General features: G+C 70.8%; 98 protein-coding genes and 3 pseudogenes (1 of these 101 running past the window's edge). 49 read left to right on the top strand and 52 right to left on the bottom strand.

Annotated elements, in window-relative coordinates:
• The 6 genes from CFK38_RS07915 to hisD all read right to left on the bottom strand — a co-directional run.
• On the bottom strand, positions 1-1,326 hold the 5' portion of the coding sequence (locus CFK38_RS07915; RefSeq protein ID WP_157773412.1) for a glucoamylase family protein. It extends 225 nt beyond the left edge of the window; the window shows 1,326 of its 1,551 coding nt (coding positions 1-1,326); its start codon is at positions 1,324-1,326; its stop codon lies off the left edge, out of view.
• Positions 1,327-1,351: 25 nt separating this feature from the next.
• A complete protein-coding gene (locus tag CFK38_RS07910) occupies positions 1,352-2,170 on the bottom strand; it encodes a carbohydrate ABC transporter permease (protein ID WP_096802590.1) in 819 nt (272 codons plus the stop codon).
• Positions 2,170-3,126 carry a carbohydrate ABC transporter permease gene (locus CFK38_RS07905; protein ID WP_096802589.1) on the bottom strand — a complete coding sequence of 319 codons (957 nt, stop codon included), beginning with the start codon at positions 3,124-3,126 and terminating at the stop codon, positions 2,170-2,172. Before CFK38_RS07905 ends, CFK38_RS07910 begins: the two co-directional genes overlap by 1 nt.
• A gap of 1 nt (position 3,127) precedes the next feature.
• Positions 3,128-4,420, bottom strand: a complete 1,293-nt coding sequence (locus tag CFK38_RS07900; protein ID WP_096802588.1) for a sugar ABC transporter substrate-binding protein — start codon at positions 4,418-4,420, stop codon at positions 3,128-3,130.
• Positions 4,421-4,517: 97 nt separating this feature from the next.
• On the bottom strand, positions 4,518-5,639 hold the full coding sequence (locus CFK38_RS07895; RefSeq protein ID WP_096802587.1) for a LacI family DNA-binding transcriptional regulator: 1,122 nt from the start codon (positions 5,637-5,639) through the stop codon (positions 4,518-4,520).
• Positions 5,640-5,899: 260 nt separating this feature from the next.
• Positions 5,900-7,237 carry a histidinol dehydrogenase gene (hisD, locus tag CFK38_RS07890; RefSeq protein WP_096802586.1) on the bottom strand — a complete coding sequence of 446 codons (1,338 nt, stop codon included), beginning with the start codon at positions 7,235-7,237 and terminating at the stop codon, positions 5,900-5,902.
• A gap of 203 nt (positions 7,238-7,440) precedes the next feature.
• Between hisD and CFK38_RS07885 the strand changes: the two genes are divergently transcribed.
• Positions 7,441-8,643 (top strand): hypothetical protein, encoded by a 1,203-nt coding sequence (locus CFK38_RS07885; RefSeq protein WP_096802585.1) that lies wholly within the window; start codon positions 7,441-7,443, stop codon positions 8,641-8,643.
• Between the two features lie 144 nt (positions 8,644-8,787).
• Positions 8,788-11,028 (top strand): NADP-dependent isocitrate dehydrogenase, encoded by a 2,241-nt coding sequence (locus tag CFK38_RS07880; protein ID WP_096802584.1) that lies wholly within the window; start codon positions 8,788-8,790, stop codon positions 11,026-11,028.
• A gap of 113 nt (positions 11,029-11,141) precedes the next feature.
• Here the strand turns inward: CFK38_RS07880 and CFK38_RS07875 are convergent, their stop codons facing one another.
• The gene (locus CFK38_RS07875) at positions 11,142-14,045 is read right to left on the bottom strand and encodes an AfsR/SARP family transcriptional regulator (protein WP_157773411.1); all 2,904 of its coding nucleotides are present in this window, start codon (positions 14,043-14,045) and stop codon (positions 11,142-11,144) included.
• 117 nt (positions 14,046-14,162) lie between these two features.
• Here CFK38_RS07875 and CFK38_RS07870 point away from each other — a divergent pair, with 117 nt between their 5' ends.
• Together CFK38_RS07870 and CFK38_RS07865 are read left to right on the top strand one after the other, a co-directional pair.
• Positions 14,163-14,999, top strand: a complete 837-nt coding sequence (locus CFK38_RS07870; RefSeq protein ID WP_096802582.1) for a hypothetical protein — start codon at positions 14,163-14,165, stop codon at positions 14,997-14,999.
• Between the two features lie 84 nt (positions 15,000-15,083).
• Positions 15,084-15,872, top strand: a complete 789-nt coding sequence (locus CFK38_RS07865) for an alpha/beta fold hydrolase (protein WP_096802581.1) — start codon at positions 15,084-15,086, stop codon at positions 15,870-15,872.
• A gap of 105 nt (positions 15,873-15,977) precedes the next feature.
• Here CFK38_RS07865 and CFK38_RS07860 read toward each other — a convergent pair whose 3' ends face one another.
• From CFK38_RS07860 to CFK38_RS07840, 5 genes are all read right to left on the bottom strand, one after another.
• A complete protein-coding gene (locus CFK38_RS07860; RefSeq protein WP_096802580.1) occupies positions 15,978-16,886 on the bottom strand; it encodes a sulfite exporter TauE/SafE family protein in 909 nt (302 codons plus the stop codon).
• A gap of 81 nt (positions 16,887-16,967) precedes the next feature.
• Positions 16,968-18,266 (bottom strand): globin domain-containing protein, encoded by a 1,299-nt coding sequence (locus CFK38_RS07855; RefSeq protein WP_096802579.1) that lies wholly within the window; start codon positions 18,264-18,266, stop codon positions 16,968-16,970.
• A 132-nt stretch (positions 18,267-18,398) separates the two neighbouring features.
• Positions 18,399-18,785 (bottom strand): DUF488 domain-containing protein, encoded by a 387-nt coding sequence (locus CFK38_RS07850; RefSeq protein WP_096802578.1) that lies wholly within the window; start codon positions 18,783-18,785, stop codon positions 18,399-18,401.
• A 136-nt stretch (positions 18,786-18,921) separates the two neighbouring features.
• Complete coding sequence (gene tpx, locus CFK38_RS07845) at positions 18,922-19,419, bottom strand: thiol peroxidase (protein WP_096802577.1); 498 nt, start codon at positions 19,417-19,419, stop codon at positions 18,922-18,924.
• A 73-nt stretch (positions 19,420-19,492) separates the two neighbouring features.
• Positions 19,493-20,380, bottom strand: coding sequence for a PPK2 family polyphosphate kinase (locus CFK38_RS07840; protein ID WP_096802576.1), 888 nt, complete (start codon positions 20,378-20,380; stop codon positions 19,493-19,495).
• An 86-nt stretch (positions 20,381-20,466) separates the two neighbouring features.
• On the opposite strand from CFK38_RS07840, the gene CFK38_RS07835 reads away from it, so the two are divergent.
• Positions 20,467-21,639: an amidohydrolase gene (locus CFK38_RS07835; RefSeq protein ID WP_096802575.1), complete on the top strand. Its 1,173-nt coding sequence runs from the start codon at positions 20,467-20,469 to the stop codon at positions 21,637-21,639.
• Positions 21,640-21,690: 51 nt separating this feature from the next.
• On the opposite strand, the gene CFK38_RS07830 is transcribed toward CFK38_RS07835, so the two are convergent.
• Positions 21,691-22,416 (bottom strand): PepSY domain-containing protein, encoded by a 726-nt coding sequence (locus CFK38_RS07830; RefSeq protein WP_096802574.1) that lies wholly within the window; start codon positions 22,414-22,416, stop codon positions 21,691-21,693.
• 297 nt (positions 22,417-22,713) lie between these two features.
• Here CFK38_RS07830 and CFK38_RS07825 point away from each other — a divergent pair, with 297 nt between their 5' ends.
• Positions 22,714-23,013 carry an acylphosphatase gene (locus CFK38_RS07825; protein ID WP_096802573.1) on the top strand — a complete coding sequence of 100 codons (300 nt, stop codon included), beginning with the start codon at positions 22,714-22,716 and terminating at the stop codon, positions 23,011-23,013.
• Here the strand turns inward: CFK38_RS07825 and CFK38_RS07820 are convergent.
• Positions 23,003-24,184 (bottom strand): MFS transporter, encoded by a 1,182-nt coding sequence (locus CFK38_RS07820; protein ID WP_096802572.1) that lies wholly within the window; start codon positions 24,182-24,184, stop codon positions 23,003-23,005. The genes CFK38_RS07825 and CFK38_RS07820 overlap by 11 nt on opposite strands.
• A gap of 131 nt (positions 24,185-24,315) precedes the next feature.
• Positions 24,316-24,963: an SDR family oxidoreductase gene (locus tag CFK38_RS07815; RefSeq protein WP_096802571.1), complete on the bottom strand. Its 648-nt coding sequence runs from the start codon at positions 24,961-24,963 to the stop codon at positions 24,316-24,318.
• A gap of 199 nt (positions 24,964-25,162) precedes the next feature.
• Here CFK38_RS07815 and CFK38_RS07810 point away from each other — a divergent pair, with 199 nt between their 5' ends.
• Positions 25,163-26,221 (top strand): DUF808 domain-containing protein, encoded by a 1,059-nt coding sequence (locus CFK38_RS07810; protein ID WP_096802570.1) that lies wholly within the window; start codon positions 25,163-25,165, stop codon positions 26,219-26,221.
• A 67-nt stretch (positions 26,222-26,288) separates the two neighbouring features.
• Here CFK38_RS07810 and CFK38_RS07805 read toward each other — a convergent pair whose 3' ends face one another.
• Both CFK38_RS07805 and CFK38_RS07800 read right to left on the bottom strand, forming a co-directional pair.
• Positions 26,289-26,801 carry a phosphoribosyltransferase gene (locus tag CFK38_RS07805; protein ID WP_096802569.1) on the bottom strand — a complete coding sequence of 171 codons (513 nt, stop codon included), beginning with the start codon at positions 26,799-26,801 and terminating at the stop codon, positions 26,289-26,291.
• Positions 26,802-26,902: 101 nt separating this feature from the next.
• On the bottom strand, positions 26,903-29,008 hold the full coding sequence (locus tag CFK38_RS07800; protein ID WP_157773410.1) for a BCCT family transporter: 2,106 nt from the start codon (positions 29,006-29,008) through the stop codon (positions 26,903-26,905).
• Between the two features lie 228 nt (positions 29,009-29,236).
• On the opposite strand from CFK38_RS07800, the gene CFK38_RS07795 reads away from it, so the two are divergent.
• The 4 genes from CFK38_RS07795 (at position 29,237) to CFK38_RS07780 (ending at position 34,074) form a co-directional block, all read left to right on the top strand.
• Positions 29,237-29,998: a DeoR/GlpR family DNA-binding transcription regulator gene (locus CFK38_RS07795; RefSeq protein ID WP_096802568.1), complete on the top strand. Its 762-nt coding sequence runs from the start codon at positions 29,237-29,239 to the stop codon at positions 29,996-29,998.
• Positions 29,995-30,951: a 1-phosphofructokinase family hexose kinase gene (locus CFK38_RS07790; protein ID WP_096802567.1), complete on the top strand. Its 957-nt coding sequence runs from the start codon at positions 29,995-29,997 to the stop codon at positions 30,949-30,951. The genes CFK38_RS07795 and CFK38_RS07790 overlap by 4 nt, the downstream gene beginning before the upstream one ends.
• Positions 30,952-31,014: 63 nt before the next feature.
• Positions 31,015-33,039, top strand: a complete 2,025-nt coding sequence (locus tag CFK38_RS07785) for a PTS fructose transporter subunit IIABC (protein ID WP_096802566.1) — start codon at positions 31,015-31,017, stop codon at positions 33,037-33,039.
• Between the two features lie 168 nt (positions 33,040-33,207).
• Positions 33,208-34,074, top strand: a complete 867-nt coding sequence (locus tag CFK38_RS07780) for a YwaF family protein (protein ID WP_245851261.1) — start codon at positions 33,208-33,210, stop codon at positions 34,072-34,074.
• On the opposite strand, the gene CFK38_RS07775 is transcribed toward CFK38_RS07780, so the two are convergent.
• Positions 34,008-37,235: a GH92 family glycosyl hydrolase gene (locus tag CFK38_RS07775; RefSeq protein WP_096802565.1), complete on the bottom strand. Its 3,228-nt coding sequence runs from the start codon at positions 37,233-37,235 to the stop codon at positions 34,008-34,010. The two genes, CFK38_RS07780 and CFK38_RS07775, sit on opposite strands and share 67 nt — an antisense overlap.
• A 185-nt stretch (positions 37,236-37,420) precedes the next feature.
• Between CFK38_RS07775 and CFK38_RS07770 the strand changes: the two genes are divergently transcribed.
• The gene (locus tag CFK38_RS07770) at positions 37,421-37,888 is read left to right on the top strand and encodes a hypothetical protein (protein WP_157773409.1); all 468 of its coding nucleotides are present in this window, start codon (positions 37,421-37,423) and stop codon (positions 37,886-37,888) included.
• Here the strand turns inward: CFK38_RS07770 and CFK38_RS07765 are convergent.
• Positions 37,881-38,531, bottom strand: a complete 651-nt coding sequence (locus CFK38_RS07765) for a thymidine kinase (RefSeq protein WP_096802563.1) — start codon at positions 38,529-38,531, stop codon at positions 37,881-37,883. The two genes, CFK38_RS07770 and CFK38_RS07765, sit on opposite strands and share 8 nt — an antisense overlap.
• Before the next feature lie 61 nt (positions 38,532-38,592).
• Between CFK38_RS07765 and CFK38_RS07760 the strand changes: the two genes are divergently transcribed.
• The 3 genes from CFK38_RS07760 (at position 38,593) to CFK38_RS07750 (ending at position 41,052) form a co-directional block, all read left to right on the top strand.
• The gene (locus CFK38_RS07760) at positions 38,593-39,252 is read left to right on the top strand and encodes a mismatch-specific DNA-glycosylase (RefSeq protein ID WP_096802562.1); all 660 of its coding nucleotides are present in this window, start codon (positions 38,593-38,595) and stop codon (positions 39,250-39,252) included.
• A gap of 206 nt (positions 39,253-39,458) precedes the next feature.
• The gene (locus CFK38_RS07755; RefSeq protein ID WP_096802561.1) at positions 39,459-40,565 is read left to right on the top strand and encodes a baeRF2 domain-containing protein; all 1,107 of its coding nucleotides are present in this window, start codon (positions 39,459-39,461) and stop codon (positions 40,563-40,565) included.
• 160 nt (positions 40,566-40,725) lie between these two features.
• A complete protein-coding gene (locus CFK38_RS07750; protein WP_096802560.1) occupies positions 40,726-41,052 on the top strand; it encodes a plasmid stabilization protein in 327 nt (108 codons plus the stop codon).
• Positions 41,053-41,144: 92 nt separating this feature from the next.
• On the opposite strand, the gene CFK38_RS07745 is transcribed toward CFK38_RS07750, so the two are convergent.
• Entirely contained in the window at positions 41,145-41,906 is a 762-nt protein-coding gene (locus CFK38_RS07745) for a lysoplasmalogenase (protein ID WP_096802559.1), read from the bottom strand.
• Between the two features lie 375 nt (positions 41,907-42,281).
• Between CFK38_RS07745 and CFK38_RS07740 the strand changes: the two genes are divergently transcribed.
• The 3 genes from CFK38_RS07740 (at position 42,282) to CFK38_RS07730 (ending at position 45,820) form a co-directional block, all read left to right on the top strand.
• Positions 42,282-43,244, top strand: a complete 963-nt coding sequence (locus tag CFK38_RS07740; protein ID WP_096802558.1) for a transglycosylase family protein — start codon at positions 42,282-42,284, stop codon at positions 43,242-43,244.
• Between the two features lie 468 nt (positions 43,245-43,712).
• Entirely contained in the window at positions 43,713-44,885 is a 1,173-nt protein-coding gene (locus CFK38_RS07735; protein WP_096802557.1) for a Gfo/Idh/MocA family protein, read from the top strand.
• 86 nt (positions 44,886-44,971) lie between these two features.
• Positions 44,972-45,820, top strand: coding sequence for a sugar phosphate isomerase/epimerase family protein (locus CFK38_RS07730; protein ID WP_096802556.1), 849 nt, complete (start codon positions 44,972-44,974; stop codon positions 45,818-45,820).
• Positions 45,821-45,865: 45 nt separating this feature from the next.
• Here the strand turns inward: CFK38_RS07730 and CFK38_RS17765 are convergent, their stop codons facing one another.
• A complete protein-coding gene (locus CFK38_RS17765; protein WP_096802555.1) occupies positions 45,866-48,736 on the bottom strand; it encodes an AfsR/SARP family transcriptional regulator in 2,871 nt (956 codons plus the stop codon).
• Positions 48,737-48,829: 93 nt separating this feature from the next.
• Between CFK38_RS17765 and CFK38_RS07720 the strand changes: the two genes are divergently transcribed.
• From CFK38_RS07720 to CFK38_RS07705, 4 genes are all read left to right on the top strand, one after another.
• Positions 48,830-49,903, top strand: coding sequence for a class I SAM-dependent methyltransferase (locus tag CFK38_RS07720; RefSeq protein WP_096802554.1), 1,074 nt, complete (start codon positions 48,830-48,832; stop codon positions 49,901-49,903).
• The gene (locus CFK38_RS07715; protein WP_096802553.1) at positions 49,900-51,111 is read left to right on the top strand and encodes a flavin-containing monooxygenase; all 1,212 of its coding nucleotides are present in this window, start codon (positions 49,900-49,902) and stop codon (positions 51,109-51,111) included. Before CFK38_RS07720 ends, CFK38_RS07715 begins: the two co-directional genes overlap by 4 nt.
• Before the next feature lie 106 nt (positions 51,112-51,217).
• On the top strand, positions 51,218-51,997 hold the full coding sequence (locus CFK38_RS07710; RefSeq protein WP_096802552.1) for a SurA N-terminal domain-containing protein: 780 nt from the start codon (positions 51,218-51,220) through the stop codon (positions 51,995-51,997).
• Between the two features lie 24 nt (positions 51,998-52,021).
• Positions 52,022-52,342: a putative quinol monooxygenase gene (locus CFK38_RS07705; protein WP_096802551.1), complete on the top strand. Its 321-nt coding sequence runs from the start codon at positions 52,022-52,024 to the stop codon at positions 52,340-52,342.
• A gap of 482 nt (positions 52,343-52,824) precedes the next feature.
• Here the strand turns inward: CFK38_RS07705 and CFK38_RS17575 are convergent.
• A pseudogene (locus CFK38_RS17575) lies at positions 52,825-54,171 on the bottom strand (cupredoxin domain-containing protein); the annotation flags it as partial.
• Positions 54,172-55,028: 857 nt separating this feature from the next.
• Positions 55,029-55,721 carry a helix-turn-helix transcriptional regulator gene (locus tag CFK38_RS07695; RefSeq protein ID WP_096802550.1) on the bottom strand — a complete coding sequence of 231 codons (693 nt, stop codon included), beginning with the start codon at positions 55,719-55,721 and terminating at the stop codon, positions 55,029-55,031.
• A gap of 74 nt (positions 55,722-55,795) precedes the next feature.
• Between CFK38_RS07695 and CFK38_RS07690 the strand changes: the two genes are divergently transcribed.
• Positions 55,796-56,113 (top strand): DUF2249 domain-containing protein, encoded by a 318-nt coding sequence (locus CFK38_RS07690; RefSeq protein WP_096802549.1) that lies wholly within the window; start codon positions 55,796-55,798, stop codon positions 56,111-56,113.
• 86 nt (positions 56,114-56,199) lie between these two features.
• Here the strand turns inward: CFK38_RS07690 and CFK38_RS07685 are convergent, their stop codons facing one another.
• The 3 genes from CFK38_RS07685 to CFK38_RS07675 all read right to left on the bottom strand — a co-directional run bounded on the left by CFK38_RS07685 (position 56,200) and on the right by CFK38_RS07675 (position 58,890).
• Positions 56,200-56,970 (bottom strand): DUF899 family protein, encoded by a 771-nt coding sequence (locus CFK38_RS07685; protein WP_096802548.1) that lies wholly within the window; start codon positions 56,968-56,970, stop codon positions 56,200-56,202.
• Positions 56,967-57,653, bottom strand: a complete 687-nt coding sequence (locus CFK38_RS07680) for a dihydrofolate reductase family protein (protein ID WP_096802547.1) — start codon at positions 57,651-57,653, stop codon at positions 56,967-56,969. The genes CFK38_RS07685 and CFK38_RS07680 overlap by 4 nt, the downstream gene beginning before the upstream one ends.
• 178 nt (positions 57,654-57,831) lie before the next feature.
• Positions 57,832-58,890 (bottom strand): tellurite resistance/C4-dicarboxylate transporter family protein, encoded by a 1,059-nt coding sequence (locus CFK38_RS07675; RefSeq protein WP_096802546.1) that lies wholly within the window; start codon positions 58,888-58,890, stop codon positions 57,832-57,834.
• Between the two features lie 169 nt (positions 58,891-59,059).
• Between CFK38_RS07675 and CFK38_RS07670 the strand changes: the two genes are divergently transcribed.
• From CFK38_RS07670 to CFK38_RS17755, 6 genes and pseudogenes are all read left to right on the top strand, one after another.
• Positions 59,060-60,511 carry an MDR family MFS transporter gene (locus CFK38_RS07670; RefSeq protein ID WP_096802545.1) on the top strand — a complete coding sequence of 484 codons (1,452 nt, stop codon included), beginning with the start codon at positions 59,060-59,062 and terminating at the stop codon, positions 60,509-60,511.
• A 38-nt stretch (positions 60,512-60,549) separates the two neighbouring features.
• Entirely contained in the window at positions 60,550-60,738 is a 189-nt protein-coding gene (locus CFK38_RS07665; RefSeq protein WP_096802544.1) for a hypothetical protein, read from the top strand.
• Positions 60,739-61,528: 790 nt separating this feature from the next.
• On the top strand, positions 61,529-63,427 hold the full coding sequence (locus CFK38_RS07660; RefSeq protein WP_096802543.1) for a hypothetical protein: 1,899 nt from the start codon (positions 61,529-61,531) through the stop codon (positions 63,425-63,427).
• 149 nt (positions 63,428-63,576) lie between these two features.
• Positions 63,577-63,978 (top strand): hypothetical protein, encoded by a 402-nt coding sequence (locus CFK38_RS17135; protein WP_157773408.1) that lies wholly within the window; start codon positions 63,577-63,579, stop codon positions 63,976-63,978.
• 414 nt (positions 63,979-64,392) lie between these two features.
• Positions 64,393-64,515, top strand: a pseudogene (locus CFK38_RS17760) (aldehyde dehydrogenase family protein); the annotation flags it as partial.
• Between the two features lie 151 nt (positions 64,516-64,666).
• On the top strand, positions 64,667-64,780 hold the full coding sequence (locus CFK38_RS17755) for a hypothetical protein (protein WP_275542290.1): 114 nt from the start codon (positions 64,667-64,669) through the stop codon (positions 64,778-64,780).
• A 96-nt stretch (positions 64,781-64,876) separates the two neighbouring features.
• Here the strand turns inward: CFK38_RS17755 and CFK38_RS07650 are convergent, their stop codons facing one another.
• The 7 genes from CFK38_RS07650 to CFK38_RS07615 all read right to left on the bottom strand — a co-directional run bounded on the left by CFK38_RS07650 (position 64,877) and on the right by CFK38_RS07615 (position 75,116).
• A complete protein-coding gene (locus tag CFK38_RS07650; protein ID WP_096802542.1) occupies positions 64,877-65,800 on the bottom strand; it encodes an NADP-dependent oxidoreductase in 924 nt (307 codons plus the stop codon).
• A 209-nt stretch (positions 65,801-66,009) separates the two neighbouring features.
• Positions 66,010-66,435, bottom strand: a complete 426-nt coding sequence (locus CFK38_RS17130; RefSeq protein ID WP_157773407.1) for a hypothetical protein — start codon at positions 66,433-66,435, stop codon at positions 66,010-66,012.
• Positions 66,436-66,518: 83 nt separating this feature from the next.
• Positions 66,519-66,887 carry a DUF3800 domain-containing protein gene (locus CFK38_RS07640; protein ID WP_096802540.1) on the bottom strand — a complete coding sequence of 123 codons (369 nt, stop codon included), beginning with the start codon at positions 66,885-66,887 and terminating at the stop codon, positions 66,519-66,521.
• A 298-nt stretch (positions 66,888-67,185) separates the two neighbouring features.
• The gene (locus tag CFK38_RS07630; RefSeq protein WP_096802538.1) at positions 67,186-70,398 is read right to left on the bottom strand and encodes a type I restriction endonuclease subunit R; all 3,213 of its coding nucleotides are present in this window, start codon (positions 70,396-70,398) and stop codon (positions 67,186-67,188) included.
• Between the two features lies 1 nt (position 70,399).
• Entirely contained in the window at positions 70,400-71,161 is a 762-nt protein-coding gene (locus CFK38_RS17125) for a restriction endonuclease subunit S domain-containing protein (RefSeq protein ID WP_157773406.1), read from the bottom strand.
• A gap of 398 nt (positions 71,162-71,559) precedes the next feature.
• Positions 71,560-73,161 (bottom strand): type I restriction-modification system subunit M, encoded by a 1,602-nt coding sequence (locus CFK38_RS07620; protein WP_096802536.1) that lies wholly within the window; start codon positions 73,159-73,161, stop codon positions 71,560-71,562.
• Positions 73,161-75,116 (bottom strand): DNA-binding protein, encoded by a 1,956-nt coding sequence (locus CFK38_RS07615; RefSeq protein WP_157773405.1) that lies wholly within the window; start codon positions 75,114-75,116, stop codon positions 73,161-73,163. The genes CFK38_RS07620 and CFK38_RS07615 overlap by 1 nt, the downstream gene beginning before the upstream one ends.
• Before the next feature lie 214 nt (positions 75,117-75,330).
• Between CFK38_RS07615 and CFK38_RS07610 the strand changes: the two genes are divergently transcribed.
• The 6 genes from CFK38_RS07610 to CFK38_RS07585 all read left to right on the top strand — a co-directional run bounded on the left by CFK38_RS07610 (position 75,331) and on the right by CFK38_RS07585 (position 82,848).
• A complete protein-coding gene (locus tag CFK38_RS07610) occupies positions 75,331-76,188 on the top strand; it encodes a hypothetical protein (protein ID WP_096802534.1) in 858 nt (285 codons plus the stop codon).
• A 31-nt stretch (positions 76,189-76,219) separates the two neighbouring features.
• Positions 76,220-76,570, top strand: a complete 351-nt coding sequence (locus tag CFK38_RS07605; protein ID WP_096802533.1) for a hypothetical protein — start codon at positions 76,220-76,222, stop codon at positions 76,568-76,570.
• Positions 76,571-76,635: 65 nt separating this feature from the next.
• The gene (locus CFK38_RS07600; protein ID WP_096802532.1) at positions 76,636-77,130 is read left to right on the top strand and encodes a flavin reductase family protein; all 495 of its coding nucleotides are present in this window, start codon (positions 76,636-76,638) and stop codon (positions 77,128-77,130) included.
• A gap of 309 nt (positions 77,131-77,439) precedes the next feature.
• Complete coding sequence (betT, locus tag CFK38_RS07595) at positions 77,440-79,692, top strand: choline BCCT transporter BetT (RefSeq protein WP_096802531.1); 2,253 nt, start codon at positions 77,440-77,442, stop codon at positions 79,690-79,692.
• Positions 79,685-81,169, top strand: coding sequence for an aldehyde dehydrogenase family protein (locus tag CFK38_RS07590; protein ID WP_096802530.1), 1,485 nt, complete (start codon positions 79,685-79,687; stop codon positions 81,167-81,169). The genes betT and CFK38_RS07590 overlap by 8 nt, the downstream gene beginning before the upstream one ends.
• A gap of 86 nt (positions 81,170-81,255) precedes the next feature.
• Positions 81,256-82,848, top strand: coding sequence for a GMC family oxidoreductase (locus CFK38_RS07585; protein ID WP_096802529.1), 1,593 nt, complete (start codon positions 81,256-81,258; stop codon positions 82,846-82,848).
• 30 nt (positions 82,849-82,878) lie between these two features.
• Here CFK38_RS07585 and CFK38_RS07580 read toward each other — a convergent pair whose 3' ends face one another.
• A complete protein-coding gene (locus CFK38_RS07580) occupies positions 82,879-84,540 on the bottom strand; it encodes an ABC-F family ATP-binding cassette domain-containing protein (RefSeq protein WP_096802528.1) in 1,662 nt (553 codons plus the stop codon).
• A gap of 232 nt (positions 84,541-84,772) precedes the next feature.
• Between CFK38_RS07580 and CFK38_RS07575 the strand changes: the two genes are divergently transcribed.
• Positions 84,773-85,105, top strand: coding sequence for a hypothetical protein (locus tag CFK38_RS07575; protein WP_096802527.1), 333 nt, complete (start codon positions 84,773-84,775; stop codon positions 85,103-85,105).
• Positions 85,106-85,121: 16 nt separating this feature from the next.
• On the opposite strand, the gene CFK38_RS07570 is transcribed toward CFK38_RS07575, so the two are convergent.
• The 4 genes from CFK38_RS07570 to CFK38_RS07555 all read right to left on the bottom strand — a co-directional run bounded on the left by CFK38_RS07570 (position 85,122) and on the right by CFK38_RS07555 (position 91,273).
• Positions 85,122-86,498, bottom strand: coding sequence for a Dyp-type peroxidase (locus tag CFK38_RS07570; protein WP_096802526.1), 1,377 nt, complete (start codon positions 86,496-86,498; stop codon positions 85,122-85,124).
• Entirely contained in the window at positions 86,495-87,823 is a 1,329-nt protein-coding gene (gene efeO / locus CFK38_RS07565) for an iron uptake system protein EfeO (protein WP_096802525.1), read from the bottom strand. Before efeO ends, CFK38_RS07570 begins: the two co-directional genes overlap by 4 nt.
• A gap of 61 nt (positions 87,824-87,884) precedes the next feature.
• A complete protein-coding gene (gene efeU / locus CFK38_RS07560) occupies positions 87,885-88,760 on the bottom strand; it encodes an iron uptake transporter permease EfeU (protein WP_096802524.1) in 876 nt (291 codons plus the stop codon).
• 182 nt (positions 88,761-88,942) lie between these two features.
• A complete protein-coding gene (locus CFK38_RS07555) occupies positions 88,943-91,273 on the bottom strand; it encodes a sodium-translocating pyrophosphatase (protein ID WP_096802523.1) in 2,331 nt (776 codons plus the stop codon).
• A 290-nt stretch (positions 91,274-91,563) separates the two neighbouring features.
• Here CFK38_RS07555 and CFK38_RS07550 point away from each other — a divergent pair, with 290 nt between their 5' ends.
• Complete coding sequence (locus CFK38_RS07550) at positions 91,564-91,773, top strand: dodecin (RefSeq protein ID WP_096802522.1); 210 nt, start codon at positions 91,564-91,566, stop codon at positions 91,771-91,773.
• 47 nt (positions 91,774-91,820) lie between these two features.
• Here CFK38_RS07550 and CFK38_RS07545 read toward each other — a convergent pair whose 3' ends face one another.
• The 3 genes from CFK38_RS07545 to CFK38_RS07535 all read right to left on the bottom strand — a co-directional run bounded on the left by CFK38_RS07545 (position 91,821) and on the right by CFK38_RS07535 (position 95,390).
• The gene (locus CFK38_RS07545; protein ID WP_096802521.1) at positions 91,821-93,824 is read right to left on the bottom strand and encodes a TRAP transporter permease; all 2,004 of its coding nucleotides are present in this window, start codon (positions 93,822-93,824) and stop codon (positions 91,821-91,823) included.
• A 1-nt stretch (position 93,825) separates the two neighbouring features.
• Positions 93,826-94,824, bottom strand: coding sequence for a TAXI family TRAP transporter solute-binding subunit (locus CFK38_RS07540; protein ID WP_096802520.1), 999 nt, complete (start codon positions 94,822-94,824; stop codon positions 93,826-93,828).
• A gap of 251 nt (positions 94,825-95,075) precedes the next feature.
• Positions 95,076-95,390: a 4a-hydroxytetrahydrobiopterin dehydratase gene (locus CFK38_RS07535; protein ID WP_096802519.1), complete on the bottom strand. Its 315-nt coding sequence runs from the start codon at positions 95,388-95,390 to the stop codon at positions 95,076-95,078.
• A gap of 115 nt (positions 95,391-95,505) precedes the next feature.
• Between CFK38_RS07535 and arfB the strand changes: the two genes are divergently transcribed.
• Together arfB and CFK38_RS07525 are read left to right on the top strand one after the other, a co-directional pair.
• Positions 95,506-95,946 carry an alternative ribosome rescue aminoacyl-tRNA hydrolase ArfB gene (gene arfB, locus CFK38_RS07530; RefSeq protein ID WP_096802518.1) on the top strand — a complete coding sequence of 147 codons (441 nt, stop codon included), beginning with the start codon at positions 95,506-95,508 and terminating at the stop codon, positions 95,944-95,946.
• Between the two features lie 72 nt (positions 95,947-96,018).
• Positions 96,019-96,606, top strand: coding sequence for a 1-acyl-sn-glycerol-3-phosphate acyltransferase (locus tag CFK38_RS07525; RefSeq protein WP_096802517.1), 588 nt, complete (start codon positions 96,019-96,021; stop codon positions 96,604-96,606).
• Positions 96,607-96,625: 19 nt separating this feature from the next.
• On the opposite strand, the gene CFK38_RS07520 is transcribed toward CFK38_RS07525, so the two are convergent.
• Entirely contained in the window at positions 96,626-97,375 is a 750-nt protein-coding gene (locus CFK38_RS07520) for a DUF429 domain-containing protein (RefSeq protein WP_096802516.1), read from the bottom strand.
• Between the two features lie 85 nt (positions 97,376-97,460).
• On the opposite strand from CFK38_RS07520, the gene CFK38_RS07515 reads away from it, so the two are divergent.
• Positions 97,461-98,306, top strand: coding sequence for a DUF3152 domain-containing protein (locus CFK38_RS07515; RefSeq protein ID WP_157773404.1), 846 nt, complete (start codon positions 97,461-97,463; stop codon positions 98,304-98,306).
• A gap of 51 nt (positions 98,307-98,357) precedes the next feature.
• On the opposite strand, the gene CFK38_RS07510 is transcribed toward CFK38_RS07515, so the two are convergent.
• Together CFK38_RS07510 and CFK38_RS07505 are read right to left on the bottom strand one after the other, a co-directional pair.
• Positions 98,358-99,125: a phosphatase PAP2 family protein gene (locus tag CFK38_RS07510; RefSeq protein ID WP_096802514.1), complete on the bottom strand. Its 768-nt coding sequence runs from the start codon at positions 99,123-99,125 to the stop codon at positions 98,358-98,360.
• 119 nt (positions 99,126-99,244) lie between these two features.
• Positions 99,245-99,442 carry a hypothetical protein gene (locus CFK38_RS07505; RefSeq protein ID WP_096802513.1) on the bottom strand — a complete coding sequence of 66 codons (198 nt, stop codon included), beginning with the start codon at positions 99,440-99,442 and terminating at the stop codon, positions 99,245-99,247.
• A gap of 61 nt (positions 99,443-99,503) precedes the next feature.
• Here CFK38_RS07505 and CFK38_RS07500 point away from each other — a divergent pair, with 61 nt between their 5' ends.
• Positions 99,504-99,758 (top strand): PspC domain-containing protein, encoded by a 255-nt coding sequence (locus tag CFK38_RS07500; RefSeq protein WP_096802512.1) that lies wholly within the window; start codon positions 99,504-99,506, stop codon positions 99,756-99,758.
• A 32-nt stretch (positions 99,759-99,790) separates the two neighbouring features.
• Here the strand turns inward: CFK38_RS07500 and CFK38_RS07495 are convergent, their stop codons facing one another.
• Complete coding sequence (locus tag CFK38_RS07495; protein WP_157773403.1) at positions 99,791-101,521, bottom strand: alpha-L-fucosidase; 1,731 nt, start codon at positions 101,519-101,521, stop codon at positions 99,791-99,793.
• Between the two features lie 407 nt (positions 101,522-101,928).
• On the opposite strand from CFK38_RS07495, the gene CFK38_RS07490 reads away from it, so the two are divergent.
• Positions 101,929-102,459: a zinc-binding dehydrogenase gene (locus CFK38_RS07490; protein WP_338025025.1), complete on the top strand. Its 531-nt coding sequence runs from the start codon at positions 101,929-101,931 to the stop codon at positions 102,457-102,459.
• A gap of 9 nt (positions 102,460-102,468) precedes the next feature.
• Here the strand turns inward: CFK38_RS07490 and CFK38_RS07485 are convergent, their stop codons facing one another.
• From CFK38_RS07485 to CFK38_RS07470, 4 genes are all read right to left on the bottom strand, one after another.
• Positions 102,469-103,074 (bottom strand): response regulator transcription factor, encoded by a 606-nt coding sequence (locus CFK38_RS07485; protein ID WP_245851287.1) that lies wholly within the window; start codon positions 103,072-103,074, stop codon positions 102,469-102,471.
• Between the two features lie 20 nt (positions 103,075-103,094).
• Positions 103,095-104,255, bottom strand: coding sequence for a sensor histidine kinase (locus CFK38_RS07480; protein ID WP_096802510.1), 1,161 nt, complete (start codon positions 104,253-104,255; stop codon positions 103,095-103,097).
• Entirely contained in the window at positions 104,252-104,728 is a 477-nt protein-coding gene (locus CFK38_RS07475; RefSeq protein WP_218192350.1) for a DUF6069 family protein, read from the bottom strand. Before CFK38_RS07475 ends, CFK38_RS07480 begins: the two co-directional genes overlap by 4 nt.
• 238 nt (positions 104,729-104,966) lie before the next feature.
• Entirely contained in the window at positions 104,967-105,407 is a 441-nt protein-coding gene (locus tag CFK38_RS07470) for a YtoQ family protein (protein ID WP_096802509.1), read from the bottom strand.
• A 161-nt stretch (positions 105,408-105,568) separates the two neighbouring features.
• On the opposite strand from CFK38_RS07470, the gene CFK38_RS07465 reads away from it, so the two are divergent.
• The 7 genes from CFK38_RS07465 to CFK38_RS07435 all read left to right on the top strand — a co-directional run bounded on the left by CFK38_RS07465 (position 105,569) and on the right by CFK38_RS07435 (position 111,682).
• On the top strand, positions 105,569-106,312 hold the full coding sequence (locus CFK38_RS07465; RefSeq protein ID WP_096802508.1) for a sulfurtransferase: 744 nt from the start codon (positions 105,569-105,571) through the stop codon (positions 106,310-106,312).
• Between the two features lie 196 nt (positions 106,313-106,508).
• Positions 106,509-107,624, top strand: coding sequence for a N(5)-(carboxyethyl)ornithine synthase (locus CFK38_RS07460; protein WP_245851259.1), 1,116 nt, complete (start codon positions 106,509-106,511; stop codon positions 107,622-107,624).
• A 340-nt stretch (positions 107,625-107,964) separates the two neighbouring features.
• Positions 107,965-108,774, top strand: coding sequence for a hypothetical protein (locus CFK38_RS07455; protein ID WP_096802506.1), 810 nt, complete (start codon positions 107,965-107,967; stop codon positions 108,772-108,774).
• A complete protein-coding gene (locus CFK38_RS07450; RefSeq protein WP_096802505.1) occupies positions 108,764-109,549 on the top strand; it encodes a ferritin-like domain-containing protein in 786 nt (261 codons plus the stop codon). The genes CFK38_RS07455 and CFK38_RS07450 overlap by 11 nt, the downstream gene beginning before the upstream one ends.
• A gap of 101 nt (positions 109,550-109,650) precedes the next feature.
• The gene (locus CFK38_RS07445) at positions 109,651-110,370 is read left to right on the top strand and encodes a histidine phosphatase family protein (RefSeq protein ID WP_172895774.1); all 720 of its coding nucleotides are present in this window, start codon (positions 109,651-109,653) and stop codon (positions 110,368-110,370) included.
• A complete protein-coding gene (locus CFK38_RS07440; protein WP_096802504.1) occupies positions 110,367-110,915 on the top strand; it encodes a DUF3090 domain-containing protein in 549 nt (182 codons plus the stop codon). The genes CFK38_RS07445 and CFK38_RS07440 overlap by 4 nt, the downstream gene beginning before the upstream one ends.
• Positions 110,915-111,682, top strand: a complete 768-nt coding sequence (locus tag CFK38_RS07435) for an SCO1664 family protein (RefSeq protein WP_096802503.1) — start codon at positions 110,915-110,917, stop codon at positions 111,680-111,682. The genes CFK38_RS07440 and CFK38_RS07435 overlap by 1 nt, the downstream gene beginning before the upstream one ends.
• 27 nt (positions 111,683-111,709) lie before the next feature.
• Here the strand turns inward: CFK38_RS07435 and CFK38_RS17570 are convergent.
• The 3 genes and pseudogenes from CFK38_RS17570 to CFK38_RS07420 form a co-directional block, all read right to left on the bottom strand.
• Positions 111,710-111,829, bottom strand: a pseudogene (locus tag CFK38_RS17570) (helix-turn-helix transcriptional regulator); the annotation flags it as partial.
• A gap of 237 nt (positions 111,830-112,066) precedes the next feature.
• Positions 112,067-113,476, bottom strand: coding sequence for an MFS transporter (locus CFK38_RS07425; protein ID WP_096802502.1), 1,410 nt, complete (start codon positions 113,474-113,476; stop codon positions 112,067-112,069).
• Positions 113,473-114,081, bottom strand: a complete 609-nt coding sequence (locus CFK38_RS07420; protein ID WP_096802501.1) for a TetR/AcrR family transcriptional regulator — start codon at positions 114,079-114,081, stop codon at positions 113,473-113,475. Before CFK38_RS07420 ends, CFK38_RS07425 begins: the two co-directional genes overlap by 4 nt.
• Between the last annotated feature and the right edge of the window lie 54 nt (positions 114,082-114,135).

The following is a 114,135-nucleotide window of genomic DNA, read 5'->3' as shown; positions in this document are numbered from 1 at the left end:
GATCCGGCAGAGGTTCTCGATCGAGGAGTCCAGCTCGTACTGCAGCGCGAGCGCCCCGGCATGCGGGGTGACCACTCCGTCCAGGCCCTGCGGGTAGGGCTCCCCCTGCTGCCAGTCGGTGCCCGCCGCGTCGGAGAAGTACCCGGCGGGGTTCAGGCCCAGGGCGTCGACCCCGTACTCGCGGTATCCGCCGTGCGGGTCGGAACTGGGAGAGAAGCCCCAGCAGCCGTATCCGGCCTCGTCCAGTCCGTGCTCGCGCTGGGCCCGCACGTGCAGGGGGTGGTTCCTCCCCCAGCTCTCCGGGCCCCAGGCCGCCTCGGGCACGAACAGGTCGGGCATCAGCTCCTCGAACATGGACCCGCCCCAGCCGGGCACGATCTCCATCCCGCGATAGGTGTGCGCGCCCTCGAAGACACGCACGCCTTCGTGCTCCGTCCAGTCCCCGACCGGCGTCATCTCCGGCCAGGTCCACTCCGGCGGGAAGGTGCGGTAGGTGGTGTAGTAGGCGCCCGCGGGGATCTGGCCGGTCATGATCCCCAGGTAGGTGACCATGCGGGCCTCGGAGACGGCGGTGTCGTAGTGGTGTTCGGAGTGGTACCAGACGTCGGCCCCGGAGATGTCGCCCATCAGGGGTCGCAGCTCGACCCCGTTGCGGCCCGGGTCCTCGACCCAGAAGCCGCCGATGGTCTGGCCGGGCTGGGCGTCGACCTCCCGGTCGAAGAACACGTCCCAGCGCATCGCGTCGAAGAGCCGCCGGGCGCGGCGCCGATTCGAGGGGTCCGCCTGTGCGACCACGTGCAGCGCGGCACCGAGCCAGCCCATGTCGACGCTGGAGACGAACGGGACCACCGGGGCCCCGGTGCCGGGCCAGGAGCGCAGCACCGAGCCGTCCCTCTCGTCGTACCAGTTGAAGTACATGCCCGAGGGCTCGTGGTGCTCCATCTGCTCGAGCGAATCGAGGGTGCGGGAGAGGCGATTGCGGGCATGGCCCGGGGTGATCAGGCCCAGCTCCCGAGCGATCAGGACGGACCAGAGGGAGCCGCCGATGTTCGTCGGTGAGGTGTTGCCGGAATGCCCCGAGAGGTCCGCGTCGATCGCATCGGAGATCAGGCCCGTGGCCGGGACGGTCATGGTGTCCAGGCAGTGCCAGGTGTCCGCGGCCCAGCGGCGCAGCAGGGCCTGTTCGCCTCCTCCGGTGGATCGGACGGGGCGGGTCCGGCCGGCCGGCCGCGCGGCGGATCCCGACGGTGCGGCGGCGGTGCCGGCGAGCACGCCGGCGCCCAGCAGCGGGACGGTGAGCAGGGTGCGTCGGTCGAGGGTGTTCACGAGGCCTCCTCGAGGCGGTGGGGGTTCACTTGATGCCGGTGGTGGCGATGCCCTGGATGAAGTAGCGCTGGAAGAACAGGAAGACGAGGAGGATCGGCAGGACCACGAGCGTGGCGCCGGCCAGGAGCAGCCCGTAGTCCGTCTGGTTCTGTCCGGTCGAGATCAGGGCGAGGGCGACCGGCAGGGTGTAGGTCGACTCGCTGGAGGAGACGACCAGCGGCCACAGGAAGTTGTTCCAGGAGCCGAGGAAGGTGAGGATGCCGAGGGTGGCGAAGGCGGGCCCCGCCAGCGGCAGGTAGATCCGGAAGAAGATCGCGATCTCGCCGACCCCGTCGATCCTCCCTGCCTCCAGCAGCTCCCGGGGCAGGCCCAGGAAGAACTGGCGCATGAGGAAGACGCTGAAGGGCTGGACCAGGAACGGCAGGATCAGTGCGGGGATGGTGTTGGCCAGGCCCAGGTTCACGACCAGGACGTACTGCGGGATGAACGTGACCAGGCCCGGGATCATCAGGCAGCCCAGCACCAGCAGGAACAGGGTGCGCTGGAAGGGGAAGCGCAGGTGCGCGAGCGCGTAGCCGAACATCGAGGAGAAGAACAGGTTCCCCGCGGTGACCGCGATCGCCACCACGGCCGAGTTCTGGAAGTAGCGGCCGAAGGGACGCTCGAAGAGCCGGCGGAAGTTGTCCCAGGTGGGGTCCTCGGGAAGCCAGGTCGGGGGCACCCGCAGCAGTTCACCCTGCGTCTTCAGGCTGCCCAGGAGCATCCACACGAAGGGGGTGATCACCAGCAGCAGGAAGACGGTCAGGACGATGTAGGTCAGCACGGGACGGCGACGGTCGATCATCACTTCTCCCTCATCAGGCGGAACTGCGCGAGGGTGACGATGCCGATGACGATGAACGTCAGATAGGCCATCGCGCCGGCGACCCCGTAGTTGCCGAAGCCGAACTGGTTGTACGTGTACATGGAGGCGGAGATCGTGGCGTTCAGGGGCCCGCCCTGGGTCATCACGAAGGGCTCCTCGAAGAACTGCAGGTACCCGATCGAGGTGGTGACCATGACGAACAGCATCGTCGGCCGGATCGCCGGCAGGGTGACGTGCCAGAACCGCTGCCAGGTGGAGGCGCCGTCGAGCGCGGCGGCCTCGTGCAGTCCGCGGTCCACGGCCTGCAGCCCTGCCAGGAAGATGACCATCGAGGTGCCGAAGTTGCGCCAGACGGCCATCACGATCAGCGACAGCAGCGCGGTGCGCTCATCGCCCAGCCAGTGGGGGCCGTCGATCCCCACCCAGCCCAGCACCGTGTTCACCAGCCCGTTCTCGGGGCGCAGCAGGAATCTCCAGACCACGGCGACGGCCACGATCGAGGTGACCACGGGGGTGTAGAAGCCCATGCGGAACACGCCGCGCAGACGGGTCACGCCCCGGTCCAGGGCGAGCGCGGCGGCGAGCCCGGCGACGATGGTCAGCGGCACGCCGATCAGCACGAACACGCCGGTGTTCAGCGCGGCCCGGCGGAAGACGGGGTCCTCGAAGGCGGTGACATAGTTCTGCAGGCCCACGAAGTCCACCGCGAAGGGCGAACGGATATCGCTGATGCGCATGTCCGTGAAGGACATGAACATCGACTGCAGCACGGGCCAGGCGATGAACACCGTGAACAGCACGACGAAGGGCAGCGACAGCAGGATCCCGGCGCGCGCCTCCGCGGCGGCGCGCCGGCCGCGGCGGCGCCGCCCGGGACCGGCGCCGTCGCCCGGTGCCGCCCCGGTGGCGGACACGGTCAGCGGCACGGTGCCCATCTCAGAGACCGGTCCCGATGCCCTGCGCCTCGGACTGGACGGTCTCCAGGGCGGTGGCGGGGGCGAGGTCCTGCTTGCACACCTGCTCGATCTGGGCGTCGAACTTCGCGGCGACCTGCTCCCAGGTGGCGATGGTGGGCGGGGCGAAGGCGGACTGCAGCTGGGTGTGGAAGGCCTCGAACTTCTCGTTCGAGGCGACCGATTCGTCCTCCCAGGCCGTCTGCAGGCTGGGCATCGCGGAGACGATCGAGAACCATTCGACCTGCACCTCGGGGCGCGAGAGGTACTCCACGAGCTTCCACGCGCCGTCGCGGTTCTGGCTGCCCTGGAAGACGCCGATGTTCGCCCCGCCCAGGAAGCTCACGCTGCTCTCCTTCTCGGGCATGACGAACACGCCGTACTTCTCGGCGAAACCCTCGCCGCCGACGCCCTCGACCGCGGCCATCATCCACGGACCGGAGATGAACATCGGCACCTCTCCGGAGACGAAGTCCTGCTCGGTGGTGCCCTCGGCGGGGGTGGGGTTCGCGATCCCCTCGGTGAAGTAGGACTGGTAGTAGGCCAGCGCCTCCTCGTTCTCGGGGGAGACGAAGGTGAACTCCGCGGCGTCCTCGGAGACGACGTCCCCACCGTTGGACCAGCAGAACGGGAGCACGGTCTGCCAGGATCCGGTCCCGCCGGGCTGCAGGGCGATGCCCCACTGCCCGTCCGGTCCGCCCTGCATGGTGCTCGCCATCTCGACCAGGCCCTCCCATTCGGTGGGCGGCTCGGTGATGCCGAGGGACTCGGCGATATCCTTGCGGTAGAACACCAGGCGGGTCTCGACGTACCACGGGACCCCGTGGACGGTCTCGCCCACGGTGACGGATTCCAGCGCCCCGGGGAAGTAGTCGTCGGTGGCGATGGAGTCCGGGGTGGGCTCGAGCGCGTCCAGGCTCACGAACTCGGCCATCCAGGTCGAACCCACCTGGGCGACGTCCGGCGCGGTGCCGGCGGCGATCGCCGAGGTGAACTTGTCATGGGCGCTGTCCCAGGGCAGCGGGGTGACCTCGACGGTGACGTCGGGGTTCTCCTCCTCGAAGCCCTTCAGCAGCTCAGGCAGCGCCTCGCCCTCGGCGCCCATCGCCCAGACGGTGAGGGCACCGGTGGCCGGGCCCTCGGCGATCGGCTCGGCGGGAGCGGCGCCGCCGCCCTCCTCCTCATCGGGGCGGCCGCAGGCGGCCAGGACGGCGAGGGTGCCGGCGGCGCCCAGGCCGGCGAAGGCACGGCGGGAGAAGCGGGAGGTGGTGATCATGAGGACTCCTTCGTCGATGATGCGATGGGGGTGGCGGAACAGAGGGTGAGCTCGCGGAGAGGGCACTCCAGGGAGGTGGCCCGGATGCCGCCGAGGCTCACGCGGGGAGCGCGGCGGCCGGCGGCGCACCGGAGACGCCGAGCGGGGAGCAGCCGCAGGATTCCCGCAGCACCAGGGTCGATCCGACGGTGCACGGCTCCTGCACCGCAGCGCCGTCGATCCGGGCGGCCAGCCGACGGGCCGCGAGGGCACCGAGCTGGGCCACCTCCTGGCGCACCGTGGTCAGTCCCGGGCTCAGGTACCGGGCGGTGACGGTGTCGTCCCATCCGGTGACGGCCAGCTCCCCGGGCACGTCGACGCCCGCGGTGGCGAGACGGGCGATGATCGCGAGGGCCAGCTCGTCATTGCCGCACACGAGCGCATCGAGACCGGCGATCCCCCGCGGCGCCCCGGAGGACTCCGCGGTGGGCGCGGTGGGGACGGCGCGATCGAGGTCCTGCTGCGCGACGGCGAGGAGCTGCTCGGCCACCTCGCGGCCGGCGGACTCGACCGGATCGACGGCGAAGTGCCGCGCCGGGGACAAGCCGGCGGCCGCGAGGGCGTCGAGATGGCCACGATGGCGCCGGCCGATGTCCGAGCCCTCCTCGGGGCGGCCCACGAACCCGATGCGTCGGCGACCGTGACCGATGAGGTGCTCGGTGAGGTGCTGGGCGGAGCGGCGGTTCTCCGCGTAGAAGGCGTCGACGCCGTCCACCCTCCCCCGCGCGACGCTCACCGTGGGCCGCACCTCCGAGACCTGCCGCACGATCTCGTCGTCCGCGCCGCTGCGGGCCATGAACGCCATCCCGTCGACCCGGCCGAGCAGGTCGAGCACCGCGGCGGGGCGATGCTCCTGGGGCTTGGCGAGGACGAGCACCACCGAGAGGCCGAGCTCGGAGGCGGCGATCTCGAAACCGACCAGGAGCTCCGCATAGTAGGGGCCCGCGATGTGCGGGAGCACGACGCCGAGCGCCTTGCTGCGCCGCACCGCGAGAGCTCGGGCCGCCGCCGCGGGGACGTACCGCAGCTCACGGGCCGCCTCGAAGACAGCGTCCCGGGTGCGGGGCGCGACCTTGGACGGGTCCCCGAAGGCACGGCTCACCGTCGCGATCGAGACCCCGGCGCGCTCGGCGACCTGGTAGATCGTGGGCACGGGCAGGGCGTCCCCGTTCACCATCATCACGTCCTCCGCCTCGTCGTCGAGTCCTGGTTCCGCGGCCGCTGCCGCGCCGGTCCGTCAGCACTCCGCGATGGAAGCGCTTACAGGGTGAGAGCGAGTGTATGCGCTTACATGGATAGTGGCAAGGGTCACGGCGCTCCGAGCACGGAGGAAGCGCGGAGCAGCCGCCGACGAACGGGCTCTATGCAGGTGAGGCGGCAGTGGGGCAATCCCCCGCGCCGGAGCTCACGACGCGGGCGCCCGCTCGCTCCCCTGGCGCGTCAGTCCGCGAAGCGGATGTCGATCGCACTGCCATGGGCGGGCAGACCCTCCGCGTCGGCGAGCGTGGTCGCCGCCGCGCGGGCCCCGGCGAGCGCGCCCCGGTCGTAGTGGACGACGTGGATGCCGCGCAGGAAGGTCTGCACACCGAGGCCGCCGGTGAAGCGCGAGGTGCCGCCGGTGGGCAGGACGTGGTTGGAGCCTGCGGCGTAGTCACCGAGGCTCACCGGGCTGTGGGGGCCGACGAAGACGGCGCCGGCATTGGTGACGCGGGCGGCGACCTCTGCGGCGTCGGCGGTCTGGATCTCGAGGTGCTCGGCGCCGTAGGCGTCGACGACCGCGAGCCCCTGCTCGAGGTCCGTGACCAGCACGATCCCGCTCTGCTGACCGCGCAGCGCCTGCTCGATCCGTGCGCGGTGCAGAGCCTGCGGGACCTGCACCGCGAGCTCGGCCTCGACCGCCGCGGCGAGCTGCGGCGAGTCGGTGACCAGCACGCTCGCGGCCAGCGGATCGTGCTCGGCCTGGGAGATCAGGTCCGCGGCGACGTAGGCCGGGTCGGCGGCGCCATCGGCCAGGATCGCGATCTCGGTGGGTCCGGCCTCCGCGTCGATGCCCACCGTGCCGCGCACCAGGCGCTTGGCGGCGGCGACATAGACGTTGCCCGGGCCGGTGACCAGGTCCACGCTCTCCAGTGCCGCGCCGTCGCCGAGGTCGTCGGCGCCGTGGGCCAGCAGCGCGATCGCCTGGGCACCGCCGACGGCGAGCACCTCGGTGACCCCGAGCAGCGCGCAGGCCGCCATGATCGTGGGGTGCGGCAGCCCGCCGTGCTCCTTCTGCGGCGGAGAGGCGAGCACGATCTGCTCGACACCCGCGACCTGGGCGGGGACCACGTTCATCACCACCGAGCTGGGCAGCACGGCGCGGCCGCCGGGGACATAGAGCCCCACCCGGGCCACGGGCACCCAGCGCTGGGTGACGGTGCCGCCGGGCACCACCTCGACGCTCTCGGCCGGGCGGGCCTGGGCGGCATCGACCCGGCGCACCCGCTCGGCCGACTCCTCGAGCGCGGCACGGATCGCGGGATCGAGCTCCTCGAGCGCCCGCCGCAGCGCGGCCTGCGGGACCCGCAGATGCTCGGGCCGTATCCCGTCGAAGCGCTCGGAGGCCTCGAGCACGGCCTCCGCGCCGCGGGCGGCGACGTCCTCGACCACCGGTCGCACGGCGGCGGCCGCGGCCTCGACGTCCAGCTCGGCGCGCGGCAGGGCGGCCGAGAGCTCAGCGGGGCTGAGGGTCCGTGTGCGCAGATCGGTCACGGCGAGGAACGGGGCGGAAGCAGGCATGGTGGCAGTCTAGGAGCGCCTCGTCCGGGAGGCGCACCCTGCCCACGTCGCGGAAGGCCCTCCGGCCGCGCTCGCTGCGACGATTCCGAGCAGTGTCCTCCCGTGCCCGCCGCTCCCTCCGGTACGTTCATGCCGAGGGTCGCGGGCGGCCTCGCCGTCTCCGGAGGCGGGGTGACGGGCCGCGAATAGGCGAGGGGGACGAGATGATCGACGTCGAGGACGGGGAGCACATGGTGCCCTCGCGCCCCGTCCGCCGGGCCCGCCGGGCGGGTGCCGCCCTGGCCTCCGCAGTGCTGGCATTCTCCCTCAGCGCCTGTGACGCGCTCCCCGGCCGCTCCGGGAGCGGGGCGGAGACCTCCTCCCCCGCTGCTGCGGAGCCGATGGACCCCGCTGCGGTGGCCGCCGCCGAGAGCACCCCGGTGGATCCGTCCTGGCTGTGCCGGCCCGGCGCCGGCACGCCGCCGGTGGCGTCGACCGCGGGTGGGACGCTGACGCCGCAGACGGTGCGGGCCGAGGGGAACGTCCTCGAGGTCTCCGGGCGCTTCCGTCTGGAGGCGGACCATCACTATCGGGGCTTCGCACCGGTGGGAGTGCTGGTGCCCGCCGATCCGGAGAACCGGGGCCTCCCGGCTCCGGGCTTCGAGGGAGAGCTCGGGATCGCGGGCGCGCCGGTCCCGCCGATCGTGGTCCGAGAGCGGGTCGAGGTCTCCGGGGACGGCCCCGCCCCCTCGGCCGTCACCGCCCACCTGACGCTGGGGACCTGTGACGACTCCCCGCTGCCGGACGGGCAGTTCCTGCTGCGGCTCCGCGGCGGCGGCATCGATGGTCCCGGCCGCGGCGAGGCCGACGCCGGCTGGAGCGCGGACGGGGACGTGCTGGTGGACGTGGTCGACGGCGCGGTCGAGGTGGTGCCCGGCGTGGTGACCGCCCCGTCGGGAGAGGTCCCCGTGGACCTCTCGCCGCTGCAGTGCGGGGCGAGGCTGGTGCCGCTGGGCGAGGGGGACGAGCTGACCGTGGAGGTCGCCGATCCCACCACGCGGGTCTCCACCCGGGTGCCGGAGGATGAGCTCGGCGTCTCGGTGAGCGCCCAGGTGACGGTCACCTCGCCGGATCTCGGCACCCGAGCGCTGTTCCAGGGGGTCGTGCTGACGCATCCGGGCACCGGGACCGTCGTGGCCGAGGCGCGCAACACTCCCCGGATCTCCCTGCAGTGGATCGACGAGGACGGGGTGACGCGCACCGGCCGGGCGTGGACCACCCGTGAGGCCTGCGGTCCCCCTGCTCTGCGCCCCGGCGAGTACCGGGCACATGCTTTCGCCGTGACCGTGGACGAGGACGGCGCCACCCGCCTGGTGCTCTCCGACCCCTGGAGCGTCGAGATCGTCGACGAGCAGCCGGACGGGTGAGCACCGGCCCGGGGTCCGAGGACGCGCGAGGGGCTTCTCACGTACCGTGGTGCCGTTCGGATCGAGGGCTGGGACTGCGCCCGTTCCTCGATTAGTCTTGACGTCAAGACAAATTCCGCATCGACCCGAGGGAGCACGCGACACATGGCGCGCATCATCTACACCCACACCGACGAGGCGCCGATGCTGGCGACCGCATCGTTCCTGCCGATCCTCGATGCCTTCTCCGATACCGCCGGGATCGAGGTCACCACCCGTGACATCTCCCTGGCCGGTCGCATCGTCGCGGCGTTCTCCGATCTGCTGCCCGAGGACCAGCGCGAGTCCGATGCGCTGGCCGAGCTGGGTGAGCTCGCGAAGTCCCCCGAGGCCAACATCATCAAGCTGCCCAACATCTCCGCCTCGGTGCCCCAGCTGAAGGCCGCCGTGGCCGAGCTGCAGGCCCAAGGGATCGCACTGCCGGACTACCCCGAGTCCCCCTCCACCGACCAGGAGAAGGACATCCGTGCCCGGTACGACTCGGTCAAGGGCTCCGCGGTGAACCCGGTGCTGCGCGAGGGCAACTCCGATCGCCGCGCGCCCGCGGCGGTGAAGAACTTCGCCAGGGCCCACCCCCACCGCATGGGCGCCTGGAGCACGGACTCCAGGACGTCGGTGGCCACCATGGCTGCCGACGACTTCCGGGACAACGAGCAGTCCGTGGTCCTGCAGGCCGAGGACACCCTGTCGATCGTGCACGTCGCGGCCGACGGCACCGAGACCGTGCTCAAGCCGTCGATCCCGGTGCTCGCCGGTGAGGTGGTCGACGCCACCGTGATGCGCGCCGCGGCGCTGGAGACCTTCCTGCGCGAGCAGATCACCGCCGCGAAGGAGCAGGGCGTGCTGTTCTCCCTGCACCTGAAGGCCACCATGATGAAGGTCTCCGACCCGATCCTGTTCGGTCACGCCGTGCGCGCCTTCTTCCCCACCCTGTTCTCCGAGTTCGGCGAGCAGCTGGCCGCGGCGGGCCTGTCCCCCGACAACGGCCTCGGCGGGATCCTGGCCGGGGTCGAGGACCTCGACGCCACCGTGCGCGACGGGGTCGCGGCCGCCATCGAGAAGGACCTGGAGGCTGGCCCGGACCTGGCGATGGTCAACTCCCACAAGGGCATCACCAACCTCCATGTCCCCTCCGACGTCATCATCGACGCCTCGATGCCGGCGATGATCCGCGGCGGCGGCAAGATGTGGAACCAGGACGATGCCGAGCAGGACACCCTGGCGGTCATCCCCGACTCCTCCTACGCCGGCGTCTATGCCGCGACCGTCGAGGACTGCCAGGCGAACGGCGCCTTCGACCCCACCACCATGGGCACCGTCCCGAACGTGGGCCTGATGGCGCAGAAGGCCGAGGAGTACGGCTCCCACGACAAGACCTTCGAGATCGCCTCCGAGGGCCGGGTCGAGGTGCGCGACGCCGCCGGTGCCGCTCTGCTGAGCCATGAGGTCGCCGTCGGGGACGTCTTCCGCGTCTGCCAGGCCAAGGACGCCCCGATCCGCGACTGGGTCCAGCTCGCGGTGCGCCGTTCGCGCGAGTCCGGGATGCCCGCGGTGTTCTGGCTGGACGAGTCCCGCGCCCATGACCGCAACCTCATCGCGAAGGTCCAGGAGTACCTGGCGGCCCCGGTGGACGGCGCAGGCACCGAGGACCTCGATATCCGCATCATGTCGCCGGTGGACGCCACCCGTCACACCCTGGAGCGGGTGCGGCGCGGCGAGGACACCATCTCGGTGACCGGCAACGTGCTGCGTGACTACCTCACCGACCTGTTCCCGATCCTGGAGCTGGGCACCAGCGCCAAGATGCTCTCGGTGGTGCCGCTGATGAACGGCGGCGGCCTGTTCGAGACCGGCGCCGGCGGCTCCGCCCCCAAGCACGTCCAGCAGCTCATCGAGGAGGACTACCTGCGCTGGGACTCCCTCGGCGAGTTCCTGGCGCTGGCCGAGTCGCTGCGTCACCTGGCCCGCACCGCGGACAACCAGCGCGCCCGCGTGCTCGCCGACGCGCTGGATCGCGCCACCGAGACCCTGCTGAACGAGGGCAGGTCCCCGCAGCGCAGGCTCGGCACCATCGACAACCGCGGCAGCCACTTCTACCTGGCCCTGTACTGGGCGCAGGAGCTGGCCGCACAGAGCGAGGACTCCGAGCTCGCCACCGCCTTCGGCCCGATCGCGAAGGAGCTCACCGACGGTGAGCAGACCATCGCCGAGGAGCTGCTCGCGGTGCAGGGCGAGCCCGCGGACATCGGCGGCTACTACCGCCCGGACCTGGAGAAGATCGCCGCGGTGATGCGCCCGTCGAAGACCTTCAACCGGATCCTCGAGGAGATCTCCGCGGCGCTGTGACACCCGAGCCTCAGTGATCCCGACGAAGAGGACGCCTGCTGGCCCGGGACATCCGGTACGGCAGGCGGCCCTTCAGCGGCCCACGTCTCGAGGACTCGCCTCGAGGACCGGCATCACGGCAGATCAGCATCCTGCGTGCTCGATGCGACGACCGCGCTGCGGACGCGATCGAGAATCTGCGTGCGGGGAAGCAGCCGCGCGAGAGCCGCGATGCGGTGGGCGCGATCGGTGCCGAGCTCCTGGTGCATCTTCGTGCGAAGCTGCCGGTAACGGTCGACGTCAGCGCCCGCCAGATTCGGCGCCGACTCATCCGACTCTGCGGCGGCCAGCACCAGCTCGGCTGTCTCGAGTCGTCCGACCAGGGTGAACACTTCGGCGAGAATTCGCATCGTGGTCCATGCCTGCGGCCAGTGGCCCCGTCGTTGCTGAAGATCCAGCAGGGTGCGGGAAAGGTCGAGGGCGTCGGCCGTCCGGCCGCTGCGAGCCAGCGCGGACAGCAGCGCCACCCTGGTGACCGTGGCGATCTGCTCGGCATGGGAGGTGTCAGCCACTCGAGCCGCTTCCCGCAGGACGTCGGCGGCCGCTTCCACGTCACTGGTGAGCAGCACTTCGCCGCTGGCATAGAGCGCGAATGCCAGCCGGGGGGCGGCCCCGCTGCGTTCGGCCGCCCGGGACGCGGCAGCGGCGTGGAGCTCAGCGTCGGCTGTGGCCCCGGATGCCACGAGCACCAGCGCCAGCGCGGCGTGTGCATCGACCACGTAGGCCGCGGAAAGGTCATCGAGCGAGGCGACCTCCTGCCAGAGCCTCGCCGCCTTTCCGCGCTCTCCGGCATAGACGGCCGCAACGCTCAGCGATGTCAGGGCAAGGTATCGCTCCTGCGTCGTGACAGCCGCCCGCAGGGCGCTCAGGCCGAGCCGCTCGGCTCGATCGAGCTCGCCGCGCTCGACGGCGACCATCGCCGCCGCGGCGCGTGCACGGGAGGCTTCCTCTGCTCCCGGGAGGTCGGGATGGTCGCCGACCTGGATCGTGACCTCGGCCAGGGCGGTTCCAGGGACCCAGTGAACGCACGATCCCGCGTTGCCGACGATGCGGGCCGCCAGGTCTACTCGTCCCCCGGATATGGCCCCGGCCGCGGCTGCGGCGAGGTCCGCCTGCGTGAGGTCGAGGAGGGCCAGCGCCGTCGTCGCGCCTGGACCGACCGCCTGCTCGGACAGCATGTCGCTGCGGTCTGCCGCCCATCGCCAAAAGGTCGCGGGGGTGTCCGCGTCGGCCCATTCACTCGCGTATGCGCGCACCGGTCCCAGCAGGCGGAAGCGCGGTGCGATCTCACCTTCGATCGGCGTGACCAATGAGGCGTGGACCAGCCGGGACAGGCCGGAGCGAGCCTGCCCCTCGGGCGCGACCTGCTCGGCGTCATCGAGCCCGAAACCTGCGCTGAACGATGCGAGCCGACTGAGCAGTGCACGGTCCCCTCCCTCGAGCAGGTCGTACGATCGCGCGACGACGGCGCGCAGCGAACCTGCCTCGCTGCCGCCGAGCTGCACGCCGGCCGCAAGTTCCTCCCGCACGGCTCGCACGCCGACCGTGGCGGCCTGAGTCGCGGCCAGTTCGAGCGCCAAAGGCAAGCCGTCGAGGAGACGACACATCTCGCCTGCGTCGTCCACCACGGGTCCGGTGAGATCCGTCGCGGGCCGCAGACGCCGCATCCGTTCCAGGAACAGCCGCATGGCCGGCGTCGTGACTGCACGGTCCGGAGGGTCCGCAGGGCAGGGCGACGGCAGCGTCCCCAGGGGGAGCACCTGTTCGACCTCCAGCTCCAGCCGACGGCGGCTCGTCACCACGAGGTGGACGCGCGGTGCCGTTCGCCAGACGGGCTCCACGAAGCTCCGTGTCTGCTCGCGGACACCCTCGCAGCCATCGAGGACGAGGATCAGCGACGTGGCGCCGAGGTACTCGATCACGGCGGCACGAGGATCGGAGGTGGCCCCGAGGCGGAGCGTCGCCGCGACTGTCTCGTCGACCTCTCCCGGAGCGGCATCGGCCAGTTCGACCACCGCGACCGGGCGGGCGAGCCGCCGGGAGAGCTCGGGCAGGACCTCGGCCACGAGACGACTCTTGCCGACCCCGCCCGGGCCGGTGACGCACACCAGCCTGCCATCGGTGACGGCCCGCAGGAGCGCGAGGGACTCGTCTTCCCGGCCGATGAAGAGATCTCCGGCCGGCTGCCACCCCGGTGGTAGGTGCGGGGGTCGTGGCAGGGACGGCTGGAGGGCCGGACCTGTGTGCTGCGGAACGGCGTGGCCGAGGATCTGCACCTGGAGATCCCGCAGCGTCGGAGACGGATCGAGGCCCAGTTCCTGGGCGAGGTGTTGGCGCAGCGTCTGAAAGTGGTCAAGGGCATCTGCCGTTCTGCCGGCCCTCGAAAGAGCAGTCATGAGCAGTCCGTGGGCGTGCTCACGCAGAGGCTGCTCGTCGACGACCCGCTGCAGTCGGGAGACGGCCCCGTCGGCGTCGCCGAGCTCGAGCGCGAGCATCGCACGGCGCTCCATGAAGTGCATCCACAGCTCGTCGAGGCGGACGGCTTCTGCCCGGGCGACGTCCATGTCGGCGAACTCGGAGTACGCAGGACCGCGCCATAGCTCCAGAGCAGAATCGAGCAGTACGGCCCCTTGCTGAGGCGGCGTGGTCCCGGCCCGCCGGCACAGCTCCTCGAACCGGGCGACGTCGACTGCATCAGCGGGAAGCTCGAGGTTGTAGCCGGCCGGGCCTGTCCGCACGACGGACTCGCCGATCGCTGCTCGCAACCGGAACATGATCGTCTGCACGGCGCCGTGCGGTCGGGCCGGCAGGTTCTCGCCCCACACCGCTGTGGCGATCGCGTCCGCGGAGACCGGATGGGGAGCGTGGATCACGAGCGTGGCCAGAGCCGTTCGGAGCCGCGCGCCGCGCATCTCGATCACCGCCCCAGCGCTCCGGACCTCGAGCGACCCCAGGACGCCGATCTCCACTGGTGCCATGACCATGGCCCCATTGTCCACCCGCGGCAGGCCCGTGAGAGGTCGGTGAAAGGGCTCGTGGGCACAGTGGGTTCCCCACCGAGCAGTTCATCCCTCGATCAGCAGGAGATACAGGTCATGGCCACAGTCAGCAGTATGGGATTCGAGAAGGGCACAGAACTCGACGAGACTTACGCACGGTCAGGCAACAGAGTCCCCATGCTCCATGGATTCTATCTCGGGTACGGGGTGGGCGACACGACGCCACCGGACAACCATCTCAACATGCTCATGCTGCTGCCCGGCGGGGACTCACAGGACCTGACACCGAATGCCGCCCGGCCTCATCTTTCCGTGCCGGACGGTCGCCTCGCAGTCTCGTTGCGCGACAGGGACCCGGACAGCGGCTCGGATTGGTACTTCTACCGTGCGGCCCACGCGCTCCTGCCGCGTGGTTCACGGTTCCAGATGCGTGATCTGGGCGCGGTCGGAACGGTGGAGAGGAGGATTCCGCGAGACAGGCTCTCACCGTTTCCTCGCCTGTACGCACTGACCGGTTTCACGCTCTACTTCACAGGCGGGCGGGATCACCACATCGATCAACTCGGTGTGCAGATCAGTGGCGATGTCCTCACCGTGACGTTCAACGACAGGAACGACGACGATGTCTTCGGGTACCTCGTCGACTTCGTGTCGATCCCGCAGGCGGGCATGAACATCGCCACGGGCAGCTCGTCCGGTGTGGCCAAGGGTGCAGACAGGACAGATCTGGACGCTCCCCCGCGCGCCGAGTTCGGAATCACCGGCTTCCACTTCGACTACACCACGAAGGATCATCACATCCGGGACGTGGGCGTGCTTCGCAACGGCCCGTACCTGGACGTGTACTTCGGTGACAGGAACGGAGACGATCGCTTCACCTGGAGCGTCAACTGGGTTCATGTCTCACCGCAGATTGCTCTGCCGGTCGGCTGATCACCCGTCGAGGCTCTCGTGCCTGGTCGTCGCGGAAATGCCCGTGGGGATCACCGCGTCCTCACCACATGGAAGACTCGGTCCATGCCCGTCATCCCCTCACCCGTCGACGGCATCGAGCTGCGCTACGACGTCTCCGGCTCCGGCCCGGCCCTGGTGCTGCTGCACGGCTCGGTCCTCTCCCGAGCGATCTGGCGCGGGCTGGGCTACCTCGGGCCGCTCTCGACCGAGCACACGGTGGTCCGGGTCGATCTGCGCGGGCACGGCATGTCGGGAGCGCCCCATGAGACGTCGGCCTTCACCCAGCAGACCTTCGTCGCCGATCTGCTCGCCATCCTCGATGCCGAGGACATCGCACGCGCCGCGCTGCTGGGCTACTCGCTCGGGGCGCGGGTGGCGCTGAGCACCGCGCTCTCCCATCCGGACCGGGTGACGCACCTGATCAGCCTCGGCGGTTCCGCCTCCGCACAGCACGGCGTCGTGGACTCGGTGTTCTTCCCCGGCGTGATCGAGGCCGTGCGGACCGAGGGCATGGAGGCGTTCTGCGCCGGGCAGGGCCTGGGTCCCGAAGTCGTCCCGCGCCACGCCCGGGCCACCCGCACCGCCTTCCTCGCGGCTGATCCCCGGGCGGTCGCGGCCCTGCTGGAGGCCACGGACCGGACCCCGGCGGTCCCGGATGACGTGCTCGCCGGGTCCGCAGTGCCGGCCCTGTGGATGGCGGGCACCGAGGATCATCCGCGATTCGAGGAGTCGCAGCGGGCCGCCGCACTGATGCCGGATGCGGAGTTCGTGCCGCTGCCGGGCCGCGACCACGGCGCCACCCTGTTCCCGCCGGACGAGGTGCTCGCGCACGTCCTGCCGTTCCTGCGCTGAGACGAGTTCAGTGCTGCGTACGGCACCCCTCGAACGCCGGGAGCGGTGCCGCCGGTCGCACTCGGCGCCGCTGGGCGGGGCTGCCGCGCAGCCGGGCGGGGCCGGTCAGAGGATCTGGCGCACCAGTGCGAACAGGGCGACGGCGACGATGATGCCGCGCAGCAGCCACTCCGGCATCCGCTTGGCGAGGTGGGCACCGAAGTATCCGCCGAGCAGAGCACCGACGGCGATCGCCGCGGTCGCGAGCCAGACGATCTCGACCCCCAGCACGAAGTGCGCGATCAGGTACACGGTGGCGGCGGCGAGGTTCACGATCAGGCTGAGCAGGTTCTTGATGCTGTTGACCGAACGCATCGAGCGCCCGGTGAACGCACCGAGCACGCCGAGGTAGAGGATGCCCTGAGCAGCGGTGAAATAGCCGCCGTAGACCGAGGCGGCGCCCATCGTGCCGATCAGGCCCGGCGAGCGGTACGGGCTCCGTGACGCGGCCCCGACGATCGCATCCGTCCCGGCCTCCGTCGCAGCGCCCCCCTCGAGCGCAGGGCCGGCGGCGGTGACCGGGCCACGGCCTCGCTCCGCTGCCGCGGTGGCGGTGCTCCCGGCCGCTCGGCGTGCCGCGCGCCGTTCCTGAGAGGAGCGGAGCGCGGCGGTGATGCGCTTCTGGAAGACGACCATGCCCAGTGCGAAGACGATGAGCAGCGGCACGATCACATCGAGCGCGCCGGTGGGAGAGATCAGCAGCAGCAGCGCACCGCCGGTGGCGCACACGGCGGTGACCGCCATGAGCGGGCCGAGATTCCCCTTCTCCTCAGCGATCTCGCGGCGATACCCGTACACGGAGCCGAAGGTCGAGAAGAGGATCCCGATGGTGTTGGTGCGCACCGCGACCCCCGGCGGGATCCCGAGGGCCAGCAGCACCGGGAGGGTGAGCAGCGACCCGGAGCCGACTGCGGCGTTGATGGCTCCGGCGAGGGTGCCCATGACGAGCAGGACGATCAGCGAGACGGGTTCCACGAGCGTCGACTCTACCCACGAACTCACGTGCGGCGGCTCGCGTCCTGCCCCTCGGCCGCGAGCCGCCGCAGCCTGGACGGGTCAGCCCGCGGGCAGCAGCCAGTCGTTCGGCGCGAACAGCTCGATGTGCACCCGCTCGGGATCCGCCCCGAGCTCCTCCAGCTGCCCACGCACGTTCTGCAGGAAGCCGTGGGAGCCGCACAGGTAGATCGCGGCGTCCTCGCGCAGGTGCTCGGCCCGCAGGCCCATCCGCCCCGCGTGCACCCTGACCCTGCCCGTGGCGGTCCCGGGGAGCTCCTCGGCGGGCTGCGCGGAGGTGAACCACAGCCCGAGCCGCGCATCCGCCCCCTCGGGCAGCGCGCACACGGTCGCCACCAGCTCGCGGACGTGAGCGGAGTCGCCCGCGTCCCGGTCGGCGTGCAGCACGCGCACCGGGCGGTGGGGCTGCGCGGCGGCGAGGTGGCGCAGCATCCCGAGCATCGGGGTGATGCCGATGCCGTTCGAGATCAGCACCACCGGGTCCTCGCTGCGGGTCTCCAGGGCGAGGTCGCCGTAGGGCAGGGTGACCTGCAGCCGGTCGCCCTCCCGGAGGTTCCCGTGGAGCCAGGAGGAGACCTCGCCCCGGGGGTCCGGATCCGCGGCGTCGACGCGACGCACGGTGATCCGCCAGCGGCCCTCTCCCGGGGCGTCCGAGAGCGAGTACTGGCGCAGCTGTCGGGCGCCGTCCGGCAGTCGCACCCCGACGGTGGTGTACTGGCCGGGGACGAAGTCCCGCAGCGGCTCCTCGCCCGCCACGGCGCAGAGCACATAGGAGGCCACGCTCGAGCTCTCCTGGGTGCGGCGGAGCACGACCGCCTCCCGGAACACGTCTCCGGGGGCGACCTCGGCCGCGGCGTACAGCTCCTTCTCGAAGTCGATGAGGGTGGCCGCCATGTGCCAGTAGACCGCATCCCAGGCGGCGGCGATCTCGGCGGTGACGGTCTCCGCCCCGAGCACCTCGACGATCGCCGCCATCAGGTGCTCATGGACGATGCCGTACTGATCCTCGGTGATGCCGAGGGAGGCATGCTTGTGGCCGATGCGCCCCAGCATCTCGCGCGGGCTCGGGGCCTCCGGGGTCACCAGCAGGGTGGCGTAGGTGGCGACCGAGGCGGCGAGCGCCTTCTGCTGGGCGCCCTGCGCCTGGTTGCCCCGGTTGAAGGTATCCGCCAGCAGCTCCGGGTGGGCGCTGAACATGCGCTGGTAGAAGACCGGGGCGATCTCCTCGATGTGCGCACCGACCAGCGGGAGGGTCGCCTTCACGGCCTCTTCGTGGGCTGGTGCGAGCCGGGCGTCCGGATCCAGCTGCGGGTGGAGAGCATGGGCGACATCGACGGTCACGTCGGTTCCTTCCTGGTGGGGTGGAGCATTCCGACGCTTCCGCGACGAGCTCGCCTCAACGGTAGGGATCCGACGGCTCCCGGACCCGCGACCTTCGTCCTGACCGGTCCGGGTCCAGCGCTCTGCGTGCTGTCAGTCCCCGGCCTCGGCCTCGGCCACGGCGTCCCGGAGCACCTGGGCGTGAGTGTGCTCCGTGTCCTTCGCCGCGAACAGCAGCACCAGACGCGTCGCACCGGCGTCGATCGCCCGCCGCCGCAGCGCCTGGGCGGCGCCGGAGTCGTCGAGCTCCCTGCGGTAGTGGCCGGCGAACTCCTCGAAGTCCAGCTCCCCGCTGTGGAAGGCGGTGCGGAGGTCCGAGCTGGGGGCGGCGTCCTGGTCCCAGTCGTCGTGCTGCAGGCGCTCCTTCTTCACGCCCCGCGGCCAGAGCCGGTCCACCAGCACCCGGAACTCCGTCGGGTCGGAGCCCTCGTCATCGAGCATGTCGTGGACGCGGGCCAGGTCGATGTGCAATGCGGTCATCAGAACTCCTTCGATGGGCGACCACCAGCGGTGAGTCAGCAGCGATGCGGTGGCCGGAGAAACGATGCGGTGGCCGGGGAAACGCAGGGACCCGGCCCGCGCGACGGCGAGGACCGGGTCCGGGAAGCGGGGCGCCTCAGACCAGGGCGGCCTTCGCGGCCTCGTAGTCGGGCTCGTCGGTGACCTCGGCGACATGCTCGGTGTGGACGACCGCGCCGCTCTCGTCGGTCACGACGACCGCGCGGGAGAGCAGGCCCGCCAACGGGCCGTCGTCCATCGTCACGCCGAAGTCCTGGCCGAAGGTGGAGCGGAAGGCGGAGCCGGTGACGACGTTCTCGATGCCCTCGGCGCCGCAGAAGCGGGCCTGGGCGAAGGGCAGGTCCTCGGAGACGCAGACGACCACGGTGTTCTCGAGGCCCGCGGCGAGCTCGTTGAACGTCCGCACGCTCATCGCGCAGGTGCCGGTGTCCAGCGAGGGGAAGATGTTCAGCACCACGCGCTTGCCGGCGAGGTCCGAGCTGCTGACGGCGGACAGGTCCTGGCCGACGAGTTCGAAGGCCGGCAGGGCGGCGCCCTGCGAGGGCAGCTCGCCGACGGTCGTGACGGGATTGCTGTGGAAAGTAACGGAAGTCATGCCGCCATCATCATCCTTCGAGCCCAGCGGTACAAATTGGCCCCTGGGGCGTCTCGGGGAACCGGGGCCGCGATCAGTCCATCGTCGCGCGCAGGCGTCCGATCTGCTCCGGGACGTCGAAGTCCGCTGCGGGCCACTGCGGGTCGATGCCCTCCAGTGCATCCAGCAGCAGCTGCTGCACGGCGATGCGGGCGTACCACTTGCGGTCGGCCGGGACCACGGTCCAGGGGGCGCCGACCGTCGAGGTGGCGCGCAGCGCCTGCGTGTACGCCTCCATGTAGTCGTCCCAGTGCGCGCGCTCGTCGACATCGGCCGGGCTGAACTTCCAGTGCTTGTCCGGCCGTTCCAGTCGTTCCAGCAGCCGCTTCCCCTGCTCCTGGCGGGAGATGTGGAGCATGACCTTCACGACCGTGGTGCCGGCCTCGGTGAGCTCCCGCTCGAAGGCGTTGATGGCGGTGCAGCGCTCGCGGATCTCCGCGGCATCGGCCCAGCCGTGCACCCGATGGATCAGCACGTCCTCGTACTGCGAGCGGTCGAAGACCCCGATGATCCCGGGAGCGGGGGTGTGCTTGCGGATCCGCCACAGGAAGTCATGACGCTTCTGGGCCGGGGTGGGCGCCTTGAAGGCGGTGATGTCCACGCCCTGCGGGTCCACGTTCCCCACCACGTGCCGCATGATCCCGCCCTTGCCGGCGGTGTCCATCCCCTGCACGATCAGCAGCACGGAGCGGCCGTCCCGCTCTCCGTGATGCGCCGCGTACAGGCGCTCCTGCAGGTCGTCGAGCGCACGATCGCGCAGTGCGAGCAGCTCCTTGCCGTCGGCCTTCTTCCCCTCGAAGCCGGGGGTGGCGCGCGGGTCGAACCCGGTGACCTCGCCGGTCCAGCCGGAGTCGAGGGGAAAGCCCCTGGGCGTCCGCTCCGGGGCCGCGGTCTTCTTCGACTTCTTCGACGTCTTCGCCATGCAGGCAGAGTAGACCCCTCGCCCCCGGCGCGTCGGCGATCCGCGGCTGACTTGACTCCGCCGCCCCGGCGGCGGAATGTCGTGGCATGACTCTCACCGCCATCACCCACGCCCACGTCGTCCCGATCCAGGGCGAGCCCTTCGACGGCACCGTCCTGATCCAGGACGGCCGCATCACCGACCTCGGCCCGGAGCTGGAGGTCCCGGCGGAGGCCGAGGTCCTCGATGCGGCAGGCGGTTGGCTGCTGCCGGGCTTCATCGACGCCCATGTGCACCTCGGGGTCGCCGAGGAGGGTGAGGGCTGGGCCGGGGAGGACACCAACGAGATGACCGAGCCCGTGATGGCCGCGGCCCGGGCGATCGATGCGATCAACCCCGTCGAGATCGGCTTCGACGACGCGATCGTCGGCGGGATCACGGCGGTGAACGTCAACCCCGGCTCCGGGAACCCGATCGGCGGCCTCGCGGTCGCGATCCGCACCCACGGCCGGGTGGTGGATGAGATGGTGCTGCGCAGCCCCTCCGGGCTGAAGGCCGCGCTCGGGGAGAACCCCAAGCGGGTCTACGGCGAGCGTTCGCAGACCCCCTCGACCCGGCTCGGCGTCGCCCTGACCATCCGGCAGGCCTTCGCGAAGGCCCGTGCCTGGGCCGCCAAGCCGGTGGAGGACCGCGACTCGGACCTGGTCTCCGAGGCGCTCAGCCGGGTGCTGGCGCGGGAGATCCCCTGGCGCCAGCACTCCCATCGGGCCGATGACATCGCCACCGCACTGCGGATCGCCGAGGAGTTCGGTTTCGAGCTGGTGCTCGACCACGGCACCGAGTCCTACCTGATCGCCGACCGGATCGCGGAGGCCGGGGTGCCGGTGCTCTACGGCCCGCTGATCGTCTCGCGGTCCAAGGTGGAGGTGCGTCACCGCACCCCGAAGGCGCCCGGCATCCTCACCGCGGCGGGGGTGAAGGTCTCGATCATCACGGACCATCCGGTGGTGCCGATCGAGTTCCTCGTCGACCAGGCCGCCCTCGCGGTCAAGCACGGGATGGCCCCGGCCGATGCCCTGCGGGCGATCACCCTGAACCCGGCCGAGGTGCTGGGGGTCGCGGACCGGCTCGGCTCGCTGGCTCCGGGCAAGGACGCGGACCTGGTGCTGTGGGAGGGGGATCCGCTGGACGTGCGGCACCGGACGCTGCGCGTATGGCAGGGCGGCCGTGAGGTGATGCATCGCGATGCGGCCGGCGAGCCGGTGATCGCCCCGCGCTGACGACGGGAGGGGCCGCGTCGGCGCCCGGGGGGTCTCCGGGCGCCGCCGAGGTCAGTCGTCGATCCGGACGTCGCCGGTCTCGACGTCGACCTCCACCTCGACGTCTCCTCCCTCGGCGCGGTCGATGTCGATCTGGTAGCGGATGGTGCCGCTGTCGGAGTCCAGCTCCCAGCCGCTGACCCGCCCGGGTTCCTGACCGAGCGCGATCTCGATCGCCTCGGAGGGCGTCATCGGCGCGGTCACGTCGACCACGGGATCCTGGTCGTCGTCCTCATCGCTCTCGTGCTCGGTGACCTCGCCGGTGGTGGCGTCGATGTCGAGCTCGTGCTGGGTGCCCTCCTCGAGGAGCACGATCTCCCACTCCCATGCTCCGGCGCGGTCGTCGTGATCGATCTCGATCTGGACCAGGTCGCCGCCGCCGGTGGTCTCGGTGGCGATCTCGATCGCGCGCTCGGCGGTGATCGGCAGCTCCGCGGTGGCCAGATCCGCGTCCGCAGGCAGCGCCTCCGCTGCGGGATCCTGCTCATCGGGCGCCTCCGCTCCGCCATCGCTCGCGGCCCCGTCGGCGGTGGCGTCGTCCTCGGCCGGGGCACCGGCCTCGGAGTCGCCGCCGCCGTCGGAGGCACCGCCGTCCTGGGCGGTGCCGGGCTCGTCCGCAGGGGCGGCACCGTCCTCACCCTGCTCGGTGCCGCCGCAGCCGGCGGCGAGGGCGATCACGAGCGCGCCGAGCGCGGCGGCGCGGGCGGTGCTGCGGGGACGGAGGATCGTGCGGGTCATGGCGGGACACCTTCCTGGGGAGGGACTCCCGCCGCCCTGCGGCGCGGTCCCGAGGTCATGGCCGTGGAAGCGGCCGGATATACCCAGCGTAGAGGCGAAGCAGAAGGTCAGGGCGACTCTGAGGGGACTCTCATCCCCACCTCATCTGCCCGCTCCCGTGCCTCTGCGCACGGGCAGGTCGCGAACGGGCTCGGCTAGGATCGACCGACGAGAGCCGATCGCTGAGGCGCGACGGGCGACAGCCGAGGCCGAGCCGGGCGCGGCCCGGCAGCGGGATGCGGAGACACGGGAGCGAGCATGAGCGAGGACACCGAGGACGGTGCCGACCGGGTCCGGCGGATCGTGCGTGTGCGGGGCCGGGTGCAGGGGGTCGGGTTCCGGATGGATGCCGCCGCCGAGGCAGCACGGCTGGGGGTCGGCGGCACCGTGCGGAACCTGCTGGACGGCAGCGTCGAGGCGGCGCTCGAGGGCAGCCCCGAGGCCGTGGAGGCGATGATCGCTCAGCTGCGCCGGGGTCCCTCCGGCGCCCGGGTCGACGGGGTCGACGTGCGCCGGGAGGATCCTCGCGGCGTCGCCTCGTTCCGGATCACCGGTTGAGCGACGCCGCCGGGTCCGGGACCCGGGAGGTGCGCAGATAGTGCCCGACCAGCAGCGCCCCGCCGCCCACCATCAGCACCGAGGTGAGGATCATCGGGGTCAGTCCGGCGGCGTCGAGGATCAGCCCGCCGATCAGGGCCCCGATCGCGATCGCGGTGTTGAAGCCGGCACTGTTCAGCGCCGTGGCCTCCTCCAGGACCTCTCCCGCCTCGGAGCCGATGAAGGCCTGCATCGCCACCGAGATAGCGCCGACGCACAGCCCCCATCCCGCCATCACCGCCAGCGCTCGCCGCGGGTCGTCCATCACGGTCAGCACGGCGAGCAGGCTCAGGCCGATCCCGGTGACCACCACCAGCACTGCGACCGGCGGGCTGCGGCGCACCAGCGGGCCCACCGCGAAGTTCCCCACCAGCCCGGCGACGCCGAACACCAGCAGCATCAGCCCGATGTCCCCCAGCCCCACGCCGGCGCGCTCGAGCAGGACGGGGCTGATATAGCTGTAGGTGAGGAACTGTCCCACCACCGCCAGCGCGATCAGGCCGAGCGCGTAGCGCACCCCGCGGGTGCGGGCGGCGGCGAGCATCATCCGTCCCGTCACCTTCACCGGGGAGCGGACCGGCTCGACCAGCACCAGGATCAGCAGGGCGACCCCGGCGGCGACGATCCCGACCACCGCGAAGGCCAGGCGCCACCCCAGGTGGGTGCCGATCCAGGCGGCCACCGGCACCCCGAGCACGAGCGCTCCCCCGGCGCCGGCGAAGGCGATGGTCAGCGCCCGGGCGGCATGCTTCGCGGGCACCTGTCCCAGGGCGACGATCGCCATCACCGCCCAGTACAGGCCGATCGCGACCCCGGCGAACAGCCGCGCCAGCAGCAGCACGGCGAAGGTCGGGGCGATGACGCTCAGTGCGCAGGACAGCGCCACCGAGGCCAGCGCCAGGACCAGCACCAGCCGTCGGTCCAGGCCGCGCACCAGGACGGGTGTGCACAGGGCGACCGCGCCGGCGAGGATCCCCGGGACCGTGACCGCGAGACCGGCCACGCCCTCGCTCACGCCGAGATCCGGAGCCATCACGCTGAGCACCCCGATGGGCAGCTCCTCGACGGTGATGAGCACGAAGATCCCGATGGCGAGCGCCACCACTCCTGCCCATCGGCGTGCGCTGTCCACTGTGCTCCTTCGGTCTCCGGCCTGGTCGAACGCTCACACGATAGGGCACCGCCGGTCCCCGGACGGCGGACGTCCCCGGCCGCTCCTGGCGGCCGGGGACGTCACGCGTCTGCAGTCGGTGACGGGCGCTGTCAGCCCACGGCGCCGAAGGCCTCGCCGATCTCCTGCTCGCCGTCGTTGTAGGGCAGCGTCTTCCCGGCCGTGCCGGGCCGCTCGAGGGCGGCCGCGATGGTGCGGGCCACGTTGCCGCGAGAGACGGTGCCGGCCTCGGCGGCAGCCAGCGCGATCCGCCCCGTCGGCTCCTCGAGGGTGAGACCGGAGGGCTGCAGGATCGTCCATGCCAGCTGCGTGCCGCGCAGGTGCTCATCGGCCTGCGCCTTGGCCTCCGCATAGGCGTGGAAGGGCTCCGACTCCGGGACGCCGTGGTCCAGGCTCGCCCCGAAGTAGCTGATCATCAGGTAGCGATCCGCGCCGACCCGCTGGGCGGCGTCCATCGAGGCGATCGCCGCGTCCTGATCCACGGCGCGGGTGCGCTGCGGGGCTCCGCCGCCGGCTCCGGCGGTCCACACCACCGCGTCCTTGCCGCGCAGCAGCTCGTCCCAGCCCGGTCCGTCGAGGGTCTCGATGTCGGTGAGCACCGCCTGGGCGCCGGTGGCCTCCACCTCCGCCGTGTGGTCCGGGTTGCGGATCACTGAGTGGACCGTGTGGCCGGCCTCCACCAGCAGCGGGGTCGCGAGCAGCGCGACCTTGCCATGTCCTCCGATGAGTGCGATATCCATGTCCTCACCATGTCACCGCAGCCGGACGCCGTCGACCCCCGGGCCGCCGCTTTCGCTGTGGGGTGATTCCGGCCCGGCGACCGACCGCGGTGGGCGGCTCCGGATCCCGGCTCGACGGTGCCGGCGGGGCCGACTCGCCCGGTTATCCTGGCCCCGGTCGCCGCAGGGCGGCCCGCTCCTCGAGGGAAGGGACCTCAGCATGGCCGGTGGACTCGCCGCACTGCTCGATGACGTCGCCGTGCTCGCCCGCCTGGCCGCCGCCAGCGCCGATGACGTGGCGGCCGCGTCCGCGAGAGCGGGGTCGAAGGCCATGGGCGTGGTGATCGACGACGCCGCGGTGACCCCGCAGTACGTGAAGGGGCTCAAGCCCCAGCGCGAGCTGCCGATCATCTGGCGGATCACCAAGGGCTCCTTCCGCAACAAGCTGCTCTTCATCCTGCCGGCCCTGCTGCTGCTGAGCGTGTTCGCGCCCTGGGCACTGACCCCGATCCTCATGCTCGGCGGTCTGTATCTGAGCTTCGAGGGTGCGGAGAAGATCTGGGAGCTGGTCCGTGGCAAGCCCAAGCAGGCACCGGCCGCCGCCAAGGGCCCGGACGCCGAGGACAAGATCGTCTCCAGCGCGGTGCGCACCGATCTGATCCTCTCCGCGGAGATCATGGTGATCTCCATGAACTCGATCGAGGCGGAGTCGCTGTGGGCGCGCGCGATCGTGCTCGTGGTGGTCGCGATCGGCATCACCGTGCTGGTGTACGGCGCCGTCGGCATCCTGGTGAAGATGGACGACGTGGGTCTCGCGATGGCGGCCGAAGGTGACTCCGAGTTCAAGCGGACCTTCGGCCACGGCCTGGTCCGGGCGATGCCGCGCGTCATGGACGTGATCAGCTACGTGGGCATGGTCGCGATGCTGTGGGTGGGCGGCCACATCCTGCTGGTCGGCACCCACGATCTCGGTCTCGCCCAGCCCTACGGCCTCGTCCACCACCTCGAGCAGATGGTGGCGGGCGTCGCCGCGGTCGGCGGCGTGCTCGCCTGGCTGCTGAACACCTTCTGCTCCTTCGTGTTCGGGCTGCTGATCGGCGCCGTCGTCGTCGTGATCATGCACGTCCTGCCCTTCGGCCACCACGGGGGCGAGGAGGGCGCGCAGGTCCCGACGGAGCACGGCACGGAGCGCGGTGCGGAACACGGGAGCGGCACGGGGCGGAGCGGGCCCCGCGACCCTGACGATCGGCAGTCCCCGCCCCCCTCGGACGTTCGCTGAGCGAGCGCTGGGGCCCGTCGATGCCGGACCGAGGCCCCGACGTCGACGGAACCTCAGAACCGGGCGGTCAGCCCTTCGACGGGGTGACCGGCGGCTCGGCCGACCAGGGGAAGACGATCCACTCGTCGGTGCGGCGCCAGACGAAGTCGGGATCGACCACCGAGGCGGACTTCGCGTAGAGCACCGCGCTGCGGGCGTCGGCCCCCATCTCGCGCAGCAGATCCAGCACCAGGGCGAGGGTGCGACCCGAATCGGCGACGTCGTCGACCACCAGCAGGCGCTTGCCCTGGATCGACTCGGTGTCGAGCATCGGGGCCAGCAGCACCGGGTCCGGCAGCGTCTCGTGGACATCGGTGTAGAACTCGACGTTGATCGCGTCGGAGAGCTTCAGACCCAGCGCGTAGGAGAGGGAGCCGGCCGGCAGCAGACCGCCCCGGGCGACCGCGATGATGATCTCCGGGTCGAAGTCAGAATCGGCGATGGACTGCGCGAGCTCCCGCGAGGCGGTGCCGAACAGCTCCCACGTCAGCACCTCCTTGGCGACGAGGTCGGACGAGTCGGCGTGAAAGGCCTGGGACATCGGTGCTCTTCTCCTGGGGGTGCGGTGCTCGCAGCGTGCTCCGATGGTAACGGCCCGCGGGCGCCCGGGACGTCCCCAGCGCGGTGACGATGGCGGATGCCTCACCCCTGTGCGGTGCCTCCGGAGCCCTCCCGCTCCGGCCCGGAGCCGGACTGCTCCGGCCCGGACCCACGCTGCTCCGTGCCGCCCTCGGAGAGGTACTCCCCGGTCTCATAGTCGTACTCGACGGGGTTGCCCTCCTCGTCGGTGCGCACGTACCAGTCGGTGACCTCCGCGGCGGTGGAGTCGAACTCGGCTCCGGTCGCGAACTCGCTGTCGGTGCTGGTGGGCTCGACGCTGAGCGCGAAGTGGTCGCCGTACTCGGCGACCCCGACCTTGACGGCGTTCTCGATCGCCACCTCCTGGTAGTGGTCGCGGATGATCATCGGGTCATTGCGCAGCTCCTTGACCAGCGCCACCACCATCAGGATGAGGATCACGGCGAAGGGGAGCGCGGTGACGACGATGAGGTTCTGCAGGCCCTTCAGAGCGTTCTCCCCGCCGAACTGCAGGATCACCACGGCGATCCCCGCCATGCACAGCACCCAGAACGCGGTGATCAGGCGCCGGGGCGAGGGATTGCCCTTCTGGGACAGCTGCGAGTTCACCAGCGAGGCGGAATCCGCCGAGGTGATGAAGAAGATCCCCAGCATGATGATCACGATCGCGGAGATGACCACGCTGCCGGGCAGCTGGTCGATGACGGCGAAGAAGATCTCCGCGGGCAGCGGGAGTGAATCGATCGTGCCGTCGGGGGCGATCGCCAGGTCCGGGTCCGCGATCCCCACGGTGTTGCCCGCGGCATCGAGCTCGCTCGCGCGGCGCTGCAGCCAGATCGCGGTCCCGCCGAGCACGGCGAAGGCGAGCACGATGATCGACGAGGGGATCAGCAGCACCCCGAGCACGAACTGGCGGATGGTGCGGCCGCGGGAGATCTTCGCGGTGAACACGCCGACGAACGGGGCCCAGCTCACCCACCACGCCCAGTAGAACGAGGTCCAGGAGGACAGGAACGCCTGCATGTCCTCGCCCTCGGACATATTGGCCCCGAGCATCGCCGGCAGGGTGCCGACGTACTCGGCGATCGCCCCGGGGATGATGTTCAGCAGGAACACGGCCGGGCCGACGACGAAGATGAACACGGCCAGTGCGAGGGCGAGGGCCATGTTGATGTTCGAGAGCCAGCGGATGCCGCGGTTGACCCCGGAGACCGCGGAGGCGATCGTCCCGATGGTCAGCACCATGATGATGGCCATCGCCACCCCGTTGCCGGCGGTGCCCAGCCCGGTGACGATCTCGACGCCGCGGGCGATCTGCATCGCGCCGATGCCGAGGGAGGCGGCGGTGCCGAACAGGGTCGCGATGATCGCCAGGCCGTCGATGATGCGACTGGGCAGCGAGCTGGAGTCCCCGCCCCACAGACCGGAGACGATCGCACTCATCAGCGGCACGCGTCCGCGACGGAAGGACACGTAGGCGACCGCGAGCCCCACGATCGCGTAGATCGCCCAGGCGTTGAAACCCCAGTGCAGGGCGGACTGGGCGATCGCCCCCTTCATCGCCGCGATCGATCCGCCGTCGTACGGCGCTCCGGGACGCGGCGAGAGATAGAAGGTCAGCGGCTCGTAGGGCCCGAAGAAGATGATGCCGATGCCGATGCCGGCGCCGAAGAGCATCGCCGCCCAGGAGGCCGTCCCGTACTCGGGCTTCTCTCCGTCCAGACCCAGGGGGATCTTCCCGTAGCGGGAGAAGGCGAGGACGAGGAGCACCAGGACCATGCCGATGGCGATCACGTTGAAGATCCAGCCGAGGTTCTCCATCACCCAGCTCAGGGCCGCGCCGGAGATGTCGAACACCTGTTGCGGCGAGAGCGCACCCCAGACCACGAATCCGATGATCAGCGCTCCGACCACCACGACGACCCCGCGGTCCACGCCATAGCGCACCTTCTGGTCCTCGACCGCGACGCCGGGCACGAGCGCAGGGTGGATGCGGTGGGGGTAGTTCACCTCCGACAGGAACCGGCGCGCCTGCTGGCGCGTGGTGAAGAAGCGGACCCGGCGCTGGGCCGCGTACTCGTCGGCCGCGGCAGCCGTGCCGCGCGAGGTCTCGCCGGGTGCGGACTGCCGAGTGCGGCTCTCCGGGTGCTCAGGGTCAGGACGGTTCATCGATCCTCCAGGAGTCAGCGCGGCATCCGGCGTGGGCGCAGCGCTCACTGTAACTGCCGGTCGGCCCCGGGACACCGGGAACGCCGCAACGGGCACCGGACCGACAACCCACAAAGCAACACGATCCCACACTTGTTCTTTGTGGGTTCTGTGGGTAGTGTTCCGGGCAACGCGGCACCCGGCACCCCCGTCGGCCGCCTCCGTCCCTCCGATGAAGCAGGTGGACCGATGTACGCCAGAGAGCGCCAGCGCCGGATCCTCGACGCACTCTCCCGCACCGGCCGGGTGACCGTCACGGAGCTGGCCGCGCAGTTCGAGGTGACCACCGAGACCATCCGCCGCGACCTCGACCAGCTCGCCGAGCGGGCCCTGCTGGTGCGTGTCCACGGCGGCGCCGTCCCCCGCCGCACCGCCGAGGTCGAACCCGACCTCACCTCGCGCCGGGTGACGAACGTCGAGGCCAAGCGCCGCATCGCCGTCGCCGCCGCGGCCCTGCTGCCGGCCGACCCGCAGGCCGCCGTGCTGCTGGACGCCGGCAGCACCACCGCCGAGCTGCTCCCCCACCTGTCCGGGCGGCGCGGCCCCGTGATCACCAACGCCCCGGCCATCGCGCAGGGCGCCCTGGTCCACACCGATCTCGCGGTGCACGTGCTGCCCGGTCGGGTCCGCCCCACCACCGAGGCGGCCGTCGGCTCCTCCACCGTGCAGGCGCTGCGCCCCCTGCACCCGGAGGTCGCCTTCCTGGGCTGCAACGGAGTGGATGCCGAGGGCTTCATGACCCCCGACCCCGATGAGGCCGCGGTCAAGACCGCGATGGTCCGCGCTGCGGGACGGCGGGTGGTGCTGGCCGACTCCACGAAGATCGGCGCCCGTCACCTGGTCACCTTCGCCGCCCTCACCGACGTGGACGTGCTCGTGACCGACGCCGAGCTCCCCACCGAGCTCCGCCAGCGCCTCCTCGACTCCGGGATCGAGGTCCACCTCGCATGATCATCACCCTCACCGCCAACCCCTCCCTGGACCGCACGGTGGACCTGGGCGGCCCGCTCACCCCCGGCGGCGTGCACCGCATCGGGGCCGAGAGCACCCAGCCCGGCGGCAAGGGCATCAACGTCGCCCTCGGGGTGCACCGCGCCGGCCTGCCCGTCCTGGCCGTGCTCCCCGCCGCCCCCTCCGATCCGCTGCTGGAGCTCCTGGAGGCGGCCGGGCTCCCGCACCGCAGCTGCACCGTCGCAGGCCGGGTGCGCACGAACCTCACCGTGCTCTCCACCCCGCAGACGACCACGAAGCTCAACGAGCCCGGCGCGACGCTCTCCCCCGCCGAGGTCACGGCGCTCGAGGAGCTGCTGCTGGGTGCTGTGGCCGCCGGCGACAGCGTCATGCTCTCCGGCTCCCTCGCCCCGGGCCTGCCGACGGACACGTACGTGCGCCTGGTCCAGTCGCTCCAGGGCATCGGAGCCCGGGTCGGGGTCGACACCTCCGAGTCGCCGCTGACCGCGCTGGCCGCCGCGCTGCCGGGCACCGCCCCGGACTTCCTCAAGCCCAATGCGGAGGAGCTCGGGCAGATCGTGGGGACCGACGGCGTGCTGCTGGAGCAGCAGGCCGCGGCCGGGGAGCTGACCGGGGTCCGGGATGCCGCCCTGGACCTCCACCGCCAGGGCGTGGGCGCCGTGCTGGTGACCCTGGGCGCCGCCGGTGGCCTGCTCGCCACCGACGGCACCGCCTGGTACTCCCCGTCCCCGGCCGGTCCGGTGGTCTCCACCGTCGGCGCCGGGGACTCCGCGACCGCCGGCTATCTCATCGCCCGCGAGCGGGGCGAGGATCCCCGCGAGCGCCTCGCCCGGTCCCTCGCCTACGGCACCGCCGCCGTCGGCCTCCCCGGCACCACCATCCCCCGCCCCGACCAGGTCCGGCCCGACGCAGAGCGCGTCATCCGGCTCTGACCTCCCGCATCCCGCAGTCCCTCGTCCTGCTGCCGCGGGGCGGGCCCGTTCGAAGGAGAACCCATGTCCGGTCCCCTGATGACCCCTGAGCTGGTGCGCCTCGAGGTCGACCCTCCCGGCGACAAGCTCGCCGTGATCGGGCTGATGGCCGATCTCATCGCCGCCACCGGCCGCGCCGACCGCGCCGGTCTCGAAGCCGGCCTGCTGCAGCGCGAGGAGTCCTTCGCCACCGGCATGCCCGGCGGCTTCGCGATCCCACACTGCCGCACCGATGCCGTGCAGGAGGCCGCCCTCGGCGTCCTCCGCCTGGCAGAGCCCGTGGACTTCGGCGCGGCCGACGGCCCCGCCGACCTCATCATCGGCATCGCCGCCCCGGCCGGCACCGATGATCAGCACCTGCAGCTGCTGGCCCAGCTCTCCCGGGCCCTGATCCGCCCCGAGTTCCTCGCCGAGCTGCGCGCGGCGACGGCACCGGAGCAGGTCTCCGACCTGGTGATGGGCGTGCTCGAGCCCACGGAGGCTCCGGCGGCCGCTGCGGCCGGGACGGCGACCTCGGCCGGTGACGGCGCGCCGGGCGATGCCCCCGTGCTGCTGGCGATCACCTCCTGCCCCACCGGGATCGCCCACACCTACATGGCGGCCGAGTCGCTCGAGAACGCCGCGAAGGACAAGGGCGTCACCCTGCATGTGGAGACCCAGGGATCCGGCGGGGTCACCCCCTTCACGACGGAGCAGATCGCCGCGGCGAGCGCGCTGATCGTCGCCGCGGACGTGAACATCTCCGGCCGTGAGCGCTTCGCGGGCCTGCCGCTGGTGGAGCATCCGGTCAAGCGGGCGATCTCGCACGGCCCGCAGCTGATCGACGAAGCGGTGGCCGCGGCCTCCGATCCCTCCGCCGCCCGGGTCTCCGCAGGCGGTGGGTCCGCAGCGGGCGAGGACACGGGCTCGGCGGGCAAGCAGTCCTGGCCGCGCCGCATCCAGGGCGCCGTGATGACCGGGGTGTCGTACATGATCCCGTTCGTCGCCGCCGGCGGCCTGCTGATGGCGCTGGGCTTCCTGATCGGCGGCTTCGACGTCGCCTTCGTCGCCCAGGATGTCGCGACCGGCTACTCCCTCTCCTCCCTGCCCGGCGCGCAGGAGTACGAGGGCGCGACCGGGATGCTGCAGACGGACCGGGCGGGCCTGGCCCTCTACCTCGGTGCGGTCCTGTTCACCCTGGGCAGCCTCGGGATGGGCTTCCTGGTCGCGGCGCTGTCCGGCTACATCGCCTTCGGCCTGGCCGGGCGCCCCGGCATCGCCCCCGGCTTCATCGGCGGGGCGATCTCCCTGGCCGTCGGCGCCGGGTTCCTCGGCGGCCTGGTCACCGGCCTGCTCGCGGGCCTGGTCGCGCTGTGGTTCACGACCCTGACCCCGCCGCGCTGGCTCGCGGGCCTGATGCCGGTGGTGATCATCCCGCTGGTGACCACCCTGGTGGTGGGCGGTCTGATGCTGCTCTTCCTCGGGCGTCCGCTGGCTGCGCTGATGACCACGCTCCAGGACGCCCTGACCGGCATGTCCGGCTCCTCGGCGATCCTGCTCGGCGTGATCATCGGGCTGATGATGTGCTTCGACCTCGGCGGTCCGGTGAACAAGGCCGCCTACCTCTTCGCCACGGCGGGCCTCTCGCAGGGCACCGAGGCGGCCTTCGAGATCATGGCGGCCGTGATGGCCGCGGGCATGGTCCCGCCGCTGGCGATGGCGCTGTCCACGGTGGTGCGCCGTCACCTCTACTCCCCCGTCGAGCGGGAGAACGGCGCCACCGCGTGGCTGCTGGGCGCGGCGTTCATCACCGAGGGCGCGATCCCCTTCGCCGCGGCCGACCCGCTGCGCGTGATCCCCTCGATGATGACCGGCGGCGCCGTCACCGGCGCGCTGATCATGGCCTTCTCCGTCGGCTCGCAGGCCCCGCACGGCGGCATCTTCGTCGCCTTCGCGATCTCCCCGATCTGGGGCTTCCTGCTCGCGATCCTCGTCGGCGCCCTGGTGGCCGGCGCACTGGTGACCGTGCTGAAGGAGGTCGGGCAGCGCCGCCAGGGCGCCCTCGCCTGATCAGCGCTCCCGCCGCGCGCGGCGGGCGATCCCCGGGAAGCACCCCGCCGCGGCGGGGTGCTTCCGTATGCTCGGCCGTGGCACCGAAGGCCCTGCGCAGCGCGGCGGTGCAGCGGCACGGGGCCCGGACCACGGGGCCAGGACACAGCGGAGCGCAAGGGGGCGTCGATGCGGGACAGCGGGATCTCGAGGCAGCTCCTGGCCGGACCGGGGCCCGTCCTGGCCGAGGGGACGCTGGGGCACATGCCCGCCTACGGTGCCGCGCACCTGAGCATGCTCGTCCTGCTCGTGGTGGCCGCGGCGGCACTGGTCCGCTGGGCCCGAGACAGCGACCGTGACCGGGTGGAGCGGAGGCTGCGGGTCACGGGCTGGGCGCTGCTGGCCAACTCCGTGCTCTGGACCCTCTGGGGGTTCATGCCCTGGGCCTGGAACCTCGACGAATCACTCCCGCTGCACTACTCCGATGCGCTGCGCTTCCTGCTCCCGATCGCACTGATCACCCGGGTGCCCTGGGCGATCGTGGTCAGCTGGTTCTGGGGGCTGACGCTGAACCTGCAGTCGGTGCTCACCCCGGACGTGAACTACTTCGTCTGGATCCCGCTGGAGTTCGTCGAGTACTGGATCGCGCATCTCAGCGGGGTGCTCGGTCCCGTCGTGCTGGTGTGGGGGCTGCGCTTCCATCCCACCTGGCGCGGCTTCGGCCTCGCCTTCGCGGTCACGGCGGGCTGGGCGGCGATCGCCGTCACCGCGAACGCCCTGACCGGTGCGAACTACGGCTACCTCAACCGCGCTCCCGAGGGCGCCTCGATCCTCGACCTGCTCGGCCCGTGGCCGCAGTACCTGCTTCTCGAAGCGCTGCTGATCGCGGCGGTGTGGGCGCTGATGACGCTGCCGTGGGTGCTGCTGGACCGGCGCGCCGGGACCCCGGCCCTCGGCCGGGCCTCCCTGATGCGCCGGCCCGGCGCCGCTCAGGCGAGCAGCTCCACCTCGGCGAGCCGCAGCGGGCCCTCGGAGGTCGTGATCACCAGGCGGTGATGCAGGCACGGTCGCGGCGCGGAGATCTCGAAGGGTCTGGTCTGGCGGCGCCACCGGAATCGCTGTGCGGAGCGCGCATCGAGCGTCGTCCAGCGATGGCCGTCGTCGGAGCCCTCGAGCCGCCAGGCGATCGGGTCCGCGCCGGCGCGGGCGGAGGAGGTGAGGGTGAGGAAGCGGGCCTGCTGCGGCTCTCCCAGCACCGGCAGCTCGATCACGACGCCGGCGGAGTCGAACTCCTGCTCGGTGCGGGAGTCGTCATCGCGCAGGGGGTCACCGGGATCGGTGGCGAACAGGTCCCGCAGCGGCTGCGGTCGTTCCCCGGGCGCGCTCGGCGAGGGCGGGATCCCGCCCCAGCCGGTGGGCTCCGCCGCCACCCGCAGGTGCAGCCGGCCCTGCAGGTCGGCGTGGTCGATCCAGGAGTCATGATGCTCGCGGCCCTCGACGGTCATGCCGGTGATGCAGGTGTCGCCGGGATCCTCCGCCTCTCTCGTCACCGAGAAGGGCGCCCCGCCCAGGGGGCGCACGGTCGCTCGCGGGAACAGCGGGGCCACCAGGTGGTAGCGGCCGGTCCCCAGCTGCAGCGGGTACAGGCCCAGCGCCGTGAGCAGCCACCAGGCGCTCATCTCCCCGTTGTCCTCATCCCCCGGGTAGCCCTGGCCGATCTGCTCGCCGACGAACAGCCGCCGCTGCACCTCGCGCACGATCCGGGAGGCCTCCTCGGGGGCGCCCACGTGGTGGAAGAGGAAGGGGATGTGGTGCGAGGGCTGGTTGGACATGCCGAACTGCCCCATCCGCACCGCCCGGGCCTCCACCATCTCGTGGATCACGTCCCCGTAGCTGCCCGGGAGGTCCGCCCGCTCGGGGGTCGCGAAGAACTGCTCGAGGCGCCCGCGGAGCATCTCCCGGCCGCCGTACAGCGTCGCCAGCCCCTCCCCGTCGTGCGGGACGTGGAAGGCGAAGTTCCAGCCATCGGTCTCGGTGTAGTCCCCGCCCCACACCCGCGGGTCGTACTCCGCCGGGCTCTGCGCGAAGCCGCCGTCCCGTCGGCGCCCCTGGAAGAACTCGATCGCGGGGTCGAACAGCAGGGGGTAGTTCAGGCTGCGGGCGCGCAGGTAGTTCGCCTCCTCCTGCAGCTGCGCCGCCGCCTGCTCCTGCCCGTCCTCGGCAGCGCTCGCGGCGAGCAGCTCGGCCTGGGCCGCGAGGCCGACATCGTTGAGGTGGGCCTCCAGCGTCCAGGAGACGGACTCCGCGGTGTCGGTGTCGACGTAACCGGTGAACACCGCCCGCTCGTTGCCCCTGCGCCCCACCTCCGGGACGGGCGGGGCGACGGTGGCGTTGCGCAGCCCGGCGTCGTAGGCGGAACGCGCATCGGGCAGCGGCACGCCCTTGACCTGCAGGTCGGCGAAGGCGATGTCGCTGCTGGTGCCCGTCATGCAGTCCGCATAGCCGGGCGAGGACCAGCGGGCGATCCAGCCGCCCTCGCGGTACTGCTGGACGAAGCCGTCGGCGAGCTGCGCTGCCAGCTGCGGGTACAGCAGTGCATAGGCGGGCCAGGCGGTGCGATAGGTGTCCCAGAAGCCGTGGTTGACGAAGAGCGTGCCGGGCAGCACCTGCGCATCGCTGCGGCTGTCGGTGGCCTCGCCCTTGACCGGCAGCACCGGGCTCGCGTGCACCGGCTCGGGCCGGGCCAGGGTGCCGGCGTTCTCCCAGTGGGAGCTGGGGTAGAGGTTCAGCCGGTAGAGGTTGCCGTACAGGGTGCGACGCTGCGCGGGGGTGGCCTCGGGCGCGTCGATCACCTGCAGGCGCTCGGCCCAGGCGGCGTGGGCGGCGAGACGGATCTCCTCGAAGGAGCGGCCGGCGAGCTCCTGGGCGAGGGTGCGGCGGCCCTGGGCGAGCCCGAGATAGCTGGTGGCCAGGCGCACGGTCACCCGCTCGGTGCCCGGAGCGAAGGTGAGCACGCTGCCGGTGCTCCCGCTGCGGGCCTGCTCCACGGAGACCGGAGCCGGCTCCACCTCGGCGACCACGTACATGCGCCTGGCCCCGTCGGCGCGGGCCTGGCCCTGCGCGGTCGAGGAGTCCACCCAGGCATGGACCCAGCCGTCGAACACCGCTCCGGAGGCGTCGAGGCGGGAGTGCTCGTCGACCCCTTCGAGCAGCAGGTGGCCGGCGTCGGCGTCGGTCGGCAGATCGATCTCGCAGATCGCCCCGTGGTCCGTCGGTGCCAGCCGCAGCGTGGTCCCTCCGTCGAGCCGGACCTCGTACAGGTCCGGCCGCGCCGTCTCCTGGTCGTGGTCGAAGCCTCGTGCCCGGGCCGCCGGTGCCGTGTCCGGGGCGGCGCCCAGCAGCGGCATCAGCAGGAACTGGTTCCGGTCCCCCATCCAGGGGCTGGGCTGGTGGGAGACCGCCATCCCCTGCAGGCGGGGTCGATTGTCGGCGCCGTTCGCGCGGTGGTACTCGTACAGCCAGTTGCGGGTGCGGGCGTCGGTGGCGGGGGTGAAGAGCGCGAAGCCGTTGGGCATCGCCGTCAGCGGCAGCGTGTTCCCGCGGGAGAAGTCGCCGGAGGCATGGGTCCCGCGACGGGTGTCGACCCAGGCCACGGGGTCCGTCAGCGGCGGGTCCGCCGGGCGCGGCGCGAGGTAGGGGCCGTCGATCCACCCGGTGAGCTCCGGGGCGTCCCGGTGCGGCTCCTCGAGCTCCTCGAGCAGATCGCCCTCGGGGTCCGCCGGCGCCTCCAGGACCAGCTGCACCTCGGTGACGGTGCGGCCGGCGAGGGCCGCGAGGTCGATCTGCACGTCGTTCCACTGATCCGGATAGAGGATCGCGCCCTCGCCGAGACCCTCCGCCGTGGCGAGGGTCCCGTACTGGTCGCGGGGCGCGTGCTCGGACAACCGGGTGCCGTCGTCCAGGACGAGGTCGACCGCGACCCAGGTCGCGCCCCAGGTCTGGTCGGCATCCAGCACCGGGTGCACGAACCAGCGGAGCATGTCACCGGGGGCGATCCTCCGCCCGCGCAGGTCCTCGGCGCCGGCAGGGGCCGGCAGTCGGATCTCGCACCGCTCCCCCGCGGTGCCGGTGAAGCGCACGGCCGACGGGGCGAGGAAACCCGCTGCGTCCTTGCTGGTCGGTGAGCCGACGGGGCCCGGGTCTGCGGTGGCGATCATGGGGACAAGGCTATCCACAGCCCGGGCCTCGAGCGGCGGGACAGGCCCGATGAGGGGGACCGCTCCCCATCGCGCCCCGCGATCTGGTGGGGAATACTGCAGCCGTACCTCGCACCACCAGGTGCGCCGCGCACCGCCCTCGGGAGAGTTCCATGGTTCACGCACCGGCGCCGCAGGGGCGTCCGATGCCGTCCGCGTCGGGACGGCCGAAGCGTCCGCTGTGGCACTGGCTGCTGCTCGGCGGCGTGGCCGCCGCCGGACTGCTGATGGTGGCCGCCTTCGCGATCTACATCGGGTTCCAGGTGCTGACCCGCGGCAATCCGCAGACCACCCTCGAGGACTTCTACGCCTCGCTCGAGAGCACCGACTGCGAGCTGTTCACGGAGTCCACGACCGAGACGTTCCGCGAAGCGACCGGGCTGACCAGCTGCAGGAGCTTCGAGGAGAACCTGGGCGACATCAGCGCCGTCGAGTACCAGGTCGACGACCGGATCAACCGCCAGGGCTACGCGATCTTCGCCGTCACCGAGACCTATACCGACAACGGCGAGGAGGTCGAGGTCGAGCTGCGCTACTACGTGCGCCGCATCGACGGCCAATGGGATCTCGACGCCATCGAGCTGGTGCAGGAGGGCACGGAGCCGATCACCTGAGCGCTCCCGCCGCGCCGCCGGGACGGCTGCTGTCCCCGGAGCGGTCCCGCGGCGGTGCGTCCTGCCGATGGCTGCGGCATCGCGCCTGGTAGGACTCGGCGCCACCGACCTGGGCGGCGGTCGCCTCCAGCGCCGAGGCGCCATCGGCGACCAGACGCACATGGAAGGCGGCGTCGGCCCCGCAGACCGTGCAGACCGCGGTGAGCTTCACGACCTCCTCGGCCATCGCCATCAGGGTGGGCAGGGGCTCGAAGGGGCCGCCGTCGTAGGTGAGGCACAGTCCGGCGGCCTCCACCTGGATGCCGGCCTCCAGCAGCGCCTCGATCGCGGGGACCAGGGCCGGGCCGAAGAACTGCGCCTCGTCGAGGGCGACGATGTCGGGAACTGCGGGCGCACCGGCGCGGTCCGCCCCGGCCGGGACCCGCAGCTGCTCGGCGCGCTCGAGCATCCGTGCCGGTGTGCTGCGCCCGGCATGCGTGCTCAGGCGATCCGTGCCCCTGCGCGAGTCGAGACGGTGTCCGATCACCTCGACCGCGAGACCTGCCAGGCGGGCCCGGTGGACCCTGCGCAGCAGCTCCTCGGTCTTGCCGGCGAACATCGGACCTGCGATCACGTGCAGTCGTCCTGCCTCCATGGGGCGCATGGGACGAGGCTACTCGCCGCCTGCCCACCGCGCCGGGAAGCGTGATGAGTACCGTGGACGGATGAGCACTCGGCGCCCCTCCCCGCTGGCCGGCCGCAAGCCCACCAGGAACGATCTGACCGCGTTCGCGACCCCCGATCCGGACGCGATCGACGACGTGCTGCCGGATCCCGCCGGCCGCGACGGCGATGCGCCGCTGCGGCTGCTCATCGTCGGCATCAATCCGGGGCTCTGGACCGCGGCGGTCAATGCCCCGTTCGCCCGGCCGGGCAACCGCTTCTGGCCCTCGCTGCACCGCGCCGGGCTCACCTCCCGACCGGTCGATGCATCCCGCGGCCTGGACCCCGAGGACGAGCAGGACCTCCATGCCCGCGGCATCGGGATCACGAACATGATCGGCCGCGCCACCGTGCGCGCCGACGAGCTGAGCCGCGAGGAGCTGCGCCGCGCGGGTGAAGACCTGGTGGCGCGGGTGTCCGCGCTGCGGCCGGGGACGGTCGCGATCGCCGGGATCACGGCCTTCCGCACCGCCTATGCGCTGCCGAAGGCCCACCTGGGCCTGCAGGATCCGGCAGAGGTGACGGGATGGCCGGTGGACGTCCCCCTGTGGGTGGTGCCGCAGCCGAGCGGGCTGAACGCGCACGCCAACATCGCGTCCCTCGCCGCCACCTGGCGAGACGTGGCCCGCACGGCAGGAGTAGCGCACCGGGACGAGGACTGACGGCCGACGGGGCGGTCGCGGGCACCGCTGCGGACCCGGCCGCCGGCCCGATGGCGGACCCGGCGACCGGCCCGGCGGCGGGGCCGAAGAACGCCCGGCGCTTGCGGCGACCGACCCCGCGTGGAAAGGTTGAGCGGACCCAGGCGGGGCGACGACGCTGAACTGGGCGTCGATCCCCGCGCGACGAACATGCTGGAGGTCCCCCTGTGAAACTGCCCTGGCTCACCCCCCTCCTCGACCAGGCCGGCCCCTTCCTCTCGGTCCATCTCGACACCACCCGGACCGATCCCTCCGCCGCCACCCAGCTCGAGGCGAGGTGGGCGCAGATGCGCTCCCGACTCGCAGCCGACGGCGCCCCGCAGGAGCTGCTCGCGCAGATCGAGGAGTCCGTGCTGACCCCGTCCTCCCTCGGTGGCCGGCAGGGACGGTCGATCTTCGCCACGGACACGGAGATCCTCGTGGACCGGGTGCTGCCGGCCCCGCCGCTGCAGGAGTCCGCACACCGCGGGGAGTTCCCGCAGCTGCTGCCGCTCCTGCGACTGATCCCCTTCGCCGTCAGCCAGCTGCTGATCGTGGTCGATCGGGCGGGCGCGGACCTGCACCTGCGCTCCGCGGAGAATCCCTCGATCAGCCATGGCCCGAACGGTCTGGGAGAGGACTCGACGGTCGAGGGCGGGCACGACGTCCTGCACAAGGCGAGCGTCGGCGGTGGTCCTCAGCACGGGTGGCGCGCGGACAACTTCGAGGCCCGGGTCGAGGATTCCTGGGAGCGCAACGCCGACGCCGTCGCCGGCTCCGTCGAGAAGATCCTGCGCGAGCGCCAGGTGGACATGGTGATGCTCAGCGGCGATGTGCGAGCGATCGGTCTGCTGCGCGAGGCCCTGGGTCGGGAGACCAGGGACCGTCTGATCGAGGTCCAGGGCGGCAGTCGCGGCGTCGCGCTGGATCGGGGCCCGTTCCGGGAGGAGCTGAACGCCGCCACCGACGCCTTCATCGCGGCCCGCCAGCAGGAGCTCGCCGAGCGGTTCCGCGAGAGCCAGGCCCGCGACGGCGCCTCCGTCGGCGGGGCCGCCGAGGTCGGCCAGGCCCTCGCCCGCGGGCAGGTCGAGGAGCTGGTCCTCGTCAGCGGGCACGAGCCCGCCGGGATCGAGGAGCTGCTGCGCTCGGCGCTGGCCACGGATGCGTCCATCTCGGCGCTCGAGGAGGACACGCTCGGGATCCCCGAGGGCATCGGGGCGCTGTTGCGCTGGCGCGACGGATCCACCCCCTCCAACAGCATCGGTTCGATGTCCGGGGACTCGCGCCGCGAGTGATGCCCCTCGGGGCAGCGCCGAGGATCATCGACGGGTCGGTGCCGGGGACGGCGCCGACCCGTCGACCGTTCGGTGGGGGTTCTCGACCGCACCGTCGCCGCGCAGGATGATGAGGAGGCGGGCCCACGGCACCGCGGATCCGACGAGATCAGGAGGGATCATGCCCGAGGCATGGAAGCGGAAACGAGAGCGCCAGTACCAGCACGTCAAGGACGGCCAGCTGGACAAGGGCGTCTCACAGGACGAGGCGGAGGAGATCGCCGCCCGCACCGTGAACAAGACCCGCGCGCAGGAGGGCGAGGCGGAGGAGGCGAGCCGCACCTCGGTCGAGGACGAGTCCCCCGCGCAGCGCGGCGGCCGGCGCTCCCACTCCGGGGCGGAGGGACGCACCAAGGAGCAGCTCTACGAGGATGCGAAGCGCCAGGACGTCGAGGGACGCTCGTCGATGACCAAGGAGGAGCTGCGCGAGGCCGTCGAGGACCGGTGAACCGGGAACGCTCCCCGGCCGGGCCTCCTGAGTGCCCGTCCCGGAGCTGCCGGCAGCCTCGGCGACGGCAGCAGGGTCGCTGACCCCTCCCGTCAGCCTCGTCGACGGCGCTCCGCGGAGCGTCCTCCGGGCACCGTCCCGTCGCCCTCGGGCGGGTCCGTCCGCGACACGGAGCGCACGGCGAGGATCAGCAGCACCTGCGCGGTGATGTAGGTGGCCATCACCCACGTCTCGTGGGCCGGGAGGGTGAGCACCCCGAACGCGCGCAGTGCGATCAGCGCATCGGAGAGCACGAACAGCGCTCCCCCGAGACCGCCGCGCCGGCCCATTCCGGTGGCCAGCACCGCCATCGCGCCGATCGCGGCCGCGTACACCGTGACGGTGGGCAGCAGCGAGCCGGCGCCCGGCGCGCACAGCACGATGATGCTCACTGCCACGGCGAGGTAGGGCAGCACCTTCAGCGGGCTGCGCAGCACCGAGCGGCCCCGTCGCGGCCAGAAGGCGAGCGCGAACACCAGCTGTGCGACCAGGAAGCTGCCCAGCATCCCGAGGAATCCGGGCTCACCACCGACGAAGCGCGGGATGACGTCCCCCAGCCAGGAGAACCCCAGCGCCACCAGTGCCAGGCGCACCATCAGGGGGCGCGGGGCGGTGGTGCCCGCCCACAGCGCGGCGGCCAGCAGCGGCATCAGCAGCACCTGGGTGAGGCCCGCGAGGGGCACGTTGCCGAGCAGCTGTGCCGCCAGGTGCACGAGCGCGATCCCGCACAGCAGCGCCCCGCAGAGCGCAGACGCGGACGCCGCCGCGGCGCGGACGCTCCGGTCTCCGCCGGCCCGGTCGATGCTTCGTCGCATGAGCCGAGCGTATGCCGAGCGGCGCGGGAACGGCTGTCCCGCTCCGGGGCCGCCCTGGATCCGCCCGCGGAGGCCTGAGGCGCGGGGAGCACTGGGTCACGCCCGGCGCGCACCTCGGTGACCGGGGCCACACGCGGGAGGCGGCTCACATCCCGCGTCCACGCCCACCGGAACGGCCCCATCCCCGCCGGTCACGGAATGATAACGGTCGCTGGCGGTTCCCCCGTCGCCGCAGCGGAAGGTCAAATCTCCGTCAGCACCCGCTCAAGGTGCTTGCCGACAGGGGGTGCACGGCCCCTACGGTGGCCGACGTCGAGGCGCGCTCCGCACTCTGCGAAGCCGCGAATCCAGCGAAAGATGCGAGAGGACGTGTTCATGTCCAACCACAGCACGCACGCCGCCCCCAGAACCCCCACCCTGCGCCGCGGCCTGACCCGCACGGCCGTGGCCCTCGCCGGCGGCGCGGTCGTCGCCACCGGCATGCTCGCCACCGGCGGCGCCGCGAACGCCGCGACCGGCTGGGACGAGGTCGCCGCCTGCGAGTCCGGCGGCAACTGGTCGATCAACACCGGCAACGGCTTCTACGGCGGCCTGCAGTTCACGCAGTCCTCCTGGGAGGCCGCAGGCGGTCTCCAGTACGCCGAGCGCGCTGATCTCGCCTCCAAGAGCCAGCAGATCGCCGCCGGCGAGAACCTGCTGGCCAAGCAGGGTCCCGGAGCCTGGCCCAACTGCGGCTCCGCCCTGAGCGGCGGCGCCGACACCGGCAGCGCTCCCGCCTCCTCGCAGAGCCAGGAGCAGGAGCAGCGGGAGTCCACCCCGAGCCGCGACTCGGAGCAGCGGGCGACCCGCTCCACCGAGCGTGAGAGCACCGAGCCCCAGGGGGACTGGAGCTGCGACGGTGACGGCATCGCCGACAACTGCGATGAGAACGGCTTCACCGAGAAGACCGAGAACACCGAGCGGGACGACCAGGACGAGCAGAAGTCCCAGCCCGCCCCGGAGCCGGCTGCGGAGCCCGCCGCCGAGCAGCCCGCGCAGTCGGCCGGCTCGCAGGCGACCGCTGACCTCCAGGTCGCCGGCACCCTCGAGGTGGACGGGAAGATCGGCCCGAAGACCACCACCGCCCTGCAGGACTGGCTGGGCGTGGAGCAGACCGGAGAGATGAACGAGGAGACCACCCTCGCGCTCCAGGCCTGGGCCGACACCGAGCAGGACGGCGTGGTCGGTCCCAAGACCGTCGCCGGACTCCAGCACGAGATCGGTGCCACCCAGGACGGCGACGACGAGATCGACGAGGACACCACGGAGGTCCTGCAGACCTTCCTGAACCTCTACTGATCCACTCCGGCAGCAACGGTCCGTTCGCCTCGGACCGCCATCGCCGCGCGGCCTCGCCGCAGCTCCCGGACGGCCGGGTCACCCTCGCGGGTGGCCCGGCCGTTCCTCGTCCACCCGGTGACCCGCCGAGGACGGAGCAACACCCGGCAGCAGCGCTGCAACCTCCGGCAACCCCTACCTCTTCCCGAGACCGCTGGGCAGACTCGGGTCACGGACCGCCCTGTCCCGCGCGAGCAGGAACGGCAGGGCCGAGATGCCGACGGCGGATCAGCGCCGACCCCACTCACCGATGAGCACCGAGGAGCACAATGTCGAGCACCACTGCCGCGCCGTCCGGTCGGGACCGGAGGCAGTATCGTCGGCAGTGCCTCCGCCCCTGGTAGGACGGCTTTCCGGCAGGCCCGCACACCTCTCATCGGCCGCGCCCTCCCTCCGGGTCGCGGGCATCCACCACTGAACGGAGACACCATGTCGACGAAGAACGTCCGCCTCGGGATCATCGGGCTCGGCGCCCAGGGTGGCATGTACGCCGGCGTCGTGACCGACGGCAGGATCGAGGGCATGACCCTCGGCGCCATCGCCGACACCGACCCCGCCAAGCAGCAGGTCGCCGCGGAGACCTACCCGGACGTCCCCTTCTACGACGACTACATCGCGATGCTGGATTCCGGCGACGTCGACGCGGTGGTCACCACCGTGCCGCACTTCGACCACGCGGAGATGACGATCACCGCGATCGGCAAGGGCATCCACACCCTCACCGAGAAGCCGGCGGGCGTCTACACCACGCAGGTCGAGGAGATGAACTCCTTCGCGGCGGCGCATCCCGAGACCACCTTCGCGATCATGTTCAACCAGCGCACCAACCCGGTGTACACGGAGCTGAAGGAGCTCATCGATTCCGGTGAGCTCGGCGCGCTGCGCCACACCTCATGGATCATCACCACCTGGTGGCGCCCGCAGGGCTACTACGACCAGTCGGCCTGGCGCGCGACCTGGGGCGGCGAGGGCGGTGGCGTCCTGGTCAACCAGGCCCCCCACCAGCTGGACCTCTGGCAGTGGCTGTGCGGTGCGCCGAAGAAGGTCTTCGCGAAGCTGGCCTTCGGCTTCCAGCGCGACATCGCCACCGAGGACGAGGTCAATGCGGTCGTCGACTTCGGGGACGGCGTCACCGGCAGCTTCATCACCTGCACGAACGACATCTTCGGCACGGACCGCCTGGAGATGCTCTTCGACCGGGGCAAGGTCGTCGTGGACAGCTCCAAGAAGGTGACCATCTACCGCCTGGCGGAGGATGAGCGCACCCTCAGCGAGAAGATGACCATGCAGGAGGTCGCCCAGCTGTTCCGCGGCGAGATGGACCCCTCCTCCGTCTTCACCGTCGAGGAGAAGGAGTACGAGTCGGTGTGGGGCCAGCAGCACATCGACGTCCTGACCAACTTCGCCGCGAACATCAACGACGGCACCCCGCTGATCGCCGATGGCGCCGAGGGCATCAACGGCGTGCGCCTGGCCTCCGGCATGCAGCTGTCGGCCTGGACCGGTCGCGAGATCGACCTGGTCGACTACCCGGCCGAGGAGTACCTCGCCGAGCTCAACCGGCGCATCGAGGAGGAGGGGACGTTCCCCACCCGCTCCTGAACGACCCTCCCCGCCAGGGCCGGTCCCGACCCTCGCACGCCCCCTCCCCCGCCGTCGATCCCCACCACGTCTCGAAGGAGTACACCATGCCCGTCCTCGGACTCCAGCTCATGATGCTCAAGGAGCAGATCCACGAGAAAGGGATGTACGAGGTGCTGCGCCAGGTGCGCGAGCTCGACATCGACGCCGTCGAGGTCTCCCAGGTGGAGATGACCGATGCGCTGATCGACGACCTGGTGCGCGGCAGGGCCGACTTCGGTGTCGAGACCGCCGCGATGAGCGTCTCGATCGCCCCCGGAGGCAACGGCTTCGCGCTCGAGACCGAGTTCGACCGCGCCGTCGAGGCCTGCGCGAAGACCGGCTCGCGCTTCCTGCGGATCGGCATGATGCCCCATCTGGCGATGACCTCGAAGGAGGCCTGCGAGGAGTGGGCCGCTTCGGTGGAGCCCTACGCCGCTCGTCTCGCCGCGCAGGGCATCACGCTGTGCTACCACAACCACCACGTGGACCTCATCCAGTTCGACGGTGAGCGGATCTTCGACATCGTGCGCCGGGTCGCGCCCTCGCTGCTGTTCGAGGTGGATCTGCACTGGGTCCAGCGCGGCGGGATGGCACCGCTGGACATGCTCGAGGCCTACTCCGGGGTCTGCAAGCTGATCCACGTCAAGGACTTCCGCATCGCTCCGGTGTCCCTGGAGACCTACCGCAAGGCCGAGGCGAAGGAGATCGAGTGGGCGGAGTTCCAGGCCGAGTTCCTGTCCCTCACCCAGTTCGCGGAGGTGGGCCAGGGCAACATGAACTGGCCCGCGCTGCTGCCGGCGGCGGAGCAGGCCGGCGCCGAGTACTTCCTCATCGAGCAGGACGACACCTACGGCCGCGACCCGATCGACTGCATCCGCGACTCCCGGGAGTACCTGAGGTCCATCGGGTACTGACCCCGTCGCGGCGCGTCGGCGGCCGGGACGGCACCGCCGGCCTCGTCAGGCGCGACGCTCCTCCGCCACCAGGGCCGCCGCGCGATCCAGGACCTGGGTGCGGGACAGCCCCGCGGAGACCCGGATGATGCCGTGCAGCACGTCCTCGCCGAGGGCGTCCCGGAGCTGCTCGCCGACGCCCCGCTCCACATCCGCTGCGATCAGGGGCGGCGCCCCGGTGGCGAGGTCGACGGCGCTGTGCAGCAGGGCCGCATCCGGGAAGCGGTGCCGTGCCAGCAGCAGCTCGGCCACCAGGCGCACCGTCGTCCAGGCCTGGGGCCAGGCGCCCGCGAGCCGGATGTCATGCAGCAGCGGTCCGGCGATCTCCAGCGCCTCGTCCCCTGCCCCGGTCCGCCCCAGCACGGCCAGCAGCGCCAGCCTCGCCACCTGCGAGATGTGCCGGGCATCGATCTCGTCGGCTCGTGCGGCGGCATCTCGGAGCAGCGCCGCGGCACGCTCGGGCTCCTCCACCACCGCGAGCTCTCCTGCGGCATACAGCGCGAAGGCGTGCGCCGCCTCGGCCCCGGCCGCCTGCGCACCCAGCAGGGCCAGGCGCACCGCTCGGCGGGCTGCGTCGACCTCCCCGGCATAGACCAGGGCGAGGGTGAGGGTGCCGCCGGCGTCGGCGCGATGTCCCACCGCGACGCGCGGCTGGTCCGCGACGGTGCGGGACCAGTGGGCGGCCCCGGTCAGGTCCCCCTCGTACAAGGTGGCGACGGCCATGGCGATGCCCGCCAGCGCCTGCCCCTGGGGAGGCAGCTCCTGGGCCAGGACACGGTGTGCCAGACGCTGGGCGGCGGCGGTCGAGCCGCGCTCCGCACAGGCCAGGGCGCCGGCGGCCACGGCGCTCGACGTGCCGCCGGGGGACCCGCTCGCGCACCTCTGCGCCGTCTCGACGACGAGATCCCCGAGGCCCACGTCGCCGAGCCAGTGCATGTGCAGCTTGAGCGGCACCACGATCTCCGCAGCCTGATCGAGATGTCCGGCATGCAGCGCCCACCGCAGAGCGACGGCGACGTCGGGGGCGCGGCCGGTCAGTCGCCTCGAGGCAGCCGCCGTGGCGCCGCCGATCCAGTCCCGTGCCCCGCGTCGCATCACGGCGGCGACCCAGCGCGCATGCGCCTCTCTGGTCCGCTCCGCCTCCCCGGAGTCCTCCAGCAGCTGGATCGCGCGGTCCCGCACCATCGCCAGCATCCCGAACTCCGCCTCGCCCTCCTCTCCGGGACGACGGACCACGAGATGGGCGGCGACCAGCTCCGCGAGATCGGTCGCGGTCCGCGCAGGGTCCGAGCGGGCAGCGGCGTGCGGTGCGACCGCGCACGCGGCCTCCTGGTCGAACGGCCCGGCGAACACCGTGAGCCGGCACAGCAGGTCGCGCTGTCGCGCGGTGAGGAGGCGGACGGACCAGTCCACGATGGGAGTGAGCTCGGGCAGGGCGGACCCGGGCTCTCGCGCGAGCAGCTCCGCGACCGCGTCCACCCCGATCGTCGCCGCCCGGGAGGCCGCCAGCTCGATGGCCAGGGGGAGCCCGTCCAGGCGCCGGCAGAGACGCTGGACGGACACCGGCCTCCCGAGATCGGCCGCATGACGCACCCGGGCGAGCCGTTCCGCGAACAGCTGGACGGCGGGGTCCTCGTCCCCCGGGGTGCTCGGCGCGGCGAAGGGCTCCACGGTCAGCACCTGCTCGGCGGCGACCTCCAGCCGATGCCGGCTGGTGGCCACGATCCGCACCCCGGCGCAGTGCCGCGCCACCTCCGCGGCGAGCGCCGCCACCTCCTCGCGCACGTGCTCGCAGTTGTCCAGGACGAGCAGCAGCCGCGACAGGCTCAGCAGCTCCACGATGTCCTCGGCCCGGGAACGGCGGAGGCCGAGCGCTCGCGCCACACGGCCGGTCACCTGCCCCGGGACGGCGACGGACAGCTCGACCACGACCGCCGCCCGGTTCTGCATCAGCGCGGGCAGCGTCTCGGCGACCAAGCGGGTCTTGCCCACCCCACCGACCCCGGTGACGGTGACCAGGCGGTTCCCCCCGACCAGGTGCACCAGTTCCTGCTGTTCCCGGGCCCGGCCGAGGAACGCGCCGGAGGTGTCCACCCAGACCGGCGGGACCCGGGACCATCCCGGGTCGGTGCCGCGCGCGGGCTGCGGGGGCGGGTCGCGGCCCAGGATCCTTCCCTGGAGCGCGAGCAGCGCCGGCCCGGGATCGAGACCGAGCTCCGCGGCCAGCTGATCCCGATAGGAGCGGAAGCGTTCGAGGGCCTCGGCCGGTCGACCGGCGTCGTGCAGGGCGCCCATCAGCAGCTCGACGGCATGCTCTCGGAAGGGGTCCGCGGCGAGCAGCTGGGCGAGCACGCTCGCGGCCTCACCGTGCCGCCCGCACTCCCCCAGCGCGGCGGCGTGCTCCTCGAGGGTGTCGCTGCCGAGCCGGTCCAGGCGCGCGGCCTCGGCGGTGACGGCGCCGAGCTCTGCATGCTCACCGTAGGCGGGCCCGCGCCACAGCGCCCGGGCCTGCTCGAAGAGCTCGAGGGACCGCGGCGGCCCGGCCCGGTGCGCTTCCCGGCGCAGCTGCTCGAATCGCTGGGCGTCGATCCTCCCGGAGGCCACGCACAGCCGGTACCCGCCTGGCGCCGAGTCGATCGCGGCCTCGCCGAGAGTGCTGCGCAGGCGGGAGATGACGGTGTGGAGCGCCCCGCGCGGGTTCGCAGGCAGGGCCCCGGGCCAGACCGCCTCGATGAGCAGGTCCCCGCTCACCACCTGCCCGGGGTGCACCAACAGGCACGCCAGGACCGCCTGCTGGTGACCCGACGGCAGCCGCAGGGGCTCGTCCCCGAGGAGCACCTCCACGGGGCCCAGCACCAGGAAGCGGAGCTCACTCACGGCGGCCTTCCCGCCATGGCCAGCGGGCTGAAAGGTCCATGAAAGGAGGATCCCACAGTCTGGGTTCCACGACCACTGCCAGGAGGATCAGTCATGACCACCACCGACCTCGACCCCACTGCCGTGGAAGCCTTCGCCCAGCAGGTGGCGGCCTCCCTGAGCGGCGGCGCCACCACCGCGATGATGGTGATCGGCGACCGCCTCGGCCTCTATGCCGCTCTCGGCGAGGCGGGACCCCTCACCCCCGCCCAGCTCGCCGCCCGCTGCGGGACGCTCGAACGCCCCCTGCGGGAATGGCTGTCCCAGCAGACCGCCGCCGGGATCGTCGACCACGACGCGGACACGGGCACCTTCGCCCTGCCGCCCGAGCGCGCCGCCGTGCTCGCCACGGACGACTCGCCCGCCAGCCTGATCGGGGCGGCACCGCTGGTGACCGGGTTGCACCGGGGGCTCGACCGGCTCACCGAGATGTTCCGCACCGGTGCCGGGATCCCCTGGGGCGAACAGGACCCCACCATCCTGGAGTCCACCGAGCGGTTCTTCGGCTCCGCCTACCGCGGGTTCCTGGTCCCTGAATGGCTGCCTGCCCTGGACGGGGTGGAGGAGCAGCTGGCCCGCGGCATCCGCGTCGCCGACGTCGGGTGCGGGCACGCGGCGCCGCTGCTGATGCTGGCGGAGGCGTTCCCGGCCTCGCAGTACACCGGCTTCGACCTCCACGCCGGCTCCATCGACGTCGCTCGCCGCCGGATCTCCGACGCGGGGCTGAGCGATCGGGTGAGCGCCGAGGTCGCCTCGGCCGAGGGCTACCCCATCGCGGGGTACGGCCTCATCACCTTCTTCGACGTGCTCCACGACCTCGGTGACCCCACCGCGGCGGCGGCCCATGCCCGCCGGGCGCTCGCGCCCGACGGCACCGTGATGGTGGTCGAGCCCCGCGCGGGCGATGACCTGGACAGCACGGTGGCGACCATTCCGATGGCCGCGATCAGCTTCGCGGCCTCCACCAGCCTGTGCGTGCCCAATGCGATGTCGCAGCCCGGCGGCTCCTCCCTGGGCAGCCAGGCGGGCGCCGACGCGGTGTGCCGCGTGCTCGCGGCGGCCGGTTTCTCCCGGGTGCGCCGGGCCGCTGACACCCCGTTCCACACCGTTCTGGAGGCTCGACCATGAATACCGTGCGCACCGCTCGCACCGTCGCCCCACCCACCGTCACGGTGCTGGGCAGCGGCCCGGCCGGTCTCAGCAGCGCCGCCCAGCTCCAGCACCGCGGCGCCCGCGTCACGGTGCTGGAGAAGGGGGGCGCGGTGGCCCAGGCGTGGGCGTCCCGCTACCGTGGCCTGCGCTTCAACACCAGCCGAACCACCTCGGCCCTGCTCGGGCATCCGTTCCCGCGGTCGTTCGGCCGGTTCCCCACCCGCGACCAGTACGTGAGGTACCTGCGCGACTTCTGCCGGGAGCAGGAGATCGAGGTCCGCACCGGGTGCACCGCCACCCGCATCGAACCCGCTGAGCAGGGCTGGGTCGTGGCCACCAGCGCCGGCCCCGTGCGCTCCGAGCACGTCGTCGTCGCGACCGGCCCGTTCAACGCCCCCGCATGGCCCGAATGGGCGGTGGGATCACCGTTCCGCGGGCAGCTCGTGCACGCCGCGCACTATCAGGACCCTGCCCCGTTCGTCGGCCGGCGCGTGCTGGTCGTCGGGGCGGGCAGCACCGGGATGGAGATCGCCCACGAGGCGGCCGTCGCAGGCGCCGCCGAGGTGACCCTGTCGGTGCGCACCCCGCCCACGCTGCTCCTGCGCGAGTTCCGGGGGATGGCCGGGGATCTCGGCGCACCGCTGATGCTCCACCTCCCCGCCGCCATCGCGGATGCCGCGCTGCGTTCGCTGTCCGCGGCGATGGTCGGGGATCTCGCCCCGTACGGGCTGCCCGTCCCGACGGAGGGTGCGATGACCTCGTTGAGGCGCCGTGGGGCGGGCATCGCGGTGGTCGATCCGGAGGTGATCGAGGCGATCCGGGAGGAACGGATCCGGGTGCGGCCTGCCGTGGTGGAGCTCGGCGAGCACTCGGCACGGCTCGGCGACGGCTCCGACGTCCAGGCGGACGCGATCGTGGTGGCCACCGGTTATTCCTCGGGGCTGGCGCCGCTGATCGGGCATCTCGGGGTCCTCGATGTCCGAGGGCTCCCCCGCGACGGCCGCGGCCACGAGCTGCTGCCCGGCCTTCGGTGCCTCGGCTACGTCGCGCGTCCCGGACTGACGGGCTACGATTCCCGGCTCGCTCGACGCATGGCCCGGGAGCTCTGCTCCCCGGCAGGTGCCCGGCCCCGGGGCCGTCGGCTCGAGCCCTCGCAAGGCATCCCCACCGTTACCATTCCGTGACACTGGCCACAGCAAGCGGATTCCTGAGTGGACTGTGCACGGTCGTGCACCGCACTCCCGGATCCGGGGCGTACTGTCGCCCGCTCCACCGATCTCAGGAGGCACTGTGAAGATTCCGAGCCACCGGGCGCTCCGGCGCATGCTCGCCGCTGTCACGCTCACGACGGCGGTCGCCCTGACGGGATGCAGCGGTGACCAGGCCGCCCCCACGGGCGCCAGCGACCAGGGCGGCCAGGCGCCTGCGGCCAGCGACGGCGGGCAGCCGCAGCTGCCCGACGCGGATGTCTCCGACGTCCCGGACGTCGTCGCCGAGGTCAACGGCGAGAAGATCACCAAGGACGAGTTCGTCTCCGTGTACGAGGGGCAGTTCCAGCAGGCCGCGATGCAGCAGCAGAGCACCGGCCAGGAAGTGGACCAGACGGAGCTCAAGCAGCAGGTCGCGAACCAGCTGGTGGACAACCGTCTGCTGGTCCAGGGAGCGAAGGAAGCCGGGATCGAGCCGAGCGAAGAGGACATCGACGCGACCCTCGAGGAGATCGCGCAGCAGAACGGCCTGGGCTCCGGCGACGAGGTGGTCGCGGCGCTCGAGAAGCAGGGCATGAGCGAGAAGGACATCCGCAAGGAGGCCGCCTCGCAGTTCACGCTGACCTCCTTCGTCGAGCAGGAGGCCGATATCCAGCCGCCGAGCGACGAGGAGCTGAAGACCCAGTACGACCAGCTGGTCGAGCAGCAGTCCCAGGCCGGCGGTCAGCAGGCCGAGGTGCCTCCCTTCGAGGACGTCAAGGAGCAGCTGGCCCAGCAGTCGGTCAGCCAGCAGCAGAACGAGGCGGCGACCACCATCGCCGCCGAGCTCCGCGAGGCCGGCGAGGTGACCATCAACCTCTGATCCGGATCACGTAGGGTCCGGGCCATGATCCTGATCAACGTGAAGTTCCCGGTGAAGCCCGAGTTCGCCGACCAGTGGCCCGAGCTCTCGCGCGAGTTCACCGAGACCACCCTGGCCGAGCCCGGCAACCTGTGGTTCGAGTGGTCGCGCAGCGTGGAGGAGCCCAGCACCTACGTGCTGATCGAGGCGTTCACGGACGAGGGCGCGGGCCCGCACGTGAACTCCCCGCACTTCGCAAAGATGCAGGAGGAGTTCCCGCAGTACCTCGAGCGAACCCCGCAGATCATCTCCCACCAGATCGACAGCGAGGGCTGGGGCCCGATGGGAGAGATCACCGTGGAGTGACCACGGTGCGCAGGCTGCGGCGTCCTCGCTAGGGCGCGGACCTCGAGAACCCCGTGTGCTCCGCGCTCCGCGTCGCGGAGCAGATGGGACATGAACGGGTAGTGGCCGGGCTCGGGCGGGGTCAGCTCGACGAATCCGCCCTGCGCCGGCAGCAGGCCGAACGCCTGGGAGCCCTCGCCGGAGCCGGTCTCCACCAGATAGCGGCCCTCGCTCCACACGGTGTCGAACTGGGTGCCGATCACGTGGAAGCTCAGCGGCCGTTCGGGGCCCGCATCGAGCACCCAGAACCTCACCCGCTCCCCGGCCGCGGCCTGCAGCGGGGCGTGGACATACTGCGCCGCATAGCCGTTGAGGACGACCAGGTCCGGCTCTCCTTCCGCGAGCGCGTCGCCATCGAGCTCCTGGCCCTGTGCTCCGAGGTAGTACTCGCCCTGGATGAGCACGTAGCTGCGGTCCACGGCGGGGAGGTCCTCCGGTTCGATGATCACCGCGCCGTACATCCCCGAGGCCACATGGGCGGAGACCGGTGCGGTCCCGCAGTGGTACATCCAGATCCCCGCCCGTTCGGCGGTGAAGGTGAAGGTCAGCGACTCGCCCGGGGCGATCGTGCGCATGGGCCCGTCGGGGGCGAGCTCACCGGCATGGAAGTCGATGGAGTGGCCGATGGTGCCGTCGTTGACCAGGGTCACCTCGAACACGTCCCCGACGCGGCCGTGCAGCACCGGCCCGGGTGCGGTGCCGCCGAAGGTCCACAGCTGCTGGGTGATGCCGGGGGCGACCTCCCCCTCCTGCTCCGTGACCGCGAGCGTGACCTCACGAGTGACGGGGCCGTCGCTCGGCGGCAGCGGAGGCAGTTCGGCGTCGTACGGGGTGAATCCCGCACCGGGCTCGGTGGCGAGGTCGATCGCGGGCTTCTGGACGGGACCCCGTGTCCCCGCGCCGTGGGCATGCTCGGCAGGATCGCCCTCCGCACCGGCGACCGCAGGGGACTCGCCCGGGTCGCCGCCGGTGGCGATGATGCTCAGCGCCATCCCCTGCTGGCGGTGCCCGGCGATGCCGCACCAGGCGTCGAGGTCGCCGGTGACCACGCCGAGGTCGAGGGTCTCGCTCTGGCCGGGGGCGAGGCGCGCGGTGCGGGCGCCGTTCTCGAGGACCAGGTCGTGGGTCATCGCCGGATCGGTGTTCGTCAGCTCGATGATCAGGTGCGTGCCGGCCGGCACCTCGATGCGGTCCGGAGTGAAGCGGAGATCCGCGGCACTCACCGCGACCGTCTGCACCGGCGCCTCGTCGTCCGCGGTGTCCCCGGCGGCGGTCTGCGGCGCCGGGGAGGCGCCGCTGCCCCCGGCGAGCGGGTGGAGGGTGCCGATCGTGAGGACCGTGAGGGTGGCCAGCAGCAGGGCGCCGACGGCGGCCCCGGCACGTCGTCCCCCGAAGCGGGATGCCCCCACGGCCGTGGGGGCTGCGGGCGGCGCGGGCGTGGTGAGGGCACCGGTGGCAGCCCTTGCCGTGGGACGTGCGGGCGACGGGCTCGGCGCCGCGTGCGGAGTCTGTGCGGCGCGCGTGGCGGGTGCGGGACGTGGTGCCGGGCGGGTCGGTGCGCGCGTGGGGCCCAGGAGCGCACTGCTCAGCGCCGTGGCGAGGAACCCCAGCAGCGCGAGCACTCCCAGGACGCCGCCGAGCTGCCAGGCCGGGCCCCAGCCGAGCGCATCCCCGAGCCCGAGCCGCACCGCGAGGCTGAGCTGCAGCAGCCCCAGCGGCACCCAGAACGCGCTGCGGTAGGGCAGGTCGATCCGCAGCACAGCGGGCAGGATCGTGCTCGCGTGCGCCATGATCATCGAGATCGTGAAGCCGAGGAACACTGCGTGGGCGACGGCGTCGTAGGCGCCGCCCTGCGGGGTGCCGCCCAGCAGCAGCACGGCGGCGGCGATGGCGAGCCATCCGTAGCCGCACAGGATCGCCGCGGCCATGAACCGGGTCGCGCCCCGGGTGCGCAGGGTGCGGCGCGCGATGTCATGGGGGATCAGCCACAGCAGCAGGGCGCCCAGCGCGGCACCGAGCAGGATCGCGCCCGCCTCCGGGAACACCACCCCGACCAGCAGTGCCACCACCACCCCGGCTGCGTGCACCAGCACGCGGACGCCGGCGCCGGCGCCGAGCGTGATCCGGGCGAGCTCGACGCGTTCGGCGGCGATGGTGAGCACCACGAAGCCGATCAGCCAGGGCAGCACCTCGGCGAAGTCCGCTCCGCCGGCCCAGCGGATCGCGGCCCCGCAGGCCAGTCCCGCGGCGAGCAGCTCGGTGAGCACGGCCTCGTCGTGCTGGCGCCGCCACAGCGGGAGGTAGAGGAGGGTGAACGCGGCGGTGCCGGCGACCAGCAGCAGCTTGCCCACGCCCAGCGGCACCGGATCGGCGACCAGCGCGATCGCGCCGAGCCCCAGCAGCGCCGGGGCGAGGAAGCCGTACCAGCGGGCGAGGGCGGTCGCGCGCTCCAGCGCGATCAGGGTGCCGACGAAGCCGAGCACCAGCAGCATCCCGTGCACCACCGGCAGCCGGTCGGTGCTCACCGGGGCGGGCAGTCCGATCAGCAGCAGCGCGGCGTCGAGGCCGGCCAGCAGGGCGAGTCCGGCCGGGAGCATCCAGGCCAGGCGCCAGGACGGGGATCGGCGGCGCGGCGCGGCGGGGCCGCTCATCCCGCATCCCGCAGGCGCAGCTGGCACTGCCCGGGGGCGGCGAAGGGGAGCAGCTCGACCTCGGGCCGTCCTCCGTCGAGGCCGGGCGCACCCTCGAGCAGGCCGGCGAGCAGGCCGCGGTGCACGGAGCAGACCACCTCGGTGTGGCGGCTCGCGGCCTCCAGCAGCGGGCAGCGGTGCAGCACGATCTGCTCGCCGTCGTCCTCGGGAGCGAAGCCCTGCGCGGCCATGGCGTCGGTGACGACATCGCGGGCCGTGGCGGGCGGGGCGGTCTCGGGGAGGTCCGCGGCCAGCTGTGCACCCCAGCCGCGGCCGGCCTCGTGGGCGGTGGCGGCGGGGTCGGGGCTGGTGCGGGCGATGGTCCCGGCCAGCACACCGGCGAGCGCGGCATAGGGCGAGGCGGGACCGTACCGGGTGGGACGCCAGAGCCAGGCGGGGCGGCCGCGCCCGTCGGCGGCCGCCCGGGCGCGGGTGACGTGCCCGTCGGCCAGCAGCTGGTCCAGGTGGCCGCGCACGGTGTTCTCGTGCAGCCCGGTGGCGCGGCCGATCGCGGCGACCGAGACCGGGGAGCGCTGCGCCTCGACCGTGCGCAGCACCTGCTCGCGGGCGCTCGAGTGGCGGCGCCCCGCGGCGCTGCGGCGCGGCGGCGGGCCGTTCTGCGCGGCGGGACCAGTGCCAATGTTTTCCACGGGATCAAAGGTAATATATTCAGCGGACCCGATCCGCCACGATCGTCCCGAGGGGACGACAGACAGGAGCCGACATGGCAGACATCCAGATCCAGAGCTCGCGCGAGGACGCCGTCGATCAGAAGCCGTCCCAGCAGGGATGCGCCTGCGGGGAGCATGACGAAGCGCTGCCCGAGCTCGACGTGCAGACGATCCCCCACGCGATCCGGCACGCCTCGATCTTCGGGGCGATCGAGTCGCTGGTGCCCGGCGGCGGCATGATCATCTCTGCCACCCACGACCCGGTGCCGCTGCTGATGCAGCTGCAGGCCAAGCACGGGGACGCCTATGGGACCGAGTACCTCGACCAGGGCCCCGAGCGCTGGCGCATCCTGATCCGTCGCGCCGCCTGAACCCTGCGCACGCCAGGACCGGTGCCGCGGGACCGGTGCCGAAGGAGGGCGGATCGGCGCCGCGGAAGCGGGGCCGCAGCAGAAGGTCAGTGCTGCCCGTGCCGACCCAGCGTCGTGACCGGAGTCGCTCCTGGCCGTGCCCATTGGGGCAGGGGCCTGCTGGCCTCTCCCCAGGTGGGGGTGCCCTCGGCGTCGGAGCGCCAGCTCCAGCAGGCGTGGTGCCCGGCGGGCCAGCCGTCGGGCACCTCCTCCCAGTCCTCGCTGCGACCGTAGGGCGTCATGTCCAGCAGGCTCATCGAGAAGTTGACCGCCTCGTTGCCGCGCCCGGTGGTGCGGTAGGTGAGGAACACCCGGTCCCCGTCACGCAGGAAGCTCGCCAGGTGCCCCATGTCGCCGCCGATCGGGGCGGGGGCCTCCCGCACGGAGTACCAGGGCACGCGGCGGTAGCCCATGAATGCGGTGAAGGGGTGGACCTCCTCCCAGGGTCCGGTGGTGAGGATCGCGAGCGAGACCCCGTGGGCGTGGAGGTAGGTGGCGTCGTGCAGGTGCCAGGCAGTGGTGGTGCAGCCCTCGCACTGTCCCTGGTGCGGGGCGCCGTCGTGCCACATGTGCTGGTAGACCATGAGCCGGTCGCGCCCCTCGAACAGGGACAGGAACGGCACGGGGCCGACGGGGCCGGTCACCGGGGTGCTCGCGTCGACCTCCACCATCGGCAGCCGACGCCGCGCGGCGGCGATCGCATCACCCTCGCGGGTGTGCGCCTTCTCCCGCATCAGCAGCTGGTCGCGGGCGGCTTGCCAGGATGCCATGTCGACGATGGCCGGCCGGCCGGAGGGTTCCGTCGAAGGATCCGTCATGATTCGGTGCTCCCACTGGTGTTCTCGGTGCTCCCGCCGCGGTCCCAGGCGGATCCGGGTGGTCGCGGCAGGTATGTCGGCACGTACTCCAGCAGCTGCAGACCGCCCTCGAAGGTGCGGGCGGCGACGAGTTCGAGGGAGTAGTCCTCGAACTGCTCCCAGATCCGCTCCAGCCCGGAGCGCCCGGTGAGCACCGGGAACAGCACGATGCGGAAGCGGTCCACGAGGCCCGCCTTCATCAGCGAGTGGCTGAGGCGGATGCTGCCGGTGGTGGTCAGCGGCGAGGTCGCGGTGCGTTTGAGCTCCCTCACGGCCTCGATCGCATCGGTGCTGATCAGGGTGGTGTTCGGCCAGGACAGCGGCTTCTCGAGAGTAGAGGAGAAGACGATCTTCGGCAGAGCGGCCATCTGCGCGAAGCTGGCCTTCTCCTCCGCGGAGACGTCGATCTGCTGGGCCTGCACGGCCATCTGCGACATCAGTCGGTATGTGGTGGCACCCATCAGGGTCACGGAGTCCGGTTGCTCGCCCAGCCAGGCGAGGTACTCGGGACTCTGCAGACCCCACCAGCCGGGCCAGCCCTCACCGGCCGCGCAGCCGTCCAGTGAGAGGATGAAGTCCACCACCAGCTCTCCCGGCGCGGCTTCCGCGGCGGCCTGACTGCTGTGCGTGCTCGTATCGCTCATGGCGATCGCTCCTCGGAGGAATCCGCCCCGGCAGGCGCCGAGGTCCGGTCCCCTTCACCCAAGCACGTCCGGGGGCACCCGTCCATGGTTCCGGCACCCGGATCCCGGCACTGCGATGTCGACGCCGTGATCGCTGCGCCCTGGCCCCGGGCGCGGACCCTTCTCGGCGGATCCGCCCTCAGGTGCCGCGCACCCCGCGCATCAGCGTGACCAGCATCCCGGCGAAGACCGCGGCCCATGCGCACACTGCGACCACCAGCCCGGCCACCCCGATCCCCTCCACCAGCGGCAGATGCTCGACGTGGCCCAGCCGCAGCGAGGCGACGGCGAACATGCCCAGCGGGAACACCATTGACCACAGCGAGGGGACGTAGCGCAGCGGGACCCGGTGGATCAGGTGGCGCCACAGCCCCGCCCCGAACAGCAGCGGGTACTGCCACAGGGCGAAGCACCAGAAGAGCACCACGGTCCCGCCGATCAGCCCGCGGGCGGCGTCGACCATCGGCACCGGCTCCATGGCGTAGATCCCCGCTCCGGCGACGACGGCGATCGCCAGCGCCCCCATCGCCACCCAGTAGGTGGGCTCGAACTGCTGCGGCGTGATCCCGAAGTGCACGATCCGCAGGATCACCAGCACCGCGATCCCCACATAGAGGATCGTCCCCACGGACCAGGACAGCACCGTCAGCAGCCCCAGCGCCGAGGCGAAGGCGGGCGAGGCCGGCTCCAGGCCGGACAGGCCCACGGCCAGGGACTGCGAGGCGACCGACCAGACGAACCAGCTGCCATTGGTGCGAGCCAGGATCGGCTCCCCGTCCCGGGTCATCAGCACCTGCCAGGGCAGCACATACCCCAGCACGATCCAGATCGAGGCGCCGATCCCGAGCAGCACCACGGAGGCCATGCCCAGACCTTCCGCCTGCAGGCCGACGGCCAGCACGCTGCAGGCGGCGACGACCGTGAAGTACCCGAAGGCGCTCTCGGGATTCTTCGCGTCGCTGCGCATCCGCTCCCGGTGACGGATCCACCGCGCGATGTAGAGGACGGCCAGCACCGCGGCGGCGAGCACCCCGAGGCCCAGCAGCACCCGCGCCACGCCGGCGGCTCCGGCGGTGCGCAGCCCGACCGACACGATCCCGGTGGCCATCACCAGTGCGAAGTAGCCCGGAGCGAGCCCCGCGAGCGCCTGGTCGGCGCGCGCGGTCAGCGTCAGTGGGGTCGAGGTCGAGGAGGGCACGTCACCATTGTGCGATGAATACGGTGACCTGGGGCATCGAGACATGCATCCCAGCCCTCAGACCTTGCACCCAGTGCAACTTTGCACCTAACCTCGTGCGCGGCGGCATCCGCCGCACGATGAGCGGGGACACCGCCCGGCGAGGATCAAGACGGGGGAGGATCCCACCATGGGCCACACCGACGACGAGACCCCGGAGGCGAGCGGCCGCACACAGCCTGCGGTGAACCCCATCCTGGTGATGGCGGTGCTGCTCGCAGGCGCGTTCGTCATCATCCTCAACCAGACCCTGCTGAACACCGCCCTGCCGGCGTTCATGGTGGACTTCGGCATCTCCGCGAACACCGCCCAATGGGTGACCACCCTGTTCATGCTGGTCAACGGCATCATGATCCCGGCGACGGCGTTCCTGATCCAGAAATTCACCACGCGCACGATGTTCTTCGCCGCGATGGGCATCTTCACGCTGGGGACGATCATCTGCGCGATCGCACCCATCTATCCGGTGCTGCTGCTGGGCCGGGTGGTACAGGCCGCCGCCGGCGGCATGATCATGCCGCTGATGCAGACGATCCTGTTCGCGATCTTCCCCATCCACAAGCGCGGCACCGCCATGGGCACCTTCGGCCTGGTGATCTCCTTCGCCCCCGCGATCGGGCCGACCTTGTCCGGCTTCATCGTGGACAACTGGTCATGGCGCTGGCTGTTCGTGATGATGCTGCCGATCGCCGTGGGTGCCCTGATCTTCGCCCACCTCACGCTGAAGAACGTGACCGAGCAGACGAACCCGCACCTGGACACGCTCTCGCTGATCCTGTCCACCTTCGCCTTCGGAGGGCTGCTGTTCGGCTTCAGCAATGCGGGCAATGTGGGCTGGGGCAGCCTGCAGGTGATCATCCCCCTGATCGTGGGCGTGCTGACCCTGGTCTGGTTCGTGCACCGTCAGCTGCGCCTGGAGGAGCCGCTGCTGGAGCTGCGGGTGCTGGCCAACCGCATGTTCGCCCTCGGCACCGTGCTGGGCATGCTGGTGTTCATGGCGATGGTCGGGGGGATGCTGATGATCCCGCTGTACATGCAGAACATGAGTGACTTCAGCGCCATGGAGTCCGGGCTGGTGCTGCTGCCGGGCGCGGTCATCATGGGCGTCATGTCCCCGGTGACCGGGCGGATCTTCGACCGCTTCGGGGCCTCGGCGCTCGCGATCATCGGTTTCGCGCTCCTGGCGGTCACCAGCTTCCTGCTGGCCCAGTTGAGCGTGGACACCACCTTCACGTACATCGCCGTCGTCAACGCGGTGCGGATGCTGGGCACCGCGATGGTGATGATGCCGGTGACCACGGCGGCGCTGAACCAGCTGCCGCAGCGGATGATCCCGCACGGCACCGCGGTGAACAACACGATGCGCCAGGTCGCCGCGTCCGTGGGCACCGGCGTGCTGGTGACGGTGATGACCGCCGCTGCGAGGGATCCCGAGGTGTACGGCATGGCGGGCCCGATCCACGGCGTGAACGTGGCGTTCATCGTCGCCGGTGGGATCGCTGTGCTGGGGCTGATCGGCTCGTTCTTCCTGCGCGGCTCGCGGCCGCAGCAGCCGGAGTCCGTGCCTCTGCCCGAAGAGTAGTCTTCCCGGTCACCGAGGGCCCCATCCCGGGAGGGCTCATGAGCAGGACCACCGGATCCAGCACCTGGACCGACCTGTCCGTCCTGGAGCACGGCACCGCCTCTGTATTCTATCGTCCTGTGTGCGACGCCCAGCTGGTGCCACCGGGAGCGCCGAAGGAGGGTGCATCGTTCCACGACGCCGCCAACGGTCCGGGCGAGACCGCGAGCCAGGCGCAGGTGGGGTGATAGCAGGTCAGGGGATTCTCAATACGAATGGTCGGCATGGAGCTTTGGCAAGGGGAGGCAAGGTCAGGACTCAGCCCCTCTCCACGAAGAGCATGCGACAGCAGTTCTCCTGCCACGCCCTTGGCGCAATCGGCGCAGGCACCTGGGGCTTGGGGCCTGGGGCCTGGGGCCTGGGGCCTGGGGCCTGGGGCCTGGAATCCTTCCGAGTCAACAGGACTGCGCACTGTTCAGCCGGTGGCGGGGTCGGCGCGTCGGTGCGGGGATAGACGTCGAGGTCTCCCGATGATGGAAGTTCTGACGCTCGCCATCTGGAAGACCTCGACATGTCTAACGCTACCTTCTCGGCCCCTGATCTCGATGCTTTCTGCGGCTTGGACGGACTCGGCCTCACAGCCACCGGCCAGCGCATGATGCCGATGTAGAGCAGCTCGTACTCATCACGGCACCGGTAGTCGGCCTCGGGCACGTCGAGGGCACCGCGCCTGAACCACCAGCCGTAGATGCCGGGAGACGCAGGAGCGAACTCGACGTGGGCTGCGGGGGTGGGATCTACCGGGTCGAGGATTAGCTTCGCCGCTGGAGACGAGTCAGCCATGATCAGACTGTAGCGGTGCTCAGCGACCCATCACGTAGAGCCCTGCACCGGGTCGGTGCGGCTCATGCACGGGCCCGCACCTCGCGCTCAGCCGCAACCCCTCCTCGATTTCAGGACATCTCGCTCATCTGTCATAGACGTCGGCGAAGATGAAGAGATCAGTTTCCTCGCTCACCGACGAGAAGGACATTCCCCATGACCATCGGCTACCGATCGATTCTGCAGCTCGACGACCGCGAAGACGCGCTCCGCGTGGCGGAGGTACAGCTGCGCGGCTGGCTCACTGACAAGGCACGCAAGGGCAACAGCGGACTCGAGACGACGGAGTGGGAAGGCGAAGGCGAGCACCATCTGGGCCCCCGGAACACGTTGACTGTCGTCGAGCACGTCAGCAACGGTGACAATCTGCGGCGTGCCTCGCTCGAGTACGTCGAGGAGAACTCTCATGGGATCTGGACGACCCGCGTCTACGCGATGTCCAACCCAGACTCGCGAAAGTACCGTCAGGTGCTGTGGTTCGAAAGTGAAGGAGAGCGAGCGAACAATGGCACTCCCTTAAAGCCGGCGACCCCGCGGATCGTTCGCAACACTCTCGAGACGAACGAAGCCCGGGATGCGAGTGTCCCGATTCTCGCTGGCCCGCGAACTACACGCGGGGACGACACGGACGAGCTGCTGGGTTACATCGAGGACGCCCACCGGAACATCTCGATCGTGGTTGCCGCCCCGATCCCCGGGGTGGACAGCGAAAGCTGGGCAAGGGCCGTTGACTCCCTCACGCGAGACACCCTCGGCTGCGCGTCCTTCTTCGTTCTCGACGCCGACGCCCACACACGGCTCAACGAACAGCTGGGACAGGCCCACGCGATCCCGGCGGGGGCAATTCGAACGTTCACCCCACAGGTCGATCTGACCGACCCGGCTGACGCCCGGAGGCACCGAATGCTCACGGCGCAGACTATCCTCACGGGGCTCGGAGATCACCTCAAGTTCGACGAGCGCACTAAACGTCTGGTCTCGATTACCCCGAGGCTGTCGCTCCTGGAGCGAGATCTTCCAGCGGAGCTCACTCGCACGGTGAGGATTCTCCAGCGTCAACAGATCGCGGCGGCCGAAACGCCAACTGTCGAGCAGGCCCCGCATCAGTCACCGACAGCAGTCGCTGAACCGTCCATCACCGCTGAGGCCCCGCAGCGGGACACCGAGCCAACTACTCTGCCCGAAACGCGCGCTCCGTGGTACGAGGGGCTACGCGCCTTGATCCAACGGATAGTCGGACGCGACAAGGTCGACGAACAGGCGCTGCAGACTATCGCCGAACGATTCGATCGGAACGAGACGGCAGCACGTACCTCTGCTGCGATGGCTACCAAGCTGCAGGTCGAACGCGAGAGGCTCGAGGACCGTGTGACTGACCTCAAGCAGCGGCTTGAGGCCGAGCAGTTCGAGCGCGCAATCACAGAGGAAGACCGCCAGGCTGCGGAGAAAAAGACCCGGGCGCTCGAGCTCTGGCGCTCCGAACGGGAAGATCGCTTTGAGTTCGTCGAGACCCCTAATGAGTTGTGGGAAACCGACCCGGTCAATGTCATGGCGATCATCGAGCGCCTCACCGGCGGCTCGGAGTTCAGCGAGGTCCGGAAGCACGTGACCCTCACGGATCCGACCCGCGCGATCGATGACGCGGACGCGATAGACGCCATCGACAAGAGCAGCCTGTACGCGACGTCTTTCTGGGAGTACGTCCTCGTGCTCCGGGATTATGCGATCGCGGTCGACGAGCAGGGCTTCGAGGGGAACGTCCACATGTACTTGAAGTCCGACGCTGCCAGAGGCCGGAAGTGCCCGGGCCAGCGCCATCGCGCCAACGAGAGCCAGACCGTCCAGAACAACAAGAAGCTCCGGCGAGAGCGAACCTTCCCGGTACCAAAGTCACTCGATCCTTCGGGCCAGCTCTTCATGGCCACGCACTTCGCTCCGACACACCGGGACCAGAACGCCCCGCGTCTGTACTACGCAGTAGGCAAAGAAGGTCCGACCACCAGGGCCTACATCGGATACATGGGCGTACATCTGACCAATACCAAGACCAATTGAGTGATGCCGCTATGACGCCTCGGACCTCCATCATTGCAGCTGGAGGACGACCAATGGGCGCTGAGCCCCTCGGGCTGCTGAAGTAGGCAATACAGGTTGATAGCTCCCTAGAGTATGCCGCAGAATTCACCATGGAGGAGGCTTAGGCAATGGAAACCGCTAAGCGGAGCCGCGGGGATCATCGAAAGGCATTTTTTGCGATCGGTTTCGCACTCGTCGCAGTAGTTGCTATAGCCCTTGGGGTTAGGTCGTATTTTTTCCCGAGCGTGAGAGTTGAGCACCTTGTTTTGAATCAGCCGGCCCTCGGCGAAGTGAAAGATGTGACTGGGGAGTACTGCGCCAACGAGATAAGCTGCTCGGAAGCATGGGAGACCCGGTACGGGGTATACATGCAATTTGACTCGAGGTTGGAAGCTACCCATTGGGCTACGATATTCGGAGGCGAAGGCGCACAATGGAAGGATTTTGTTCTGGATTCGCGCGATCATGATCTCAGTTCAGACGAGCGTGTCACCGCCGTGCAGATTCTCTTGGTATACGACGGCGTCTGAGATGATTTCTTAACGATCCATCCGAAGTACCCTGTCCTTCACTACGAGCGGGAAGGCACTTGTCTGATCTACTGCGATGAGGCATCACCACCGGTCTCGAAGGCAACGGGCGCAGCCCCGCGACAGCCTCATCCCCCGTAGTCACGATCCCGCGGACGCTTGGCTGTCCTGCGTGCCCGCTGGTGGTACAGGGTCTCCGACGGCGCTGGTGACGGGCCCGGCCCAGGGGTTCGCGCAACCTTGGGTTCGGGCACGGGAGCACCGGGTACGCACTGTGGAGGGTTCGTGCGAATGACCCCCTGCACGCTGGGGTCGAGAGCATCCCATTGAACCTGCGTGGACTGGTGGGCCTCCCGACGAAGCGACCACTGCCTGTACGAGGCCGCGCTCGACAACGCGCTCAACGCCGGTTTCATGGATTCCGGTCTGCTGTGCACCGCGGGCACGCCCCTGATCGTGCAGGACACCATCGCCGAGCGGTTCGTCGACGACCTGGTGGCCCGCGCCGACCGGATCGTGATGGGCGACCCGCTGGATGAGCAAACGGAGACCGATCCGTTGATCTCGACGGAACACCGCGACAGGGTCACCGACTACGGACCGCGGGATCCAAGCCGGTGCCCGGCTGCGCACCGGCGGGCAGTGAGGCGGCCCGGAGCATGCGCAGGGCTGCCTCTTCGCCCCGACCGTGCTGGACCGGTGCCGCCCGGACGATCCCGCCGCGGTCGAGGAAGGCTTCGGTCCCGTCATCACCGTCGAGACCTTCGCCACCGAGCAGGAGGCGAGCGCGCGGCGGATCTGATCCGCGACGCCCGCAGCACATGATCCGGCGGGCCGGCCTCTGGCCCGGTTCCTCGGGCGGGCCGCAGGTTCGGGCCCGTCCTCATCTCCCGACGGCTCAGCGGCTCGGATCGATGAGGAGCTTGCCGCTGGCCGCGCCCTCCATGCTCGTCCTGAAGGCCGTCGCCGCCTCGGTGAGGCCGAAGGTCCGGTCGATGTCCACGTGAAGGCTGCCGGCGGCGAGCTTCTCCAGCAGGGTGCTCAGCCGGGCTCCGTCCGGCCGCACCCACACCCAGCGGCCGCCGGCCTCCTCGACGGAGGGGTCGGCGATCGAGACGTGTCGGCCACCCTCGGTCAGCAGGGCGAGGGTCTCCTCCCGCACGCCGCCGACGAAGTCCGCGACCGCGCTCACGCCCTCCGGAGCGAGCTCACGCACCCGCTCGACCAGGCCCTCCCCGTAGGCCACCGGAGTGACACCGATCGCCTGCAGCTTCTCGTGGTGGCGAGGGGAGGCCGTGCCGATGACGGCTGCGCCCCGTGCGCGGGCGAGCTGGGCGGCGAGGTGACCCACCCCGCCGGAGGCGGCATGGATGAGCAGTGTGTCCTGCCCGGTCAGCTCCAGGGTCTCGAGGCTGCGCAGGGCGGTCAGGCCGGTCAGGGGCAGGCCCGCGGCGGCGTCGAACCCGACACCGTCCGGGATCGTGGCGACGGAGGTCGCGGGCAGCGCCACGTACTCGGCGAAGGTGCCGCCGTGCAGGACATCCTTGCGGCCGTAGGAGGCGACGCGGTCACCGGCGGCGAACTCGGGGGTGTCGGGGCCGACGGCCTCGACCACGCCGGCCACGTCCCAGCCCGGGATGATCGGGAAGACCGCGTCCATCAGGGCATCCAGGCCCCCGCTCATCACCTTCCAGTCGACGGGATTGACGGCGGCGCGCTCCACCCGGATCAGCACCGCGCCCGGGCTGACCTTCGGCAGCGGGGCGTCGGTGAGCTCGAGGGTGGAGGGGTCGCCGTACTCGGAATAGGTCATTGCACGCATGGCGGGGTCAACGCGGCGGGGCCGCGATGAATTCCCGACAGCGCTCCATGCGGTATCAGCGCGCACGGCGAACTGATAAGGAGGTTTATCGAAATCTCGCACCCGTCGTGTCAGAGCGTGACCGCATCCTTTCACTATGACTCGTATGCGCGGCATGCGATCCACGATCACCGTTCTCGCGGCAGCCCACGGCGGGCCTCGCTGCAGGATCAGGGCTGCTGGAAAGGGACCCCATGTTCTTCACCCACGATATCGCCGACGCCTTCGGTGACTGGCTCGAGCGCGGACACATCCAGCGAGCGCTCATCGCTGCGCTCCCGGAACTCGCCGACGCGATCACACCCGACGAGCAACGTCCGCTCCTGTGGATCCGGCGACCGGCCGGCGACACGCTGATCGTCGCGCGGGCGGCCGATGACGCCGCCGGGCGGTGGATCGTCGGCATCCCCGATCAGCCGGCACCGACGCTGCACGACGTCGATTCCCCGGACGAGGTCGTCGACATCGTGCGGGACGCCCTCGCGCGACCGGATTCCCGAGATGATCAGGGCGACGGGCGCGACATACCCGGGCCCTGAGCAGGCCTCGGCCTGCGAGGTCTCCCAGGAGCCGTAGCCCTGACCGCTCTCGGCCACCCGGGCTGATACAATGTAGGTGCCAGCGACAAGAGGGTCAGGGATCCTCTTCCGGGGTTCCGGATAGCTGGCATCTCCCATTCTCAGGTGTCCAGCGGGCTGTCTTCCGTGCGTCCCCAGGGAAAGAACGTGGACTCGACCAGCGGCGCGACATGAGTCTCGTAGACGTTCACGGCCTTCCCCTGAAGAACTCGCTGCCTCGCCCAGAGCAGGTAGTCAGCTACCTGAAGACCCCACGTCGAGGATGAGTCCCAGAAGCACGCTGTCACGTCCTGCGGCATCTGTGCCGCGACGTCGTCGACGGCAGCTGAGGCTGCGCTCCTCATCGCCTTGGTCCCGATCGTCGCGACCACGACATAGAGCCGATCCTCGCGGGCGAAGACCTTCTCGCAAAGAAACCTCAGATGCAGGAAGAGCGCGATCTTGTACAGACGTGGCTTGCCCCCGGCCACGACTCTCGGTTACGCGTTCTGTTTTCACGGCAGCGTCGAATCGAAGCGCGGCTTCTGCCCTGCGATGACAGCGTAGACGTCTCCACGGGTGCTCCACGAGTCGTTCTTGGCATGGAACTGGGACGGGATCCTGACTCCGCGAGATTCGAGCGATGCACGGGGCGCATGGCCGTCCCGTATCGCCTCGGAGTGCTCCCCGGGGAAGATCACCGAGCCGAATCCGAAGTAGGGCGACTCGGTCGGGCTCCGCGGGGGTCCGAAATCGAGAGTCCCCGTCTCGTCCATGTAGACGAAGTAGTCAGCTACCAGCGCGACCCACATCGTGCCGCTCGGCGTAGCGCGGCGCGAGCGACTCCATCTGGTGCATGACACTCACGATCGCCTGGGGCTGCTGGTCCGGCGGGTACTTGTACTTGCGCAGCAGCCGTTTGATCGAGGAGCGCATCTTGGCCTTGACGTCATCGCGCACGGTCCAGTCGGTGCGGATGTCCCGTTGCATGATCCTCACCAGATCGCGGGCGATCTGGGCGAGGGTGTCGTCCCCCATCACGTCCAGAGCCGATGGGTTCTGAGCGATCACGTCATAGACGGAGAGTTCGTCGGTGCCGAGCGGGGGGCTGAATCGCTCACCTCGGCTCGCTTCGGCGCTGACCTCCTGGGCCATCTCGATCAGCTGGGTGATGATCTCCGCGGCGGTGAGCTGCTTGTTGGTGTACTTCAGCATCAGCTCGTTGATCCGGTCGGAGAACAGTGTCGAACGCACCTGGTTGCCGCGGGTCACCTGGGCGGCTTCCTCGAGGATCGTGGCCTTCAGCGCCTCGATCGCGAGTTGGGACTTCGAGGGTTTCTTCGCCTCCTCGACCCAACCCGGGGTGATCGCGTCCAGTCGCTGGAGGTCGAGCCCGGCCTCCTGGTAGATGTCCACTACGCCGGTGCTCTCGGCGGAGTCCACCAGCAGCTCGCCGAGCAGTCGCCGTACCTCGTCGGAGACCGGTTCACCGCGGGAGAGGCGGTCACGGGCGTCGTACTTCGCCATCCATACCCGCACCTCCTTGTAGAACTGCACCTCGGGCAGCAGCGGTTGGATGTCGGCGTGCCCGGCGGCGAGCGCCCAGGCCCGGTCGAGCTTCGCCGAGAGGCTGCGGAACGCGTCAGCGAGCGGACGAACGTCCGGATCTTCCGGGTCCGTGTTCCCCTCGGTGAGCGGAGAGCGCAGGAAGTTGGCGGTCGCGGTGACGGCGTCGATATGTCCTCGGCGCACATCCGAGTTCTGGATCGCCCTCCAGTCGAGGGTGACGATCTCCCGCAGGGAGCCGACGAGCGAATGGACCAGCTGGGCGGCCTCGTCCACGTCGCGCCGGCCCGCGGAGGGGTCGGTGGGGTCGACCTCGTGGGTGAACTCGCGCAGTGCGGCGTTGAGGTTCTCCAGCAGCGGGGCGTAGGCGACCAGCAGCCCGTCCTGCTTGCCCTTGAAGGTGCGGTTCACGCGGGCGAGGGTCTGCATGAGCAGGGCGCCCTTGATGCTGCGGTCCAGGTACAGGGTGTGCAGGGCCGGGGCGTCGAACCCGGTGAGCATCATGTCCTTGACGATCACGATCTCGAGTTCGTCGCTGGGGTCCTTGACCCGCTGCTTGACGGCGGCGATCGCACCGGGCCGGCGCATATGGGTTTTGATCTGCGCGGGGTCCGAGGGGTTCGCGGTGTAGACGACCTTGATCTTGCCCTTCGCATCGGAGTCGTCGTGCCAGTCCGGGCGCAGTGCGACGATCTCCTCGTACAGCCGCGCGGCGATGGAGCGGGTGGCGGTGACGATCATGGCCTTGCCGGGGCCCTCGATCATGGGGCGCAGGTTCTCGCGGCGCTGCTCCCAGTGGGCGACGAAGTCCGCCGCGAGGGTGGCGAGCCGGTCGGGCGCGCCGTAGAGGGCTTCGAGCACGGCGACGGACTGCTGCAGGCGCTGCTTGTCCACCTCGTCCAGCCCGGTGGTGGCCTCCTCGGCGGCGTCGTCGATCGCGTCGTCGTCGAGGTCGGCGAGCCGGGCGAGCTGGATCAGTCGGGGCTCGAAGTAGACGGGGACGGTGGCGTTGTCCTCCACGGCGCGGCGCAGGTCGTACACGTCGATGTCGGCGCCGAACACCTCGCGGGTGTCGCGGTCCGCCTCCCGGATGGGGGTGCCGGTGAAGGCGATCAGCGCGGCGTTGGGCAGGGCGCTGCGCAGGTGGCGGGCGTAGCCGTCGAGGTCTCCGTAGTGGCTGCGATGGGCCTCATCGGCGATGACGATGATGTTGCGACGGTCCGAGAGCAGGGGGTGGGCGGTGCCCGCTTCCCGTTCGGCCTGGGAGCGGCCGAACTTCTGCAGGGTGGTGAAGTAGATCCCGCCGGTGCGGCGCTGGCTGAGCTGGCTGCGCAGCTCCTCGCGGGAGCCGACCTGGCGTGGCTGCTCGGGCAGCAGCGTGGAGCGCTGGAACCCGTCGAACAGCTGGGTGTCCAGCTCGGTGCGGTCGGTGAGGACGACGATGGTGGGGTTCGCCAGCTGCGGGTGGCCCATCACCTTCGCGGTGTACAGCTCCATCTCCATGGACTTGCCGGAGCCCTGGGTGTGCCAGACCACACCGATCTTCCCGTCGGAGCGGACGGCGCTGATGGTGGAGCCGACGGCCTTGGTGACCGCGAAATACTGGTGCGGTTTGGCGATGCGCTTACTGAGCCCACCGGCGTCCTCGTCGAAGGCGACGAAGTCGTGCAGCAGCTGCCCAAAGCGTTCAAGGTTGAACAGGCCGTTCAGCGTCCAGTCGATCTCGGTGAGGATCTCACCGTCCGGTCCCGGCTCGCCGATCGCGACGGGGCGACCATCGTCATCGACGTTCCAGGACGCGAAGTGGTTCCACGGCGTGAACGCCGTGCCGTACCGCGCGTTGATGCCGTCGGTGGCGACCACGAAAGCTGCGAAGCGGAACGCCATCGGCAGCTCGGTGACATAGGTCTGCAGCTGGTTGAACGCGGCCTCGGCCGTTGCGGCCCGGCTGCCGGCCTGCTTGAGCTCCATGATCGCCAGCGGCAGACCGTTCACATAGGCGATCACGTCGAAGCGACGCTCCACCTGACCGCGCCGCAGGGTCACCTGATTCACCACCCGGTAGCTGTTCACTGCCGGGTCACCGGAGAGGAAGCGGATCACCGGAGTGCGCTCGCGCCCGTCATGGTCCACATAGGTGATGCCGCGGTAGCCGTCCCGGAGGATCTCGTGAAGGCGATGGTTCTCAGTGATCGCGTCCTGCGACTGCGGGGCAAGCACCTCGGCGGCGGCCTGCTGCAGGTACTCCCCCGGCACCTCGGGGTTGAGGTTCTTCAGCGCCCGATCGAGCGTGCCGCGCAGCACGATGTCCTGCCAGGACTCCCGCTCCCCCGAGCCCGGCGCGACCTCCGCGCCGGGCGTGAACCGCCAATCCAGCTCGGCCATCCGATCGATGACGAGCTGCTCCCAGGCGTCTTCGCCGGTGTGGGACGACATGTCAGAGCACTCCTTCGACGGACTTCTCGGCATCCTTGACGGTGATCTTGCCGGACATCAGGAGCGGGAGAAGCTCGTCGCGGGTGGCGGCGAGGATCTGATTCTCCTTCTCGGCCGCGAGTGCCCGCTCCCACAGCGCTTTTCCTGCATCGTTCAGGCGATCACTGATCTCGGGCCACGCAACTGGAGCATCCAAATCTGCACGCTTGATATGCCCCATCGTCGTCGCCTTACCAGCGGCAATCTCGCGAAACTGATCAAGTTTCGTTTCAATCGCGCAGGCAACGGCCCATACATGCGTACCACCGTTCGGGATGACCTTGAAGATGTGCTGGTTAACGATGGCATCGTCGCGGTACCAGCGAACTGCGGTCAGGGAACCAGACCACGACATTAGCAGGTCACCGGCGCGCGCGACTTGCTTGTCCGGTACGTCCAAATCGTTGTAAACCGTCGATGATCCGATACCGTTATTGAGCTCCGCGATCCGGACGACAACTCTCCCTTTCCCGGTAGCATCTTTCGTATAGGCGCCACCATTCACGAATTGCGCGTGCGACGAGAGCGTCGACTCTGCATCTACTCGAGACACTCTCGCCCAAATTTGTTTGCGGAGAGTATCCAAGGACGCCACCAGTCCCCTGTTCCCGACTACCTTGTCATCGAGGTCACCAAGGAGTTGGACTACCGCAGATTGGGACGAGAGCTCAGGTAATTCAAACTCATAAGACAGAAAATTCTTCTGCGAGAGATCAAGGTTCATGGTTCCTGTTCCCAAATTTCTGCAGTACGCACGAAATCTCGGGCCACGAAGCGTCCAGTACAAATAACTCTGATCGACGCCAAACCCTGGGTCTACGTCCACCGCAATGGTGTCTTGAGTGAGTCGACCTAGCTCAATATCGGAGGGAACTCTTGCGACAGCGCCAAGGAGAGCGGCCTCTTGCGTCATATCCTTGAGGGATACATAAAGATCTCCTCCTCGCACGAGCATGCGCTCCGGGGCATCTCCCTCATATTTTCGAACACCGGAAGCCTTGAACCCCCCATGCTTTGCAATTGTCCCAAGCCCCAGCAGCGGAATTCCTTCGTCGCCGACCAGCCTTCCCTTGTATGATGCACCTCGGCGAAGCGAAATGAAGTCTGCGAGCCGTACAGTCCTCACGCCAGCCTCCCCAACTGCTCTCGCACCACGGCATCCAGCCGCGCCGACTCATCCAGCGCCGCCGTCAGCTCCTTGGTCAGCCGCTCGATCTTCTCGTCGATCGGCTCCTCGTCCTCCTCTGCCTCCGGAACACCGACGAAGCGGCCGGGCGTCACGGCCCAGCCGGCCTGTTCGATCTCCTCGATCGTTGCGCTCTTGCAGAAGCCGGGCACGTCCGCGTACTCGCCCTCGGCGGAGGCGCGGCCGCGCCAGGTGCGGAAGGTGTTGGCGATCTGGTGGATGTCCTCGTCGGAGAACGTGCGCTCCACGCGGTCGATCATGTGCCCGCTCTCGCGGGCATCGATGAACAGCACCTCGCGGCTGCGATCGATCGACCCCTTCGACCCAGCGGTCTTGTCGTTGGCGAAGAACCACACGCACACCGGGATCGCGACCGAGCGGAACAGGTTCGGCGGCATCGCCACCACCGCCGAGACCACGCCGGCTTTCAGCATCTGCTTGCGGATCTCGCCCTCTCCCCCGGTGTTCGAGGCCATGGTGCCGTTGGCCATCACCACGGCCGCCTCACCCTGGGCGGAGAGCTTGGAGAGGATGTGCTGCATCCAGGCGTAGTTGGCGTTCCGCACCGGCGGCACGCCATAGGTCCAGCGGGCATCGTCCTCGTTACGGGCCCAGTCCTTGATGTTGAACGGCGGGTTCGCCAGCACGTAGTCCGCCACCAGGTTCGGGTGGATGTCGCGGGCGAAGGTGTCGCCCCAGCGGGCGCCGAGGCCCTGGGAGTCCATGCCGTGGATGGCGAGGTTCATCTTCGCCATCCGCCAGGTGCGCTCGTTGAGCTCCTGGCCGTAGACGGCGATGTTCGTGGGGTCCTCGTCGTGCGCGGCGAGGAACTTCTCGGCCTGCACGAACATGCCGCCGCTGCCGCAGCACGGGTCGTAGACCCGGCCCTTGTGGGGCTCGAGGATCTCCACCAGGGTGCGCACCAGCACCGGCGGGGTGTAGAACTCGCCGCCGCGCTTGCCCTCGGCCTTGGCGAACTTGTCCAGGAAGTACTCGTAGACCTCACCGAGCAGGTCGCGGGCCTTGCTGGCGCCCTGGCCGGTGAAACGGGCGGAGTTCAGCAGGTCCACCAGCTCGCCCAGGCGGCGCTGGTCCACGTTGTCGCGGCCGTAGATCCGCGGCAGGGTGCCCTCGAGCGAGGTGTTGTCCGTGCCCAGGTGAGTCATCGCGGCGTCGATGAGATCGCCGACGGTCTGGCGGTCCGTGCCCGCACCGGCCTGGGTGCCCTTGGCGTGGGTGGCGATGTACTCCCAGCGGGCAGTGGGGGCCACCCAGAACACGCCGGAGCCGGTGTACTCGTCCACCTCCTCGAGGGTCTCGGCGATGAACTCCTCGCCCTCGCCGGCGAGCTCGGCGCGGATGGCCTCCCGGCGCTCGGTGAAGGCGTCGGAGACGTACTTGAGGAACACGAGCCCCAGGACCACGTCCTTGTACTGGCTGGCGTCCATGGAGCCGCGGAGCTTGTCCGCCGCCTTCCACAGCGTGTCCTTGAGCTCCTTGGGCGTCGAGGGCGCCAAGGCGGCCTGCGTCGTGGCCATCAGTTCTCCTTCGTGGGGGTGGTGACGGTGGCGGCGAGGGTTCCCGCGGCCACGGCCTGGATGAGTTCGTCCTCGAGGTGGTCGAGGGTCGAAAGCTGTCGGCGCAGCTGCGCACGGCGTTCCTGCAGCCGCAGCGCGGCGGCGTCGAGGGCGGGGACCGCCTCGGCGGGGATGGTGCGCAGCCGCCAGGTGCGCCGGTCGCGGCCTTTCTGGCCGGCGATGTCCGCGGCGAGCGCCTGCGGATGCAGCACCCGCTCCCGGCGGGGCTCGGGGAGGCATCGCAGGGCCCGGACCGGGGCTTGGAGCACATGGCCTCCCGTGGTGTCGACGAAGGCGGCGGCGCCGCCCTCCGCGGTGAACACCACGTCGCCGGGGGCGGTGAAAGTGCTGCGAGCGGCCACCTTCTCCAGGACCAGACGATCGATCGCCCGCTCGCCGAGGCGCTGGGGCTCGCGGACCTCTTGCGGTCCGATCACCCCGACGCTGCCCGCGGCGGGGGCGCCGATCACGTCCGAGGTCAGTCTGGTGCCTCGGATCTCTCTCGCGAACCCGTCCAGGGCGTCGGCCCAGGCGAGGGTGGGGTCGGTGCCGTCCTCGCCGGTGGCGCCCAGGGTGAGGGACTGCCCGAGCAGTCCGTCGTCGAGCTCCCAGAGCCGGGCCAGGCTCTCGCCGCCGCTGCGCTGCGGGCGGGAGAACGGGGTGAGCACGAGGTCTCGTCGGCGCAGCAGGGCGGGGGTGGCCAGGCGGGTGCTGCGCAGGAAGGCGTGGGCGGTCAGTGCGGTGCCCCCGGTGAGCGCCGCGGTGACATCGGCGGCGATCGCGGCCCGCGAGGAGGCATCGAGCGGGGTGTCTGCGTGCTCCCCGTAGACGGTCCAGTCCGTGCCGGCGTGGGGCGCTGCGGTGCCGAACACCCACATCGCGAGCCGGCGGCGGCCCCCGAAGCGGCTGAGCCCCTTCGGCAGGCGGGCCACGTAGCGCAGCGGTGCGGGGCTCTGCGGGGTGGGCAGCAGCAGCCGGTGGCGGGTGGCGCGCACCTGCTCGTCCCCGATCCCGTCGACCAGGAGCTCGCAGGGCCCGATGACCACGGCCGCGTCCCGGGGGCCGAGGTCCAGCAGCACCGATTCGAGCTGCTCGAAGAAGGCGTGCGGGTCCTGGACGTCCTGGTGCTGGAACAGCGCGAGATGCGGTGTGCCGTCGTCGACCGGGCCCACCGCGTCCGGTCCGGCGTGCGCGGCGAGCATTCGCATCGCTGCCCGGGTGACGGTGTCCTGCCCCTCCTGGGAGTCGAGGCCGAAGGCCGGCTGCAGTTCATCGCTGAGCAGCGCGGAGAGCGCTGTGGTCAGGAGCAGGCCGCCGCGTCCCTGCGGGTCGAGGCGGAAGGCTGCTTGGTCCAGCAGTCCGCGCAGCACCTCGAGGATCACCGAGGTGCCGGCCGGGGTGAGCGCCTCACCGGCCCAGGGCCCGTCGGGACGGGCGAAGGACGTGATCAGCCGGTCCAGCAGGCCCCGGCCGGAGAAGGCGGCTTCGGCGAGCTCGTCGATGGCTCGCACGAGTGCGGTGCGCTCGAGAAGCTCCGCGAGATGCTCCCGCGCGACCAGAGCGCCGAGCTCGTAGGCAGCGGTTCCGGCGAGGACCTCACCGGCGGTGAGGGTGGCCAGCGGGCCGCCCACCAGGTCGTGGACCAGGAGCAGGGTCGAGGCGGCGTCGAGGTCCTCCCGCAGCTGCTCGAACTGCGAGGAGTGCAGGAGCACCTCCAGCGGGGCCTCGGGGTTGTTCCCCCGCCCGGTCACGTCCAGCCAGGCGGCGATCTCGCCGGCGTCGAAGAGGAGCTCGTCCGCAGACAGCCGCGGCGGGAACGGATGCTCGCTGCCGGTGGAGCGGGAGCGCCATACGCTGACCACCTCGCGGCGCACCTGGGTGAGGTCCGCGATGGACTGCATCGTCAACGTCGGCACGGCTCACCTCCAGATCGGCATCGGAGACACCGTACTGGACGGGTGAGTCAATTGATCACTGTGGCGCGATAAGGGCTGTTATCTGAGCATCCACTGCGATGTGTCCGCTGGCGTTCGCATGATTGGGCCGTGTCGAGTCGCCCCGTCGACCTCTCGTCACCCTCCCGTCGGAACCCCCGGCGCGACTGCCCACCTCGCCCCATCAGGAGATGACATGTCCCCGATCCCGTCCTTCCCCACCACTGCGCAGCGCAGCCGGACCCTGCGACTGCTCGGCAGCGGCGCCACCGGTGCGCTCGCGACGCTCATGCTGCTCAGCGGATGCGGCACTGTGACCGATCCCTCCACCGATGTCCAGGAGCCGGCCGGCAGCTCGGAGGTCGCGGCGGCAGACGTGGAGCCGGCTGAGGAGAGCAGCTCGGATCCGACCGGCACCGACCCGGAGGCCGCCAGCACCGCGACCCCCGCAGCCGCCGCGGAGCCGGCGGAGGCCACCTCCTCCGAGGAGTCGACCCCGGAGCCGGCACCCGCGCCGGAACCCGTCGAGGCGCAGTCCTTCTCCGGCACGGGCGCCGAGGTCGTGATGCTCGAGCCGCTCGGCGAGGACGTCTTCTTCGCCACCGTCACCCACCACGGCTCGGGCAACGTCGCCCTGTGGTCCGTGGACGAGAACGGTCAGGACCTCGACCTGATGGTCAACGAGATCGGGAGCTACGAGGGTCAGGTGGCACTGAACTTCCGCGAGGACCCGGCCGCGATCCGGGTGGAGGCCGACGGGGACTGGACCATCGAGCTCGTCCACCTCGGCGAGGCGCCGCGCTGGGACGGCGACTCGGCCTACGAAGGCTCCGGGGACTCCATCGTCATCGTCGACGGTGTCGCCGACGGGCTCACCCCCGTGACCCTCACCCACGACGGCGAGAGCAATTTCGCGATCTGGGCCTGGGGAGAGAGCTACCCCGACCTGATCGTCAACGACATCGGCGCCTACGACGGCACCACCTTGCTTCCGGACGGCTCCATGGTCCTCCAGGTCGATGCCGACGGCACCTGGACGATCGCCAAGGACTGACCGGGCTCGTCTGCGTGAGACCGTCGCCGCGGTGTTGGCTTCCGTCGGACTGGACGGGGCGGCCGACTGGCTCATCGGCACACTCATGGAGTCGCTCAGCTCCAGCCCGGCCGTCACCCTCGGCGGAGCCGCCGTGCTGATCGGGTCCGCGATCAGCATGGCGGCGACCTTTCGCCGCGCGATCTACAACGTCAGCCCGCAGGCGACCTTAGCCTACCTCCTGACGCTCTGCCTCCTCATCGATCTCGACCAGATCGCGATGAGTACGGCACTGATCGGCACTGCGGTCGCGGCCATCGTGGTCGGGCTCGAGCACGGCACCGGCCCAGTGCAGATCGAGATCGTGGAGAGCTCGGCACCCTCGGGGGCGAGAAGCATGTGACATCGTGCGGCGATCTTGGACTCCTCGTCTTCGCGCCCGGCCGCTCGCGTCCTACAGTGAAAGCCATGCTGACCGACTCCGCGCTCCGAGAGGCGTTCTCGCATTTCCCCCAGGGCCTCGTCCTGGTGGCGGCGGAGGTGGACGGCGTCCGCCACGGACTGGTCGCCTCGACGTTCACCGTCGGCATCTCCCTGGACCCGCCGCTGGTCTCCTTCGCGGCGCAGCACAGCTCGCGCACCTGGCCCCTCCTGCGAGAGCACGGACACCTCGGGGTGACGATGCTGGGGAGCGCGCAGCTGCCGGTGGCGCGTCAGCTCGCCGCGACCGATCGTGCCCGCCGCTTCGACGGCGTCGACGTGACCGTCGATGCGCAGGGCGCCCTGCTCGTGCAGGACGCCCCGGCATGGATGACGGTGCGCGTCCACGAGCAGATGCGGGCCGGGGATCATGACCTGGTGCTGCTCGAGGTGCGATCCATCGGCAGCGTCCCCGAGGCCGAGGCGCTGGTCTTCCACCGCAGCCGCTTCAAGGAGCTGGCCCCCGCGGATCTGCCCGCCTGAGCTCCGAGCGTTCACCGGAGCTCGCGAGCGGTGCCCACGAGTCGGGCAAGGTCTCCTGAACACCGAACGTGCTGCAGGACACAGAGCACGCACCGCCCGGGTCCGACGGCGCTGTCCTGCCCGGATCCTGCAAGTGACTGCTCGGTCACTTACGGGGTGTCCCGTTGGGCCCGGGCCCCGAACCGATCTAGGGTCGAACGGCCTGCGACCTGGGGATGTCTCTCCTGTCGCCGGCTCCGATCCCACCGCTGGGCCTGCTCGCCGCGCGAGCAGGTCCGCGACGCTCGCCCCGTGAACGAAAGGACCGTGATGGCTGAGGCCACTCCCTCTCCTCGCCCAGCTGACTCCCTCGGAGGCGGGCCGAACCCCGGCGGCGGGGATGAAGGACCGAGCTCCACCTCGACCGGTGCCGCGCGGCCCTCCCGCTCCCCGGTGAACTGGCCGGTGTTCCTCGGCACCGCCGTGATCATCGTCGGCTTCGTGCTGTTCGCCGGGATCTGGCCGGACACCGCAGCGGACGTCATCTTCGGCTCCATGGCGTGGGTGGCCACGAACTTCGGCTGGTACTACGTCCTGACCGCCGCCATCGTGGTGGTGTTCGTGCTGATCGTCGCGTTCTCCAAGGTGGGCGGCACGAAGATGGGGCCGGACCATTCGCTGCCCAAATACAACATGTTCACCTGGGCGGCCATGCTGTTCGCGGCCGGTATCGGCGTGGACCTGATGTTCTTCGGGATCTCCGGGCCCGCCACGAACGTGCTCACCCCGCCGGACGTCCCCGCCGGGTCCGCGGAGGCCGCGCGGATGGCGACGATCTGGACGATCTTCCACTACGGGATCCCCGGCTGGGCGATGTATGCGCTGATGGGCATGGCCTTCGGCCTCTTCGCCTACCGCTACCACCTGCCGCTGTCGATCCGTTCCGCCCTGGCGCCGATCTTCGGCAAGCGGATCCACGGGCCCATCGGCCACGTCGCCGAGATCGGCGCGACCATCGGCACCATCTTCGGCATCTCGGTGTCCCTCGGCATCGGCGTGGTCTTCCTCAACTTCGGGCTCTCCGCGCTGTTCGGCATCCCGACCTCGGTCGCGGTGCAGGTCGCGCTCATGGCGCTGGCCGTGTTCATCACCATCCTCTCCACCGTCTCCGGGGTGGACAAGGGCATCCGTCGGCTCTCCGAGCTCAACGTGCTCCTCGCCCTGGTCCTGATGCTCTGGGTGCTGTTCTCCGGGAACACCCATCAGCTGCTGAACTCGCTGGTCCAGAACATCGGCGACTTCTTCTCCCGGTTCCCCTCGATGCTGATGAACACCTTCGCGTACAGCGAGGGGGCGGCGGACTATCCCGCCGACCAGTGGATGGCCGACTGGACGCTGTTCTTCTGGGCCTGGTGGATCGCCTGGGCGCCCTTCGTGAGCCTGTTCCTGGCGCGCATCTCCCGGGGCCGCACCCTGCGCCAGTTCGTGGTCGGCGTGCTGCTGATCCCGTTCTCCTTCATCCTGCTGTGGGTCTCGATCTTCGGGAATGCCGCCATGAGCTTCTTCGACGACGAGAAGTTCCTCGATCTCGCCGTGAACCAGCCCGAGTCCGGGTTCTTCAACCTGCTCGAGCAGTACCCGGGTTCGACCTTCACCGTCACCCTCGCCCTTCTCACCGGTCTGTTCTTCTACACCACCTCGGCGGACTCCGGCTCGCTGGTGATGGCGAACATGACCTCCAAGACCACCACCGCGGACTCGGACGGCCCGCCCTGGCTGCGCATCGTGTGGGCCGTGATCACCGGCGCCCTGACCCTCGTGATGCTGTTCATCAACGGCGTCTACACCCTGCAGGCCGCGACCGTGATGGTCGGGCTGCCGCTGTCCGTGATGCTGTACCTGGTCATGTTCAGCCTGTGGAAGGTGCTCAGGACCGAGAGCATCAACCTCGAATCCCGGCAGGCGACGCTTCCCGCGCTGCTGACCAGCCGGGTCCGCGAGGCCGGGGGCGGCGAGCGGGGGTCGTGGCGCACGCGCCTCCAGCACCGCATGTCCTATGCCTCCGCCGAGCAGGCGAGGACCTTCGTCGACACCGTGGCCACCCCCGCCGTGGAGGAGGTCGCGGAGGAGCTGGGCACGCTCGGGGCCGACGTCGCCTGCCAGCGCGGCGCCCACCCGGACAGCGCGCTGCCCTTCGTGGACCTGGTCGTCTCCTTCCCCGAGGGCGAGGACTTCAAGTACCAGACCTATCCGGTGGCCTACTCGACGCCGAGCTTCGCGGCGAACCTGGCCGCGGTGCGCGATACCTACTACCGCGTGGAGATCTTCTCGTCCCTCGGCTCCCGCGGCCACGACATCATGGGGTACTCCAAGGAGCAGGTGATCGCCGATCTCCTGGACTCCTACGATGCGCACATCATGTACCTGACCCTGAGCTCCGAGATCGGTACGGCCACCGGTACGGTCCCCGTCACCGCACCGAACACCTGGGCCGACACCGACCACCTCCACCGCCCCGCCGGCTCCGCGCCGACGGTTCACGAGCCCGCAGCGACCACCGACCCCAAGGAGCGACATGACTGAGCCCACCGCCACCCTGTTCATCGACGGAGAGTGGGTCGCCTCGTCCTCCGGCCAGACCCGCACGGTGATCTGCCCGGCCGATCAGAGCGAGGTCGGCGTGGTCTCCGAGGCCACCGCGGAGGACGTCGAGCGGGCCGTCCTCGCGGCCCGTCGGGCCTTCGAGTCCCGCGTCTGGGCCGACAGGCCCGCCGCCGAGCGCGGCGACTTCCTGCTGCAGGTCGCCGACACGCTCCAGGAGCGCAAGGCCGAGTTCGCCCGCGCCGAGGCCTTCGACACCGGCAAGCGCCTGGTCGAGGCCGAGGGCGATATGGACGACATCACCGCCTGCTTCCGCTACTTCGGCAAGATCGCCGGCCAGAACCCGGGCCGCCTGATCGATGCCGGGGACCAGAGCGTGATCTCCCGCGTGGTCCACGAGCCGATCGGCGTGTGCGGCATGATCACGCCCTGGAACTTCCCGCTGCTGCAGGCCGCGTGGAAGATCGCCCCGGCCCTCGCGGCCGGCAACTCGTTCATCATCAAGCCCGCCGAGCTCACCCCGCACACCACCATCTTGATCCTCGACGTGCTGGACCGGCTGGGCCTGCCCGCCGGGGTCGCGAACCTGGTCCTCGGGGACGGCGCCGTGGTCGGAGCGCCGCTGTCCTCCCACCCGGAGATCGACCTGGTCTCCTTCACGGGCGGCCTGGTCACCGGGCGGAAGATCGCGGGGGCGGCCGCGCAGGGCATCAAGAAGGTCGCCCTCGAGCTGGGTGGGAAGAACCCCAACGTGGTGTTCGCCGACGCCGACTACGAGGCCGCGCTCGACAACGCGCTCAACGCCGCGTTCATGGACTCCGGCCTGCTGTGCTCGGCAGGCACCCGCCTGATCGTGCAGGACACCATCGCCGAGCGGTTCGTCGATGACCTGGTGGCCCGCGCCGAGGGCATCGTGATGGGCGGCCCGCTGGAGGAGCAGGCGGAGACCGGTCCGCTGATCTCGAAGGAGCATCGCGACAAGGTCACCGACTACGTCCAGCGCGGCATCGCGGCCGGTGCCCGGCTGCGCACCGGCGGCCATTGGGGCGGCCCCGAGCACGAGCGGGGCTTCTTCTTCGCGCCGACCGTGCTGGATGACTGCACCGTGGACAACCCCGCAGTGGTCGAGGAGGGCTTCGGCCCGGTGATCACCGTGGAGACCTTCTCCACCGAACAGGAGGCGATCGCGATCGCCAACCACACCGAGTACGGCCTGGCCGGCGGCGTATGGACCTCGGATTCCGGGGTCGCGAACCGGGTCTCGCGGCGCCTGCGCCACGGCACCATCTGGATCAACGACTACCACCCCTACCTGCCGCAGGCGGAGTGGGGCGGGTTCAAGATGTCGGGCGTGGGCCGCGAGCTGGGCCCCACCGGGCTCGAGGAGTACACCGAGTCCAAGCACATCTATGAGAACACCGAACCGGCCGTCACCGGCTGGTTCCCGCGCAAGGGCTGAGCCCCGCGCTCCTGGGCCGGCCCCTCGTGCAGCGTGCCGGGGCCGGCCCACCTCCCCCACCCCTCCCTCGACAGGAAGCAGCAGCCATGTCCCCGCAGGACCTCCCCTCCGAGAACCCTCTCGCCGAGTTCGACTACGTCATCGTCGGCGGCGGCTCCGCCGGCGCGGCTCTCGCCGCTCGCCTCAGCGAGGACCCGTCCGTCGAGGTGGCTCTGCTCGAGGCCGGTCCCTCCGATCTCGAGCACGAGGAGGTGCTGCAGCTGAAGCGGTGGCCCGAGCTGCTGGGGGGCGGGCTGGACTGGGATTATCCGATCGAGCCGCAGGAGAGGGGCAACTCCTTCATGCGCCACGCCCGTGCGAAGGTGCTGGGCGGCTGCTCCTCCCACAACTCCTGCATCGCCTTCCACCCGCCGGCGGAGGACATGGACCTGTGGGAGCAGCTCGGCGCGGAGGGCTGGAATGCGGCGACGATCATGCCGCTGATCGCGCGCCTGGAGACGAACCTGGACCGCAGCGGGGAGGGCCACGGCACCGACGGTCCGGTGCACCTGATGGATGTCCCGCCCGAGGATCCCGTGGGCGTCGCGCTGCTGGAGGCCTGCGAGCAGGCCGGCATCCCGAGGGCCACGTTCAACGACTTCGAGACCGTCGTGACCGGCGCGAACTGGTTCCAGGTGAACCGTCAGGCCGACGGCACCCGCGCCTCCTCCTCCGTCTCCTACCTGCACCCGAACCGGGAGCGCGAGAACCTGCACGTCCTCACCGACCGGCAGGTGATGCGGGTGCTCTTCGACCAGGAGCAGCGCGCCACGGGCGTGGAGTACATCGACAACGCCTTCGACCGCTCCTCGCTCCTGCACGCCCGCCGCGAGGTGATCCTCTCCGCCGGGGCGATCGACTCCCCCAAGCTGCTGATGCTCTCCGGGATCGGCCCCGCCGAGCACCTGCGCGAGGTGGGCATCGAGGTGCGGGTGGACTCCCCCGGCGTCGGCTCGAACCTGCAGGACCACCCGGAAGCGGTCATCTCCTGGGAGTCGGCGCAGCCGATGACGCGGGAGAGCACCCAGTGGTGGGAGATCGGGATCTTCGCCGCCACCGAGGCGGGCCTGGACCTGCCGGACCTGATGATGCACTACGGCTCGGTGCCCTTCGACATGCACACCCGGCGTCAGGGCTATCCCACCTCGCCGGAGTCCTTCGCGCTCACGCCGAACGTCACCCACGCCCGCTCGCGCGGCACGGTGCGGCTGCGCACGATCGATTACCGCGACAAGCCGAAGGTCGATCCGCGCTACTTCACCGACGAGGAGGGCCATGACATGGCCGTCGCGGTGGCCGGGATCCGCAGGGCCCGCGAGATCATCGCCCAGCCCGGCATGGATGCCTTCCGCGGCCGGGAGCTGTTCCCCGGTGAGGCCGTGCAGTCCGATGAGGAGATCGCCGACTACGTCGCCGCGACGCACAACACCGTCTACCACCCGGCGGGCTCGTGCCGGATGGGCGCGATCGACGACGACATGTCGCCGCTGGATCCGCAGCTGCGGGTCAAGGGCGTCACGGGCCTGCGCGTGGTCGACGGCTCGGTGATGCCGCAGCTGGTCGCGGTGAACCCCAACCTCACCACCATGCTGATCGGCGAGCGCGCCGCAGACCTGATCCGCGGCGAGCAGGGCGCCTGACCCCGACTGCCCAGGACCGGGACCGCCGCGTCAGAGCTCGCGGACGCTCCCCCGCTCGACGTGCCAGCGCCGGTCGATGCGCACCGTCTCCAGCATGCGCCGATCATGGGTGACCAGCAGCAGCGCGCCCTGGTAGCTCTCCAGCGCCTGCTCGAGCTGCTCGATCGCGGGCAGGTCCAGGTGGTTGGTGGGTTCGTCCAGCACCAGCAGGTTCACGCCGCGGGCCTGCAGCAGCGCCAGGGCGGCGCGGGTGCGTTCCCCCGGTGACAGCTCGGCGGCGGGGCGGTCCACGTGGTCCGCCCGCAGAGCGAACTTCGCCAGCAGCGTGCGCACCTCCGCCGGGCTCAGCGCGGGCAGCTGCGCCTCGACGACGTCGGCGAGCGGCGCCGTGCCGGTGAACAGCGAGCGGGCCTGGTCGATCTCGCCGATCCGCACGCTCGCCCCGAGTGCGGCCGAGCCCTCGTCGACCTCCCGGGCCCCCAGCAGGGCCCGCAGCAGGGTCGACTTCCCGGCCCCGTTGGCGCCCGTGATCCCGATCCGGTCCCCGGCAGCGACCTGCACCGAGACCGGTCCCAGGGTGAAGCCGCCCTGGCGCACCACGGCACCGGTGAGCGTCGCCACCACGGAGCTGGAGCGAGGGGCGGCGCCGATCGAGAACTGCAGCTGCCACTCCTTGCGGGGCTCGGCGACCTCGTCGAGCCGCGCGATCCGGCTCTCCAGCTGCCGCACCTTGCGCGCCTGCTTCTCGCTGGACTCGGACTGTGCGCGGCGGCGGATCCTGTCGTTGTCCGGGGCCTTCCTCATCGCGTTGCGCACGCCCTGGCTGGACCATTCGCGCTGGGTGCGGGCCCGGGAGACCAGATCGGCCTTGGTCGCGGCGAACTGGTCGTACTGCTCGCGGGCATGGCGGCGCACGGTGGCGCGCTCCTCGAGGTAGGCCTCGTACCCGCCGCCGTACAGGCGGTGGGAGTGCTGGGCGGGATCGAGCTCGAGCACCTCGGTGACGCAGCGGGCCAGGAACTCGCGGTCGTGGCTGACCAGCACCGCTCCCCCGCGCAGCTGCTGGACGAAGCCCTCCAGCCGCTGGAGCCCGTCGAGGTCGAGATCGTTGGTGGGCTCGTCCAGCAGCACCAGGTCGAAGCGGCTCAGCAGCAGCGCGGCCAGTCCCACCCGGGCGGCCTGCCCACCGGACAGGCCCGTCATCAGGGTCCGCTCCAGCTCCTCCGCGGCGAACGGCAGGCCGAGCTCCGCGAGCACCATCGGGATCCGCTCCTCGAGATCGGCGGCGCCGCTGGCGAGCCAGCGCTCCAGGGCGCTCGAGTACACGTCGGCCGGATCGGGGCCACCCCGTGGCGCAGCGTGCGCGAGCGCGGCCGCCGCGGCATCCATCTCGGCGGTGGCGCGCGCGCAACCGGTGCGGCGGGCGATGTACCCGGCGACGGTCTCTCCCGCCCGGCGCTCGTGCTCCTGCGGCAGCCAGCCCACGAAGGCGTCGGTCGGGGAGAGGGAGACCGTCCCTGCATGCGGGATCCCGGCCCCGGCCAGCAGCCGCAGCAGCGTGGTCTTCCCGGCGCCGTTGGCGCCGACCACCCCGATCACGTCGCCGGGGGCGACGGTGAGGTCGACCTCCTCGAACAGGACGCGGTGGCCGAACCCGCCGGAGAGTCCGTGGGCGACGAGAGCGGCGGTCATCCCGGCATTCTCCCACCCTCCGCGAGCGCCCTCGATCCGACGCCGCCCCGCCCGTGGACGAGGCCGGGCCACGCGCCCGAGATACCTGGGACGCAGGACGCTCACGTGGACAATGTGTGGAAATGTCCGATTCGTACGGCATGCTGTACCTGTCCCCGCGGCGACGGCAGGCATGCCTCTCGCGCCGTCCTGAGCCGCTGTCGCTCGGTCCCGTCCCCATGGAAGGAAATGCATGCTCTTCACCCGCCCCATGGCCGATGCTTTCGGCGACTGGCTGGAACGCGAACAGATCCATCACGCCCTCGTGCATGCCCGCCCGGACCTCGAGGGACTGCTCGTGCTCGACGAGGATCGACCGCTGCTGCGGATCCCGCTGACGGACGGCACCACCATGCTCGTGGCGAAGACCGATGCGGAGCCCGGTGCCGGGTGGGTGCTCGGGGTCCCCCATCCGCACACCCCGCGGCTGCACGAGACGGGCACCCTCAGCGAGCTGGTCCGGCGAGTCCTCGAGGCCCTGGACGTCCGCTCGCCCCACGCCGCCGCGGCTCGCACCGCCCGGTGAGAGAACGGGCCGCTGATCAGCTCAGCAGCGCCTGCCCGAACATGGTGTCCTTCGCGCCCACGCCGGGCAGCACCACGAACATCGCGGAGGCGACGTGGCGCAGGTACTCCTCGAGCGCATCGGTGCTGACCATCCGCTCCAGGATCGGGAAGAAGGACTCTCGCGGGTCGCGCACGTAGGCGATGAAGAACAGCCCGGCATCGATGCGTCCCAGGGAGTCGCTGCCCTCGGTATAGTTGAAGCCGCGGCGCAGCATGCTGGCGCCCTTGTTCGTGTGCGGGGAGACGACGCGGATATGCGCGTCGCGGGGGATCACCGGGCTGCCGTCCTCGGTGGCCGCGAGATCGGGGTCGATGAATTCGTCCTCGCCGGAGGTCGGGTCCGGCACCGTCAGCGGCGCACCGAAGCGCTTGTCGCGCCCGATGATCTCGTGCTGTTCGATCAATCGCAGCCGATCCCAGGTCTCGAGGTTCATCCGGATCTTGCGGATCATCATGTACGAGCCGCCGGCCAGGCGCTCCCCGCCGGAGTCCGCCCGGTCGATCCACACGTGGCGCCCCAGCTCCTCGGCACCGTCCTCCTGCTTGAGGTTGTTGGTGCCGTCCTTGTACCCGAACAGGTTCCGCGGGGTCTCCTGCGTCGTCGAGGTGGAGGACGTGCGCCCGTAGCCCATCTGCGTCCACCGCAGCGCCGCGGTGCCGACGGCGATCCGGGTGAGGTTGCGGATGGCGTGCATGGCGACCTGCGCATCGTCGGCGCAGGCCTGGATCACCAGGTCCCCGTCGGAGCGCTCGGCCTGCAGCGCTTCGCCGGCGAAGCGCGGGACGCCGTCGGCCAGGGCCTCGGGCATGCGCTCCGCGATACCGAAGCGGTCCCTCCCCTCGGCATCGACGAAGAAGGATCGTCCCGCCCCGACGGTGATCGTCACGGACGAGGCGGGGTATCCCCAGGCCTCGCCGGTGTCGCGCGGGACGGCCTGCAGATCGGCGAGCGGGGTGCCGCCGACCAGGTCGCCGGTGCTCATCTGCTCAGCGGCCACCAGCCACTGCTGCATGAGGCGGCGCACCTCGTCCAGATCCGTCGTGGTGACGTCGAAGGCGGCGGTGAACAGGTAGTCCTGCGCAGGGGTGGTGATGCCCTGCTGATGCTCGCCGCGCAGGGGGTAGGAACGGTCCAGGGGATCCGAGGGCGCCGGCTCCTCCGCGCTGGCCCGTCCGCCGGCGAATCCGCCGAATCCACCCAGCATCCCGCCGGCGAGGATCCCGGCGCCGGCGGCGCTCAGCAGTCCGCGGCGGCCGACGGAGCGCGGGGCTGCGTCCGGCCCGCCCCCGCCGGCCTGCCCGGGGGCCGGTGCGGGCTCGGCATCCTCGCGGTGGTCGCGCCGGCCGGTCATGACAGCACGACGGCGGGGACCTGTGCGAGCTCATCGGCCAGTGCGGTCACCGCCAGGGACAGGCTCCGCTGCGCGTCCGTGTACTCGCTGTCCTTCGGCGCCGGTCCGGCATCCTCCTGGACCGCGGCGATCGTCGAGTAGTCGACGTAGCGGGGGGTCCCGTCCTCCCACTCCCCGGCCTGGTGGGTGGAGAGCTCCTCCTGCACCGCGGCGAAGGAGTCGGTGATCTCGCGGGCGAGGTCCGGATCCTCCGTCTCGACGATCTTCTGCACGTTGCCGTAGGCGACGCGGGCTCCGTCCAGATTCGCCTGGAAGTCGTCGAGGTCGGTGTGGGAGAAGGTCTCCTCCTCGCCGACGATCTTCCCGGTGGCGACCTCTTCCATCAGGGCGCCGGCACCGAGGGTGACGTCCTCGAGGGTGACCTCGAACGGACCCGAGGCGGTGTCCTGTGCTCCGGTGACCAGGTCGTAGAGGGTCTGGGTGTCCTCCACCAGCTGATCGGCGACCCGCTGCCGGCTCGCGGCGTCCGGGAACCGGAAGGCCTCGTCGTCGCTGAACAGGTCGGCCTCGATGCGATGCCAGCCGGTCCACCGGGCCAGCAGCTCGGGATCGGTCACGGCGGTGCCGGCCCCGGCGGAGAGGTCCTGGATCCGCAGGTCGAGGGCGGCGTCCAGATCGCCGGGCTCCTCGATGCCGAAGGCCTCGGCGGTCGGTTCGATCCGTTCGAAGTGGCGGCGGGCCAGCACGTACAGGTCCTGGGCCCGCTCGGTGTCGCCGGCGAGGTAGGCGTCGCGGAAGTCCTCGGTCGCGGCGAGGAGCTGCCCGGCCTGGTCCTCGATGTACGCGGTGTAGTCCGTGATCGCCTCGTCGCGCAGCTTCTGGATGTCCTCGTCGACAGCGAGGGCCTCCCCCTGGGTGACCGTGAAGGGGGTGACCCCCACCAGCGCACCGACCATGTTCGGTTTGCAGGCGGTGAAGTAGTCGCCCTTCTCGAGCCCGGTGGTCAGCTCGACGGTGGTGCCGGGGCCGATGTTCTCCTTCTCGGTGACGATCCGGAGCTTGTCGGAGGCCAGGATCTCGAACTCGTTGGGCACGGTGCCCTCGTTCGTGATGGAGAAGGTGACCGCGCCGGAGGGGGTCTGGGTGCTGGCGACCGCGCAGCCCTCGTCGGTGATGGTGACGCCGACCGGTCCGGCACCGGCCTGGGTGCCGGCCCCGTTCGCGCCGGAGGTCGGATTGTCGGTGCAGCCGGCGGCGGCCAGCGCGATCACGGCGGCGATCGCGAGCGGTCGGGTCACCGTGTGCATCAGGGTGGTGCGGGTCATGGTCGGACTCCGGAAGGGTATCGGGGGCGCCCGAGGGCGCGGACTGAGGGGGACGTGATGGTCAGACGGCGGCGGTCGCGGGGACCGCAGCCTCGCGAGCGGGACGCGGGGCGCCGGCCCGTACGCGGCGGACGAACAGGACGCTCACCGGGACGGCATACAGCAGCCAGGCGACCACCTGCAGGACCGTCGGCTGCACGTTGACCTGGAACATCGCCTGGCCGACGACGTACAGCCAGTACACCGGGGAGGTGGTCGCGGGCAGCAGGGCCGAGAGGTCCCAGGCGTGTGTGTACAGGCCCGGCAGCACGCCGGCCTCCTGGAAGTCACCGATCCCGTAGGCGACGATCCCGGCGGCGATGAGGATCAGGAAACCACCGGTCCAGGTGAAGAAGCGACCCAGGTTCAGGTGCAGGGCGCCGCGATAGATGAGGATGCCCAGCACGATCGCCAGGGCCAGCCCCACGACGAGCCCGGCGGTGGTCGCGGCCACCGAGTTCTCGACCGAGGACTTCACCGTCGCCCACACGAACAGCGCCGTCTCCAGGCCCTCCCGGCCGACGGCCGCGATCGCCACCAGGGCCACGCCCCAGCCGGCGCCGCGGGCCAGGGCCCGACTCAGCTCGCCCTCGAGGCCCTGCTTCTGCCCGCGCGCATGCCTGGACATCCAGAAGATCATCCCGGTGGTCAGGGCGACGGCCAGCAGCGCGAGCGAGCCGCCGAGGATCTCCTGCGCCTGGAACGTGAGGGTCTTCGGTCCCCAGGTGAGCACCGCGCCGAGGAGCAGCGGGAGCGCGGCCGCGACCGCGACGCCGATCCACAGCTTCGGCAGCACATCGCGGCGCTGGGACTTCACCAGGTAGGCCACGAGGATGCTCACCACGAGCGTCGCCTCGAGCCCCTCGCGCAGGGCGATCAGCAGATTCGGGAGGAACATCGGATCTCCGGGTGGTGGTGCAAGGTCGTCCCGAGGATCCATCGGATGCCGGGGGGCGTGACGACGAGTGCCGCGGAGTGATACTAAGGGTATCCTCAGCGATTTGTCGAACGATGGTGTTTCGAAAGTCAGGTGAGGCGTGGGTCACCGCCGCACCGGTCACCGCCGGGCCGTCTCCGAGATCAGTGCGATTCCGGCCGCGGCGCCGTCTCCCGGCTGGGTGCCTCGGCCGGGTTCCCGGCCGGCTCCACGTCCTCGGTGTCCAGCACCACGCCGCGGCGGATGGAGATGGTCACGGCCACCGCGATCGCGGCCACGGCCGCCCCGGCGATCAGGTAGCGCATCGGGTTCGCGTCCCCGCTGAGCGCGCTCATCCCCACCACGGCGGGGGCGATCAGCACGGCCACCAGGTTCATCACCTTGATCAGCGGGTTGATCGAGGGACCGGCGGTGTCCTTGAACGGATCGCCGACGGTGTCGCCGATGATGGTGGCCTCATGGGCGAGGGAGCCCTTGCCGCCGTGGTGGCCGTCCTCCACGATCTTCTTGGCGTTGTCCCAGGCGCCACCGGAGTTCGCGAGCATGATCGCCATCAGCACGCCGGTGGAGATGGCGCCGGCGAGGTAGCCGGCCAGGGCCGGGGCGCCGAGCCCGAAGCCGACCGCGATGGGCGCGGCCACGGCGAGCAGGCCGGGGGTGGCCAGCTCCCGCAGCGAGTCGCGGGTGACGATGTCGACCACGCGCCCGTACTCCGGCTTCGCGGTGCCCTCCATGATCCCGGCGATCTCCCGGAACTGGCGGCGCACCTCGTAGACGACGGCGCCGGCGGCGCGACCGACGGCGCTGATCGCGAGGCCGGAGAACAGGAACACCACCGCGGCGCCGATGATCACGCCCACGAGAGTCTGCGGGGAGAAGACGACGGACTGGTCCAGGAAGGCCTGATACCGGTCGCCGAGCACCTCGTGGATGGCGTCGGTGTAGGAGCCGAACAGGGCGGTCGCGGCGAGCACGGCGGTGGCGATCGCGATGCCCTTGGTGATCGCCTTGGTGGTGTTGCCGACGGCGTCGAGCTCGGTGAGCACCTGGGCGCCCTCGCCGTCCACATCGCCGGACATCTCGGCGATCCCCTGGGCGTTGTCGGTGACCGGGCCGAAGGTGTCCATCGCGACGATCACGCCGACGGTGGTCAGCAGGCCGCAGCCGGCCAGGGCGATGGCGAACAGGCCGGCGATCCCGGATCCGCCCAGCAGGAAGGCGCCGAACACCGCCGCGGCGATCACCAGGGCGGTGAACACCGCGGATTCCAGGCCCAGCGAGAAGCCGGAGAGCACCACGGTCGCGGCGCCGGTGCGGGAGGTGCCGGCGACCTGGCGCACGGGCCGGTCCTCGGTGCTGGTGTAGTAGCCGGTGAGGTAGAGGATCAGCACGCCGAGGGCGATGCCGATCGCGACCGCGCCGGCGGCGATGATCCTCGGGTCGTCGACCGCGGCGGTCGAGTCCTCGATGCCGAGCTCGGCGAAGCTGCCGGGCAGGTAGACGAAGGCCGCGACGGTGCACAGCACCGCGGAGATCACGGCCGAGTACAGGAAGGAGCGCCGGATCGTGGTCAGGGCGCTCTGGCCGTCCTTAGGGGTGGTGAGGTAGATGCCGATCAGGGCGGTGAGCACCCCGATCGCGGGGACGATCAGGGGGAACACCATCCCCGCCTCGCCGAAGGCGGCCCGGCCCAGGATCAGTGCGGCGACCAGGGTCACCGCGTAGGACTCGAAGAGGTCCGCGGCCATCCCGGCGCAGTCGCCCACGTTGTCGCCGACGTTGTCCGCGATGGTCGCGGCATTGCGGGGATCGTCCTCGGGGATGTTCTGCTCGACCTTGCCCACCAGGTCGGCGCCGACGTCGGCGGCCTTGGTGAAGATGCCGCCGCCGACGCGCATGAACATCGCCACCATCGCGGCGCCGAAGCCGAAGCCCTCCAGCACCAGTGCGGCGTCACCGCCGAAGATCAGCACCACGATGCCGGCGCCGAGCAGGCCGAAACCGATCGTCGCCATCCCCACGCAGGCACCGGTGCGCACCGCGATGAGCATCGCCGGGTCCCGGCCCACCTCGTGCGCCGCCGCGGCGACCCGCACGTTCGCCCGCACCGCCAGCCACATCCCGAGGTAGCCGATCAGACCGGAGAAGGCGGCTCCCACCAGGAACGCGACCGAGCGCGCTGCGCGCAGCAGCATCCCCTCGGTGCCGCTCGCGCCGTGGGTGGGCAGCAGCAGGAGCAGCAGGAAGGCGATGACGGCGAAGACGCCCAGGGTGCGCAGCTGTCGGCGCAGGTAGGCTGCGGCGCCCTCCTGGACGGCACCGGCGACCTCGTTCATGGCGTCGGTCCCCGTCTTGGCCCGCAGCACCTCGGTGCGGAATCTCAGCGCCATGGCGATGGCGATCAGGGAGATCACCACGATCACGGCCACCGTGGTGAGACTCGCCGCGGAGAGGGTGATGGCTTCCGGGGTCATGAGGGGCCTCCGCACGTCGTCGTGGTTCTGGGTTCCGTCATAGGGCCGCGCTCGTCGATGAGCGCGCCGTCCTGATGCGGGCACCCTAGCCGTGATCGATCCCCGGTCATACCCTTTCGGCAGATTCCGGGGGCGAGGGTCCTGGTCGGGGCGCGCCGAGGGCTCGCTGCCGGACCGCGCCAGCACGGCTGTCGTGGCGCCGGGCCCTGGCCTCCGCGCCGCCTGCGGCGTAGCGTGAGCGCACCGATCCTGCGGGGTCCGGCCCCGCAGGCGTCCACCAGGAGGTCACCATGGCAGGCCACGTCTACAACGTCACCGAGATCGTCGGCACCTCACCGGAGAGCAGCGACGATGCGGTGAAGAACGCTCTCGCCCAGGCATCCAAGACCCTGCGGAACCTGGACTGGTTCGAGGTCCAGTCCATCCGTGGCCATCTCGAGGACGGCTACGTCGCCGATTGGCAGGTGACGATCAAGATCGGCTTCCGCCACGACGGCTGAGACGTCGTGGCGGATCCGGGGCCTGCCCCGGGCCGCGTCAGCGCTGCTCAGGCGGCGACCGGGGCGGAGCCGCGGTCGCTGCGGTGCCGACCGCGCCGGATGAGCTGCAGCGCGACCACGGCTGCCGCCAGGACGATGCCCACCACCGAGATGACGATCCACGGATAGACCATCATCACGCCGCCGACGACCAGCACCACCCGTTCGATCTTCGTGGCATCCGTGACGAAGTAGCCGGCCAGGCCCGCCGCGATCGCGACCATGCCCAGGATCACCGTCACCAGAGCCGGGATCAGCTCGGCGACGGTGCCTGCGAGCAGCAGCGACGGCTCCAGGACGAACACGAACGGGATGAGGAAGCCGGCGATCGCCAGCCGCAGCGCGGTCACGCCGGTCTTGAGCGGATTGGAGCCCGCGATGCCGGAGCCGGCGTAGGCGGCCAGGCAGACCGGCGGGGTGACGTCCGCGAGGATCCCGAAGAAGAACACGAACATGTGCGCAGCGATCACCGGCACCTCGAAGTTGTTGATCAGGATCGGCGCGGCGACGGTGGCGGTGACCACGTAGTTCGCGGTGGTCGGCAGACCCATGCCGAGGATCAGGCAGACGATCATCGTCATCAGCAGCACCAGCAGGAAGTTGCCCTGGGCGATGTCGATGACGGCGTTGCCGAGCCGACCGCCCAGGCCGGTGCCGGTGACCGTGCCGGCCACGATGCCGGCGGTCGCACAGGCGGCGATCACGGGGAGCGCGGTGCGGGCGCCGGCCTCGAGCGTCGCCACGATCCCGGTGAACGAGAGCCGGGTGGACTTGCGCAGGAAGCTCAGGGCGAAGGCCACTCCCACACCCCACAGCGCGGCGCGCGCCGGCGAGAAGCCCGACAGCATCATGAACACGATGATCACCAGCGGGGCCAGCAGGTCCAGCCTCGCCAGGATGCTCTTCCACCCGGGCAGCTCCGAGGCGGGGATGCCCTTGATCCGCATGCGCTTCGCCTCGAAGTGCACGGAGACGAACGCCCCCAGAAAGTAGAGGGCCGCCGGGATGATCGCGATGACGATGATGTCGTTGTACGGGATCCCGGTGTACTCCGCCATGATGAATGCGGCGGCGCCCATGATCGGCGGCATGATCTGCCCGCCCGTGGAGGCGGTGGCCTCGGCCGCGCCCGCGAAGTGCGGTCGGAACCCGGCCTTCTTCATCAGCGGGATCGTGAAGGATCCCGAGGCGACGGTGTTCGCGACCGACGAGCCGGAGATCATCCCCTGCAGGCCGGAGGCCGCCACCGCGGCCTTCGCCGGACCACCGGTGAAGCGCCCGGTGAGGCGGAAGGCCAGGTCGTTGAAGAGCAGCCCGATGTTGGTGCGGATCAGCACCACGGCGAACAGCAGGAACAGGAAGATGAAGGTGGAGGAGACCTGGATCGGCGTTCCGAAGATGCCGGCGCGAGAGGTGAAGAAGGTGCCGACCGCGTAGTCCTGCCAGGATTGGCCGACGATCACGGTCGAATAGCCGATCGCCGTCAGGCCGATGATCACGATCGGCAGGCCGACGCAGCGCCTGGTCGCTTCGAGCGTGAGCACGATGCCCAGGCTGGCGACCACGTAGTCGAGGGTCTCGAAGCCCATGATCTGGACGAGATTGCTGGTCAGATGCGAGTACCGCACCACGATGTACAGGTTGACCGCGAGCGCGACCAGCGACAGCACCACGTCCCACCAGGGGATTCCGGCTCTGCCGCCGCGACGCTCGACGGACTTGCCCGCGGGGTACAGCAGGAAGATGATCGAGGTGGCGCCGGCGAGGTGGATGGCACCCTGGATCAGGGAGGGCCGGGAGCCGAAGATCCCGGTATAGAGGTGGAACAGGGTGAGAGCGATCGAGAGACCGCCCACCCCCCAGGCCCACAGCCCCAGCTTCGTGCGGACTCGACTGGATGCGTCGTGCTCGCGCAGCAGCTCCTCGGCTCTCGCCTCGGCCTCATGCTGCGCCTGCTCGTCGACCTCGAGAGAGGAGGCTCCGGGAGCTTTCTCGTGGTCCTCGGCGCTCATCTCAGAGCAGCCCCTCTTCCTCGTAGTACTTCTTCGCGCCGGGGTGCAGCGGGACCTCTCCCTGACCGGTCAGCGCGAAGTCGTGGGCGATCAGGTCGCCCTGCGGGAGGGTGATGGTGTCGGCGAACTCGAAGGTCGCCTTGGTGAGCTCGTACCCGACCTCGGGGCTGACCTGTGTGGTCGAGGCGATCAGCGCCGCGGCGACCGAGAGGGTGGTGACCGGCTCCTGGAGGAACTCGTACGCCTCGGGCTTGATCGTGTAGACCTCGTAGAGGCTCTCGCTCGCGACCTTGTCGGCCTTGTCCTGCTCGAGCGAGACCAGCTTGACGTCATTGGTCGCGGCGAGGTCGCCGAGCGAGCCGGTCGGGGTGCCGACCACGAACACCGACGCATCGATGTTGTTGTCGCGCAGGAGATCGAGCGAGCTGGAGAAGTCCTGCTCGAACTTCTCGTAGTCGTCCTCGCCGATGCCGTAGGCGGTGAGGATCGCATCGGAGACCGCACGGGTGCCGGAGCCGACGTCGCCCACGGCGATCTTCTTGCCCTTGAGGTCCGCCGGGGACTCGATCCCGTTGCCCTCGAGCGTGACGATGTGGGCGGCCTCGGGGTAGAGACCGGCGATCCAGCCGATGTTGTCGACCTGGGCGCCCTCGAACTCGCCCTCGCCCGTGACCGCCTTGTTGGCGGTGTCCGACTGGGCGATGCCCAGCTGCCATTCGCCCTGGAAGATCTTGCCGATGTTCTCCACCGAGGCGCCGGAATCGGTGTAGGTGACGGTGATGCCGTCGATGTTGTCCTCGTAGATGGTCGCGTACTCGCCGCCGAGGGGGTAGTACACGCCACCGGTACCACCGGTGCCGAAGGTGAGGTCGGTGACGAAGTCACCCTCGCCGCCACCACCGCCGCCGTCGCTGCCGCCGCCGTCGTCGCTGCAGGCGGCCAGCAGGCCGAGGGCCGCCAGCGGGCCCAGCGTCGCAAATGTCCGTCGTCCGATTCTCATCGTGTGCGCTCCTCTTCGTCGAGGTCGTTCAGACCACGCTCGTACGGGTGCCCGCCAGCTCCCCGAGGGGACTCTGCGGGCAGGATGGGCCCATCTCACCACATCCAGGGCATCTGGCCACCACTTATGGCGCCCGGCAAGGCAACGGTGCAGTAACGGTCCGGGCAGCAGGACCCGCACGACAGCCTCGACGCCGCCGTGGATCTCTCGTGCGGCCTTCCCTCGTCCCGGGACGGAACGCGCGGGAGGGGTCAGGCGGAGGTCGCCGCGATGTCGAGAGCTGCGGCATGCTCGCTGATCCGGCGTGCGAGAGCGAGGTCGCGGGAGGTGATCCCGCCGACGTCGTGGCTCGAGAGCGTCACGGTGACCTCGGGATAGGTGAGGGTGAGGTCGGGGTGGTGGTTCGCCTCCTCGGCGGATGCTCCGATGCGGCCGACGAGATCGAGGCCGGTCGCGAAGTCACCGGTGGCGAAACGCGCGGTGAGCGTCTCGCCGTCCTGACGCCAGTCGGTGAGCGCGGCCTCGGCGATCTCGGCGGAGGTCAGGGTCTTCTTCGAATCAGCCATGCCTCCATCGTGCCCGGATCGGGGCCGCGCGGCTACCCCGTCCCCGGAATGTCCCCGTCGTGCCCTCGGTGCGCGTCCGCCGCCGTCGCGCACCGCGGTCGGCCACACTGGGGGCATGGACGATCTGCGGGTGACCCCCGGCCCGGGCGCACCGCACGGCCTGCTCGTGCCCGCCGCGGAGCTGTCCGAGCAGTTCTCCCATGCCTCCGGCCCCGGAGGACAAGGGGTCAACACCACCGATTCGCGGGTCCAGCTGAGCCTGGACCTGGCCACCACCACGGCGCTGGACGAGGTCCAGCGCACGCGCGCGCTCGCCCACCTGGCCGGGAAGCTCGCCGGCGCCGTCCTCACCGTCACCGCCGCCGAACAGCGCTCCCAACACCAGAATCGTCGCGCGGCGCGTGAACGTCTCGCCACCCTGCTGCGCGAGTCGGTCGCTCCCCCGGTGGCGCGTCGTGCGACCCGCCCCACCAGGGCATCGAAGCGTCGGCGGCTGGAGGCGAAGCGACGGCGAGCGGTGCTCAAGCAGACGCGGCGCCCGCCCGGTTCCGAGTGATCCGCGCCGCTGATCCGCACCGGCCTGCGGATTCCGCGCCGTGGAGCACCACCGGTCACCTAGGTTGAGCGCATGCTCCGTCGCCTTCTCGCCCGTGCCTTCTGGGCCGTCGCCCCCTGGCAGCTCGTCACCGAGCCCGCTCCGCGCCGTCCCTCCGTGATCATCGGGGCCCCGCACACCTCGAACTGGGACTTCGTGATCATGCTGGCCATCTCCTGGAGGCTGCGGATGCCGATGCGCTGGCTCGGCAAGCACACCCTGTTCACCTCCTGGCGGGGTCCGCTGATGCGGGCGCTCGGCGGGATCCCGGTGGACCGCTCGGCACCGAGCCGGGTGGTCGAGGAGGTGGTGGCCCGGCTGCACGCCGGTGAGAGGTTCGGTCTGGTGGTCACGCCCGACGGCACGCGCGGCGCGCACGCCCACTGGAAATCCGGCTTCTACCGCATCGCGCAGGCCACCGGGATGCCGGTGGTGCTCGGCTACGTGGATCGCACCACCATGACCACGGGCCTGGGACCGAGCATCGAGCTGAGCGGGGACATCGGTGCGGATATGGACCGCATCCGTGCGTACTACGCGGACAAGGCCGGCTACCGCCCGGCGAAGCGGGTCGAACCGCGCCTGCGGGAGGAGGGCGGGGGCACAGCATCGGCCGGCTGAGCCCGAGGCGGGGGACCGCTCAGAGACCGACCTCCTGCGGCGTCTCGCGAGGGAGCCAGATCCAGCCCTCCTGATGGGCGAGCTCGAGGTGCTCCGGGTCCGGCGGGACCGCACGGCCGTGGTCGACCTCGCGGGCGATGAGCGCCGCCAGCACAGCATCCAGTGCATCGTCCGCGGACGCGCAGAGCGCACGGTGCCCGTTCCAGTCCAGCGACGGCTCTCGCGCACTCAGCGTGTCGACCAGCGCAGCCCGCGGCACCTGGTTCTTGTCGCCCTTGTACCCGCGATGGGCGAGTCCCCAGATCCGCAGCGCCGCCGCCGGGTACACCTCGCAGAGCGTTCCCGAGCCGTCGCGCGCGACGTCGAGACCGAGGTCCCGCATCCGGGCCTCGATGCCGGCCCACCGCAGCGCCGGGTGGGCGATGCGGTCCGTCGCGACGCTCAGCGGGGTCAGGGCCGTCCGCCGGTGCACCACCCGATCCGTCGCTCGCATCGCGAGGTCACGACGCCAATCGTCACCGGTGGACTCCGGCGCGGACAGCTCGAGCGCGGCGTGCGCGGCGAGCAGCTCGACGAACCGTCGGGGCCATCCCAGCGGAACGTCGACCCCTGCCTTCGCGGCCCCGGACACCGCGCCGATCAGCGCGTCGTCCCCCGCCCCCACCCGCACCGTGTCGAGCACACAGCGCTCCCCGTCCTCGCGGAGCACCGCCAGGCCGGTGCGGCGGGGCTGAGCGGCGAGATCGATGCCGACGTACGTGCGATGCATCGAGTCAGGGTACTGAGCGCGAGCGCAGGCGGGGGACCGTGTGTTCCTGCCGGTCATCGACGCCGGAGTCCCGTACCGTGGTGCGGTGTCCCACCCCACAGCGCCTCGTCCGCAGCTCCGGCTCACCCGTCGAGGTCGCCTCCTCCGCTCCGGCCTGGTGCTGCTGCTGGCCGTCCTGCTGATCCTCGCACTGACCCTGGTCCTGCGCACCCTCGGCGGTGAGGGCGAGCCCGTCAGCGCCGCCGCCTCGAGCACGCCGTCGGCGATGGCGAGCGACGGGGGCGGGGAGGGCCAGGACGGCAGCCCCGCAGCACGCCCCTCCCCCACCCCCGTGGCCGAGGCAGGCGCCGCGGAGGAGGCCGCCGAGAGCGCGGAGATCGTCCGCTCCGGCACGGTGGGCGACGGCACCTGGACCGTCGCCGCAGCTGCCGCCGCCCCTGCCGAGAGCGCAGCAGGGAGCACGGTCCGCACCTACGCGCTGCGCGTCGAGGGCGGGACCGGGATCGGCGCCGACGAGGCGGCGGCCCGGATCGCTGAGGTCCTCGCCGATCCGCGCGGCTGGCAGGACCTCGAGGATGTGACGTTCCAGCAGGTGGCGACGCTCGAGGACGCCGAGCTCACGATCTCACTGGCCTCCCCTCCGACGGTCGACGAGCTGTGCCTCCCGGCGAGGACAGGTGGGCTGTGGAGCTGTCGCGTCGGGCCCGACGTGGTGCTGAACTCGGATCGCTGGCTGCACGCCACCCCCACCTACGACGATCTGAGCGAGTACCGCGCCTACATGATCAATCACGAGGTGGGGCACTTCCTCGGGCACAGCCATGCGCGCTGCGGCGGTGCGGGAGAAGCGTCACCGGTGATGCTCCAGCAGTCGATCGACCTGCAGGGCTGTGTGCCCAACGCCTGGCCCGCCGACGCACCGTCCCGCTGAGCGCCGCGGGTATCCCGACCGGGTCCGCGCACGGTCCCCGTCGGGAGGTCCTCAGGAACTGGCGGGCACCGACCTCGGCCCCGACTCCTCGGCCCGCGGCCGGGCGCGGCGATCCCAGTCCACGAGGAGGCGCAGGAACAGCCCGCCGGCGAGGACACCGCCCACGAGATCGCTGACCCAGTGCCAGCCGATGAGGAAGGAGACCACGACGGAGTTGATCGTGATCGCCACGACCACCCACTGCAGGATCCGCACCAGGCGGTCCGTGGCACCGGTGTAGTGCGCGATCAGATAGACCGCGGCACCGTAGATGAGCACCGCCTCGGAGGCATGGCCCGACGGGAAGCTGATCCCCTTGGCGCCCATCTCGAACAGTCCGGCCTCGAGGAAGCGCGGATCCCGCTCATAGGTGACCCCGCGGGCGAGGATCACCTTCATCCCGCCCACGCCGGCGAGGAAGCCCAGCTCGGCGAGCCCGGCGATGAGCAGCGGCCGCCAGGATCGCCGCCGCCGCGCGATCACCGCCGCGACTCCCAGCAGGATGGGCAGGCAGACCGCCTGGCCGGCGATCCGGTCCAGCACGTTCTGCGCGAACGGCAGCAGGGACGGGTCCAGCCGGTACAGCCAGCGCTTGGCCAGGAACAGGTCGATGTCCTGGAATGGGCCGGCGGCCACGATGATCACCAGGGCCAGGGTGACAGCGAGGCTGGGCGCCGAGGTCAGCCGGTCCCACCGGGTGCGTTCACGCCCTCTGGCGGGACTCCCTGCCAGACCGGAGTCCAGGGGAGCCTCGCTCGGGGAGTGCATGTCGGCGACCATCGAGGAAAAGGCTATGGGGACTGGGGCCGAGAGGAGGCGACGGAGCGGCCAACCTCTCATTCCGGGGACCGCTGCCGTGCAGTGGCCCCGGGTGACGCGGGGCGCGACGGCGCCTCCGGTCAGTGCCCGCGCAGCGCCTCCAGCTCACGCTTGTCACGCTGGCTGGTGCTGACCAGATAACCGCTCAGGATGACGGACCCGAACGCCGCGAGGGCGATGAGCACCCAGATGCCGATATCCGGATCGATCAGCTCGAGCACGAAGATGGCGACGAGCGAGGCCCCGGGAGGGCCGTCGCGCTCCGTGCCGGAGGTCATCCGGCACCTCCGGGGGTCATCCCCACTGTGGCGGAGCTCGATCCTGCGTACCGTCGACGCCATGAACTCGATCTTCGACTCACTCCGCTCCACCGGGATCCGCCGCGGGCCCCAGCGCCTCGCCGCAGGCATCGGAGGCGGTCTCGCCCGCCGATTCGGCCTCAACCTGTGGCTCGCCCGCGCGCTGCTCCTCGCCTCGTTCCTGCTGCCGGTGCTCGGCGTCGGGGCCTACCTCGTGGCGTGGGTGCTGACGCCCTGGCAGGACGGCAGCATCCCCCTGGAGCGGGTGCTGGGCGGCAGGCACGGCCCCGCCTGACATCGGCCCCGCGTCCGAGTTCCCGGCCGCTGCTACTCGGCCGACTCGTCGTCACGCTCGCCATCGGTCCGCTCCAGCCGGAGGGCGACGACATTCGCTCCGCTCCTGTCCCACTTCGAATCGACCACGGGCAGGTCCTCCAGCACCAGCTCCTGCGTCCCGGAGGCGGCAACATGCAGCTGGCCGATCTCGCTGCGGATGATCTTCCAGTAATGGACGATCGGGTACGGCTCCTCCCCGTCCCGGCGCAGGGTGAACGACTGCCGCGCCTGGTCGGTGACGAGAGTCCCGGTGAGCCCGTCAGCCCACCACTGGGGATCGGAGTTGCTGAAGGTCTCCTTGGTCAGGAGGACCACGCGGTAGTCGCCGGGGGTGGCCATGGTGAACTCCCACCGCCGGGATCCGTCCTCACCGCTCTCGGCCGCCCAGATATCCAGCCGCAGGTCGGCACCCGGGGTCTGGATGAGACCGCCGGTGGTCTCCGGCGCGGCCGCGAACTGCAGCTCGATCGTCCGAGGCAGCTCATCGGTCGGCGCGGCCAGCTCCAGGCTGACCACTCGGCCCAGGCCCTCCGGCTCGGAGGTCGTGAACGGCACCGGGCTGCCGGTGGCCAGGTCCCGGACCGCCTCGGGGCCGGCCGTGAGCCCGGGCAGATCCAGCGTGGTCGCGCGGCGATCGGCCACATGCAGATAGAGCGAGGTGCCGCGCGCGGTGGCGTAGCCCCATGCGAAGCCCCCGGGGAAGGGCGGGCGGCCCGCTCCGCGGATCCCGGGAGCGGCCCGCTGCATCCACTCGCCGATGCCCGCATACTGCTCCCGTGCCTGGGCCGGGATCGCGCCGGTCGCATCGGGGCCGACGTTCAGCAGCAGGTTCCCCCCGCGGCTGACCGTATAGGCCAGGGCCTCGCACAGTCCCTCCACGGGCTTCCAACCGGCTCCCCGCTCGGCGAAGGCCCAGCTGTCATTGGTGGTCGCCGCCGTCTCCCAGTCCCGTTCCGGGAGCAGGTTGTTGAAGTAGTTGTCATCCATGGAGGTGTAGTCGGGGGCGACCCCACCTCCGAGCCGGCTGTTGATCACGGCGCCGGGCTGCAGCTCCCGGACCAGGTCGAAGGCCTCCTGCGCACAGTCCTCCGGGATGCCGCTGGGCATGTCGAACCACATCAGTCCGATGTCGCCGTAGCGGGTGAGGATCTCCCGCAGCTGCGGGGCGGCCTTGCGCCGCCAGTAGGAGTGGAAGTCCCCGGTCGCCGGATCGAAGTCCACGTCGTTGTGCTGCGGGCCCACGGCATCCGGGTCCTCCCAGTCGATCATCTGGGAGTAGTAGACGCCGAGCATGATCCCGTGCTCGGCGCAGGCCTCGGCCAGTTCGGCCAGCGGGTCGCGGTCGAAGGGGGTGGCGTCGACGATGTTGTAGTCGGAGACCTGGGAGTGGTAGATGGCGAAGCCGTCATGGTGCTTGGCCGTGTACACGAAGTACTTGGCACCGGCCTCCGCGGCCATGCGCACCCATTCGCGAGCATCGAAGTTCGTGGGGTTGAAGTCCTCTGCCAGCTTCCGGTACTCGGCCAGGGGGATCCTCGCCCGGTACTGGATCCACTCGGTCAGTCCCTCCACACGCCGTCCCTTCCAGACACCGGCGGGGATCGCGGAGATTCCCCAGTGCACCATGACGCCGAAGCGGGCATCGGTCCAGGCCTGACGCCGCTGAAGATCCAGCGCGCTCTGCTGCACCGCGGTGGCGACGGCGGCTCCCTCGTCGGTCACGGGGGCTGAGGAGGGGCGGCCGGGAGCGGAAGATCCTGAAGTAAGCATGCGCTTACCCTAGCCGTCATAGGACGTCTTGGGGAAGCGGGCCTCGGCGCCCGAGCGCTGTTGTGGGGATAAGGACCGCGCTCGACGCCATGGAGATCGGCGCCGGGCTGAGGACATCCTATGAGTGGACCCTGGTCGTCGAACGGGTCGTCGACACCGTCGCCGTGCTCCCGTCGGGCGTGCCCCTGTGCTTCAACGAGTCGAGATGACGGTGGACACCGTCCGCCGTGGTGCTGGAGCGGGTGCTGCGGAGCTGACCGTGACCGCTCGCGGCGCCGTCCTGGAGCCGTGGCGGCCCACCTCTCGTGCGGTGAGGGTGCGCGGGCTAGCGGGCCGGGGTCCGGTCCGGCGATCGGGTCCTGGTCAACGGGGCCACAGGCGGGATCGGCTCCGCCGCGGTGCAGCAGCTCGCCGCGATGGGGGTGGCCGTGACCGCGGTGTGCGCCGGGGAGCATGCCGAGCTGGTGCGTTCGCTCGGTGCCGCGCAGATCGTGGACTACCGCGCCGAGGACTTCACCCGATTGCCTGACCGCTTCGATGCCGTGGTCGACGCCGTCGGGAAGTCCTCCTTCGGCCGATGCCGGGACCTGCTGCGGCCGGACGGGGTCTACGTCTCCTCCGAGCTGGGGCCCGGTGGGCAGAATCTGCCGCTGTCCCTGCTGGGAACGGTGCGTCGCGGCCGACGGCGTGTGGTCTTCCCGTTCCCGGAGGACGACCAGGCAGTGGTCGAGGAGATCCGCACGCACCTCGCCGATGGCACGTTCGGACCGCTCGTCGATCGCAGCTATCCGCTGGAGGAGATCGTCGCGGCATACCGGTACGTCGAGACCGGGCAGAAGATCGGCAACGTGCTGATCACCGTGGGCGCCACCGGACCGGAGAGCGGCTGAGCGCCCCCGTCACAGCCAGCCCGCCTCGCGAGCGGTGCGCAGCGCCTCGGCCCGGTTGCGGGCGCCGGTCTTCCCGATCGCGCTGGAGAGGTAGTTGCGCACCGTGCTCGGCGAGAGGTGGAGGGTCGTGGCGAGCTCGGAGATCGGGGCCCCGCCGTCCGCGGCGGCCAGCACCTCGCGCTCCCGGGCGGTGAGCGGGCTGGGCCCGGATCGCAGTGCCCGCGCCGCCAGGCTCGGATCGACCACGGTCTCCCCTGCCGCGATCGTGCGGATCGCGTCGGCGAGCTCCTCGACCGGGCGGTCCTTGACGAAGAAGCCGCGAGCGCCGGCGTCCATGGCGCGGCGCAGGTATCCGGGGCGGCCGAAGGTCGTGACGATGACGACTGCGGTCGCCGGGCTCACCGCCTGCACCTCCTCGAGCACATCCAGGCCGCTGCGGCCGGGCAGCTCGATGTCCAGCAGGAGGACGTCCGGTCGACGGGCGGCGACCGCGGCACCCACCTCGTCCCCGCGATCGACCTCGCCGATCACGCGCAGATCCGGTTCCAGCCCGAGCAGGCTCACCAGCGCCGACCGCATCATGGTCTGGTCCTCGGCGATCATCACGGTGATGATCCGCGCGGGCTCCTGCGCGCTCACGGCCCGCTCCTCGTCTCCGTCACCGGCACGCTCACGCCGAGCCGGAAGCCGCCTGCCTCATGGTCGGCGGCCAGCACGCCGCCGAGTCGCTCCGCGCGCTCCCGCAGCCCGGCGAGACCGGAGCCCGTCGGGGCTGCGGCGCCCTCGGCGGCCGGCCCTCCGGGCCGACCGTCGTCGATGATCTCGATCGTGGCGACGCCGTTCGCGAGCTCGACGAGGATCGCGCAGCTGCGCGCCGGGGCATGACGCAGGATGTTCGTGACCCCCTCCCGCACGGTCCAGGCGAAGAGACGGTCGATCTGCGGCGGCAGCACCGTTCCCGTGCCGCGGATCTCGGTCCGCACGCCGGCATCACTCAGCGTGCTGCGCGCGGAGTCGAGCTCGTCGGCCAGCACCTCTTCGCGGTAGCCGGCCACGGCCTCGCGCACCTCCTCCAGCGCGTTCCGGCCGATCTCCTCGATCCCGCGGGCATGCTCGGCGGTCAAGCCTGGATCGGTCGCCGCGAAGCGTCGCACCGCCTGTGCCTTCACCACGATCACCGAGAGGGTGTGGCCCAGCAGGTCATGCAGATCGCGCGAGAACCGCGCGCGCTCCTCAGCCACGGCGGAGCGGGCCAGACGTTCCCGGGCCGCAGCGAGCTCCACCGTGCTCTGGCTCAGCGAGTCGATGAGGACCGCACTGAAACCGGCCATGTACGTGATGATGGCGAAGACCAGCGCGTCCGCGAGGCGTGCGCTGGTCAGCCCCGCGGCGACCGCACCGCTGAGCGCGATCCCGCTGATCAGTCCCGGGGCGAGGCGGCGGCGCACCCCGACGGCCATGGTCAGGGCGAGCAGCGGGTAGAGGAAGACCTGATGCTCGTCCCAGAGCAGCTGATAGGCGATCACCATCAGCACCGAGACGGCCACGAGCGCCTCCGCGAGCCTCCGCGCACCGGCCCGTCGGCCGATGATCGCGGTCGTGACGTGCACGGCACCGAGCAGGAGCACGGCCAGCAGCTGCAGCACGTCGAAGCGCTGTGCGGCCGCGACCACCGGCACCAGCAGCAGCACCGGGGTCCACGCCACGGCGTACCAGCGGCCGGACAGGCGGGCGACGCGGGGCGGGGCGGCCTCCTCGCAGTCCGGGGGCGGTGCGGATCGTGCGACGGTGCTCATGGGGCCTCCGTGCTCACCGTGCGCCCGCCGGCCGCTCGCGGCACGGCGCTGCGACGGAGCCCCAGGATCAGCATGCCGCCGACGAGCAGATGCATCAGCAGGAGCACCGGCAGCGCTCCCCCGGAGGCTCCCGCGAGGGCGGGAGAGCCCAGGGACAGCAGCAGCACCACGACCGCGATCATGGCCCACCGGGCACGGCCGCGCCGAGTGCGGGCCAGCAGCGCCAGCAGCAGCCACGCCGCGGCACCGCCCGCCACTGCGGCGAGAACGACCGCGCCCGGGCCGACCGTCCGACCGTCCGCGAGCTCGAGGGAGAGATCACCGACGGGGACGGCGAGGGTCCACACCAGCAGCCCGGCGAGCGCCGCCGCGGCGAGGGTGCCGGTGGCGACCGGCACGCGGATCCGGAGAGCGGCGTCGGAGGTCCGCGACCGTGCGGGCGAGGTGGTCGTGGAGGTGGAGGGATGATGCATGGTCTGCTCCTCGGGGTCGGCATCCCCACCGGCGATGAGGACTGTCTCCGACGCTAGGGAACCGGTGCCCTCCCCGGCAGAGCCGGCTGTCCCCGGCCCAGCAGGACATCTGTCCTGCCACCACGCGAGCCCCGTGGCTCTCTCGACGTCCTCGCCCCGTCCGGAGCGCAGCGCGCAGCTCGGCCGTCCAGCGGCTCGTGCCGCACCGGACCGCGACGGCTGCGACCAGGCCGCCGGCTCAGGCTTCGAGCACGTACCTCAGCGTCTCCACCACCTGTTCCGTGGTCGTGCACCAGGCCTGGGCCTCGGCGTCGACCTCCTTGAGCGGGTGGACGATGTCCGCGTCGTGGAGGGTGATGTAGGGCGTGCCCAGCGCCGCGCAGTAGCCGGCGTCGAAGGCGGCGTTCCACTGCTTGTACTTGTCCCCGAAGCGCACCACCACCAGGTCGCTCTTCTCGATCAGGGTGCGGGTGCGGATGGCATTGACCTTCGAGGACTGATGATCGCGCCAGAACGAGCTGTCGTTCGCCCCCAGGTGGTCGCCGGCGGCGTCGCTCGCGGGGTGGTCGGTCACCGGCGCGGAGAAGACCACGTCCAGCCCGGCGGCCTCCGCACCGCGCTGGATCTCGTCACGCCATGCGGTGTGGATCTCACCGGAAAGATAGACGGAAAAACTCATGGTCAGGGCTCCTCACGGGGGTGCGAACGGGTCTGCTGCTCTGGCAACCATCGTAGACGGTCAGGGCAGGGCCCCGGGGTCGGGCCTGCGGGACGCCGACGGCCCTCGTGCCAGCACGCGGCCGAGCATCCTGCCCGACCGCCCTTCTGTAGGCTCACCCCGTGGAAGCCGTCCTCAACATCGCCGCGTATCTGTTCACTCGGATCACCGACCGTGAGCAGCTGCGCCCCGTGCTGCGCGACCGGGCGGAGACAGCGGGGCTGAAGGGCACGATCCTCCTCGCGGAGGAGGGCATCAACATGTTCCTCGCCGGTGATGCCGACGCAGTGCGCGGGTACGTCGACGAGCTGCGTGATGACCCCCGCTTCGCCGCTCTGACGACGACGGAGAGCTGGTCGGCCGAGCAGCCGTTCCGCAAGATGCTCGTCAAGCTCAAGCGCGAGATCATCCGCATGGATCACCCGACGATCCGCCCTACCGAGGAACGTGCGCCGGCGGTGGCGCCGCGCACTCTCAAGCGCTGGCTCGATCAGGGACACGATGACGACGGCCGTGACATCCTCATGCTCGACACCCGCAATGCGTTCGAGGTCGACTACGGCACCTTCGAGGGCGCGCTCGATTGGCGCATCACGCGGTTCACGCACTTTCCGGATGCGGCATCCGCTCATCGCGAAGAGCTCGAGGGCAAGACCGTCGTGAGCTTCTGCACCGGTGGGATCCGCTGTGAGAAGGCCGCGATCTACCTGCGCGAAGCGGGCATCGATGCGCTCCAGCTCGAGGGCGGCATCCTCGGCTACTTCGAGCAGATCGGTCAGGACCACTACGACGGGGAGTGCTTCGTCTTCGATGAGCGCGAGGCGCTTGCGCCCGACCTCACGCCGCGGGCCGTCATCGCGTCGTAGTGCGCCACCGCGGGAGCACAGTGGCCTGAAACGGTCACGGCGTACAGTCCATCACGGAGCTGACCCTGGTTCCCCGACGATGGGAGGCCGGATGCCCGGCGCCGTTCCACCACCCGCTGCCAGCTCCGACCATTCGTCGGACACCACGGCGTCGACCCCTCCGCTCCTCACTCTGGGACTGCTCGCCGGATCGACGATGGAGAACGAGCGACGACTTCCCCTGCATCCTCACCACCTGGACCGGATCGACGCCGACGTGCGGGCGCGGATGATCGTCGAGCGCGGCTACGCCGCCGATTTTCAACTGGATCCCGGGTACATCGAGTCACGGGTGGGGCGGGTCGCTGAGCGCGCCGAGGTGATCGCCTCCGCTGACGTCCTGCTGCTGCCGAAGCCTCAGGCGGCGGACGTCGCCGCGATCCCGGAGGGCCGCGTCCTGTGGGGATGGCCCCACTGCGTGCAGGACGCGCAGATGACCCAGACCGCGATCGATCGCCGGCTCACCCTCATCGCCTTCGAAGCCATGAACCACTGGACCCGTCGGGGAGATTTCAGCCTGCATGTGCTGCACAAGAACAACGAGCTCGCCGGATACTGCTCCGTGCTGCATGCGCTCAGCCTCAGAGGATCCACCGGTGACTACGGGCCGCGACTCAGCGCCGTCGTGATCGGTTTCGGGGCCACGGCCCGAGGAGCGGTCACCGCCCTGAAGGCACAGGGGATCCATGGCATCCAAGTCCTCACCCAGCGTGGGGTCTCGGCTGTCGGCTCCCCGATCCACAGCGCACACATCACCCAGCTGAACACCGGCGACGGCCCGGTCCACCTCAGCACGGTGCTCACCGCGGACGGCGATGTCCTGCTCCCGGACTTCCTGGCCTCGCACGACATCGTCGTCAACTGCACGCTCCAGGACGTGGCGGCACCCCTGACGTACCTGCGGACCCAGGATCTGGAGAGGTTCCCCGCAGGGAGACTGATCATCGATGTCTCGTGCGACGAGGGGATGGGCTTCGAATGGGCCAGGCCCACGGAGTTCGAGGATCCGATGTTCACCGTCGGGCAGGGCGTGAACTACTACGCCGTGGACCACAGCCCGTCCTATCTGTGGAACTCGGCCACCTGGGAGATCAGCGAAGCCCTCCTGCCGTTCCTTCGCACGGTGATCGAGGGACCGCCCGCCTGGATGGCGGATCAGACGATCTCCCGTGCGATCGAGATCCACGATGGCGAGGTCAGGAATCCGAGCATCCTGGCGTTCCAGGGCCGGGACTCCGCGTACCCCCACCCGCGGACCGCTGAGCTGTCCTGAGCCTCGAGCACACGGGGCGGCATCGGGGCTGCGGCCAGCCTCCGCAGTCAACAACACCGGCACCGCGCACCCGCTGACGCCGGGTCCAATCTGATCGCCTCGGCCCTCCGAATACAGGACGGGCGCCTCACCACGATCGCCTGACGCGGCCAGATCGCGCTGACGGCCTCCGCACTCGCCGGTCGGCGCCAGCCCTGCTGCGCCGATCCCAGTCCTGAGGAGGTCGATCATCATTCTTCCCGCCCCGAACTCCCGCAGGGCCGCCCACCCCGCACCGGCCGCGGAACCGCTGCCGGGCTACCGCGCCGGACGTCTCCACTCCGACCCCGACCATCTGAGCGTGCTCTTCACGGACTTCGATGTCGCCGCCTACGGTCGCCAGGACCACGGGCGCATCCTCGTCGATGCCACGGCCGCCGCGGCCGAGGACCTGTCGGAGGAGATCCGTGCCGATCTCGCGTTCCTCTGCCGTCTGGACAGCGCCGGACTGTCGGAGGCGCGCGCTCTGCTGGCTACCTGGACCGCCACCGAGGCCCGGATCACGGCCTTCGTGGCGACCTGGGCCTTCGCCCGTCATCAGCTCGGCCGCGCCATGCGGGACCTGCTGGCCGCCACCGGGCCGCCGATCCGCCCGCCGCGTCGGCGCTCAGTCGCCTCCCACCTCCGCAGCGCGTACCTCGAGACGATCATGCCGCTGCTCGCCCCCGTCTGGACGCACGTGGTGGGAGAGCCGGTGGTCGCCGGTCACATGGCGCGCCTGGCCGTCCAGGAATCCGCCCTGCAGGCCGCCTATCGAGCGGTGCTGCCCCGACTGCACGGGGAGTCGGCGCGCGTCGTCGAGGAGATCCTCCGACGCCGGGAGCACAGTGCCCGCTTCTTCCGGCTCGAGGCGGAGGCCCGCATCTCCCGCTCCCGGCGAGAAGCGGTCACCGCACGCCGTCATCTCGGCCGCGGGTGGGAGCCGCTGCGCGTGGTCGGGGTGGCCGATCCCGACGAATCCCGCGCCCGCTCCAGCCTCTTCCGCTCCCCCGACGCCCGTGCGGACCTCGCCCGCGCCACGTCGATCCTGCACGATCTGCTCCCGGCCTCTCGACGCCGCCCCCGGACGGCGCCGCACCGGATCCCTGGAAGGACCTCCCATGGCCTTTGATCTCGAACGCTTCACCGACACCTCCGAACCGCTGCGGTGGGACGACCTCGACATGACGGTCTTCCGCGATCAGCCGCTGGATCCGCAGACCCTGCGCACCGTCCGCTACATGTGCGACGTCGAATACCACACCACCTGCTTCCTGCGAGATCTGCTGGTCACGCCCTCCCACCGGGAGGAGGAATCGGCCGGGTTCATGACCACCTGGAACCGAGAGGAGTTCTGGCACGGGGAAGCCCTGGCTGCCGTGCTGGCCGCCCACGGGATCGTCGTCGACTACGACGAGGTGAAGGCCAAGCGGCTGGGGCTCGGGTGGCAGCTCGCGCTGTCGTCCATGAAGCAGTCCGCCCTGGCGAACCTGGTGGGCCAGGACTTCGTCGCCGTGCACATGACCTGGGGAGTGGCCAACGAGCTCTCCGCCACCGCCGGGTACCGGCGCCTCGCCGAGATGACCGACAGCCCCACGCTGGCCGCCCTGGTCACGCGGATCGCTCAGCAGGAGACCCGGCACGTCGCCTTCTACACGACCCAGGCACGGGCACGCCTGGAGACGTCCGAGAAGGCGCGCAAGCTCGTCCGCCTGCTGCTGAGCAAGGCGTGGCGCCCGGTGGGCTCCGGGATCATGGAGGAGGACGAGGTCCGGCACGTCTTCGGGCACCTCTTCGGCGGCATGCAGCACGACGTCGACAAGCTCGATCAGCGCATGCAGCGGATCCCGGGCCTCGAAGGACTCACGATCTTCGACCAGGCGTTCCGTCGTCTGGCCATCGCCTGAGGCCCCCAGCTGGGTCACCCTCGGCAGCGCCGGTCGATCCTCTCACGTCCGGCACGAGCGCCCAGCGGCACCGAGCTCGACCCGGTCGCTAGGCTGGGGTGATGGCGACAGTACTGCTCGTGCGGCACGGCCGCACCACGGCCAATGCGACGGGACTGCTGGCAGGTCGGACCGCCGGCGTGAGCCTGGACCGGCTCGGACGGGACCAGGCGACGCGGACCGGGGACAGGATCGCGGACGTGCCGGCGGTCCGGGTGGTGTCGAGCCCTCTCGAGCGCTGCACGGAGACCGCCCGGACCATCGTCGATCGCCAGAAGGGTGCACCGCCGTCGTCGGTCGACCCCGAGCTCACGGAGTGCGATTACGGTCAGTGGCAGGGCCGACGGCTCAGCGATCTCGCGACCGAGGATCTGTGGCCGGTCGTGCAGTCGCACCCGTCCGCTGTCGTCTTTCCCGGCGGCGAGTCCCTGGCGGGGATGCAGGCCAGGTCGGTGGCAGCGATCCGTCGCCACGATGCCGCCGTCGAGGCCGAGCACGGGCCGGGCGCGGTGTGGGTGGCGGTGAGCCACGGTGACATCGTCAAGTCGATCCTGGCCGACGCGCTCGGCATGCACCTCGACCTGTTCCAGCGGCTCGAGGTGGGGCCCGCCTCCGTGTCGATCGTGAGCTATGGCGCGAACCGGCCGCGGGTCTGGGCGACCAACACCGACTCCGGTGATCTGTCCTGGCTCTCGACAGCTGTCCGGTCCGGCGATGCAGCGGTGGGCGGCGGTGCGGGCACGTCCGCCGTGGGCGACCGGACGCCTAGACTCCTCACATGACCGACGTGCCTGCACATGTTCATGAGTTCGACTGGCCGGATCGGGTCGTCATCGGGATGCTCGGGCGTCCCGGGTCCCGGACGTTCTACCTGCAGGCGCGCACCGGGGAACAGATCGTGAGCATCGCCCTGGAGAAGGAGCAGTCGGCACTGCTCGCGCTGAAGATCGACGAGATCCTCGACCAGCTCATCGCCGTCGAGGACAACCGCTACAGCGTCCCCACCAGCACTCCCGTCGAGCTCGTGGACAATGATCCGCTCGAGGCCGTCCAGGAGCAGTTCCGCGCCGGGACCATCGGCATCGGCTGGGACCCCACCACGGCCCAGGTGCTCATCGAGGCGCACCCCCTCCCCGCCGACGACGACGCGCTCGATGCCGGCGCTGCGGCGGACTCCGAGATGCTGCGGGTGCGGATGCCGGTCGGCACTGCGCGGGCGTTCACCCAGCGCACCCGGGAGATCGTGGACGCCGGGCGTCCCCTGTGCACGATCTGCGGCCACCCCATCGACCCCGACGGCCATATCTGCACCCTTCCCGAGGACTGATGACCGCGTCGGACCCGGCGACCGCCGAACTGACGCTCACCGGCCGCATCACGACGGCCTCCAACGCGACGTTCCTCGGCAGCATCGACGACGCGGCGGTCGTCTACAAGCCGGTGGCGGGAGAGGCTCCGCTCTGGGACTTCCCCGGTGGCACCCTGGCCCGCCGGGAGGTGGCCGCCTACCTGATCTCGCAGGCCCTCGGCTGGAACGTCGTGCCGCGCACCTGGTTGCGCGACGGCCCGCTGGGCGCAGGGATGGTGCAGCTCTGGCAGGAGCCGGACCGCGCCCGACGCGCCGTGGATCTGGTCGCGAGCGACCACCTGCCCCCGACGGGCTGGAGAAGCGTTCTCGAGGGCCTCGATCAGAGCGGGCGCAGGATCACCCTCGTCCATGAGGACTCGCCGGCGCTGCGACGCATGGCGGTGTTCGATCTGATCATCAACAACGCCGATCGCAAAGGCGACCACATCCTCGCCATGGCCGACGGACATCGGTACGGGGTCGACCACGGCCTCACCTTCCATCGCGACCCAAAGCTGCGCACGGTCCTCTGGGGATGGCGGGGAGACGCTCTGACGGACAATGAGCGCGACGGCATCGACCGTGTCAACGAAGGGCTGCACGGCGAGCTGGGCCAGCAGCTGAGGGAGCTGCTCAGCGCCGACGAGGTCGCAGCGCTCACCGCGCGCTGCGCCGAGCTGCGTGCGGACGGGCGGTTCCCGGCCCCGAGCGGCGCGACGCCGGCGGTGCCGTGGCCGCTGTTCTGAGGGAATGACGGCTGCGGGGCCCCGGATCGTGCCATCTTCGCGGTGGAGACGTGACGCTCCGCCGGTGATGCCCCGCTTGCCGTGCACGATCTCGTTGATCCGCCGCGGCGGCACCCCGATCGCCAGAGCGAGCTTGCTCAGCGTGATCCCGAAGTCCTCGCCGCAGAGATCAGCTCGAGCTTCTGCAAGCTCGCCCGCTGCACCGTCCGGCCAGTCTGCCAGAGCTGAACATCGGCGATCCGTCGGCCAGCACAGTCGTCAAGTTCTGACCTATTCCCGGCCTCCGAACGAGTCTGAACCTGACGACTCCGTGAATGGGCCGCGTGGAGCAGGGTCTCGATTCACAGTGCGACAGCGTGGACGAGTGCCGAGACGGAGACCCGCTCAAGACGGCGCCCGTGAGGACCCGATCGTGCCCACGGCCGCGACCGCAGCACCGATGAGCGCCGCGACCGCGCAGACGAGGAGGGCGCTGTTGACACCGGAAGCGGTGCCGACGCCGACCGACTGCCAGACGGCCGAGACGACGGCGACACCGGCCCCGATGCCGAAGAGGTAGAAGATGCGCTCCAGCGGCCAGGCCGCATCCTCGTCTCCGGCAGGAGTGTCGTCGGATACGACGAGCTCGGCAGGTGTCTCGACTGCTCCGATCCCGGCTCCGGCGACCGCCAACGGGGCCAGGACGAACCACCAGGGCATCCCCGGGGCGACGTGCGCGAGCCAGAAGACGCCGGTTGCGGTGCACACGAGCCCGGATACGAGGAACCACGCCGCATGAACGCTCGCGCCATACGTCTCGGCCACCGGCGCCGTGAACAGAGCGCCCAGGATGATGGGCAGCAGGAGCAGACCAGCGATCAGGGGCGAGTACCCGAGCTCGTCCTGAAGATATCCGGACAGCGGGAAGAACACCCCGAGACTGGCGAACTCCGTGAGTCCCCTGACGGCATTGCCAGCGGCGAAGCGCCGACGGCGCAGCAGCCGCAGCGCCAACAGCGGGCGACGACGTCGCATCTCCACGACCAGCAGCACCGACAGAAGCGCGAGTGCGGCGATCGCCGCCGCAATAGCCGGGGCGGGGCCCGCACCAAGGGATGGGCCCTCGATCACTGCGAAGAACAGCCCACCCACAGCTGCAGCGGCCACGACGGCCAGCAGCCCATCGCGCAGCAGATCGTGGGAGGCGCCGGCCTTCCGACGTGTCGCCCCGAGAGTCCTCCACGCCGCGGCGGCGACCACGGCCGCGAGCACGACATCGAGACCGAACTGGATGCGCCAGCTCACCGCCGTCGCCAGCGCGGCCGGGAGAACCGGGCCCAGCGCGGCCGCCAGCAGTGCCGCCAGGCCCTGCACCTGCGCATCCCGCTTCGCATCGCGGCCGTGCCCGTCGGCGCGCACCAGGCGCTGGACGGCGGGCTCGATCAGACCGACTCCCAGGCCCTGCCCGACGCGAGCGGCGATGAGCACCGCGACGGAGGGGGCGAACGCGGCGGCGGCCGACGCCAGTCCGAAGGCGGCCAGCCCGGCCAGCAGCACTCCGCGGGCACCGTAGATGTCCGCTGCCCGCGCGCCCACCGGGATCGTCGTCGCTGCCGCGATGATGAACGCGGCGACGACCCACGTCGATCCGGCGATGCCGGAGCCGAACTCGGCCTGAACGGACGGCAGGAGGATGACGATCCCGGCCAGGTCCAGCACCACGACAAAGGTCGCCGCGCCGAGCAGCAGCGACCGTGCGGCCGCCCTTCCCTGCGGCCGGACCGTGTCCGTCCTGCTCGAGCCGGCGTCGCTCATGACGCTGCCTCCTCCTCAGCTCTCGGCCTGATGAGACCGCTCATCGCTGCGACTGCTCCGGAGACGTCGAGGTCGGGGTCGAGCAGGCTGTGCAGCCACAGGCCGTCTCCCGCGGCGATGATCACCGTCGCGATGGCGGACGCCGACGGTCCTGCGGGGTCGGCACGCTGACCGTGCTCCGCGGCGACGAGGTCGGCGACCCGATGGCGGAGCCGGCGAAGAACCTCAACGATCCGCTCGCGCAGCCGGTCGTCCCGGGAGGACTCGCGCATCGCCTCGAGCAGCACACCGGCCTGCGCCGAGCACGCACCGACCTCCGACGCCGCGGCGCTCGTCCATGCGAGGAGATGCTCGACCGACTGCATCGCCGCGAGCTCGGAGTCGGGGAACATCTCCTCGACCGCCGTCGCGGCGGCTTCGACCAGCATCGACTGCTTCCCACGGAAGTGGTAGCTCACGGTCCCGTGCGGCAGGCCCGCGCGCTCCGCGACGGCGCGGGTCGTGACCCTGCCCCAACCGGACTCAGCAATGAGACCGGCTGCGGCGACCAGAAGCCGACGACGCGTCGACGAACCGTCACCGCCCTTTCCATCTGGACTGTCCATATGGACAACCCTAGTACGGGGCTGATGGGGACACTTCCGGCACGGCCTCAAGAT

This window comes from Brachybacterium vulturis (assembly GCF_002407185.1).
GTDB lineage: Bacteria > Actinomycetota > Actinomycetes > Actinomycetales > Dermabacteraceae > Brachybacterium > Brachybacterium vulturis.
This window is presented reverse-complemented; position numbering and strand designations above follow the sequence as displayed.

Bases quoted from the DNA above. Each gene is read 5' to 3' on its own strand.
- CFK38_RS07910 (WP_096802590.1), bottom strand. From the start codon at position 2,170: ATGATCGACCGTCGCCGTCCCGTGCTGACCTACATCGTCCTGACCGTC.
- CFK38_RS07905 (WP_096802589.1), bottom strand. From the start codon at position 3,126: ATGGGCACCGTGCCGCTGACCGTGTCCGCCACCGGGGCGGCACCGGGC.
- CFK38_RS07900 (WP_096802588.1), bottom strand. From the start codon at position 4,420: ATGATCACCACCTCCCGCTTCTCCCGCCGTGCCTTCGCCGGCCTGGGC.
- CFK38_RS07895 (WP_096802587.1), bottom strand. From the start codon at position 5,639: ATGATGGTGAACGGGGACGCCCTGCCCGTGCCCACGATCTACCAGGTC.
- hisD (WP_096802586.1), bottom strand. From the start codon at position 7,237: ATGCCTGCTTCCGCCCCGTTCCTCGCCGTGACCGATCTGCGCACACGG.
- CFK38_RS07885 (WP_096802585.1), top strand. From the start codon at position 7,441: ATGATCGACGTCGAGGACGGGGAGCACATGGTGCCCTCGCGCCCCGTC.
- CFK38_RS07880 (WP_096802584.1), top strand. From the start codon at position 8,788: ATGGCGCGCATCATCTACACCCACACCGACGAGGCGCCGATGCTGGCG.
- CFK38_RS07875 (WP_157773411.1), bottom strand. From the start codon at position 14,045: ATGGCACCAGTGGAGATCGGCGTCCTGGGGTCGCTCGAGGTCCGGAGC.
- CFK38_RS07870 (WP_096802582.1), top strand. From the start codon at position 14,163: ATGGCCACAGTCAGCAGTATGGGATTCGAGAAGGGCACAGAACTCGAC.
- CFK38_RS07865 (WP_096802581.1), top strand. From the start codon at position 15,084: ATGCCCGTCATCCCCTCACCCGTCGACGGCATCGAGCTGCGCTACGAC.
- CFK38_RS07850 (WP_096802578.1), bottom strand. From the start codon at position 18,785: ATGACCGCATTGCACATCGACCTGGCCCGCGTCCACGACATGCTCGAT.
- tpx (WP_096802577.1), bottom strand. From the start codon at position 19,419: ATGACTTCCGTTACTTTCCACAGCAATCCCGTCACGACCGTCGGCGAG.
- CFK38_RS07840 (WP_096802576.1), bottom strand. From the start codon at position 20,380: ATGGCGAAGACGTCGAAGAAGTCGAAGAAGACCGCGGCCCCGGAGCGG.
- CFK38_RS07835 (WP_096802575.1), top strand. From the start codon at position 20,467: ATGACTCTCACCGCCATCACCCACGCCCACGTCGTCCCGATCCAGGGC.
- CFK38_RS07830 (WP_096802574.1), bottom strand. From the start codon at position 22,416: ATGACCCGCACGATCCTCCGTCCCCGCAGCACCGCCCGCGCCGCCGCG.
- CFK38_RS07825 (WP_096802573.1), top strand. From the start codon at position 22,714: ATGAGCGAGGACACCGAGGACGGTGCCGACCGGGTCCGGCGGATCGTG.
- CFK38_RS07815 (WP_096802571.1), bottom strand. From the start codon at position 24,963: ATGGATATCGCACTCATCGGAGGACATGGCAAGGTCGCGCTGCTCGCG.
- CFK38_RS07810 (WP_096802570.1), top strand. From the start codon at position 25,163: ATGGCCGGTGGACTCGCCGCACTGCTCGATGACGTCGCCGTGCTCGCC.
- CFK38_RS07805 (WP_096802569.1), bottom strand. From the start codon at position 26,801: ATGTCCCAGGCCTTTCACGCCGACTCGTCCGACCTCGTCGCCAAGGAG.
- CFK38_RS07800 (WP_157773410.1), bottom strand. From the start codon at position 29,008: ATGAACCGTCCTGACCCTGAGCACCCGGAGAGCCGCACTCGGCAGTCC.
- CFK38_RS07795 (WP_096802568.1), top strand. From the start codon at position 29,237: ATGTACGCCAGAGAGCGCCAGCGCCGGATCCTCGACGCACTCTCCCGC.
- CFK38_RS07790 (WP_096802567.1), top strand. From the start codon at position 29,995: ATGATCATCACCCTCACCGCCAACCCCTCCCTGGACCGCACGGTGGAC.
- CFK38_RS07785 (WP_096802566.1), top strand. From the start codon at position 31,015: ATGTCCGGTCCCCTGATGACCCCTGAGCTGGTGCGCCTCGAGGTCGAC.
- CFK38_RS07780 (WP_245851261.1), top strand. From the start codon at position 33,208: ATGCGGGACAGCGGGATCTCGAGGCAGCTCCTGGCCGGACCGGGGCCC.
- CFK38_RS07775 (WP_096802565.1), bottom strand. From the start codon at position 37,235: ATGATCGCCACCGCAGACCCGGGCCCCGTCGGCTCACCGACCAGCAAG.
- CFK38_RS07770 (WP_157773409.1), top strand. From the start codon at position 37,421: ATGCCGTCCGCGTCGGGACGGCCGAAGCGTCCGCTGTGGCACTGGCTG.
- CFK38_RS07765 (WP_096802563.1), bottom strand. From the start codon at position 38,531: ATGCGCCCCATGGAGGCAGGACGACTGCACGTGATCGCAGGTCCGATG.
- CFK38_RS07760 (WP_096802562.1), top strand. From the start codon at position 38,593: ATGAGCACTCGGCGCCCCTCCCCGCTGGCCGGCCGCAAGCCCACCAGG.
- CFK38_RS07750 (WP_096802560.1), top strand. From the start codon at position 40,726: ATGCCCGAGGCATGGAAGCGGAAACGAGAGCGCCAGTACCAGCACGTC.
- CFK38_RS07745 (WP_096802559.1), bottom strand. From the start codon at position 41,906: ATGCGACGAAGCATCGACCGGGCCGGCGGAGACCGGAGCGTCCGCGCC.
- CFK38_RS07740 (WP_096802558.1), top strand. From the start codon at position 42,282: ATGTCCAACCACAGCACGCACGCCGCCCCCAGAACCCCCACCCTGCGC.
- CFK38_RS07735 (WP_096802557.1), top strand. From the start codon at position 43,713: ATGTCGACGAAGAACGTCCGCCTCGGGATCATCGGGCTCGGCGCCCAG.
- CFK38_RS07730 (WP_096802556.1), top strand. From the start codon at position 44,972: ATGCCCGTCCTCGGACTCCAGCTCATGATGCTCAAGGAGCAGATCCAC.
- CFK38_RS07720 (WP_096802554.1), top strand. From the start codon at position 48,830: ATGACCACCACCGACCTCGACCCCACTGCCGTGGAAGCCTTCGCCCAG.
- CFK38_RS07715 (WP_096802553.1), top strand. From the start codon at position 49,900: ATGAATACCGTGCGCACCGCTCGCACCGTCGCCCCACCCACCGTCACG.
- CFK38_RS07705 (WP_096802551.1), top strand. From the start codon at position 52,022: ATGATCCTGATCAACGTGAAGTTCCCGGTGAAGCCCGAGTTCGCCGAC.
- CFK38_RS07690 (WP_096802549.1), top strand. From the start codon at position 55,796: ATGGCAGACATCCAGATCCAGAGCTCGCGCGAGGACGCCGTCGATCAG.
- CFK38_RS07685 (WP_096802548.1), bottom strand. From the start codon at position 56,970: ATGACGGATCCTTCGACGGAACCCTCCGGCCGGCCGGCCATCGTCGAC.
- CFK38_RS07680 (WP_096802547.1), bottom strand. From the start codon at position 57,653: ATGAGCGATACGAGCACGCACAGCAGTCAGGCCGCCGCGGAAGCCGCG.
- CFK38_RS07670 (WP_096802545.1), top strand. From the start codon at position 59,060: ATGGGCCACACCGACGACGAGACCCCGGAGGCGAGCGGCCGCACACAG.
- CFK38_RS07665 (WP_096802544.1), top strand. From the start codon at position 60,550: ATGAGCAGGACCACCGGATCCAGCACCTGGACCGACCTGTCCGTCCTG.
- CFK38_RS07660 (WP_096802543.1), top strand. From the start codon at position 61,529: ATGACCATCGGCTACCGATCGATTCTGCAGCTCGACGACCGCGAAGAC.
- CFK38_RS17135 (WP_157773408.1), top strand. From the start codon at position 63,577: ATGGAAACCGCTAAGCGGAGCCGCGGGGATCATCGAAAGGCATTTTTT.
- CFK38_RS07650 (WP_096802542.1), bottom strand. From the start codon at position 65,800: ATGCGTGCAATGACCTATTCCGAGTACGGCGACCCCTCCACCCTCGAG.
- CFK38_RS07630 (WP_096802538.1), bottom strand. From the start codon at position 70,398: ATGTCGTCCCACACCGGCGAAGACGCCTGGGAGCAGCTCGTCATCGAT.
- CFK38_RS17125 (WP_157773406.1), bottom strand. From the start codon at position 71,161: ATGAACCTTGATCTCTCGCAGAAGAATTTTCTGTCTTATGAGTTTGAA.
- CFK38_RS07620 (WP_096802536.1), bottom strand. From the start codon at position 73,161: ATGGCCACGACGCAGGCCGCCTTGGCGCCCTCGACGCCCAAGGAGCTC.
- CFK38_RS07610 (WP_096802534.1), top strand. From the start codon at position 75,331: ATGTCCCCGATCCCGTCCTTCCCCACCACTGCGCAGCGCAGCCGGACC.
- CFK38_RS07600 (WP_096802532.1), top strand. From the start codon at position 76,636: ATGCTGACCGACTCCGCGCTCCGAGAGGCGTTCTCGCATTTCCCCCAG.
- betT (WP_096802531.1), top strand. From the start codon at position 77,440: ATGGCTGAGGCCACTCCCTCTCCTCGCCCAGCTGACTCCCTCGGAGGC.
- CFK38_RS07590 (WP_096802530.1), top strand. From the start codon at position 79,685: ATGACTGAGCCCACCGCCACCCTGTTCATCGACGGAGAGTGGGTCGCC.
- CFK38_RS07585 (WP_096802529.1), top strand. From the start codon at position 81,256: ATGTCCCCGCAGGACCTCCCCTCCGAGAACCCTCTCGCCGAGTTCGAC.
- CFK38_RS07580 (WP_096802528.1), bottom strand. From the start codon at position 84,540: ATGACCGCCGCTCTCGTCGCCCACGGACTCTCCGGCGGGTTCGGCCAC.
- CFK38_RS07575 (WP_096802527.1), top strand. From the start codon at position 84,773: ATGCTCTTCACCCGCCCCATGGCCGATGCTTTCGGCGACTGGCTGGAA.
- CFK38_RS07570 (WP_096802526.1), bottom strand. From the start codon at position 86,498: ATGACCGGCCGGCGCGACCACCGCGAGGATGCCGAGCCCGCACCGGCC.
- efeO (WP_096802525.1), bottom strand. From the start codon at position 87,823: ATGACCCGCACCACCCTGATGCACACGGTGACCCGACCGCTCGCGATC.
- efeU (WP_096802524.1), bottom strand. From the start codon at position 88,760: ATGTTCCTCCCGAATCTGCTGATCGCCCTGCGCGAGGGGCTCGAGGCG.
- CFK38_RS07555 (WP_096802523.1), bottom strand. From the start codon at position 91,273: ATGACCCCGGAAGCCATCACCCTCTCCGCGGCGAGTCTCACCACGGTG.
- CFK38_RS07550 (WP_096802522.1), top strand. From the start codon at position 91,564: ATGGCAGGCCACGTCTACAACGTCACCGAGATCGTCGGCACCTCACCG.
- CFK38_RS07545 (WP_096802521.1), bottom strand. From the start codon at position 93,824: ATGAGCGCCGAGGACCACGAGAAAGCTCCCGGAGCCTCCTCTCTCGAG.
- CFK38_RS07540 (WP_096802520.1), bottom strand. From the start codon at position 94,824: ATGAGAATCGGACGACGGACATTTGCGACGCTGGGCCCGCTGGCGGCC.
- CFK38_RS07535 (WP_096802519.1), bottom strand. From the start codon at position 95,390: ATGGCTGATTCGAAGAAGACCCTGACCTCCGCCGAGATCGCCGAGGCC.
- arfB (WP_096802518.1), top strand. From the start codon at position 95,506: ATGGACGATCTGCGGGTGACCCCCGGCCCGGGCGCACCGCACGGCCTG.
- CFK38_RS07525 (WP_096802517.1), top strand. From the start codon at position 96,019: ATGCTCCGTCGCCTTCTCGCCCGTGCCTTCTGGGCCGTCGCCCCCTGG.
- CFK38_RS07520 (WP_096802516.1), bottom strand. From the start codon at position 97,375: ATGCATCGCACGTACGTCGGCATCGATCTCGCCGCTCAGCCCCGCCGC.
- CFK38_RS07510 (WP_096802514.1), bottom strand. From the start codon at position 99,125: ATGGTCGCCGACATGCACTCCCCGAGCGAGGCTCCCCTGGACTCCGGT.
- CFK38_RS07505 (WP_096802513.1), bottom strand. From the start codon at position 99,442: ATGACCTCCGGCACGGAGCGCGACGGCCCTCCCGGGGCCTCGCTCGTC.
- CFK38_RS07500 (WP_096802512.1), top strand. From the start codon at position 99,504: ATGAACTCGATCTTCGACTCACTCCGCTCCACCGGGATCCGCCGCGGG.
- CFK38_RS07480 (WP_096802510.1), bottom strand. From the start codon at position 104,255: ATGAGCACCGTCGCACGATCCGCACCGCCCCCGGACTGCGAGGAGGCC.
- CFK38_RS07475 (WP_218192350.1), bottom strand. From the start codon at position 104,728: ATGCATCATCCCTCCACCTCCACGACCACCTCGCCCGCACGGTCGCGG.
- CFK38_RS07470 (WP_096802509.1), bottom strand. From the start codon at position 105,407: ATGAGTTTTTCCGTCTATCTTTCCGGTGAGATCCACACCGCATGGCGT.
- CFK38_RS07460 (WP_245851259.1), top strand. From the start codon at position 106,509: ATGGAGAACGAGCGACGACTTCCCCTGCATCCTCACCACCTGGACCGG.
- CFK38_RS07450 (WP_096802505.1), top strand. From the start codon at position 108,764: ATGGCCTTTGATCTCGAACGCTTCACCGACACCTCCGAACCGCTGCGG.
- CFK38_RS07445 (WP_172895774.1), top strand. From the start codon at position 109,651: ATGGCGACAGTACTGCTCGTGCGGCACGGCCGCACCACGGCCAATGCG.
- CFK38_RS07440 (WP_096802504.1), top strand. From the start codon at position 110,367: ATGACCGACGTGCCTGCACATGTTCATGAGTTCGACTGGCCGGATCGG.
- CFK38_RS07435 (WP_096802503.1), top strand. From the start codon at position 110,915: ATGACCGCGTCGGACCCGGCGACCGCCGAACTGACGCTCACCGGCCGC.
- CFK38_RS07425 (WP_096802502.1), bottom strand. From the start codon at position 113,476: ATGAGCGACGCCGGCTCGAGCAGGACGGACACGGTCCGGCCGCAGGGA.
- CFK38_RS07420 (WP_096802501.1), bottom strand. From the start codon at position 114,081: ATGGACAGTCCAGATGGAAAGGGCGGTGACGGTTCGTCGACGCGTCGT.